Raw genomic sequence first — 113748 nt, forward strand, 5'->3', positions numbered from 1 at the left:
GCTGATGAACATACTTGTCTACCACATTATCGCCAATACCTAGAACTTTCATGGTTTTATCCTCCCGATTAGTAGGCTACTTTCCCCATATATCGGCGGGTTTCTAGCGGATGATTTCTCACCTCGGCAAGAGCCTCGCGATAGACACAAATAATACTGTAGAATAATACCGGATTAAAGAATTCCACAACTTCATCAGCAATTGTACCAATTCCCAGCTCTTTAGCATCAATCACTTCGACTTTCTCTGCATACTGATTCAGGAAAGTCCGTGCCCGTTCATCCAGCTCACGGGTGCGCCCTTCATTAATCATTAGGATGAATGGGGTTTCTTTATCCGTCACTTCAAAAGGACCATGGAAGAATTCACCGGAGTGAATTGCCGCAGCATGCAGCCATTGCATTTCCATCAAAGAACAGATTGCAAATCCATAAGCATGTCCGTACGAAGCTCCACTCGTCAAGATATAATAAAGCTCCTCATTACGGTATTTGTCGGCAAACACTCGGGCACGTGGAGCGACCTGCTTTTTACCCTGGTTAATAATGCCGTCGATGGCTTCCAATCCTTTTTGAAAAGCTTCAATATGCGCATACCCTTCAGCCACATCTAACAATTGAGTAGCGAGATCCAGAATGATAGCCATCGGGTTATTTTTGACATTGCTGTCATCTCCCCATGCATACAAGAAAGAATAATCAGAGTAATTCAGCAGCGCAGCTTCCTTGTTATGGGTTAGGCCAATGGTGTGCGCTCCATGCTCTTTGGCTACTTGCGCCGCAGCTACCGATTCCGGTGTATTTCCGCCATGGGAACAAACGATTACTACCGATTGTGTACCCAGACGTTTAGGCAATGCATGAACAAACTCATTCGCCGTATAGAGCCCCGCTACCAGTTTCTTCGCTTCACTATCCAGAAAATATTTCGCGGGATACATATCAACCAGTGAACCCCCACAAGCTACAAAATATACCTCTGAAATCTCCTCTGCCACTTTTTCACGGATACTTTGAACAACCTGATTTGTAGTCATTTGATTCTCTCCTTTGATATAACGTTATATAACGTATTGTTTACGAGATAAATATAACCGCTTTCAAAAATGCTGTCAACTATTAATTTATTCAGGTATATTTGAGAAATCGAAGAAACCAGAAGACAAGGATAAGCCATAAGCTAAATGCCGGAGGGTAAATATTTGTAGGGTTAGAGATCACCAAACCCAATAGATAAGAAGGATTGAGAAGCTGAGTTAGAAGACAAGGAGAAAAACCGCAATAGAGAATCCATGCAATCGCTATGTGCCTAACAGATGCACGTGCACAGTTCGTAGTGTACTCACTGCAGACGGAGGGAAAAACGAAGAAGTTACAATTGCGTTTGATAGTCTCGTTCATATCAGCGATTGGAGCAACGGTCCGTTAGCGGAGCGTCTGTCAAATCAACAACTTCAACCTACTATGAAACAAAGGGTGTCCCAGCCACCATATGCATGGCTTTTGGGACACCCACTTTCACTTATTACTACTTATGATTGTTATTCTTTTGAGGATGGTGGTGTTGGCACTGATGTATATTCATTTACTTCAAAAGTAATGATTTTATCGTAAATAATATAGTCTTTACGACTTTTAAAAGGACCTTTGTTATTGGACTGTTTGTCGATTGCAAAGGTTACAGGACCCACGCCTGTACCACGATTCTCATACCATTCCACGAAAGCATTAACTACTGCGATGGACACATCATATTCTTTCTGCTCTCCGGTGTTAAGCATGATGAACAGGAGAGCTCTGTCACCATTGTCTTCACCCACATCACCCACGGTAGGCTTAGCGGAAGCTTCATTTGAATTGGCACTCTCCGTTTGTCCGTACAAAGCAGTCACTACATAATAATAGGTTGTTTCGTTCACTACATTGGTATCCAAATAGGTTAGTGTGGTTGAAGGAACAGTAACTAATTTCAAAGAATACGGCCCTCCTGCTGCTGTTCCACGTTTCACAATGTATCCAGTAGCACCATTTACAGCTTCCCACTTTAACGTTACCTGTTTGTTTCCACCTACCGCAGTGAGATTCGTCGGTACTTTCATTTCAAAATTAGGTGTAGCAGAAACCTCATTGGAGAGGCCGCTTTCGCCTGTACCTATTTTCCCTATAACAGTATAATAGTAGGTTTCACCATTTATAACATTACTATCCAAGTAGGTGTAAGTAGTGCCTGTAACGGTTTGGATATCAATGTAAGGACCACCCGCTGTGTCACTTCGTTTTACAATGTAACCTGTAGCATTAGCCACGGCAGCATCCCAATTCAAAGTAACTTTAGCATTCCCAGCAGTCGCAGTAAGATGCGGAATTGGGCTTGCCTCTCCGAAAACGTTGAATTCACGTACATACAAGTTGGCAGTAGTCGTTGATTTGATTACAACGGTATACACACCTGTTAAACGACTCGGAAGTGTTTCAATTACATCATTCGCAGCAGGAGTGTATTCACCGATTTTGATATTATTTTTGTCGTAGAATTGTATTAGTGATTTATAACTACTCGACGCGTTATTTACAATAACCGCTTCAATATCCTGTGGTGCAGAGAACGTATACCAAGCAATGTTGGTACCCATATTTTTTAATGTAGCTGCATTGTTATCTGTTAATTCTCGCACTGTATTAGCTGTCGTGCCTACCGATACGCCTACATTGATTGGCAATCGATCTAATAATCCTCCGGTATATTTCGTTGCATTGGGTTGCGCACTCATCACATTTGAATTTCCGCTTTCACCTGCTTCATTGTTACTAGTGACGACATAGTAATATGTTGTTCCATTTGTAACCGTGGAATCGCTGTAGCTTGTTCCCTTTACATCGGTAGCGATTGTAGCGAATGGTCCAGTAGCTGACGTAGACCGTTTGACGTTATACCATTTTGCTCCAGTAGAAGTCCAAACAATTTCAGTTAATTTATCCCATCCTGCAGAAAAACTAATTGTCGGTGCATAAGGTGCAGCCGTTGGATTTGAGAATAGGTTGAATTCACGTAGATATAAGTTGGACGTTGATTTAAGCACAACCGCATATACACCTGTTACAGGACTCGAGAGTGTTTCTACTCCATCATTCGTAACAGGAGTGTACTCACCGATTTTAGTATTATTGTTATCGTAGAATTCTATATTTGAACTGTAGCTGCTCGACGCGTTATTTATAATAACTGCTTCAATATCTTGTGGTGTAGAGAACGTATACCAAGCAATGTTTGTACCCATGTTTTTAACTGTAGAGGCATTGTTATCTGTTAATTCTCGCACCGTATAAGCTGTCGTGCCTACCGATGCGCCTACATTGATTGGCAATCGATCTAATAATCCTCCGGTATATTTCGTTGCATTGGGTTGTACGGCAGCCGATACAGTGGAGTTAACACTTTCACCTGCTTCATTACTAGAGGCGACGACATAATAATATGTTGTACCATTTGCAACTGTAGTATCGCTGTAGCTTGTTCCCTTTACATCGGTAGCAATAGTAGCGAATGGTCCAGTAGCTGATGTAGAGCGTTTGACGTTGTACGCTTTCGCTCCGGTCGAAGTCCAATTAATTTCAGTTACTTTGTCCCATCCTGCAGAAAAATTAATTGTCGGGACATTAGGTACAGCTGTTGGAGTTGTGTATACGTTGAATTCACGTACATATAAGTTGGTAGTAGACGTTGATTTAAGCACAACCGTATACACACCTGTTATGGGATTCGAAAGTGTTTCTACTCCATCATTCGTAACAGGAATGTACTCACCGATTTTAGTATTATTGTTATCGTAGAATTCTATCTTTGAACTATAGCTGCTCGACACGTTATTTATAATAACTGCTTCAATATCTTGTGGTGCAGAGAAAGTATACCAAGCAATACTTGTACCCATGTTTTTAACTGTAGCGGCATTGTTATCTGTTAATTCTGAGACAGTATAGGAAGCACTACCTACACTGACTCCCACATTCATAGGAAGACCATCCAATACTCCCCCTTTGTATGCAGTTACCGCTGCCGAAGCTGATAGCGGTGGAATCAATTGAAACAGCATTGCAAAGACTACAAATAAATAACTAATTTTTTTCAAGCTTGTTTCCCCCTGTATAGTTAAATTTTGGTTATTGCGATCAACTTATATTATAATACTGCAAGGTAGAATAATTGTGAATACTTACACAAACAGTTTATCCCTTCCAAGGAATACTTTGTGAACGTTTATATCCAGTTAGATCCATTAAAGGGAATACATGATTTTATAATTACCAAAGACTATGGGACCAACATCAATGTGCATTACTTACAAGTAGATAATTGAACCAAAATCATGTTCCATATATGATAGCTTTATCATTTTTTTCAAGAGAGGCTTCAGTTTTGTGACAATATAAATCAATGAACAGATAAGAGCATTGGAGGTGGTGTTGACCGGACTTAGGGGCGAGAAGCTCGGGGTCGCCTCCAGAGAGGAGGCGCTGGCAATGGCCCGTTCACAAGGAGCATATTTGGTGTGCACCTCGCCGATGAGTAGCCTGCCGCCGTGCAGCCTGATGGCGAAAGGCAAGGAAAAGCGGTGGCATTCAAGGTGGATACCGGACGAATGTCCAGGTGAAACAGTAAAGAGAAGGTCAAGGAACTGCGCTTCACCGCGCATATCGAAGAACATAATGATGACACGAAGCTTTGCCAGGCAGACAAACATCTCCGCTCTGGCAAGCCGGTACAGTTGGTCGTTAGAGCATCGGGCGCAAAGGAAGCCACTGCCTCGAAGGCAGTACTGGAGCGTCTAGTGGCCGATGCGATGTACCTTAATTGAAAGAAAATGTGCGCAAAGAACAGTTAACTAAACCCCAAACTTATGATTTTCATCCCTAACCGCGAAATATGTTGGGTTTGTCTACTTATTTGAACCCTCAAATTTCGGAGCGTCACTGCCGGTTTCACTAATATCAACACTGGTGCGGATGTGGGTTGTGCAAATAACTTACCGCAAGGTGGAAAACTATATCTCACTAAACTGAATTCAAACACTGCATATGGGGCTCCGGCTAGCACGTACAGCACAACAGGATATGCACAAATGAGCATAGTTGACGGCTAAACTCATCATCTGATTCTGTAGAGTCGGGGAGATGTTTGAAGCGTAGATTGATATGTATGGGTAATCAAGGATTGTTTGTTCATTGAGGTTATTCGCTTTCTTCTAATTGATAGACTGCCTAATGCTTCTTCCATTATTGCTATTGCTGCCTTTTTAACTTTTGTTAAACGTATAGCCATTGACAAAACCTCCTTCTACTTCATCTGATTTAGTCAGATATAGCAAAGGAGGTTTATATTCTTCTACGCAAATTCTGTATTTCTAAGGTTTTCACTGTGATGCCAAGGACGGGGGTATGCACCGCATATTTCGAGCCATTGTTTCAAACATCAGCGACCATCGTCTGGTTTCTTCCCCTGCTCTTGGCCAAGTATAACGCCTGATCCGCCTTCTCCAGCAGCCCCTCCCGCTCCAATGTATGAAAAGGATAATGGGCGATTCCTAGAGAGATTGTAACCTGTGTCTCGATTGGCCCCCTGCTTTGTTCCATTGCCCGCCGGACTCTTTCAGCTATGATGAAAGCTTCCTCAGGTCTTGTGTGGGCTAGCAAGATGATGAACTCTTCACCGCCGTAGCGGTAGCAAACATCGTCTGGACGAACCGAGGTAACTATAACTTTGGCTACATGTTTCAGCACTTCGTCGCCGATGAGATGACCGTAAGTGTCGTTCACGAGTTTGAATTTGTCTACATCCAATACAATGAGCGAAAACGGTTGTCCTGAGTCCATCCACTGACTCATCGTATACTCTAACGATCTCCGGTTCATTAAACCGGTCAGAGCATCCGTCGTAGCCTCTTGGGTCAGTTGATCCGTCTGCTTCTGAATATCCGTCACGGCAAGCAACACAGCCTTGGTCAGCAGATCTGCCTCTCGGCTCCATTGCGGCTTCGCTTCTGGCAATTCAATCTTCTCCTTGCCCATCCTGCTCACCAGATTTGCCAGGTACACAAAAGGCCGGGCCAGCTTGCGTGCTACGAGAATGACGCCCATCAGGAGGATAATGAACGGAAACAACGAATACCAGAGAATGGTCCGAAGGTGCCCCATCAGTTGATGATGGATGACACTAATCGGCGAAACGACCACAATTCCCCATCCGTTGGCTGGAACGCTGGAGTATCCGGCAAGCATTTCAACGTCACGGGTGTTACGCACTTGCTGTTCCCCACTCTCCCCATTCATGAGTTTCTGCACAACCTTGTTATTGCTGACATCCTTCCCAATGAGCTGCTTATCCGGGTGGTACAACAGATGCCCGCTTGAATCCACAATATAATAATAGGAGCCAGAATCGTCCACGTTATTGTCGCCAAAAATCATAGACAAAATATTGTTCTCCTGCAGATAAAATGTGCCGCTCAAAATACCGCGATATGTACCATTCTTGCTAAAAATCGGCTGACTCATAAAAACGATTAGTCTCTTTGTGGTTTGGGTCATGTAGGGGGAGGATATGTAAGGTTTTTTTAACGCCAGAGCTTCTAAACCGACCTTAGAAGTAATATGGTTTCCTACTGACCCCAAACTAGTCGGTACTACATTGCGGATCAGCCCGTCGGCATCGAGCACGGCGATAGAATTGAAGTAATTGCTACTATTGCGCATCAGTTCCAAATTATCATCCACTTGCTTCGGCGTTGAGGTTTCGTCATCGGAGAGTGTGTCAGCACTGTATTCCAAACTGCTGCGCATGGACTGAAATAAGGAATCCATTGTTTTGGTCATTCGGTCAGCGTTGTAGTAATTCAGATGGAGTGTAGTCTCCATCAATGATTGTTTTTTAGACTCGTAAGAGCCAATCAGAAGGATGCTTGAGGTTAGTAGAACCACCAGCGTAACCAAGCCCGTAAGCAGCGATGTAAGACTGAGCTTTTTACTTTGACGCGGGTCGGCTCTTCTCAGTGTAAGCAAACTTTAACCCTCCTTGGTTCTTGAAAACTAGATTAATTAATAATACAACAAATTAAGATGTTATTCGACAGTAATCAAAAGGCTCGGATCTCTCATACCACTCTGCTTACCGTTTGATATACGGCGGTTCATGAAATCTTACATATTAAAAAACTCCTCTCCAGAACTTGTGATTAGACAAGCACTGAAAAGGAGTGAACCTTAGCTTTTGATGGAAGCTTTACTCAAGAAAAACAAAAAAACCTTGATTTCTCAAGGTTTTCACTATGATGCCGAGGACGGGGGTCGAACCCGTACGGTACTCACGTACCGCAGGATTTTAAGTCTTGAAGTAGTCCTTTTAGTGCCTTTTCTACGCTACGAGAAGATCGCGCATAAAGCCTTTAGCCATGCGGGTTGAAGGCACTTTTTTATGTTCCGTACACTTTATGTTCGAGGATTGGGATATGTAGCCATGTTAGCAAAAGTGTTAGCAAATAATTGAGCAGGAGCTATATGTTTCCACTCTTTTTTATGTCCTCGTTTGAATCACATCAAATAGAGCCCCTGAATCTTCAAATCGGTATTTTGAGCTTGTTCTATGTATCGAATCATCGACTGTAAAGCCAGTCTGGACAAGGGATTCTGGTAGACCAATAAACTTGGCGACCTCGCATGTGCTCATGCCACCTTTGTACCTGTGAATGATGGCTTCTTCAAGCAACATTTTCTATGCGGGAACGGCTATTCTGGAATGACTCCAGCATAATCTACTAATCCAATAAGATTAGCTTTTTTTCTCTATTAATTTACTTAATCTTTCCAATGCGTGGTCTTTTTCTGATGGACTAGGTGATTTACTTTCAGATTCACTAATTGTTGTATCTTCTTCTGAAAAGCTATTATTGATTCCAGTTAAAACATAGTCTAGAAGTTCAGTCTTTTCTCGTTCTTTTTTAGCTATATTCATTCGTCTAAGTGAATTAATTATAAATAATACAGACTCAATAAGTATTACAACTAAAATTATGATAACAATTGACTTTTTAGTTGTATTTTTATTCTCGTTATATGGAATTTTATTACTCGAAATGTCATCGGAATAAGAGGCATAGAAATTTTTATAATCTTCATGAAACCATATTATTAATTCTATAGAAGCATTTTGAGATAACCTATCCATATTAACAATTACTGTTGAGTTAGCGCTAATGCTGCTGTCTTTAATTGATTCAGTACTCTCAATTTTATAATCGAATATTGAACCATCTAAATCTAACTGGATTCTTAAATTTTTTGAAGAAATTCCTTTATTTTTAATTTTTATGACTCTTAATGAATCAGCAGATGTCCTATTATTGTTCTTGATAGCATTATCATTCATTATTCCGAGTAGCTCGTCAGGTAAAAATTGGTTGGTCTTACTAGTTTCAATTATTAACGTAGAGTTATTATTAAATCTATCGTATATATTATTACCAAATAATAATACTAATAAAGATATGAAGGAACTAATAATAGCAACTATCACAGAAAGTTTACTTTTATCTTTCAAAGATACCTCCTCCTTGTATGCCAGAAATCTCAAAAACCACATGCTCCTTGGGAATATAGCTATTATAACGGCTGAAACTGATATATTGGAGCGCACCATCATTCACAACTTCAGTAATTTTTTCAGTAACTCCTGAAGAAGAATCAGCATCATTTACAGAAAGTAAATCATCTGTTACTAGTATTCCCGCACCATTATTATATTTTAAATCTTTCAAATCCCTACAAAAGGTTAACCTTAAAACGAAAAGGATGATATTCTTGTACCCATATGAAAAGGAATTAAAATTCCTTTGCTTCATGACATCTTTAAAATCATAGAGATTCTCATTCCGCTTGGTTAAATGATTCATTGTATGGTAAAAAAAAGCATCAATAATTGATAATTGTTCATTGATGAACTCTTCGCTAAATTCCTTTTCTTGTATTAAAATAGTACGTGCTCTCTCCATTAAATTATTATTTTCAATTATTTTTTCTTTAATTTTTTTATATTCAAAACTTATTATGTCGTTCAACTTGTTTATTGTATTATCTTCGATGATTTTTGCTATGGAATTCTCTACGCCGTTTTTGTATTTCTCAACCAATTTTAATCCATGGTTATCAAATGCTACTTCATTTTCTATTGTTTTGATATCCTTTTCTATTGATTCTAGGTATTCTGAATTATAGCCAACAATCTTATGGTATGTGTCCTGCTTCTCTCTGCTATTCCCTTTAATATCCAGTTCAGCATAAAAAGAATGTCCCAATATATCAAGCGTAGCAAGTTCATTAAATGGTGAAACAAATTTTATATTCATTAATTCAGTATATATTTGATTTAGCTCAATTGAGTTTGCTCGGGCTTGCCTATGTATATCCCCTTCAAAAAAAATCATATTAGAAGGTAATTTTCTCGAAATACGCACACTCTTATCTTTAAACTTGCATTCCAAATAAGGGGAATCGAGTGACAAGTAATTTATTAATCTCGTAAAGTTACCTTTCAGACCTAATAAATATTGAATCAAGTTAAACAAAGTTGTTTTACCTGAACCATTTAATCCGATAATATAGTTTTGTCCCTCGTTAAAATTTATTGTAAGTTGCGGGTTAATATAAAGTCTTTTAATAATAATTTTACTCAAAATAACACCCCATTTTTTTCTGTAGTTGTACCTTTTAACGTAGTTTCTTGATTTTAACAATCAAGTTTTAGAAGCTCAATGCGATCATTCATAATTATTTCTAACGCTCCAATCATGCAAGCTTTACATAGTTGCATTATTGAAATTACATATAACGGTGTTTCAAGTACAGAATTCAACCTACCAATGGTTTTATAGCCAATCCTCAAGAATTAACGCTTCATTTTCAACTCTCCATCTTTCACATGGATGTCTTATTCTGTGCCGCTCCAAGTAAATTTTAATTCCTACGTTCGATTATCCCTGTGCTCTTGAACTAGTTAAAAATGTGACAAAAAAGCTAGTTTTATTGTTTACCTATAATGGGCTTTATTCTATACCGTAGTTCTTTCTCAATAAAATAAACAAGATGGTATAAATAATCTTCATCAAATTTTTCCAATTCAACATAAGAAACTCTAAAATCAACATCCTTGAAAGTACTGTTCAAGTCATTTAACCGCATACTGTAGAGTTGATCGGAAGTTGTCCTATAATCTGCATAAATATGCTCAATAATTCTATACCTTATCCCTTTATTCGAGGAAAAACTATCGTTTCGTGCTTTTCCGATATATAGAGGAATCCACCCATCTAAAAAAAGGTTTTTTCCGCCTTTACGCGCCACAAAATGTTTCATGAACCTTTTCACCGAAAGCCGGGGTGTATTACCGCTTCTATTTTCAAACCAAATCTCCTGGATGTAAAAGAAAAACTTTTCTCTACGTTCAATTAAGTTATAGTACTGCTCTCCTTGTTCTATCAACCATTTAGCATAAAGATTATTAAATTTTGCCTCAAAATAATAAATACCTGTGCAATCATTGAAATTCAATATATTTTCGATACTTTGAAGAGAATCTGCTAGTGTAAACTCATATTTTTTTGCTATTGCATCTAGATGCTCTAAAGCTATCATCGAAGTAGTGTCTTTCAAATGCCAAAGCCCTTCCTGTATAATTTTAAGGGTTTCATCTAATGATTTATCCTGGAACATTTCTCCCTCTCCAATAAACTTTATGATTAATTTTTATATGCTTAAAGGATTTAAATCTGATTTTGAAACAGTGTAGATTTTACTTCTAAAATCATCCCAGCATAGATCTAAAAAGGACGATATTTTCGTATAGCTTTGTGAAATGATATCAGCTTCATCACAATAAATTCTACTACGCAAAGCTCCTCCGTGATGAGCGTTATGTATATCTTTTGGAAGTTTCTTCAACTCTGTATAAAGCTCCCGATAATAAGCGGATTTATAAAAGTTAACTCTACTGATTGCATCATTTAATTTCTTCATTAAACCATCTAAATTATCGTCCACTTTTGGTGAGGTTGGAGCATAAACAAGAATATCCTTGAGCTCATCTTCAATCCAAACTCTTACTGATTCGACAAACCTTTTTGCTAATTGCTCATCTTTCTTATCTTCGTTCCATGATTTCAAATCTATATCAACTTCTGCTTTCCAACCCTTGATATCAATAACATCTCTTACAATGCTCAAAGACTTAATACGCTGAATTTGAGGATTTACTCCATATTGCTTCATGTGTCTTGGCCAATCTGGGTCATGAGAGGTTATAATAAATTGATTTTTTCTTTGGGTATCAAATACTCGTCTAGCAAACCTAGTCCTATGCCCTTCATCAAGTGAAGTTAATGGATCATCTAATAAAGTAAAGTTTAACCAAGTCCTTTGTGTGCTTTCACTTCTTATTTCTGACATAGCAAATATATATGCCCATAATAGTGCTCTTATACGAGAAGCATTAATTAATGGTGCAGCCTCTACTAGTATCCCTCTGTGCTCTACTAAAAATTTCATATCAATTTGACGACCTGATCTTACAGGTTCGATTATTTTTAAAGGGAATTCATCGGTCCCGTACAACTCTCCATAGATTATTTGTATTCGAGAAATAACCTTGTCCAAATCGTCAGCTAACAAATTATCAGCCAATTCTTTCTGTGACTCTAATTCTATTAGCGCTTGCTTAATTCGTTCTATAATTTGATGCTCATTAAATAGTTTTCCCTTAAGTATAAGATTATTTTTATACTCCTCCATCTCCAGACAAGCATCTTGTAGGGGTTTAATAGATAAAACAATATCTTTGCAAACCGTGAGAATATGAATCAATGAATCGGAATGAGGAGTATTACCATATCCCAAGGTATTATCAATGTCTATTTTAAACGAATCGAAGTTAGTGTTAATCCAATTTAGTACAGTGATTTTATCAAGATATTCATTAGCTAGGACTGTATAATCATCTAATATACAGTGAATATCATTTATTCCCAACTTATTAATGGTTCTTTCTATATCTTCATCCAAATATTCTTTAAAATTCACTGAGCTGACTAACGCATTGATTTTAGGATCTAGATTTGCTTTAAGTTCATCCAATCCATTGTTTAAAAAACGATATATGAATGCATTAACATCTTTTGAGAAATTTTGTACAAAATCGGACGTATTCACCACATTTAATGAGTGTGGTACTTTACTTTTTAAACGATTACAACAACGCTTGATAATTTCAACTATATTAAGGCTAGCCTCGTCTTCCAAATTTTTCAATGCAATTAGTTCTGCTTTTACAGAATTATTATCTTCTAAAATACTTTCGCAAAGTGGACAGTTTGATATATCAGAATCAATAGGAATCAGTTTAACAGCTTGCAACATTAACTCTAACTTTTTTATTTCTTGCTTTTTTTCGTACCAAATGAGAGCTAGCAATAATTGCTCGGTTGTTTCAGTAATTACTGTACTGAATTCAATAATTTCAGATGCATTATAACTCTGTATTGATTTTGAGAAATCCTTTATTATACTCCATTCTGTAACAGAGCTTTGAGTGATTGCTTCATGGGCAGCAATGATTTTTGTTAGTAGCCTTTGAGTAAATGCATCATTTACATTAAAGTCTTCAATCTCCTCAAGCTTTAATACTTCCTTAAGCTTAATCAGCCTTTCATTAGCCTGTTTGGTTAACCATTCTTGTTTCTTATGAATTCTATCCTTTAATTCTCCCGTAGTACCTATTGAAGCGTATTCATCTTTAATATCATTGGGAATTCTGGATGATATTTTTTCACCTAGAACTCGATTTATTCGATCAATTCGGTCTATTTCTAGTGATTTTTGGGTGATATACCTTGTACAAGCTTTCTGCATTTCTTTTGCGTAGATGCCAATGTAATTCATTGAATCTAGCCCACTTACATTTAAAAAAATTTGTGCAAGATCGGAATCAGCCGTAAATTGAATATGATTTACTTTTGCTGGCATTATAAGGGACAAATCAATTGATAAATCGTCCAAAATCGGCATGTTAGACAATTTTGATTTCTTAGCTCCTGTTAAATCTCTCCTAATTATTACTGCGTCTCCTCCCGAACTTGGAATCAGTTCAACTTCAACCCAGCAATTATAACTCTGCATATTCTTGACTGCGTGTTCAACAGATGGTAATGCGCATTCAGAGGGCCACACTCTTCCTATGGTATTGACTTCTAAGTTATTCTCTTTTTTTTCATACAAAGATATTACTGGAGCTATGCTCGGTTCTGTCCGATCCCATAATAATTTACCAGTAAATAGCCAGACGATGGCATTCATGATTGATGACTTACCTGTACCATTGCTTCCAGAAATCAGTTGAGTTCTACCATCAAAATTATATTCAAACACCGGGCCATTAAATATTTGAAGACCTCTAAAGTTGGAAGCTCTTAATTTCCCCAGCTTATAGGAACATACTTCATCAAGTTGCACATCGTCTGAAGCCTCTGAGATAACGACTTCTGTTAGCGCCTGATTAAATACTCTTATTAAGGTTGCAAGTTTATCTTGACCAAACGGAGCAATGAACTCACGTTCAGAAAAATCCCTCAAACATTTTAAGACTACTATCCCATCTTTAGAATATGGGCCTATTTTCTTATCTCTTAGGTTAATTTCCTTACCTCTTAGTAATTCATCTAAAACATTTTTAACTCGAGGAGATTCCAACATACTTCCACCACCATTCTAAAGATAAATATCACAAGTGATCAAAGTACTAGATTCGACACCTTCCGGCAATTACCTTTTTTAATTGATAATTTACACTATTGGTTTAAATCAGTTTATTAGTAAACTGAGTTGTTTTATTTCTATATTATATCCCCGATACCTATGCATGATAGATAGTCTCGCGAGAGGCTAAACTAATGCAAGAGCCAGAAATCCAATAGTTTCCGGCTCTTTGCTTTATTCCAAATATTACTAGGAGGCGTTATTTTGAATCACCACTACAATGAAGAACTAAAGAAACTGATTTCTGAATCCTTAAGAGAACGACCTGACAGCTATCCTATACAGCAACTCTTTGAAGAATTTCCCACATCGACACAATTAATGGATGTATCAGAACAACAATTAGTAAAAATAAAAGGTATTGGTATAGGAAAAGCTCGTCAACTCACCTCAATGTTAAAACTTGCTAAACTACTCACAATTCCAGCATCTCAAGAGCAAGTCAAAATACGTAGTCCTAAAGATGCTTTTGAACTACTTGAACCTGATTTCAGATATTCTACGAAAGAACACTTCATCTGCCTTTTCCTCAACACCAAGAACCGCCTCATATTCAAAGAAATCATCTCCATTGGCTCTTTAAACGCTGCTATCGTCCATCCAAGGGAAGTATTCCATGCAGCAATCAGACGCTGTAGTGCCTCGCTCATTTGCGCTCACAACCACCCGAGCGGTGACCCAGAGCCATCGATTGAGGACGTGAATTTAACAAAACGACTCATAGCTGCTGGTGAAATCATAGGAATAGAAGTCCTTGATCATGTCATTATTGGAGGTAATCGCTTCTACAGTTTAAAGGAGCACGGCTTGATATAAGCCTACTTTCACCTGGTTAATGTATGTTCCTCTTACTAAAAACCTCTCAATAAATGCCTCTGGCATCTGAATTGCCACAGCCTGTATCAATTCGTGGTTATAACCACTTAAATCCTCATTATATCCTGTTGAGCATCCTTCCAAAAAATTCTATTGTTTTGTTAGGGGTGAGGGGAATTGAACAACATTGAATTTATCGGAGAAAGCATCCGAATTCTGCGAACGGGTAAGGGGCTGAGCCAGGAACAGCTGGCACTGAATGCAGGAGTAAACACCTCCTACATCGGCCAGATTGAACGTGGAGAAAAGAATCCAACGATAAAAACTTTGGAGAAAATAGCGGTAGCTCTCAAAGTAAGCTTACTTGATTTACTTTTATACTCAAATCCGAAGAAAGGAGTAAGTAACCAATCCATACAAATTCTTACCCCCGCTAGAATCAAGCAATGCCTGCTGGAAGTTCTACTTGAGCACACAGATTTGGTGACAATGAACGTTCTGAAGTCATATCGAAACTTCGAAGAATGATTTCAAGCGCATCCAGCAGCTACATAGCTTATCAAATCTCACATACTCCAGAACAAAGGATGATAAATGAATGCGAAAATGGGTCGTTGCAATAACCACCGCTTCTATAATTATGGCTTATGGAAACGCTGCTTCAGCAGAATCAGTCATAACTCCCAAGAAGGTTATCTTAAAAGTCAATAACACCGGAATGTTTGTAGATGAAGCCACCACCTCTACACTTCTTGATCCACAATTGTACGCAACCCCTGAAATCAGAAATAACCGAGTTATGATTCCTATCGCTAGTGTTATTCAAGAATTTGGAGGATCGTCAAGCTGGTCGGCTAAAGAGAAAAAAGTCTCGCTGACATTAGGTAACAACAATGTCGCTCTTTACTTAAATAATACCAAAGCCTATGTGAACGGAGTTTTGAAGACGTTGGATTCAGCTCCTATTACTTCTAGTGAGGGACGCACATTGGTTCCATTGAAATTTGTAAGTGATAATCTCGGAATTACACTTATATGGGATAGCAAAAACCAAGTCATTGCGTTATATCGTGGCGCATTTGACGCTTATCCAAATGACTATAGCAACTACTTTGCTCCTTTGTCTGATTCCAATAGTAATAGTAAGCCTAGCACTACTCCTAACAGTAATAAGCCAATTGATCAACATGGAATTCAGATTAACGTAGGGGATCGAGTATCAAATGGTTTCTTCTACGGAGAGGTTCAGAAAGTGGATGGAGGAAGAATTCTTGTTTATTGGGATAGCAAGAACGATCTTTACATTAGCGATGCAGACACAGATTATTGGGCAATGCTTTCTGGAGTCAGATATCTGTCAAGCAGTTGGGTAAATGCCAGTACATTGACCGTGGAATCTTAAGTTTTTAGAACCGAAATTTAATAAGAAGTTTAGAAAAGAGGAGCGACTATTCGCTTCTCTTTTCTTGCTTGAAGGGAGGTGAGAATCATGGATAAAATAATTGAAACTGCCGGAAAGACAGCGCTGACCGCAGCGGGCGCACTAATCGGAGGAGGAGCAGGAGCAGCACTTGGCACTGCAATATTCCCCGGTGCTGGAACAGCCGTTGGTTATTTATTTGGTGTTGGATACGGAACACTCAGCGGTCTTAAAGCTTGGAAACATTAATCAAAATAAATTATTGGAGGAATAAAACGATGAGTGATTTTTGGGAACGTGTAGTAGAGTCTGCTGTAGATGCAGTAAGCCAAACAATTGAGAATAAATTTGATGTGGTGGAAACCACTAAGGATTTGTACGATAAATATAAAGAAGAATAGAAAATAGGGAAGGCTCCTTAAGAGTCTTCCCTTTACTTCAATTTTGATTGGTAATGCCAAAAAGACAAGGTAGATAATCTATTTTTAAATATATTGGAATTGTAACAGGGTTGATCCCAATTTCATGAAGCTTTTTGATATGGTTATCAAATCTTTTCTTGTTATCTACAGTTTCCCTTGCTTTCCATATCCCCCTCTTATCATTTACAATTTTTAAAGTATTCAATAGATCATACTTGGTATCATTTTTCAATCTTGAATCCATGATAAGTTCTTTTGCTTTCGAAAATGTATAGTAATCACCATATCCAATAGTCTTTTTAAAGTAAGTATCCAGCACTTCAGCAGATATATCTTCACGTAAAAATTGTGAATATCCTTGCTTATTAAGGTTTTTACTTCTGATAATGCGGTAGATCTTATTATAACCGCATTGAATTTCAAATCTAATTGTAGTCATTGCTCTTTCATCGTAAGGTAGCTCATTCTCCTGCATCTGGATCCCCTTATTATAGCAATTAACAGTTAACTCCACGGACGAAGCTTTGCCTTTCAAATGTCGTTTTTTAAAAATATAAAAACTATCCTTAGGCGGTTCGTAACGCTTGCTAATACTATTGTATATCGTGTAGAGTTGGAACCCATCTGGAATATTGGCTCGTTTGATAAGTTTCATATATAAGTCCACGTGCTCAGTGCTTATATTTATTGCAAAATCTACTCTTTTGAAACTGTAGACATCTAACAGATCAAATCTGAATATCAACCCTTTATTACGTTTCTTGCTCTGAAATTTCTTTCTAATCTCTTTAAAAGCTTTTTTAAACGAAGCTTTAATTTGATTCAAATGCACTTCATCAGCTAATTGAAAATAGTCATCTTCATCTAATAACCGCATAGGGTTCATAATGATCTCAATTGCACTGTAAGTAATTTCACCTACAATCTTAGAGCGTTTAAGAATTATTTTTATTCCTTGATTTTGAAGAAGGTGAAAATGGTGATAGTCCTTCGGTTTTTCAAAATACCTGCACTTATTCGTTTTAGATAGTTCACGTAATACTTCATACATTGCCGAAAAATAGTGAAAGTCAAATTTATAGAACATATGAACTGTATGGTGCATAACAAAACCCTCCCATATATGTTGGTTAAAACTTTGTTATGCGCACTTTTATTTTTTACTTAAACACTGAAATAGTAGAATTTCCTAAATGTAAGGATAAGTAATAGTATTCGTAAAAGAAAAGATAATATATACGTATATGCTATGAGCTATTTAGCAAGCTCTCCTTTAGTCGGTACGTACCACCAGATACATCATTTCTACCATGAACGCATTACCTTCAATGCCCATTGAAGCCTATGCGAAGGTTACCAAATTGCACGAGGAGTATCATTATCTATGCCAGTAATGTTAATAGGAAAATAAAAGGATACTGTGCAGTTAATCCACAGTATCCTTCATTTTAATTTCATGATCCTCTTCCTTAATCATCGAATCCAATAAAATCCATTTTTATATGATCCATTTTCTTTTCGTCATCTTCATAATATTCGTACGGCTCATTCTCATATTCATCAATTGTCATTAGCTTATTTTGCTTTGCTTGTTCCCTTAGTTGCAATATCAATTCGGAAATGCTCGGAATTTTCCGAGCATCAAACGTTATGGCTCTACAGGCGGAAGTCTCCCCCCAGGTTTTAATTGGTGTAGTAATGCCGCTTGACGTTTTAATTATCAAGTTTGCTTCATCTAATAGCTTACCTAACTTTTTCACCCCTATTAAATCTTCGTTGCGTTGTCGGGATTCTTTATATAGAATTTCGTATGAACTTTCCCATATAAGCTTTAATTCTTCAGTGTCAGGATAGTAAACTCCTAATGTACCATTTGACGGATTGAACCGCCCGTTTGAGTAAATAAGATCATCAGGTAATGCTACGTTGATTCTTCCACCCTTGATGGCTTCTGTTAGCAGATTTAAAAAGAACTCTACTTGAGGTTGAATGATAGGCTTTGATTGATCATCTAGTATTGACATAAATAATTGCATCGCATTTTCGCATATTGCTTGAGATTCCAGCGGCGTTAAAAACTCTTTTTCCACTGCGTACATGATATAAAAATTAAAAGCATTGAATAGGTGACTGATACTATCAATTATCCTAGAATGTAATTTTGATTCAAATTTCATTCTTAATTTATGAAAATCACTCCTGTAGTGGTCAATCATTTGTGAGTTTAATTTGTTCGATAACCAATCCACATAAAAGACAATACTTGTCGGTAATGGATTTATTTCTTCATATTTTTGGAATTTATTTATCTTCATCAAATCAAATCCAGGCTCATCACGATTAAAAATATTATCCATTTGAATTCTGATTGTACGAGCGATTGTTGAACTGTTCTTCTCATTATTGTTGAGGAAGCGTTCTCCAGTAAATAAAGCCATTCCAGTTGGCAAGGCATCATCGACTGAAGACAGCTGTCTATCTCCTAACCATCGAATTATATTCTCGACTTTTTCGTCTGTACGATATTCATTCTCTGTGGTTTTTGAAGTCCCATAATCATCAACAACAATTACACTGTCCTTATGCTTAGTGTACGCCGACTTTAAATCCTTCTTATACGAGTCAACACGAACTATGTTTTCAATATCGTACATTCTTGTAAACAGACTTGACAACCTTGTCTTACCTAAACCTGATTTGCCATAAATCCACATGGCAAAATTGGGTGACAAGTCTTTGGTTTCTACAAGAGGAGTAACAATGAGTGAAAGAAGTACGTAACTCAGTAGAGCATACGTCACTTTATGATCACAGATATTAAGCATTTCAATTGTTTCCTTGAACGCTTGTTCCTCGCTTAAAGAGTTGCTCTTCAAGAATTCAAATTCAGTAAATGTGGTTCTATAGGTTTGTCTCGATTTACCGATCTTCCCTCCAGAATGTAAGAAAAACCAACCTTGTTCATCTTTGTGCCAACCAATTAAATCTAGCTCATTTATTGTTGGAATCTCCTTATCTATGTGATTCAAAAATTGCAAAATCCACAGATAAGATTTTGGAGTTATAGAGTCTAGTACAGCAAATTGATTCCAACGCCTAATCCAATTCACATTATGCAGTTCTTTCTTAAGAATAGTGATAGGCTCCAAAAGAACTGTTGCCCCTTCTCTTAAAGCATAAAATTTGTAACGCATATCTTTGATGTTCCCTTGTTTATCCAACACATTAACTTTCTCCACTGGAATCAAAATAAAGTGGAAGGTTGATGTCTTTTGACCCTTTATGTGTACATTGAAATCCCCATTCTCATCAACATAAAAATGATCACTAGCGTAACTATCATTGAAAAAAGCTAAAAGAGACTCACGTGTATCAATACCGCGTTTATTCATATATTCCTCCATAAAATATGAAAATATGAAACCAGGTTAGAATTGTATCACGTTTTCATATTTTTTCCTGTATTACTTTTTATTTTACACTTAACAGATAATTAATTCTATACAACTACTGGATCACAGGCAGGGGCAATTATGCTCCTGTCTTTTTCATATCCAAAAAAATCATTGGGGGTCGAAGCACATGAAAGGCAGCTTACAAAAACGCAATAAATACTGGTATATCATTGTCGAAACAAAGGACGAGTCGGGGAATCGGAAGCAGAAATGGATAAATACCAAATGCGAGAAGAAATCAGATGCGGAAAAAATTCTGCGAGAAACACTTACGAAGATGGACAACAACAGTTTCGTTCAGCCACAGCGAAAACTCAAATTCACTGACTTTATGCTGGATTGGCTTAACAACGTTATTAAAAGTGAGGTTGAGGGAACTACTTGGGAAGGTTATGAGATGATTGTAACAAAGCATATCATCCCCTACTTCAAGAGTAGGAATGATATACTGCTACAAGAATTACAGCCTATGCATCTGCAAAAATATTACGAGACAAAGCATCAAGACGATCCAACAACAGGCGTAAAAGGCTTATCCGCTCAAACTCTACGAAGACACCATGCCAATATCAGGAGTGCATTGAAATTCGGATTGCGAATGAACTTGATTCCATTTAATCCTGCTGATCGAATCGTACTTCCAAAGCAGGAGAAGTTCTATGCCAACTATTACACTGTCGAACAGCTCGAAAAGCTATTTGAGGTATGTTTGGGTACACTGATCGAATCGGCAGTATATCTCGCGGCTCATTATGGACTTCGGCGTTCTGAAGTGCTTGGATTAAAGTGGGATTGTATCAATTTCAAAGAAAAGACAATCTCAATTAGAGAGGTTCGAGTGAAGTACGGCAAAGAGGTCGTCGTAAAGAAACCTAAAAGTGAAAGTAGCCAGCGCATTCTGCCTTTGATGGATGATATCGCAGATTACTTATTACATTTAAAGACACAGCAGAAGAAAAACAAGCTGCTGTATGGGAAAGAATACGTCGATTGCGGTCTTGTGTGCTGCTTGCCTGATGGCAATCCCATAAAGACAGAATACTTGAATCATAAATTCAAGGACATTCTCGCAAAGAACGAATTGCCGCATATCCGGTTTCATGATCTCAGACACTCGACAGCCAGTTACTTGATTAAAAATGGTGTGAGTCTGAAGGAAATTCAGGTATGGCTGGGACATTCAACCATCAGCATTACAGCTAATACCTATACGCACATCGACATGGAGACGAAAAAGGATACCGCACAAAAGATCAACGATATATTTTCTAAGAAATCAAAGGGGGCCGCTCAATGAAGCATACCGCTTGGGGAGCATTAGATGATGCAGCCATCCAATCTGAGCTGCTGGGCATTGCCATACTCCACGTAAAGCTTGCATTGGAGCATAGCAGCAAGAATACTTTACCTTGTCGTAAAGAAGTCATTAGAGCAGAAATCCTGCGACTAAGAATGGAGCGTGACAGAATTCTCGAACGCTAAGCATGAGCTAGAACTTTACGTCGTGAAGTCGATTCAAGCATCATTCCAAGCGCATAGGAAACCTCGAATCCACACGAAAAAGAGGCACCGTTAGCAAAATGTTAGCAAACCATCTTAAAAACAAACAAGGGTTCCAGCTCTAATGAGCTGAAACCCTTGTTCTTCTAGTGCCGAGGACGGGGGTCGAACCCGTACGGTACTCACGTACCGCAGGATTTTAAGTCCTGTGCGTCTGCCTGTTCCGCCACCCCGGCATATTATGTGTTGAAGCTTCATACGTTGTTCACATATAACGCGACAAGAAATATAATATCATGAATATCGATAACGCGCAATCCTTTTTCGAAAAAAAATTATTCACAATAAAAATAACCCGTTCAGCCAGAACCGATACGGGTTATTATAAACGCGGATTATCTACGCTCGTCACTTCTGCTTCTCATTCCGGCAAGACCCAAAAGTCCAAGCAGACCGAGCCAGCCCCAGTTAGATCCTTTGTTAGTTGCAGCATTCGTTGTTGTACTAGTTGCACGGTATTTGCCGGTCTGTGTGGTGTTGGTTGCCGGGTTGACAGTGCTGTTGGTTCTGTAGTTGTTCCGGGTGTCATTATAGTTATTGGTGTTGTAGTTGTTAGGTCTGTAATTATCGTCGATGCGGATCTTATCTTTCATAATGCTCTCATGCTGATTCATTGTTCCCGTGGTGCCGTTCATTAAATTGCCTTCCGTATTCATCATCCGAGTGTGTTCCGCAGTCCCATCCATCCCGGTATTCGCGGCGGGGATACCGCCCAATGCTGCCGATCCCACCGCATTTGATGCATAGCTAGCTCCCATTAGACTCATTGATAATACAGTACCGCATGCAAGGCTTGTTATCAGCTTGTTCACAGTGTTATGCCTCCCTTTAAGGTTAGTTATCACTGATAATTTCCCCTTGGACGGCACTGTCTATGCATGGTGGTTTTACTCTTTTACTACATTAACTGTCTTAGTCACAGCATCATAAGTAACCTTTGCTCCAAGCGCCTCAGCCAGCGCACGTATGGGCACATAGGTTATTCCTGTATCAAGAACCCCATCAGTAAGCTTGCGGCCGTTTAGGTTAATGGTCACTGTAACGTCTTTGTTCACCTGATCATCCCCTCCGGTAATCTTTTTTAAAGCCTCTTTGGCTTGGTCCGTCGTTGGACGTTTACCTGCCCGAAGTTGATCTATAGTTAAACCGAAAGTCATTTGCAGATGTGAATAATCTTTAAAAGAGGTCCAGTCCCCGCCCCATTCTAAACCAAGCCGCTTAGCCTCCTGTACAACCTCTTGCCAATCTGCTGTCTTATCCTTATCACCATCACGATTGATATCCCAAGAAAGGCTAGTGCCATTCGGCAGCAAAAGCGCAAAATCAAACGCAAGACCATAATTATGATAGCTGGTACCGCCTTTAGCGTTGGTAACTATCGGTCCTGGTTTGCTTCTACCCTGCGCATACAAAGCATTTTGCTCAGCAATGGTCCGTAGACCCTGAGTAATAACGATAGGGACTCCTCTCGCATGGCTTTGCTGAATCAAAACATTCGCACCTGCCGCCAAGACAGGATGAAGCCCGACCAGACGCGCCGCGGATTTTTCCCTCAATTGCTCCAAAGTCAGCATAGAATCACCCCTTTGGTATATTCAATGATGCCGCTGCCCTATTTGCCTGTACCCCTGTCCCCTTTAGGATGATTTCCACAAAAAAGGACAAAATATTTAACGAAAGGTGGGAGACATATGGATATTCATAGCGATAGCTATAAAGTTGCAGCCCTTAGTGAACAGGAAGAAGCACTGGAAATTATTCGGAATGCTGAAGCTTCCATTGCACATCTGACTGGTAATCCTACCGTTACCTTAATCGCTTATGAAAAAAGCGAAGGCAACGGTTCTCAGCATTAAACGATGTAGACCTCGACAATATCATCCACATCGATCCACTTCCATTCCTCCGCCCACTGCAGCTTAAACTCACGCGAGTGGGTGTGAATGGAAGTCACAAAACCACTTAACATCGTATTTTCAAAAGGGTCAAAAAGAATAACTGTCACTCGTACATGACTCCGCAACGACAAAGCCAGTGTACATTCAATCTCCTCCAGCTTCTGCTCATCCAGAATAGGCTTGATGCGGCGCAGCGTTTCCCGTTCATCTCTTATAATTCGTATCTTATGCTCCGGCAGCATCATGCGGCTGCTTTCCCACAGCCCGTTTTTCTCCAGCTTTTTGCCCATGGTAACCCCTCCTTAATTATATATCTATTCCTCTAAACACGAACGTATGTTTGTATTATATCCGCATCTTCGCATATTAATCAATAATCAGGAAAAAGATACCTTTTTCGGAAGCTCTATTTTATCTAGAAGATGTATAATAATGTATATCTATTCAAGCTAAAATTCGCAGCAAAAAGACGCTGACAGATAAACTGCGCAGCGCCTGATTTGATTTATTCTTGAACAACGTCCCCAGACTCTGAGGTAGCCTGACCTTCGGAGTCTATAAGTCCTGTTGCTTCTCTTGCCTCGTTAAGCTTTGAAATACCGAATAACATCGCTACATCAGCGTTCTGATTCAATTCATTAAATTGCTCAGCCGTAACGTTTGCGGAATCAGCACCTTGAGAGGCCTCTTCTTTTAAAGAATAAGCACTTTCAAAGGCAACTTTAGACTCTTCGAGCAACTTACGAATGTCTTCAGGCAAGCTGGAGGAAATTTTTACTTTCTCGGCTTGATTCGATAAATCAGTTGCGGTACTCTGGAATTGCTTAATTTTCTTCTCCAACTGCTTGTCCGTGAGTTCTCCTGCTGAATAACCCGCAATGGCTTCGTTGAACTCCGCTAAAGAAGTTTTTCCTGACTCTTCAAGTTTAGACATTTCATTGTAGAAGTTTTGCACGGTCCCCTGCACTTCTTCCTCCGTGGCAGGTGCCGATGAAGTTGAATTATTGCTGCAGGCGCTAAGGATGACAGTCATCATCAGCATTCCTATTAGTAAAGCTTTTTTCATTATTTATCCCTCCACTTAACAGGATAATGTCGGTTTGTGTAAAGCGCAAATGAAATATATGTAAAATGACTGTTATGTTATAATTATTTTAATTGTGATCAGGAAAGGAGAGTATTTATGCCTTATTGCACCACCTGTGGAGCGGAATACAAGCAGGGCGCTAAATTTTGTGGAGAATGTGGAACCAGCCTTGACGGTACCGCTCCAGTAACCGCTCATCGACCCGCAGTAGATAATAATCATGTCATCCAAGAAGTCGTGCTCTGGAAAGGCAAACCTGCCGGCATCTCGGATCGACTCAAAGGAATCGTAGGACTTAACACAACTTCATATACCATTACAAGTCAGCGTATTATGGTAAAGACCGGACTTATCGGTAAAAATGTTGAAGAAATCGAATTGCTGCGCGTACGCGATTTATCCGTAAAACAGTCTATCATGGACCGGATGCTTGGCATTGGGTCATTAACTGTATTTTCTGATGATGCCTCAGCGCCTCAGCTTCTTTTTCGAAAAATCCATGATGCCCAAACCGTCAAAGATGTTCTGCGCAAAGCCGTTCGTGACGAGAAGATCGCCAACAACATTAGCTACCGCGAGCAAATTTAAGACGTTCATACGTAAAAAGGCCCCGGAAAACCGGGGCTTTTTGCTTGCGCTTGCACACTTGAAGTACTCTTTTTTAAGGAAGATAAAATGCCCCCGCTGGGATAACCCCCTTGATCTGGCTCGGACTCTCCCACTGCAAAACAACCCGGGCGTCGCCCGCATTCTCATAATACTCCACCTTTATTTCATACGGCTTACCTGCAATCAGGTTTATGCTGCCTTTTCGTTCCTGGCCGCTCTGATTCACCCAACTATCAATGACTAGCCCGCCATCAATCCATACCCGTATCCCATCATCAGAGTAGGAATAAATGGTATACACCTCGCTAAAAGCAGCCGTCAGCTTCCCACTCCACCGCACAGAGAATGCATCTACACGAATGGCAGGATCAGGCGAACCTTGTCTCCATGAAAAGTTAATATTGGCATCCGTTCGCAACAGTGCAGGCGTGCCGCTAAGCGTCATGTTATTGTAATATTGGCCACAGAGTCCACTCTCCAGCACACTATCCCCAATAGCAGCGAAAGCGGCGGCCTCAGCAGCATACTCCTCTCGTGTGAATACCATTTTGTCGTTCATAAAAGCTTTTATCACAGCGTCGGTATTCTTCTCATAGAGGAGTTTCCCCCAGGTCAGCTGATAAGACCATTTGGGCTGTGTTTTGGACAACAGTTCAGCAGACGGAAGCTCTCCATTCTCACCAATCGCAATCAGCTTGCCACGACCCAGATCCCATAAATTATCATAATGACTAATCTTGAAATCCGCGTCATAAATGTCGAGCGCCAGCACATCTACCTTATCACTGCCCGGATAGTATTCTGCCGGCTCATCACACCACTGATTTTTTGCGTTTGGACTCCAAACCCACAATAAATTATGCAGCTTATGATAATTGGTAAAACGATCGAACATAAGGCTCCACAATGCAGCGTAATTGCTCTTTTGCCCCCACCAAAACCATCCACCATTCATTTCATGATACGGCCGCCAAAGTACAGGAACCCCTGCGTCATTAAGCTTTTTCAGCGACAAGGCTATCTTATCCAGATCAGCTAACAGAGCATTATACTGGGTGGTACCTGGGGTTATATATTTATCAAAATCAGCATTGCTTAGGCTCGTATTTACATTCCCCCAAGTTGACGCTGTCCCCGGTAATGCAGCGTGATAACACATCGTTACGATCCCGCCGGCCCTAGACCAGCGTATCGCACTGCTGACGACCCAATTCCGTTGATTGTCAATTAGAGCCTGTGACTGATTATTGATTGCGCCCAGCTCGTAGCCATGCAGCGCAGCATATTGCCCGCTGGTATTTTTAAGCTTCTCCATGAGCTCGTCTGCACTTTCCAAATAATCATGTTGGCCGCTTATCACACCCTTTCCCTGCAAGTAATAGAGGGTATTCAGCAATAGCTGAGCCGAGGACGACAGCCCCGAATCCGCCGGAGCCATTTGTAATCTGCGAAAAGCCATCTGCCACTGCACATCGCCCACGAACCTTGATGCTGAATCAACCATCTGACGAATAATCCGCTGCTCCATCTATTCTCACCATCCTTTTAAATCTTTTTAAGTTATAGTATGGGGACAATAATGACATGAACTCAGCGAATGGACATGAAGTTGTAAAATAAGTTGGGACGATATAAGGAACTGCTGAATAAATTCACGGCTCAACAAAAAAAGGAGCTCCGCGGCTCCTCATTACTTTTTTTCTTATCTCGTGTACCTTAAAGGCAATAGTTCAGTGATTTCATATTTAGCTAATCGGTCATCCTCCGATACAATTATCTTGCAGTCTATTCCATAATCCGCAATTAACTCTCGGCACATGCCGCAGGGAGAGACTACTTTAATCTCTTTTTCCTCGCTGTCTGGGTCAGAATGCCTTACCGCAACAATCGTATCAAATTCCTTATAACCTTCGGATATCGCTTTGCCAATCACCATCGCCTCTGCACAGACTGTAATCCTCCCCATGCTGGCTTCCACATGTACCGCTGTAAAAATCTCTCCTGTTTTAGTACGAAGCGCTGCACCCACATGGTGCCGTCCCCATTCATAACGCCTGGTAATTATATCTTCGGCAGCCGCAATAAGCGTCTGATCCTCAATGGTAATTATGTACTCCATATCCAGTTCCGTCCTCCTTTATTTTACCTAATTATATTAAATCGCACTGAATTATGATATAAGATATACTATTTTAAGTGCCAAAAAAGGAGGAGCAGAATTGAAAGTAAAAAAATGGATCTCCAGTCTCATCATTGTTGCATTACTTGCTTTGGCTAGTTACTGGTTTGAACAAAACGGAGAGCCTACAGACCCCTCGTCTCCATCCGATTCGAGTGTTGTTCAGCTAACCTTCCCATCAGACCGCTATCCTGAGACCGCCAAGCATATTCAGGATGCCATTGCGAAAGGTGAATCCGCCACATGTACGATTAACCGAGAGCAGGCTGAAGAGAACCGTAAAGAGTCCTTAAAAGGGATTCCCACTAAAAAGGGGTATGACCGGGATGAATGGCCAATGGCTATGTGTAAGGAAGGCGGCGTTGGTGCCGACATTGAATACATAACGCCAAGCGATAACCGCGGGGCAGGAAGCTGGGTTGGCAATCAGCTGGAGGATTATGCAGACGGAACCCGGGTAGAATTTATGTTTAAATAACGGTCTGTCTGACCAGCCCCAGGCAATAGAATAGCCCCACCTGGCATTCGCCAGATGGGGCTACACTGCACATCAGCTAACTTAGAATAAGCAAGCTTTAGTGATGATAACCAGCAAGATGAAAAGTACCAGAATTGCTCCTGTTGAAGTCCAAGGACTACACACCGGACCTACTGATGCTGGACTTACTACCGGACCTACGTTACAACCACAACCATGTTCCATTCCCATTTTCAATTCCTCCTAATGATTAATGACTACAGCACAAGATATGTAAAAAGGAGATAAGCCGTTTGGGCGAATTGGCAAACAAATGCCAATCACCTAATGAATTGAAGGTGGACAGTCGATAAACAGGATATACACAAAGGAGGTGCAATATGGATATAGCTGCATTATCAATGGCAATGAGCCAAGCATCCTTAGCTCAAAATGTAGGGATACAGGTCATGAATATTGCCAAGAATCAGGCTGAAACCCAGAGCCAAACCATGGTGGAAATGCTGGGCAAAAGCGTTGCTCCTAATTTAGGAAAAACACTTGATATTAGTGTGTAATTGCTTTATGCTAAGGATACATGAGAACGAATGTTCTTGTGTATCCTTAGCATTTTTTTACTCTACATAGCCCTTCGGGCTTTTCTTTTGCGCATTTATGCGAACATACGATCCCATTAGTGATTTATTAGTGATTTTAAACGAGGTGAATAAGTTGGAGAACATGAAATCATATTATCAAATGACTGTGCTTGAGAAATGGACGGAGGATTTATACAAGCGATTAAATCTTCATCAGCCCTCACAAATTTCAATATCGTATATTGCAGAGCGGCTTAATATCTGGGTTCATTATTTGGATGTGAGAAGCAAGAGCATTGAAGCGTCTGCAGGGATGTACAGCCTGTTTATCGACAACCGCCTTCCAGCCAATCTTCAACGGCTAGAGTTTCTTCATGAACTGTGTCACCTCCTTCGCCATGGCAGTGATAATCAGACCTTGATGCCAGAGCATTTCACGCGGGCACAGGAGGATGAATCCGAGCGTTTTATCTTGTATGCGGCGATGCCTTACTCCATGATCTCCCGCATGACATTGCCTGAGCAACGGGAGGATGCCATCTCCTATCTCGCAGCAGAATTTCAAGTTCCTGCCGAGCTAGCCTTACAGCGGATTGATCAGATCCAAAGACGTGTGTTCCAAGGGCAATTATTGGCCGTGATGGGAAGAAACGAAGAACGACTGACACATATTCGCAACGGATCACGGAGATAATAAGCTTAGTTGCAATAGTGCTCTGCATATTCATTTATGGTGGAATTTCTCGTGAGGGGGAACGACATGGAAGCCATTAAAGTAATTGAATTATTACTGACTCATCCGGATTATAATGTAGATGCAGTACACCCCGAAATCCCGGATTTCGTGGGCATTGAGACGATTGAGGTGGATCACGAAACGGGGACCTTCTCCATTTTATTGCAAGAACCCAAAGAGGACTAAAAGAGAATCATTATTCTTCATAAGTTAAAAGGCAGCAAATATAGTATGTCCCGGCAATTCTTCGTTCGCTTATGCCTGGATTACTATTGTTATTTGCTGCCTTTTTGTATAATCTGTTATGCAAATACAAACTGTATCACCAATAAGAACTAGAATAATGAATATACCGACAAAACCCCATATTAAAAACCATAAGATTTCCACCCCGGCAGCCTTGGACTTACCTGGTCCTCCAGCATCTTAATTTGCTGCTCCAGCTCCAGTATTTTCTCTTCCTCCTGCGTCATATATCTATGAATGACATACCAGTCTCAGTATATTATCTTATACTATATACAAATTATTTATATGGAGGGAATTAATGAAGAAAAAAACAAAACTAATCTTCATCGTTCTAATCCTTTTAATCTATGGAATAACATCCTTAGCCCTCCACTCCTTCCAAAATCATATGAACAGAGAAGTCATTCATTATCTAGTAGAGACGAGAAATTATAAGAAAGAAGATTTTGATAAAGTATACACCCAGATTGCCAAAGCTCCCCTCGTAAGTACCACGGTGATTTTTGCAGACGAACCCTACGCAAGATACTTTTATCGAAAAGAAAATGGAAGGATCTTTCAATACAGCAGGGCTCCTGTTAAAGGTAATGATCCTAGCTATACATATAAACATATCGAGGAGAATCTCCCGTGAAGGAGTTGCCCTATAAAAAAGACGCGTTTGTCCAGCAGTCAGCACTTTGCTGCTTGGGCAAACGCGTTTTTTTGATCTTCCCTGCTCTAAATAGGTAAACATCGTTTGCGTAGACAGGTGATGGTAGAGGGTCCAGAACATGTGCCGATGCACTTGACTAAAGAGAGTATGGATAAGCAACTTGAAACTTGTAACGAAGCCCCTTTTTATACATTAGGTCCACTGACTACAGATAACATTGGCGTGGTTCTTAGCAGCTATCGGACACAGTTGATCTTATGCGCGGTATAACACTCCATTTCAAAGTGTAGCGGACCCCATAGCCTTTATTGGCATGAAAAACACCATATAAGACCTCCTTTTTAAGGAATAGCGTCACTGAAGTCCGCGAACCTGCTCAAAAGCCTATAAATATGCAAATAACGACTTTTGAGTCCGTAAGCCTCTGGAGATAATTTATGAATAGGCATTCTTTACGCTCAAACATAAGGAATTTTCTCAGGAACAAAATGTGACCTAATGCCGTCCTAAATGGTGTTATAGGTAAAGGGGGGCACAGTATCATGCAGCGATCCATGACCCGGCCGGGAAATCATGTGATGAAGAGTTACGAAATCTACGCAGATATGCTGTTCCGGATCGCTTTGGTCCATCTAGGCAGCCGGCAAGATGCCGAAGAAGCCACTCAGGATACCTTCATCAAGCTAATAGAAAAAGCGCCGGAGTTCAAAGATGCCGAACATCAGAAGGCATGGCTGATCCGGGTAATCACCAACCATTGTAAAACACTACTGGGCAGAGGCTGGCGCAAGCGCGAGGTTAAGCTGGAGAGCGCTGAGCCAATTGCGGCAGACAGCCCCGAGGATTGGGCTCTGCTGCAGTTAGTTATGGCGATGCCCATGAAGTATAAAACCGTAATCCATCTTTATTATTACGAGGACTATCCCATCCAGGAGATCAGCAAGATTCTGCAGATTAGTCAGTCTGCCGTGAAGATGAGACTTCAGCGGGGACGGCAACTGTTAAAACTGGAGCTGGAAGGAGCGGAACCACAGTGAAGGAAGATCAGTTTCGAACAACATATAAGAAAGCGGTGGATTCGATGAAACCAGGTGAAGAGATGAAAAAAGAATTGTTCAATAAAATAGAGCAGCGGCAGGAGCGGAAGCGTCCGCGCAAAACCGTTTATATCGCGGCAAGTGTCGTGCTCGCCGCAGGAATCGGTCTGGCTGGGCCTAGTATATGGCAGCAGTTGAACAGTCAGAGCTCCCCAGGGCAGGTTGCCCAGGTAACTCCGGGAGCAAGCAATGCTGGCAATTCAGGCACAGCTACATCCGGCAGCATTGTCATTCCCAAGCTGAAACTGCCAGATAAGGAGTCTGGCGTGAAGGCAGATATGATCGCCTTGGTCGTGTATAAAAATAATATTTATACACAGTCAGCGACTCGCATTGACGCTGCCGATGCTGCTGCTCTGCGCGGTGATAAGTTGGGACGCACTACAGGCGGCATCAACGAATGGAGCGGTAACGACGAATATATTGAGTTAGCCTCGAACATCGGCGAAACGGATCTCTATTCCGTGAAGGGCTATGACTCCAGCTTTCTGATTATGTCCTATTCGGTAATCAACGGCGAGGTATTCGCCGAACTGTATGAGCACACCAACGGCATCACCATAAACAGCGGCGCCGACCTGTTCGGCAAGCTGAATCTTGAAGGCCGAGTTACTTCTGCACAATGGGAAAGCTTCAACAGTTGGAACAACGGCCTCCAGCAGCAGGCGCCACTCGCCAATGGCGAGGCGCTTGATAGCTTCCTGACAGCCCTCCAAGCGGCTAAACCACTGGCAGCAGAGCCGCTGATCGAGCAAGGCATCTACGACAGCGAAGACCGTAAGATCATCTATTTACAGCTGGAAGACAACGCCCGAGTAGAGCTGACGCTGTTCGGTCAAGGACTTGTACGCTACGGTCAAGCACCGGTATTCTTCGAGGTCGAATCCGGGGCATTCCAGCAGCTGTGGAACAGCATGAAACTTTAGGAATGCTGGTGGAAACCCAGGGATAGCGGTTGGGACTGCGATCGGGACTGTAATCAGAACTGCGATCGGGACTGTAATCAGAACTGCGATCGGGACTGCGATCGGGACTGCGATCGGGACTGCGATCGGAACTGCGATCGGGACTCGATCGGGACTGCAATCAGGACTGCGATCGGGACTCGATCGGGACTGCGATCGGGACTGTGATCGAGACTGCGGTTGGACTGCGATCGGGACTGCAATCGGAAGAAATTAGGGACAACGTTTCGGTCACCCTGCTCTCCATTGGACAATTTAGCTGGCTGTTAACAAAAACGGCGCTGCTTCAAAACCATTTCATGGTTTGGAGCAGTGCCGTTTTGTGCTTTACTGAATGGTTTATGAACTCGCATACTAGATATGCTGGTTGTAGAGGTGAGACTACTGATTGTTCCTTTAAAAGCTGCTTCTCATTATAATTTCTGCAACTAAATCTGTGAGGAGCACGGCACTAACGAGCTAACGAATAAACGAACTAACCTCCTCCACCTCGAGCTATCGGACCCAGATGTCGCTATTTGCTGATTTTCAGCCTTAAGAGCATGGTTTCGGACTCCATGGACGCTAATGCCTAGAAAGAGGCTCACATGCGGTACTTTTTATGCCAATAGCGACTATGGAGTCCGTTAGAATTGCAAATGTGGAAAAAAACCGCTTTAAGGGTCAGCTGTGTCTGACAGGAGAAGCATCGTTCACGTAATTGTTATGGAATCAAATTTCAAAGGAACACAGGGTCTCTCTCGATACTTCCGATTGCTGCAAAAAAGGAACGCCCACCATGGACGCTCCTTGAATTTCTTATTAGTCTACTACACTCTAGCTAGTTACGCATTTACACTTTCTGTTTTACGATCCTGTCTTGCGTGTAATGTTTTCATCGCAAATCTTGCGATCGGCTGCGCAACCAACAGTTCAATCCAAAATGCTATTCCAAAGTTTCTCGGCCAGATGTGAAGGAAGTTTTTAAGTGGATCCAGGCTTATTTGTTTCGTCCCAACCCATGTGCCGATAATTGATAGTAAAATAGATAACACTGTGACATTCAATAAAGTATTCAACAGAATCCTTGCATTAAATCCATCGGTTTGTCCCATGAATTTCGGCATCACTTTTCCAACAATCGGTCCTGCAACTAATCTTACGGATAAAACTACGATCATCCACATAAATGGAATAACCTTTAGTGTATCTATATACACTTCCTTACTGAAGCCGCGTTCCAACCCCACAATAATAGGGGCAATAGTGTTAACTGAAATGATTGAAATAATGAGTAAAAATAGTATACCTTCTTTTCCGTTTCTGGGCAGTCTTGTGTCTCCATGCATGTTTGTCATCTCCGTGAATATATTTCAGATGGCAGACGTATCATGAGACATATATTTTTGGCCCAATAAAAAAGACCAATATCTCTACACACTGATTTAATAATTATAACATTTATTTAAAATAAATGTCAGACCTTCTATTTAAAATTCTTAAAATTCTCCTGCTGATAGCGAATAGTTACCTGCATGCGCCTTACAAGATCAGCAGTGGCAGAGAAGTCGTAAAAATCGTCAATTGTTGTTCAACTTATAATCAAGTTACTTCAGATCATGCTGAAATTTTATTTGTATTTCCCCACCTAATTAGACCTCTCAGTATTCATTTCCGCGATTTTTCTGATTCCCTTGTCCAAACACAATGAATCTCAATTCATATATATATAGCAAACTAATAAAGAGGTGAAGCTCATGGCAACAACAACAGGCATCATTACGAACACAGGGACTACCCCAGCATCCAACGTGCTCATTAATATCGATAATGACAACCTTAGTTTTTCATCTAACGTAGTCTATCACGTTTACGTATGGAATACCTTGGTTAGTAAAGGTTTAGTCTACTCCAACTCATTAAATGTTAATGCTAACACCAGCCAGTTTCTCGGTTTTAATATCGCAGGCAATTCAGCTTATGAAGTCCAATTTCTCGTAACTGGAAACGCACCGGCAGACACGATTATCACGGTGTTCGGAACGGATTCGTCAGGAAACGTCATTCCCCATCAAAGAGTGCTGCAATCCGAACTTACTTTCATAGCTCAGCTGAACCCATAAGTACCGAAAACTCTCTGACGAAAGGAGCTTAGCATGGCTAATATTCAAATTTCGCCGAGCGCAAGCGTTCAGTTTGAGCCCACCATCGCGGTAAATTGGCTTAATCCTTCAGTTATGGTTGCCGTAGCTGTAGATCTTCGATTAGGCCCTCCTAATATAGGTTTATACAAATCTATTGACGCAGGTGCCACTTGGACAACAACGTTATTGCCGTTACCGACAGGATTTGCAGGCATCGAAGCACCACATATTGATTATATTTTCCCGACCACTTTCGTAGTATTAGCCCACGCCTTCGATTCAGACGGTCTCAGCGGGTCGATCGTTTCCTATACATCTGCCGACAATGCCTCTTCATTCGGACCTCCAGTCATCGTGAATCAAGGGTTTGGGCAGTTTGTAAATGATGATCAGGTGGTCGTTGTCACCGACAAAGCTGGATCAAGTCCCTTTTTTGGAAATGTATATACTGGTTATACGCATGATTACAACACACAATTCATACCGGGAAATACGATATTCTTCAATCGTTCCCTAGATAACGGTAGTACCTATTCCAGTCCCTCCCTGCTGTCTTCGGTCGAAGAATTCGAAGAATTCCCCGGTATAGCAATTACATTAAATGGGATTGTTATCGTGGGATGGATCAATCAGCCTCCCGGTAATACTGATCTTAAAATTCGCACATCCTCAGACGGTGGGGTCATTTTTACTCCTGAAACCATGGTCGCCAGCGTTGTAGTCCCACCAGATCCATTGCCGGGATATACATTTAGATGTCTGACATACCCTTCCCTCGCAGCAGATATTTCTAATGCACCGACGACGCGAGGTAATGTCTATGCTGTATGGCAAGATTTTCGAGAAGGTTATTCCGATATTTTTCTTGCCACTTCCACCAATTTTGGTGTGGATTGGGGGGCACCAATATCCATTACAGGTAGTCCGGTGGGCTCCCAAAACTTTTTCCCAGCCATCACCGTATCCCCTGCGGATGGTGCAATATTCGTTACCTATTACACTAATCGAGTCAACCCCCTCAACCTTGATGTTTATCTAGCAACATCTAGAGATGGCGGTATGACGTATACAAACACCCGGATAACAACAACTTCCTTTGACGTCACCGGCATCCCCCTAATTGGGGACTACATCGGTAATGCCATCGTCCCCCAGACAGGCCGTCTAGTGAGCGTATGGACAGACACGCGGACCGGTACTGAGAACATCTGGTTTGGGGATAATCAATAAGCTATTAATCAACTTCTGATGATTAATTAAAAGGCTGTTAAGTTAGTATATCCATCTTCAATAAAGGATGCCGAGCGAACATGCGGCATCCTTTATTGCTTCTTATCAAAATTCAGCATTAACCTGTTCAAAGAAATCATCAATTTCAGCGTATTGGACATGCTATTAATTCAATCAAAATCTACGGCGTATGGTGCTTGCTACTTAATAGTCTATATGTCTTGACTGTCCCCCTTTCCTCTACAAGAGTGCAGTTCCACAGAATACATACTTTTTACCGTTTTCCAGATGATCTATGATAAAACCAGAGGATCTATCAACGCCGTGACCAAAATGTGATCATTTTCTATTTTGTCGCTTTTCCAACTCATCCACTTCTACTTACAAGGGAACCTACAGACAGCAAAAAACCCTTACAAAGTAAGGGTTTTTGATAAGTGGGCCCTGAGGGACTCGAACCCCCGACCAATCGGTTATGAGCCGACCGCTCTAACCAACTGAGCTTGGGGAAAGGTTAAAATAAGCTTAACTGTGTTTCTTTTTCTTCTATTATAGGGGTTTTTCTATTCATGAATTTAACTCTATATCAGATACTTCGTTTACAAATTCGTTAGCAAGTTTTCGTAATGTTCTCTAGAAAAAATTACCTATAACTGATAGAATACTCCCAGAATCATACATTAGGGGTTTATTTTTTTATGAAAAGAATTATTGTACCAATCTTCATGTCACTTGTTTTATTGTTGATGCCTGTACTTGCTGAGGCGCATCCAGGACGCACAGATGCAAATGGCGGTCATTATTGCCGCACCAATTGTGCAAAGTGGGGACTGAAAGACGGAGAATACCATTACCACAATGGTGGTAGTTCAAATTCAAAACCTGCTGCCACTGCGAAACCAGCTGTTAAGCCTACTGCGAAACCAACAGCAAAGCCTACTTCTACGCCAGCTCCAGCTTTGCTTTTACCAAAGAAACAAAACGTCGGCACTCTTCAGGTCTACTTTTTCGATGTTGGCCAAGGGGACTCTACCTTAATCCGAACTCCTAATAATCAATATGTCCTCATTGACGGAGGTAATAACGATCAGGGTAAGAATGTAGTAAAATACCTGAACGCCCTTGGTGTAAAGACACTTGATGCCCTGGTTGCTACTCATCCTGACGCAGATCACATTGGTGGATTAGATGATGTTCTCAAAGCGCTGGATGTTAAATCTGTCTACGCTCCAAAGGTATCACATACCACTGAGACATACAAAGATTTTTTGACCGCTGTAAAGAATGAGGGACGTACCATCAAAGCAGTGACTAAAGGCGTTACCATTCCTTTAACTGGTGTTGAGGCTAAGTTCCTGGCTCCTATTAAAACGTATGGGGATAATATTAACGACTGGAGTGCTGTCTTAAAGGTCACTTATAAGAACAAGTCCTTCCTCTTTACCGGCGATGCTGAAAAGGCTTCTGAGAACGATATGTTAGACGATGGCATGAATTTAAAAGCTGATGTATTAAAAGTCGGCCATCACGGCTCCAGTAGTTCAACCAGCAAAGCATTCATCGACTCCGTTAACCCACAGTACGCAGTAATAAGCGTCGGTAAAAATAATTACGGGCATCCAGATTCCGGGATTCTTACAAGGTTAAAAAATGCGAATACTTCAGTGTTACGAACTGACCAAAAAGGTACAATTACTGCAATAAGTGATGGCAATAAAATCACTTTTACATCGACTAAGGGGGCTAAGTAAATGCATAAAGGAATCATTGACCGCTTTGAAGGTGAGTATGCCGTTGTAGAATTTGAAGGGCAAACTGAGGATATCTTAAAATCAATTTTACCTAAAGAGGCAAAGTCTGGAGATACCCTTATTTTTAAAGATAATGAAATTCTGATCGATAAGAATGACTCGAAAAAGAGAAAAGAAGACATTCAGCAGCTAATGGACGATTTGTTCGAAGATTAAAAATGAACCCCGGTGAATATCCGGGGTTTTATTATGTACTAACTCTTATCCATCCTCTTTCCAAATTCAAATCCGAGAATATCCTTGATCATTAATGCTACCAATGTACATTTAAGAGAAGCGGTAGTATCATAGATCGGCATATATCTTGAATACTTTTAATTTAGTATCCAAACAATCGCATTTCCATAATATGAAGCTTATCAAGCTGTCAGCTCATCAAATACTTTAATCAAAATAAATCTTGTAATTCTTTCAATCAATATCAAAAGTGAATATAACTTAATTTCAATCGATATATCTTCTCCACGGTGCAAGTAATTTGATCGTAGATTATAAATTCTGTTCAATAATTCTTCTATTTCCTCTTTACTAATAGCACTTCTATCTATTCCTCGATCTTCCCAAATTTCATAAAAGTTCTCATTCAAAAATTGAAGCACAAAATCTACAAATTTCATCTTTACCTTATATCTCTCTAAAACAAATCCCTTCAAAAAATCACGATTTTCAGATTGACCAACATCCGTTTCGATAATATTTATAATTTTGGTAAAGAAATAATCATCTGAATCTAGATTTCGAGATGTTATATTACTTTTTTTAGAATACTTATGTGTTAAAGTTTCTATGGATGTAACAAACAACATAAAACTTAGTGTTTCATTTATATTATACTGCTCTAATGCATTGTAGTATAGATTTAGTGATTTCAAAAAATCCTTGTTCTTATTTGTACCCTTCTTCAATAAAACCCCAAGCCTTTTCAAGCTGTCTTCACTGTTAGAAAGCTCACCAGATTGACTAAAATCCAACCTATCCAACATATTACAAACTGGATGTCTAGCATTTTTCAGTGGGATAAAATAATTAATATTTGGTAGACTGAAATGATCATTTATTCTCGTAACACCATGATCAAAGAAAATTTTCCCATAATGCAAAGACAAAAAGTTTCTAAATACTTTCAGAGCTCGTACTCCATCCATGTCTGCAATCTCAAGTGGAGTTTTATGATACGGGCCAAGAGATTTATTATCCACCCCTAAAGGATTAATGCTATCGACTTCAACAGTAAGACTTAAAACAAACATACTTCTAAAAACACTTGTATATTGAAATTCTTCATATCTAGGCATATGATTTGGGGGAGAAATTGGTCTCAATGCGAAACTTTCCGATTCAAGTCTGCCATTTATCATAAAAGGTGTGGAAAGCAGCATCTCATTATATGTCTTCAAGGATTCGTCTCCTTTGTGTCAAAATAATTCAATCACTCAATGTTAGCATAATATGGATTCGATATGCTTCATGATCAGTAAAAATTAAATCAGTCCCCTCTTCTATACGGTCTATATCTTGGATCGTAATCTTAAGAGGATCAATCACTGTATTCTTTGAATACACTTCTGCCTTTTTGGCAGAAAAATATAGACTACAACTGCTGAAATGATAATTATCAATATCATGAGGACGACGGTTTTAACAATGTATCCCCCCCTAGAATATAAAAAAGAGACTTGGCGGTTACTGATCCGCGAGGTCTCTTCTTGATACTTCCGGATTACACTGCCGATGCTTCCAAACTGTGTATTCTAAATATAATCCATTTCCCACAACATGTATGTAACGATAAAGGAAAATTTTTCTGATCGCAAAAATACCCAGCTGATATTGGCAAGGTACAATACTTCATATTATCTTTTTACATAGCCCATAAAAACAGGTCATAACCAGTTTGAAATATGATCTATTTTTTCTACTCGTGGAGTAGAAACAGGTACAAACTGATGAAAATAGATTATGTAATTTCCCCGAGATTTTATCAGGTGATTTTCTTTTGTTATAGTTTGTATAATCGTATTTCTTATATATAAATGAACCCACCCCGTCAATCTCAGAATCTCAAGCTTCCGCTGTGCCAATCATGAATATTCTGATAAAGTTCCCGTTTGAATTTAATAGTCATAATCTCCCATTTCTGCTAAGCTAACTTCATCTATTTATAGAAAAGGGGTTCCTTGATGCTCAGATCAAAAAAGTTTCTGATTTCTCTTAGTATTATCGCTTTAATAGAAATTCTTATTTTTACGGGCATATCTTTTCGGGATGCTATAGCTATTAACTTTTTCTTGATATCCTTTGTTGCAATACCGATTTGGATTATAGGTCTGATTAAGCCTTCACTAATTATTCGCTGGGGAGATCCAACTAAAAAGACACGCAAAGCGGTTACCACATATTCATTAATCACTATTGCGATATCTCTTATATTGTTTGTAGTAACTATTCCTAAAGTTACAACTGTCGAGCAAGGAAACTCCGTAGCAAAAGAAAAAATTGTGGAAAATGTTAACAAGACTGAAAGTACTGAAAAAGTGTCAACGTCGGTTGATACAAAGCAAAATATCGAACCAGCAAGTTTAATGTCATCTGCGGAAACAATTGAAGTTCAGGTAATCTCCGTCACTGATGGGGATACCTTTACGGTCAAATTACAAGACGGCACATCTGAGAAAGTGCGGCTCATACTTATTGATACACCGGAGACTAAACATCCTTCTAAGCCGGTTCAACCTTTTGGCCTTGAAGCGAGTGCTTATACAGCAGAAATCCTTACAGGAAAAACTGTAAAACTCGAATATGACGTATCTGAGCGGGATAAATATGGACGCATTTTAGCATATGCATACGTTGGTGATAAGATGGTAAATGAAATGTTGCTTGAAAAGGGGCTTGCGAGGGTTGCTGTTTATCAGCCTGATGTCAAATATGTTGATCAATTTAGGGAGATCCAAAAGAAAGCACAGTCGGCTAAGTTAGGGATTTGGAGCATAGAAGATTACGCAACTGATAAAGGGTATGATGATACTGTAGTTGCGAAAGTAAGTACTCAACCAACTGCTACTGTCAAACCCTCACCAAAACCAGTGGCTACTTTGAAACCTGTTGAAACGAAAAAACCTGCAGCACAAACAAAGAAGCCAACTGCTGCTCCTACTAAAAAGCCAACAGCAACACCCCAACCAGTCCAAGATGTTTATTACAAAAACTGTTCCGCCGTTAGGGCAGCCGGCGCAGATCCAATCTATGCAGGTGACCCTGGCTACTCAAGAAAGCTCGATCGAGACGGAGACGGTATAGGTTGTGAATAAAATTAAACCCCAGGAAGTGCTCCTGTGGTTTAGCTATGTCATTACAATTATGTATACCTTCCTAGTAATCTGTCCAGTAATCTATATGGCCACCGTCAATGCCCCATGAAACATATGCTGGTCGATCCTCTTTTCGCTCCCATCCCTCAACGACAACTGCACTCTCAGGTGGTTTCCCAAATTCCCACAGAATGTAGTTGTCCTCTGCCAATTCCTGCAGCCCGGCTAGAATCTTTTCTGGTGTCCGTCCGCTCTTTGTCTCCAGTACCTCTATCGTAGGCATGTATCCATGATGCACCGAGCAATGCCGCATAATCATCAACAGCTTGCGGGCCGTATCGCTAAGCATAGCGTCTCTCCTGTATGGGTTGCCATGACAGGATACTGGATTCTAAGAATACACGGGGCGAGTTGGTGGTCAGGCATGTAGCCCGGATACGACCGTCACGAATACCATAGACCTCGATCTTGCGTTGCGTAATCTTTTCCGCTTTGTCCTGATATATAATTTCAACTGTTTGGCCAACACTCATTTTCATGTGATCGCCTCCAAAAAATAAGAACACTTGTTTGTATTATAACCGCATTAGGAAATTTTAAGCAATGAAAAAAAGAGACAGTGATTCCCATGATCCAAGACTTACCTGCCCTCCTACGTCATTCTAAAAATTATAATTATGGAGTGGTGAAACTATGTTTATATCCCCAATACTGTTGCAAACGGCTCCCAGGCCATTTCTCACAGCGATTGTATATTTGCACTAAAGACCGTTAGGAGATTCCTTATAATTGGTATTTATCATTAAATAATGTAATATAAAGATATGTTTGTAAATATAAACTATCTTTTAAAATTGGAAGGAGAGTTGAATTTTGAGAATTAAATTACTTTCATTTTTATTAATTTTATCAGTGCTTCTTTTAGGATGTCAGGAGAATAAAACTGTAACAAATAATAGCGAACTATATGACCTACCTACAATCCCTTTAGAAATTGCTATCGTAGGAAAGAATCCGTTTCAACAAGTTGAGAATATTAACTACAAACCAATAGAATTAACGGATCTCTTAGAGGAAAAAAACAAGACCTATGATGCTCTTATTGTAACGAGGGAATATTTTAATCAAGCTGCAACCAAAGCATACCAAGATTACTTTAGTCGTATTGAATACCCTGTTTTCTTCATTGGAACAGAGGATATACTCCCCGGAGTTTTTAGAGACTCAAGATTAACATTAAATGATGTCGAATTTGGCAAATCAGGACAGTATGTTTCTGGGTTTGTTCGTACTAATGATAGATATCAAGTTTGGGGGTTGGATCTTCCTGAAAACCCTACTGAGAAAGACAAAAAACTAAATATAATTCTAAGAATATCCAAGATAGTCCAAATTTTCAATAATGGTGGTTATAGATGATTATAATTCAATAGTTTACAAGATATACCACATTATGATATATTGTGTAAGAAATTAATAGAAAAGGAGACATTATTATGAAAAAAGTTTTATCAGCATTTGCCTTATCCTTAACTCTATGTGCATCACTTATTTTGCCAGCTTCTCATTCTTACGCAGCAAGCACTGAAGGCGATTCAAGTTCACAGCAACTCCAAGAAATTAATTCTGATTTGCTTCAAGGAAAAATTGATTTGAACAATTTGGAAAGTTTGGGGGATCGAGTGACTGTAGAAGAAATGAGTTATGAAGAAGCTATTGCTGAAATTGCAGAAAATAGTGGTAGAACAGTAGAAGAAGTACGAACTACACACCCCGATAAAACATCAAATTCATCTACAAATTCTAAAAATTCAACTTTGGCTGCTGCAAGTACAGGAGTATCAAAATTTTCAGTTGTTTTAGATGTAAATCCGTATTACAATCCAACTCTAATGGTTTATGCAATTACGTACCATTCTGGATCTTTTTATCAATTTAATGAAATGTTCGATGTTCAAATGAATGCAAAAAACACACTTTCCGGTCTTACATTACCTTATTCTAAAGTATACGGAGGTAATCTTACTGCAAAAATAGTAAATCCAACACAAATCTATTGGATTGTGAATGGTCAGTTCTGCAACAATGGAGAAACTTCTACCTCCGGAGGTGTTCAAGCTGGCAACCAGGCGGTATCTGTCACTGTATCATTTACTTACACTTCATCTCATTACGCATACTACAATAATGAAGGGGCTATATTTGCTCCCTAATAAAAATACAGTCACTGGAAACTCGACAGACATTATAACGTTACTACATAGAATTTAGTTTCTGGATGAAATCACTTTTTCGAGTTTAGCCAGCGGTCATTTGTCCGCTGGCTCTTCTATTCTTGCCAAGTTTTTTCGAGTCAGATAGAAAAACTCCGTGGATTCTCCGACCTCCATTGTTGATCGTCTAGTCTATGATAACTTTACTTCTTTGTACACCCTCAACTTTTGTTAGATAACTAGATAATGCGTGCCTCTGGGCAAGCTAAACAAAAAAAAACACCAGCTTAGGCCAGTGGATATATAATCTTAAGATGTTTAAAAAGTTACTTTGTAATGTTAACCTTCTTTCTTACTGCGTCATATACAACTGTAGCCCCTAGAGCCTCTGCTACAGCTCGTGCAGGAGTATAGGTAGTGCCGTTATCAAGTACGCCGTCAGCCACCTTCTTGCCATTTACGAATACAGCCACTTTATTTTCTCTATTCACTTGATTCCCTTCTTCCTTCTTCTTCAGTCCCAAATACTTTGCAATCCCGATCACATGGCCATCAATGATTGCTTGGATAACCACATCTTTTTTGAGTTTGGCAGCGTCAGTTGCCACGTCCAAAAACAAATTTTCTGTGAGTACTGCTGGCATTTTACTCTCCCGTACCATGTGCAGGTTATCCGCCTTTTGTCCTCGGTCAATCACGCCAACAGCGACCTTATTGAGCGTGTCCATAATCGCTGAGTGCAGGACGTTTTGCAGTGCTGCCGATGTGGCTGAGGCTTTTATATATCTAAATGTCTCAAATCCACCAGAGCCACCCCCAGCGTTACCATGGATTGAAACCAGGATATCAGCGCCTGCTTTGTTGGCTAGATTTGTGCGCTCTTTTAATTCCAGAAACACATCAGTGCTACGGGATAGTAACACCTGAACTCCATCATAATTTGTCTCGAGTCGCTTTTTAATCTCCAAAGCCACTGACAGTACGATGTCTTTCTCTTTTAAACCATTTGCAACTGCTCCTGGATCCTTACCACCATGTCCTGCGTCGATCCATACCTTCTTCATTGTTCATTCCCCTCCTTCGCTTTAGCCGTTTGTTTAACCAGTTGATTACCGTACACAGCAACTGCACTACATAAAATCGCCTGTAGAACACTGTCTACGTTTAATCCAGTAGTCAGTACAACCAGGATAATTGCAGCTAAAGTAACTGCGTAAATGATTGTCCAATCGGGTATCTTTGGGGTTTGTTTAAGGATATAGCCAATCACCCAGCACACAGCGACAACCATCAGCAATTCTGGCTTAATAAAATTCGCAACTGCATTCCATTCCATATAAATTCATCCTCTCTATTCTTCGATTTTGTCCAAGCGTTTATGGGCTTGCTTGGTAGATTCTTCAACTCGTGTTACTCGCTCTGTTAATGCATCAAATCGTCTTATCTGGTCTTTTAACTCAAATCGAACATCATCAACACCATGTTTGATGTACTCAACGTCTGTACGCAATGCCGCACCACTACCAGCCTCTTGTGCCACATCCTTTTTAAATGCAGACGTTCTGGTAACCCACCCTAATACAACGCCGCTTACTGCTGCGACTAATGCTGTAATCGTTGTAATCTCCACTACCTTCCCCCCTTAATATAAATAGCCCCCGGGGATCCGAGGGCAAAATAAAAACGCCTATATGGCGTAGTTTCAAGACAAACAAAGCATTATAGATTGGAATATTTTATCGAAAAGTTACGTTCCATAGCTTATCAAGTAGCAGTTTTGTGAGAACCCCGCTGGATTCGTTAAGGTAAAGGAGGGCTTCCCATCCAATAGAGTTATATTACTAACCTCTAACGGGTTTGACTGTCCCTTTACCGTCATGTACTTATAGGATTCCCCAGGTCTTTTGTAAATCACAGAATGTGGTATTTGCGCAACGAAATATGAGTCTATAATCATCATTTCAATGGTATTAAAAGGAGCCGATTCCTTTACAGAAATTGAACTTTGCGCTGGGACGTTTAAATATGTGGAACGCACAACTTTTGCACTAGCAGCAGCCATAGTGCCTTGTATCCCAAACATGATCATGTCTTTAGGGATATTCTCTGGCTGTAGGTTAGGTTCTTCCACTGTGTACTTGGTGGTTTCGTCGTGGTAACCGTTGTAAACACCGTCAGCCTGTGAGAAAGCCACGCGACCAAATGAGGCATCGTATAACGTGACAGGCACATAAAAATCTGTTTGCTTCTTCATGGTTCCAGTTCCGTTCATAACCGTTCCCGCGCTGTATTTAACGCCTTCAAGCACTTGGGATGCTTTCGCATCCCCTGGCAATACTAGTTTAGTCATTCCATCTACTCCCTTCTTATTGCGGCTGTTACATATGCCGGGTTTGTTGTATTGTTGTGAGTCACTAAAAGCGACACTGTTTCATTCGCCTTTACTCTAATGAACGCCGGAACAAACACGTAGCCGTCGTATGGTGCTGGTGTCGCTGACACGGGCAAGAATTCATAAGCTGTCAGTCCAAGTCTAGGATCAACATACTGAACGTATATCGAGATTTTAGTATCGTATAACAGGGAAAGATAAACCAAAACAGTAATGGTCTCGTCTGCCGTAGGTGTATACGCCAGCACCGGAACCCCGCTTGTTGAATTAGCTACCGGCAGGTCTTCTACTTTCGCCGCCGTACTGGTTATACCCGGGATTTCCCCTTTGCTATTGCGGACAACTACTGTATTTGGTGTTGGAGCCTGAGAAGGAGACCACCCGGACAGTGTATCGGCGTTACCCCACTTTATCGGTACAATGACAGCGTTCGTTATACCTGTTTCGCTTGTGATATTTGTAATCGTCCAGTTACCCGCAGAGGCCAAGGCGCTGGCTCCATTGTGAGACGCTAACACCTCTGTTACCTCTATGTGCGGGTACTGAGATACGTTAGTAGTCGTTCCTAATAAGATACAGCACTTAGTACCATCGTAAGCAAGACGCACAGACGTAAACGGTAAACTCCCCGCCGCAGAATCTGCCAGAGCTGAGGTCATCATCCACCCGCCAGTGAAGTTATACCCGCCAATGATAAGTTCCCACGCCCCGCGATTAGATGCGTACTCATACCCCGTTATTTTTATGGTCATCATAGTGGCGTTCCAACCAACCGGAAGGGTTATCTTAATCGCACCTGTGTTATTAATATTGCCCTTGTAAGAAGCTACGTTGCTGAGTTTTACCGATTCAGAACTATAAGTTCTTGATACAGGGCCAGTGAAGTTACCCCCAGCACTGCTGATACTAGATACCCAAGCCGTCCAAATAGCGCTTGTCCCCGATCTTCCTCGCGTGTAGATTGCGCCCGATATGACATCAATAACCTCTTGTTTGATATAAAAAGTCCCGTTGTGATCCACTCTCGAAACTTGGAGAAGACCGTAATTCACTAGCGGGGAGTTCACATAGGTTATTGGCGGCTCTTGGAACATGGCGTAAAGACCACTAGTTACTATGTTGTTGAAATTAGTCGCGTTGGCGATCAACCCTCTATCCCTAATAAATGGGCTGTCGTTGTTACCCGTCCACCACGGAACCCAGGTACTCCATGCAGCCGCAGCGTCTTTAAATCTCACATAAGAACCACCGCTAGATTGCAATAGTAGCTGCCAAGTCCATGTATTCGCGTTATTATGCGTTTCTGCGCCGCTGATAAAAACCAACACTTGCCCCCACATACTTGCGGCTGGCTTGTTAAGTGTAACAGGACTAATAGGATATACTCCCGCCGTTAGTGCAAGGTCTAAATCCACAGTAGGGATAGTGTTAGCTCCACCCAAAGAGTTATACACATTGTTACGTGGTACTCTAATAGACGCATCCAGTCCCGCATATCCACTAGCTACATTCTTTCTTCCACTGTGCTCTATCTCCATCCAATCCGACCATTGAGGAGAACCTGGCGAATAGTAATTGCGTGTGTAAATTCTAAATGACGCAGAATTATACGAGATGATGGACTGGTTAACTCCTGCATGTGTGTTATTTCTAAGGTAAAAAGATTGTCCCGCAATAGCTGTAGGCATATTCAAGATAGTTGCCGCAGTCGCGTTACTAGGGCAGAAGTAGTCTCCCTCATTTCTAAACGCGTTTAAGTCTGTGTTAGCAGGTATGATTTGCGATGTTCTAGCAATGCTAGCAGGAATGTGGGCATCAAGTAATTTAGTATTTGCATCAAGTCCCGCATACCCGTTAGCTGTGTTCTTTTTATCCGTTGTCTCTGATAACTTCCAAGCTGACCAGACCGCGACACTACTTCTTGCCCGAATATAGGTGTTTCCATTGGTAACATCTATAACTTCTTGCTTAACATACGTAGTACTTTTGTCAGAGACGTACACAAACAGAAGCCCATAGGTTACAGCTGGAGCGTTAGTAATTCCCGTAGGCATATAAATTGACCATATACCGTTAGTTAGTAAGGTGTTAAAGTCTGTGTTATTAGTAATACGTGCTCTGGGCATAAATACAGGGGAGTCATTATACCCTGTCCACAGAGGTACCCACTCTTGCCACTCTTTTTCATTTATTTTTCTTCGAACGTATATCGGACCTATCGTACTAAAGAACATTTGCCATATCCAGTTAGCTACGTTGTCGTGAGTGTCACCAGAGCTTACATGAACTATAACTTGTCCATAGTTAGCTTCTGGGGCGCCTGTAGCCGTATTAGTAACTGAGTACGTACCAGCAGTGTATAAGGTGTTGAGGTTGGTCGCACCTCCAGCTCCACCTAATGAACTGTATGTGTTAACACGTGGAACCTTAGAGGTAGCGTCCATCGCAGCTACACCACTAGCAGCACCCTTTTCTGTCTTGGGAATAGATGCATTCTTTGCGTTACTCTCTGCTGCGTTCCAGGCAGTACGCTCTGTGGCTGTAATGTGCCTTGTAGTGTCGTCAACGTGTGTCTTAGTTGCGGCTAGTGTTATGTCAGGTGTGTCAAATGGATTAGCTTTGCCTGTTATGGATTTAAGATACTTGGTAAGCCAGGAAAACCACTGAGTGATAGTGCCCGTCAAGCTATAGGGAGTAGTAATCGAAGGATCAGCTGTACGGTTACCTATCGTAGCATCTGTAGCCGATCCTGCCCCCCCAGCCCCAGGAGTAAGCCCCGCCAACTTCGCCTTCTCAGAAGATGAATAATCCTCTGTTGAAAGTTGTTTTCCCGCGACCTTATCCACTTTGCCTGAGAGTTGATTGGTGACCGTGGCTGCAAAGTTCGGATCATTATTCAGTGCGTCCCCAATTTCTTTAAGTGTATCGAGAGCGTCCGGTGCAGCACCGACCACAGCTTGAATACGCTGGTCAGTCTCTGTTTTGCTGTAAGTGGATGATTTATCTGCCTTTGCAAGTAGCGCGGTATCTGCATAGGTTTTGGCAGCTGATAGAGCAGCATCAGCTTTAGTCTGAGCACCTGCAAGTGTCTCCTTGGCTTTCCATTCCGCTCTTTCAGCAGCCGTTATGTGCTTAACTGTATCTTTTTTATGTGTATCAATATCCGCAGCGTTTTGATCTGTCAGTTCATGGACGATCTCAATACCATCTTCTATGTGATTCAAACGCTGAGATGTAAGACGTGTACCTTCTTGGACCAGTTCATACAAAGGCCTCCCGGTTTGTGGGTCAGTCTTTTGCTTTCCCGAGGAATCCTTTATCGGCTTGGTCAAGTCGGGAATCTCGTCCTTCCACTGCTGCTTGTTATACGCCACCAGCACTCGCCTCCAATCTCAAAACAAATTCAAAGGCAATCAAAAACCCCTTATCGTTTTTAGTTACGAGAAGGGGTTGATCTGCCAGTATATTACCTTCAGCATCCAGCAAGGCTGCGCCTAAAAGTTGTTTGCCGATAGCTTGAGTCTCCGTTAGATAAATGTACTTTCGAACAGACATACCAGATACAATTGTGTTGTAAATAGGATACGTCGTCTGAACCCCTCCTATATTCACCCGCGCGCTGACGATGTGACCATTCAAATTCGAAATCAACTTCTCAAGAAGCAACTGCTTAATAACGTCTGCCATTACTCCCCTCCTCCAAACGGAACTTCAAACCCGCAAATCGGGAAGTCCACTCCATGCGAGTAGCCAGTACCTTTTATATTAATGACTTGCGTCGGAACTGCTGAACTAAATACTGCTCGACGAATATGAACCGGACGCACGTATTCAAAATCAGCCTGCAGACCTGCCATGTTAAACGGTTGAACTAAGGAAAATTCAAAATGGATCTCTTTTGCTAAAAAATCCTCTGAAACACTTATCAACATACCATGCTGATTCCCTAGTTCTCGAAGCAGAGGAAGCTTAAAAGGACGATCGCCCCAGCGCTTCCGGCGTATCGCCTCCCTACGTTCATCGTCGCTTCCCTCTTGAGTCTTCCGGAAGTACATCCATTCCCAGATCCACAACGCCCAGGTCGATCTTCGCAGAATAAACTGATTGCTCAGATCGTCTATAGTTTGCAAACGATCGTCCATTTCCTTCTCAAAAACTGAAAAATGACGATCTGCCATATCAATCTCATACCAATAAGGTGGCAGCATTTCGCGGTATCTAAGCGGAATCATAGCAGGATCACTTCCACTCTCAAAACAGACGACAAGGGGAGAACAATATCCTCCTCATCCCCATTGAGGGTCAAACTCTCGTAATCATCCACGCCAGGCAATAGTAGTAAGGCAGCCACGTAATTGTATATTAGTTTGGATCGTCCGCTTGCGTAATCCAATACACGCTGCTGAATGGTCGCTGCCAGGACAGTAAGATCTGTACCGCTAGACGTTAGCAAACGTGTCTCTAAAAGCACATTAAAGACCGGAGCCGGATGTACCAATAAGTCATGCCCAGCGATCCGTCGCTCCTCCCACATCCATACTTTGACCGTCTCAGCAAATTCCTCAGTAATTGGCTGTCCGTCCAGGTTGGTCAAGTAAAGATCGATGGAGTTATCATGCCGTTCCTTTTCACGAGCTATCGCTCCACCAACACCGGCCATCTCTGTAGCCCAGGTTTCATAATCTTTGCGACGTCCGCTCCCGATTTCGGTAGCAGCACGCCCCAACATCCGTAGGCGAAATGTATCGTCACTCTCCCCATCCTTGCGGATAAGACCTGCAGCCCATCCGTGACCATCAAGATACTCGGAATCTGCCCAAATCGGAAACCCTTGAACGAATCCATAAGTCCATAGCATTTGCTGCTCCGCAAGCTCTAACGCAAGTGGATACCAAAGATCATAAAAGTATTCTCCTTCTCCTGTTGGCGGCGGTGGTAGCCCTCGTTCAAGCGCCAAGGCTATGGCACGGTTAACCCAACGTTGATAGATTTCCTCCGGCTCTTCTTCTAGGATAGGCATGTAGGGGAGTGACGGTAAATCACTCAGTTTAATGGTCATACACTAATCGCCTCCTCCAGTTCCACTTGACCCGCTAAGCCAGTTATCAATATTCTAAGATGCATCTCCTGTCCTTCTCGAATCATCGATCGCACCTCAGCACGCACAATCTCGGTATGAGCAGTCAAAGCTTCCTCCATATCTCGTTTGATCTCTACATCCTCCCAAGTAGACCACTCCGATCTCTCCACGCCAACCTCCTCGCCGTATAACACATACCTGAAACGCTCAGTATTCAGAATCTTGAGTGCTGTCTGAACTAGATATTCTTCATAAGTGCTGGTCTTCTTCGGGTAACCATCTTCAGTAAGAACGGCGCGCCGATTACGGTAATCGATTAAGTACGTCCATTTCGTAGCCGATACAACAGATTCAGTAAGTTCGACTTCTCCAATGTCCGATATATCTAACTCAGGAAAGAAACTATCCGCCACTACTGCCCACATCCTTCCCGAGCACATAATACCGCTGGCCTGTCATCCGAGAAACAATAAGCTGATCTCCAACCTTCAGAGGGCTGGGGATCGTTAGGACACCGGTTAACTTTGAAACCTCAAGTTGCTCAACCTCAAAGACTGCATCGATACGGCGTTCCTGCAGATATTCTGCAAAGACCAGTTTATCTGCAAGATAAGGTTCCGGGTCACCTTCTACCTGAATTTTCGGATTACCTGGCCAGCTCAATAATGTCGCTCGTTCGGTATCTCGAGAGTCAATATGACCTTTCGTCTTTTCCTTCAACAAATTCAATGCGTCATTTAGCAACGTTATTCCCTCCTTTCCAGTTCAAGCTTCACAGTGTATAACCCATTCTTAAAACTGCTTTCTGCAGACTCTACAATCCACTTGGAGGTATGGTCCGTTTTGATCAACACCATCCATCCAGCCCGAAGCCCTGTCAGCGTATGGTCTTCATGCTTGACAGTAATTTTCTTAATCTGCTTCGCCTGCGACAAAGCCTTCAGGCGCTGCGTAGCAATCGTAGCTGGGTCCTCATCTTCTTCCACTTCAATGATCTCTTCCATCCTGCCCATGGCTTGAACTGCACCTGCTGCTGTTTTGGTGACTGAGGAAGCCAGCTTATCGTCCTTATACTTCTGTGCGGTAACAACTGTGTAAGTCTCCTCAATGCTATAACCAGCGGTGCTGGCTTCCATCTGCTCCGGAATGAAGACTGGAACAAGGGTGTTCGTTCCCTCCCTAACTACCTGCAGGTAGAAACTAGTTTCCGTTCGGACTACATCTACATGATAGCGGTAGCCGCTACGCTCATATGCCTTTTGCAACACATCCAAGATAACTTCTGAATGGAACATCGTGCCATAGCGTTCATCCAGGTTGAACCCTAACGAAGGACATCGAAAATCAATTCCGGTAGTCTTGATATAACGCTGCAGCTCTGCACCGGCTTCACCCTTCAAGTATGGGCGTGTGCCTTTGTTCTTCGCTAAATACCAACTCATCTCCCGCGCTTCAACCTCCCATTCATCCGTGAACTCATTTTGTTCATACTTGATGATGGGACCATGGAAGAACTGATTCTTGTGATGAAGCACACCCACACCTTTTAATCGTTGTGAAAAGCACATCAGCATACCGGCTACCTTCAGATCAGCAGCGTTGCGGAGTCGAACAGTTGAGCTGCGTGCGATTTCATCTCGTGCTGAAGACCAGGACAATTCAACTGCCGCATCCGTCAACAGCTGCCGATTGCTCTCCTTTCCGTAAAGGATCGCAAAGTTATCCATCTCAACCCCGCCTTTTATTTAACGCTAGAGTTCTTATCCAAAATCCGTTCTTTTTGAGCCAGATAATCAAAGTTGCCTTTAGCGTTAGCAGTGGATTTCTTCTCTTCATTTTTCTTCTTTTTTTCCTCTGCTTTCTTCGATTTCTCATTTTTCTTCGTCTTATTCTTCTTGTCCGTTTTCCCCGTTGTATTAGGTCGACTTTTGGATGACTTGGTTATGATTACACCCGGTTTCAAAAGCTGCTTTGTGTTGGAATACGAAACAATTTTAACTGGGTTGAACTCTACAAAATTAAATGTGATATGCAGATTCGCCTGACCATCTTTATACGTGGCCTCGAAACTTTCAAACCACATGGTTTGCGAAAAGAGCGATTCAAAGTTGATCACAACCGGCTTGAGCTTCCATTCCTCCATTAGCTTCCATGCCTGTTCTGGAGACTGGTAAGCCACCGTCTCTTTTCCAGTTTCCCAAAGTTCTTCCCAGACTCGCGGGAAGATCACAGAAAAAGAGACCCGCTTCAGCTTCGAAGTGAGTCTCTTACTTGTCTTCTCTTCACCTGTAATTACGACAAAAGAATCTATCTCATTGCTGCTGGTGATCTGTATCTCTGCCGGTGTAATTGGAAAGGTGAAGCGATTCTTATCACGTATCATGGTCAGCATGATTATCCCCCACTTTCCAGAGCATTGTACAACTCTTCGCCGAAAACCTTGCGGAACAACGCTCGTCCCTGCGGGCTGGTCAGCATCTTAGCGAATTCAGCAAAGTTGGTAATTCCCTTGGCCAGTTCACCAAAATCGATGTTGATGTTCTCAATTACGATATCGCGGATCGCTGCAGGTGCCTGCGCTAATGTCTTCGCTACCGGGATACTGGAAGATCTCATACCTACCGTACCACCATCTGCATGGGGACGAACACCAAGCAAGCTGCCGGCTTGTTCCCATAATGCTCTGCCACGCTGGCTCCGCTGCCTGGATAATGGGATGATCATCTCTGGACCAGCTTCGCCGACCAGTCCCATATGTGGAGCACTGATAAGTCCACCCTCAGCGTACTTCTTCTTGCGCTTTTTTCGACGGCCAAAGAATCCAGAAATGCCATCATACATTTTCGTGGCCAACTTCTCACCGCCGATTGTTCCTAACAGCCCCCCGATTGCACCGCCAACGGCTGTTCCTACACCAGGCATGAGGAAGGTACCAAGTATTGCACCCGTTGCAGCACCACCTAAGATCCCGCCTCCAATTCCACCAGCTACTTTAGCAGTCTGTCGCCCGCGCTTTCCTTTGCCAGCAAAGAGGATATCCCAACCATCCATGGCGTAGCCGACAGGTCGAACCACTTTGCCAAGTAGTTTCGTACTTCTGGCAAAGGTTTTCATCTTGGCAGCCTGCCTACGCAATTGATGACCCGTCGAGCGTATTTTATAAGCATCAGTGAGGCTGCTCGCTTTACTCATCGCCTTGGTGTAGCGCTTCAGACCTTGCCTTTTCACCATTTCAAGTGAGCCATGGATCCCTTCGGCATAGCCGGCTCCGTAACCTATCCTGTCGTTGTTATCATCAATGTAGGTCTTCGCCTTATAAGCTTGAGTCCGCAAAGGCTGTGCTCCAACAATGCCTCCATTTGCATACGCACGGACACCCAGCATCGCACCAGCTCGTTCCCACAATTTCACCCCGCGTTGCCGGCGCCCTGCTGAGAGAGGAATAATAGCTTCCGGTCCCGCCTCACCGACTAACCCGATATGAGGTCGAGTAATAATATCGCCGTTTGCATATGCGGCACCACCACTGGATTTCATAAGACTTGGTGTACCAAATGATTTCGTAGACCCTGCTCCAGTCAGGGTATTCAGAATACCCATAGCACCGATTGCTGTCGACTTAAGTTCTGGGAATTTACTCTGCATCCCCTTGGAAATCCTCGTAATAATGGTACTACCCCAGCTTTCACTCTGACTCGTAACCGTTTGTATCGATAGCAGCTGCTGCTTCGTCTCATCCGTCGCCGTCTTTACTGCAGTCCCGATTCCGAGCATACTCGCTCCCGCTGCACCAGCACCCTGAACGATTCCAGCATTGCTGATTTTCGTGGTTACACCTAACTGCTGAGTCTGTCCAGCTGTTTTCTGTGCAGCTGCTCCAACAGCCTGCACGTTTTGCTGAGCATTGCCCGATTCTGTGCTTTTCCACGCGCCAACAAATGTATTTTTAATCTTATCAACCGTTTCCTTAACACCGCTCTCGTTAACAGCACTGGTCAATGCGGTTTTTAATCCATCCTTGGCCACATTGGCCCGGAAAACGTTGAAGGTCTCCTGTAATTGTTTTTCTCGTTCCGGTGTCAAGTTACCAAAGGTGATCTTTGCTTCAGGTGGGGGTTTAACCTCTGGCTTTTTCTCTTCTTTTTTGCCGAAGCCAAGCCAACCACCTATTGAAGCTGCCGCATCCTTAATACCACCAGCAGCCGAAACCACTCCATCAACAACGGATTTTGTAACCCCGCTCGAATCGGCTAGGGAACCTAGTTTATCACCAACCCATCCGCCTGCTGCTGCTCCTACTGCAGTGCCTATGGGTCCAGCTAATGAACCAACAACACCCCCAAGGATTCCCCCTGCTGTACCTCCGACCAATGATCCGCCTGTAGATGATACTCCGGCTTTAAACCCATCGTCTCTTGATGCTTGATACAGGTCATAGCCTGTCATGCCAATACCCGCCACAGTACCTGCAATTCCTAATGCTTTTACAGCTTTGGTCCCACCTTTAGCGAATCCCTTTAACAACCCTCGTCTCGCAGGTATATCCGAGACATCCGAGATGATATCCGGAACAGCAGACGTCCCCCGAAGCCGAGCGGTATTACGATAGGTAACTCGTCCTCTTCTTCCAGCAACGTCTGGAATTGCATCGATATCAGGAATATTAGTAGTTCGCGTACCCCGGCGCGCTCTGATTGAGCCTGTACCTCCACTGCCACCAGTTATTGTTCGGGTGTTAGAACTTGAGCGACCAGTACGCCCACGGCGGGTTGACCTACCTCCTGAGCGACTACCTTGCCCACCAATTGATCCACCTAAACCGCCAGATTCATTAAGGTAGACCACACTGGCATTTACAGTCATAGAGGAAATCGATTTCAGACCACCGCCAAGACCACCATTTGATCCAGCAGTGGTGCCACGTCGGAGCGTAAATTTACGGCGGGTAGGGGTGCCTACTTCATCGATTGGAGTTGTTGTTTGTCCTCTTCTCTGACCAATCCAATCTGTTGCTGTTTTGACACTCGTATAGCCTTTTTGGAGTAGTCTTCCTCCCTTCACTGCTACTAACCCTCCAGCAACAACTCCTAAAGCCCCATTTATCGAATTGAAATGATCACTATATAAGCTGGTAAGTTTGCTGACAAAGCCAACAACTTTAGTTCCTAGTTCTTGTATTTCGTCTTTATTTTCTGTGATAAGAGTATTGAATTCTTTAAGTGCTGGAAGAACTGCTGTTGATAGATTTGCTCCCAGCTCCTGCATTTGCTGATCGATCTCCGCCCGTGTCTGAATAATATCCTGCATTGGATTGGCATCTTGCTGAGCCTTGACCATTCTCTCTGTTGTCCCTGCAATACCTGAGGGTGCAGGTTGAAAAGGTACTTGGAATGTCTTGAGCACAGCACTTCCGTTGTCTTCTGCTGTAGCTGATCCAAGAGATACCAGAGAAGCTTTCAGCTCACTCTGTGATTGACTGGCTAAATCAGCAACTAGGGCCATGAGCGCACCCTTTGCACGTTGTTCTTCACCGGAGTTAATGTCTCCAGTAAATGAGACAGCTTGTTTTGCTGCTTCGGCTTTTCCAGCTCCGCGTAGAGTAAAATACTTCTCCATATCGCCAGCATCTAAAGCTTTAACCCCAAAAGTTTCCTTTATAAAGTCAGCAGGCTTATCAAAATTGAAGGAGCCTTCCTTCACGCTTTGGGTCAAGAAATTAGCCATTTGGCCTGAGTTTGCGCCAGTATTTTTAAAATACCCGCTGTACTCCCAAAAGGTGTCGAAGAGATCCTGCTGGCGATCGCCTACCTCCTTATAGGCGTACATCATGCTGTCCGCAACTGAAGTATAGGTCTCTCGGAAAGTATCTGCTGATTGCGATAAGGCACGGTTAATTTCCTCCGAGCCAGCATCTGGTCGGATATATTTCATCTTCGATGAAGCTCCCAAAAAGTCGCTAGTTTGTGATTTATCCCGGACTAATGCGGCAATATCAGCTAATTGTCTGGCCCCCTCCGTCTGAGAAGGGATAATACCCTGAGCATTTAGATCTTTCACAGTCTGAAGACCTTGATCACGTGCAGTTGCAGGTAGTAAGGCTGCGCTGCGAGAAGCTTCGGAATAGTAGTCCATGACATTCCCGAATAATGCATCCTTGATTCCACCACCTAGCACTAGAGCTCCTGCAGTTGCCGCAATCGTTGTAATTTTGGAAGATATTCCATCAAGGACTGGGCTCAATTCATCTTGAGCACGTATATGCAAACGAGAATCACTCATTCCACGGATTTCGGCGTCGGCGCGAGATGCTGAGCGACGCAATTCATCGGCTCCTGATTGAGCCCGGCGAAAGATATCATCAACGTTAGCGCGTCCCAGCCGACGCACTTCATCTGATGCGTTGCCGACCCGGCTTCCTAAATCATCTGCTGCGCTCCTGGATCGTCGAAGATCAGATACAAGGTGTTTCCCCATCTGTCCAGATGCTCGACGAAAATCTAGTAAATCATTAGTCGCCCCAAGAATGGCCTTCCGCATATTCTGGACAGCACCGGAAATAAGATCACGTGCTTCGAACGGGACCGTCACTTTTGTTGTCGCTGCTATGGTTGTTCACCTCCATCCTGCCTATTTCTTGTTAGCCAGGCGTTTGGTTTCTTCTTCGGCCACCATACTGGCCGCAAGACAGAAAAAATACTGCCGCTGTTCATCCACCTCATAAGGTAGGATTTCAGTCGGCAGCCGCTTCTGGTTAATCCAAAAGGATGCTACCCAGCTTGCTTCTCCGTCTTGCTTGATGAGTTTTTTGCTTCTTTCATAAGTTCATCCTTTGTTTCTTGGAAATTACGCACGGCTTTGCTAAGCTCCGAATAATCAGCAGGATTGTCTAGGATACGCGGTGGCAGCTCATACTTACTGATGCAGTTGAAAGCCAGCAGCAAATCTTTGTTGTTCCAATCGAAATCATGCTCAGTTGCTTTAACGATCATGACATCAATCTCGTTATAGGATTCTTTCGGATCTCCGTTGTCTTCATAGGCCAGTTCATAGGCTCGGCGTACCTCAATAGTAGTCAGGCGACGTACAGACCAATTTTCTCCGTCTGCTGGCACAGTAATAGTATCGTCGTTACGACCTGCTTTGCCTTTGGATAGGTATTTTTCTAATTTATTATCCATTAATTTTCCTCCTAAAAAAATTAATACCCGCTCTTTATTAGCGGGTAGGTTATATAAATTTAAATTTCAATGTTTACTTCTGCAAAAACCTTGTCAATTGATCTATAGAAAATGGTTCAATATTTAATCCGGAAAACAAATTCTCCTCCGTTTTCACAAATCCAGCTTCACCAAATAACTTAGGATCTGGGTTTGGAGATTTTGGGATAACATCACAAACAAAAGCAAATAGTTGAATTCCCGTTGATTTAATTCCAGTATTAGTTTCTTCGTAATCTAAAGATGAAGAACTACTCGTATGAGAATAGTTTCCTCTTATACTAAAAGGACCGAAACCAACAGACCCTTTTCCTTTAATTACATCTAGTGCTTTTTTAGTTAGTTCATCCTCTTTGTTAAATGTAACTTCGATGTCCTTAGCAAAAATAATTGAATTGGGGACAATTGGCATGAATACTTCTTCATTAGGAGGTATGCTCCCCGTAGATATTGGAGTAGTAATTTCATCAACCCACTTCCAGCCTCGGCTTTTATAAATATAAGAGCTATACCAAGGTCTAATTATTGGGACTTGCAGAAAGGATGCCTTAATTGAAAAACCTTGTGAGTGTATTTCGCATTGTTCTCTTTGCATATCTCTACTGTAACTCGCTCCTGCAGACCAACTAAACCCAAAAGTGCTAAAACCTCCACCACCTCCATAGCTGGTTGAAGATTGACTATTGTACTCATGTCTTTCTGATTCTTCAAATGAAAATTCAACCCATCGATCACTATATTCACTGCTAAGGATTTTAGGGGGATATATATAGGTGTGATAAAAATCAAGACCCATTCCTGGAGTTTTTTCAAAAGACTCCTGGAACCTACTCTTAAGATTATCATATATCACATTCGGTCCCCTCTCGGTTAGCATACCGATAGTAGCAATTGCTTCTTCATATTTATTTTTTAATCCTTCTGAAACCCATTGCTTAAAAGCAAAATTTTTGTTCAAGATAAGCCGTTCACCCTGAACTTCCCATATTTGAATTGATGCGGGATCTTTTTTTCTTAAAGCGTTAAGTCTTACCATAGTAAATTCTTCTTTAGCCTTTAAATATAAATTTTGATATTTAAGATATTTCTTTGTGTTAGTACTCGTAATGATTTTCTCACATTTCTCAAGAAGCTTTTTTTCATCTGTTGTCAATTGACTACTTGCTAGCTTAATATTAGTGATTGATTTTTGATAAATATCCCATACTTTGATATCTGTAGATTGCCAGAATCCAACAGATTCAGGTATGCTATTTACCATCTGTGAAAAGAGTGCATGTCTATCCTTCGCTTCTAAATCTCCAACGTCACTATAAATGTTAAAATCGACATCTTTCTCGCCAATACCCATTCCCGGGTTAATGAAGCTAATATATGGACTTTGAGAGCTCATCGTCGGATTGTCATCATCTCTGAATGTAAAATATTGATATATTTTTTCTAATAAAGCATCCATAATATCTACATCAGTTAAGGCCAAACGTTCTAAAGAAACACTCATTTTTTATCTCTCCTTAATTTGAATTTACTTATTTTGATAAATATCATTTGTTAAGTTAATTCAATTAATTCAAGTAGTAACATTTTTATTTTAAATTCCTTTCTGTTTTGTGAACATTTAAGCCATATAATCCGGAAACTGTTCAATAAAATCAAAATCATTCGCGGTACCAGACAGTGTGATATCAATGCCATTGTTGTCATCAATCTTGGCAACCAGCAGATCCATTTCATCATGAATATGCACACCGCTGATCATCACCCGTTCGACATTACCTGTCTGCATGTCCTCAAGAGAGCCGGTAATCCGGTCTAGAAACATCGTCTTACCCGCCTTAAAATCAGCTAGGAGCCTGTAACGAAGAGAGGACTCCAGTTTTGACATAACCAACTTTACGGTGATCTCATACCCGACGATCTGTTTCGTCTTAGACATCTTCCGCGCACGGATAATATCCAGTGTCTCCGGCTTCAGAATAACCTCTACTTCTTTAATGGTCTGAATAGAGTCGCCATTGTCATCCTGTACGGATAAATTACGGCCAATAAGTTCGCGTTCCATCGATTACGCCACCTCCCAATCAATATTAAAGATCTCAATCGCGTCCAGCGGTTTTGCAGACAGGGAGAAGTAAGCATAATCCATATCACTTTTCTTCGTTGGATGTTCGGTAAATGTAAACTCTGAGTCAATCGCCTTCTGTCCAGCACGAGTCTTCAGATAACTAACGACTGCTGCGATAAACATCCCCCGACCATCCTTGTCATTGTCCAGCTTAGCCTTGTTTGCTTTGCCAGCAGCGTAGATGTCATTTAAAATTTGGTCTATCGTCATGGAAACTCGAATCTTACCGAAGTCCTCCCGTTCCCCTGCCCCAAGCGTGGTCAATGTGTTCACTGCCGACTCAATAATATAGTCGTAGCCGTCGCGGGTAGCCATCAGTGTGCCTTCGGCCAACCCCTTCAAAACTTCGCTATGACTCCAGTCCACTAGAGCTTCAGTCATTGGTACCTTAACACCCGTAAATGATTTATTCGCCGGTGTTCCAGCGGCAAGTCCAGCCACCCATGCTGCCCAGTGAAGAGAACCATAGGTCTTACCATTGGTGTGTTCACCAGCCAAAGAGCAGTTGATGATAAACCGGGCATTGGCCGCGCGACTGCGCGTATTATGAACTTCAATGTCATCATCAGATCCCGGTGCTCCTGCAATGACCAACTGCGCTAACTTGCGAGCCTTGCTACGCCGATCTAGCAGCCATTGCTTAGCAGCAGCTTGTACCGCTGCTTCCGAGGAAGGTAGATAAACAACATCAAACACTAGACCATCAATGCGATTAAAGATGCCGCTCCAATTGGCTGCCGTGATCGCTGCAGTACCAGTAACTCCGCCAGCCAACTTGGTATAAGCAACATCAGCCAGTGCCGTTGCACCAGTATCCTTGAAGCGCACCATGTTGGACTTCTTCAGCGTTTCCACAGCTTCGGCTTTATCAGACACCAGAAAAGTCTCTGTATCATAGATCTCTTTCGTGTCCCGAATAACGATTTCTTTCTTCGCAGCATCTACCAGGCTTGCCCGAATTAAGTACTCAAAATCATTTCCGCGAGAACCTGGATAACGTGCCTCCATTGTGTAGCTACCGGCCACTGCAACCGAAGCAGCTACCTCATTCCCATTCGTAACCCTATACCCCACTACCGTTGCACCATTCTCTGCAGCCAGTTCCAACTCATCTACAAGTAAACCAGATTCCTTAAAGCGCTCGGACTGATCCGCCATATCCACTGCTTTATTTGGCAATCCCCACTCCGCTTGATACGGTATCAAAACGCGGCCAGATACCGATAGGACACGAGACTTCGCAACCGCCTGCAACTCCACATACGCGCCTGGTCTATTCCGTTGTATCGACATTCACTGTTTCCTCCTTTTTTGTCAGTCCAAAATAGGCCTGCACTTTTTGAATAACTTCCTGCTGAGACAGCAGAGTATCTTCTTCACAATCAAAAAGAGCGCCTGCAATTTCAAAGCGTTCCCGCTTCAAAACCACTGCGCTCTCAATCCATTCCTGCTTACTCCGCTTGTTCAGAGCATCTGAAACAATATTATTAGGCTGGCGAATCTGTTTTTTTAAGTTCATTCTTAAAGTTCTCCTCTCTTTTTCTGACCAAAAGAAAAACCGCCTCTCCCATGGCGGCTAATTCGAAATATGACACTGTTATTAGTTAGAACTTTTCAATTCCCAAGTTATGTTCATATACCAACTTGAGTATAAATTCTCCCCAAGTATACTCCTTCCTTTCTTTCCAATCACAAATAAATCCATCTATTTCAAAAGAACCTTCAAAATTCTCACATAAATCTACTTGGGTAGCAAAACTATCACCATAAAAGCTTATAATACTCCTTAACGATTTTCCGTCTTGAATAATATAAAATTTATGAGAAAGGTCAGGAATAGGAAATGGTAATATAAATTCTTTGCCTATAAGCACCGCAAATTTGTTTTCACCACCATTAACTATCCAGTCCCTTAATGGATCAAAACAACTATTTAATACAAAATCTTGTCCCTTTGAAAAAGCAAGATAATTAAAAATTATCTTTGCACAGACTCTAAAATAAGTATCATCAAACTTGAGTGTTTGCATTACACTCGTTAGGCTTTTACTATATTCAGGTATTTTGTTACTTAAGGGTTTTTGCAGTAATAGTGCTTCAACACAACTATTTAGCTTATTCTCAAATTCTTTATTGCTTAATGCTACGTACCATTTGCCATCTTGATAACCGAGAATAAACTCATTTTCAGAAATCCTTTCGTCTTCGTGTAATATATATTTTCCATTAAACCCCTCTAAACTCTTCATAAAATCAACAAGCAATTTACTGCCATCTCCAAGAGAACTGTCAGCTTTGAAAGTACATGTTCCTAATTTGTTAATTTTTATTTGAGAAATATTAAATGGTTGTCCCAAGCTAATATAGCCTAAACTAATAGAGTTAGGATCATCGACTCTAGCCATTAAACTCACATTGGATTTCGTTGCATTTTTAGGGTTTAAATTCCCTCTTTTACCGGGTCCATGAAATTGACGAGAAATTGCAATTAAAGAATTCCTCATAAATGTAAGTTCCATCGATGAAAAATAGTTATTACAGTCGTGACTTACATAGTTTAAAGGAAGTTTTTGAATACCACCAATTGCTGCAGGGAAAATATGTTCTTCGGATAAAAAAGAAACATCTGGCTCAGTTCGCTTCAAATAAATACAGAATTTCACATTATCACCCCGAAATACTGATAATTATTTACTATAATATATTTTTCATCTTATCACCTTACTCCTTCAATGAACAATTTTAGTTAAGTCGTAAAATGCTATACTACTTTTTTAAAATACTGCATGTTAGTTTAACAACAAAATCAAACATCAATTCGACTAGGTTCAATAAAAAAGTCGTTGATCTTCTGAATCTGCCGCCCGTCATCTTTGATCATAAGTTTCGGAACATGCAGCAGGTACGAATACCGAAACGTAACTTCCATCCGATCATTCTGCGACCGCATGCGTGGAGCCTCAATCACCATCATGATTCCAAAACGCTGCGAAGTCACACAAAACCGAAGCTGGCGAAGGTAAAGGAAGAAAGGAGATAAGTCCAAGAGAATCGGTTCCCCGGCCTCCTCTTCCCCGCTACGATAGATGTCATAATGAAAGACTAGGCCCACATCCTCAATGATGCGGTCTGCCCGCGGCGTGTGTGCTTTATCGGATACCAGATCCGTCTCAATGAACACGCTCGGACGATCAAACTGCCCTGCTAGCCAAAGGGAACGATCTCGAAGAATCGGCAACTCCGGAAATACCCGCTGTACGAGTTCTGCCCAGGCTTTTAATCCTACATCCATCATGACAGCATCCTCCCCAGCTCCTTCTCCAGACGTTTCATTATTAATGCATTCATGCCGCCTTCCAGCTGTTGAACAGCAATATCAAAGTAATGCCTGCCGATGAAAGAACGGGGCTTGGCCATAAATCCGCCCTTCGCCCTGGGATCGTAGACAAATGTTCCATTCGTTGCCCAATAGCCTGGGACAAAGTGAGCCTTGTGGATGGTGTAACCATCATTAAGATGGCGTGCATAAGGAAGATTAGAACCGACTTCGATAGTAATAGAATTGCGGTCAACATCCCATTCCCAAATGTTATTGTCCTCTCCACGAGTAAAGGAGTTCCACATCAATCCAGTGTCAATCAGATCCTGTTTATCAATCTCATCGATGACCAGGTTCAAAAGTGTTTCGCCCACAGCCTCAGCAATGTTCTTAAGGATCTGACTAACCCCTTCGTCGCTCAGCTTCTTGAATTTCTTCGCTAGGCCGTCAAAGTCATGCATGTTCACTGCCCTTCACCTCGCAAGTCACCAATAACTCACGCCAGTAATGGCGTGGGTTAGAGTCAATCACCAGATACCTGCGTCCGATCAGCAATACTTCGTCACTGATTCGAACGTCCGCTGTCTTCGGAACCCCGATTGTTTTTTTGACAATGTATATGACCGGGGTGGAATCTGCCTTGGCATCAGTCTGCGTCTTAACAACGAAACACTTCAAATCAAAAACCTTTCCAGACTTCCGATCGCTAAACAGGTTGTCCGCATCCTGCTGGCGGCCGACCCGGTACACCGCCAGCGGGGTATTCATACGGTGATTCATAGTAAATAGGCCGTAATGTTTCCATCATCCGGCCCGGACTGCTGCTTTTTGACCCACAGGAAGAGAATAGAATCCACATCGGCATTCCCTGTAGTCTTCCCTTCTACTGCCTGCCGGGTATATGTCCAGGCACCGTCACTTTCCGCTGAATAGCCGCGGGCGACTGAAGCTAGGTATTCCTCGCTGTCCTGCAGTGCCAGTGACTCCGCAAGCTTCACCCAGGCCAACATGAGCTGCTTGTCTGCTATTACTGGGAATGAAATAGGCAAATACAGCTCAATACGAGTCTGCGCATCATCAATGTACTGATCAAGTTGCTTGTCAGTCGCTTCCTTCACGGCGCTGACACGGCTACGTTCCTTAAGGAGTGTCGCTGTCAGCATCAGGCACACCGCCGCCTTCCAGCGCCTTCAGGGCAGCGATCAGCTCCGGCTTCTTCAGGTCGGCAAAACCATCAATTCCAGCCTTCTTCGCCTTGTCCTTCAGTTGGGGAACTGTCAGATCTTCCAGCGGAATGACCTTCTCCGCATTCACTTCAAAATCAGGATGCTCATGCAGTTTTTCCAGCACAACTGAATCTTCCACCAGTACCGGCTTAGCCGGCTCAAAACGAATACTATACAGCCGAAGCGAGGCGTTCTTGCCTCTGTAGGTCACGTATGGCATTAGAATTCCACCCCTTCCACGTAGGCCAGAGCTTGTGGCTCTTCAAAAATAGAATCATAGTCAGAATGAATTGCGTAAAAGCGCTTATCAGTCCAGATTGCCTCCTTGCCCTCAGTCGTCTTACGAATTTGCATGTCATAAGTATGGACCATCGCAAAGTTCGGCTGATATGTGAAGAGAATCGCTCCTTCTGGCATACTCCAGACCTCTTCAACATCATAAGCGTTGACTTTCTTCGTGCCCCCCAAGATCTGCAATTGAATAGATGCGCTGGTGTCCTTCTCAGCCAGCATTTGTAGTCGCTCACTGAAGGTATTTGGATGCATGAAGTATTTAAATACCCCACCAGCACGATAACGGGTTGGTATCGCACGCTCAACCTCAAACAAAATTCCTGTTTTCTCTTTAGCCGAAAGTGTCTTCCAATCTAAATAATGACCGGTGGTACGCGCCTTCTTCAACCAACCATCATTTATGCTCAGAAACTCATAATCCGGATCAGTGTTCAGAGTTGCCGTATCGCCATTAAAGGCAATGTCTTGCATATTCTCCCCGTAGTTGTTGGCCATGTTCCGCATGATAATTTCTTCAGCGTTTTGACCACGAACCCGTTGCGTCTGACGGATAAACTCTTCAGTGATATCAAAAGGAAGAACCACAGGTTCTACCGAATACGGAATTTGTGGAAAGGTCAGCCCTGGTGTATTAGTCGCCATGATGTTCTCTTTTTTACCGCGCATGTTCCGGCCACGCACACCAATTTTATCGATAGTTCCTTTGGAGCTCTTCCGATTCTCATGACGGATACCTTTTAGGAAGCCATTAGCTTCGTACGCCATATCCGTGAAGGCTTCGACTTCCTCATAATTCAGAGCGTTTTGATCCATCGATGTGATGATGGTTGATTTCTGGATGCTGGTTCGAGCAATATTTCCGTTTGTTCTCATGATTTGCATTCCTCCTTCAATTTACAGAAAGCGTCCGAAACTTACGGCGCCGCCTGACTTTTGGATTTCTTCTTCTTCACTTTGCGCGGAAGCACCACGGCTGTTCTTTACCAGTTGCACATCTGCTGCCAGTGTCTGCATCTGCTGACTCAGCGGCGCCAGGGCCTTGGCAATGGCATCAGTAATTACAGTTTCTTCTGCGGTAGCAGCTGGAGCAGCATCACCTGCAGGCTTTTCACCTTCGAAACCTTCCTCTTTCTTCAGCTCCGCAATCTCTGCCGTCAGGCCTTCTACCTGCTTAGCAATTGGAGCCAGTGCGGCTGTTACAGCTTTTGCGATATCTGTAGCCTTCAAATCAACATCCTCCTCGGACTCCTCTTCTACGGGAGTCGTTATATTTTTAAGTTCGGTCAATGCGGCGATCGCATCGTCCACGTGTTTCAAGTTGCCTGCGGAAATCTTTTTGCCGGCCTTGGCAATCTGATCAGGAGGTGTGCCAATGGCTTTCACGATGTCCTCCTTGGTCAACACGTCCTCAGCAATGTCCACAAAATCCTGCAGCGCCTCCCGAATGGTCTCCGCATCGGTTTCCATCCCGCTGTTATAACTGTCCCAATTAAAAAGAACCGAGTTGAGGGCATCCTGCGCCGCCCAAAATTCTCGGTTCTTCCGGTTCTTATGGTATTTGTCAGCAACAGCACCTTTTTCAATCAAGCCCAGCGCTTTAGCGATTCTACTCAAGAGTCCTTTGGATACCTCCTCTTCCTCTTCGATCTCTTCCCGCTTGCCAACGCCCCACATTGAAAATCCAGTTATCTCGCCTTTCTTGATTGCCTCCCAAGTATCATTTTCAGTCACTTTCACAGCTGCCACCCAGGAGCCCTTCACGATCTGCTGCTCCCCGAGTGTCATGTCGCAAGGAGAGATGTAAGACTCAATTACAAATCCCTTGTCAGCTTCGAGATCGTGCTGCTTATCGATGTTATAGGTGTGCTGCTTCTCCATGAAGAGATGAGCTGCCTTCTCGATCTCGACTTCATCCATTTGATCGTCATGTGCGTCTGCCACATCTGGCTGATATACCACACCTTTGACAATCCGCTTATCATCATCAATCTTAGCGATTTGAACCTGTTTCTGGATGGCATTCTTCCCGGCATCCTTGATGATTGCAAACGGCACTCCGTTAGCTCCCTTGTCTACTAGAGAGATATGAGTGATTTTAGCATCTTTCAGTTTATAGCTCATATTCAGTTCTCACCCCCTTTCAATAAAAAAAGCTATATTAGATAACTCCTTGCAGATTCTGAATTGTAATGGAGTCAAAATTCGTGAAATAAATTATAGACTTATCTAATAATAGAAACGGCGGCAATCATGGACAAAAATGCCCTAGACTACCGCCAGTTAACTTGTTAGTTCAATAAAGGAATCCAGATCTGTATCTGAGACTGTACAGTATTTTACACAATCTTTGCTACAATCTTCCCAGTGACTTTTCCTTCTTTTAATTTCACTAAATATTCTGGTATGTCTTCCATTGAGATTACTGTTATTGCTGGAGGCAAAATATTTTTGTCTGCTAGTAGTTTCGCAAATTCATTACCGATAACAGCCAAGTTAGATTGAGCAGAATAATCTCCTTCAGTGTGAGCCGCTCCAAGAGCAATCTCATGTAGAGACATACCTTTATCATAGAATCGAAATCGATCAAAGTTAGGGAACCCTGCTGTTACTGCTAGTTCACCACCAAAAGCAAGGATATCTAGATCTTCAGTAGCCCTGTTTGAATTAATTGTACTTAATATATAATCGGCACCTTTATTGTTTGTTAATTCTAAAACAACTTGATTTACATCTTCTTTAATATAATCAATAGCTTTATCTGCACCGAGAGTTTTTACATATTCCAAGTCTCTACCAAGACAAGTCGTATATACTGTAAGCCCGCATTGTTTTGCTAACTGAATCGCGTATCCTCCTACTCCACCGGCACCTCCATGAATCAAAATTGTCTTTCCTCTTTGAGGCCTAAATTTCTGCACTATAGTTTGGTAAGCTGTAAAACCTGCCCCGGGAACTGATGCAGCAATTTCAAAGCTGATAGAATCAGGCAATTTACTTGCAGTGTGAGCTGTTGTGACAGCGTATTCTGCAAAACCACCATCTAGATTCGTTATACTTCGAAGATAGTATACACGATCACCAACTTTAAAATCTGTCACTTCGCTACCTACTGCGTCTACAATACCAGCAACGTCTAATCCGAGAACCCGTTTTTTTTCACTTGTGGGTTGTTCTGCATAAGATGCAACTTGGTAATCCGAAGGATTTAGGCCTGCTGTGATAACTTTTACTCGAATTTCATTTCCCTTAGGTACAGGTATTTCTCGATTGTGAACAACTGTAAGACTTTCTATTTTCCCTGGTTCCTCTAGAACTAATGCTTTCATAATCTACCCCCTATTTATCAAGCGCTGTTGATATTAACTTCGTTTGAAATACAAATGTATTTGCGTTACAATCGTAACATCGAATTATTTGAGTAGTCAATTAAATCAGATACGGACTGAACAACAAAGGAGTTATTGTAATGTCAGATAATATAAGCGAATTACAGCGTCTAGAGGTTCTACGTCTTTCCAATATTGAGTCTAATCGGATCACTCGAAACTGCATTGAGACAGCTTTAATATTATTAATGAAAGATAAGTGTTTTAAGGATATTTCCATTACTGAAATCGTAAAGCGCGCTGGTGTATCGCGGACAGCTTACTATCGTAACTATAATTCCAAAGAGGATATACTTAGAAGCTTAATGGAAGATATTATGGATAAGGTTATGGACTCAATGGAGTTGCAATTCCCTATTAAAAACACATTTAAATATTGGAATTCGCTATTTCAAACTTTAGAAAAACATTATGAAAGCATAAGTATTCTCATACGAGCCAACTTTGATGATTTGATATTAAAAGAAATAAATTCAAAAGCAAGAGAATCTCTCACAAACAACGCCGTAGAAACATACAAATCCTATTTTTGGATAGGTGCAATTTATAATGTTGCGTTAGCTTGGGTACAGGATGGCATGAAACAGACAGTAGAAGAAATGGCGACCATTTGTCTGAACATTGTAGACAGACTCAATAAGGAGACCTGTAGAACTAACATTTGATATAACTTACAAATGTTTAAATTAACCTGACCGTAAATTCATTTATTCCTCATTCAAAATAATCTCCTCCTCTTTTTTGTAATCATATTAACTAAAAGAAGAAGATTAGTTGGGAAATTTTCTTTTTTCATTCCATTACAGATTGCATCGTACATCGGCAGCGGATAATCTCCTCGGCACGTCCAGATGGATCTCCGGGGAACATCAGCTTGCTTTTACCGACATCAAAAGGCTTATCTAACGGTTGCACCTGGCCGTTAGCTTTACGATGTGTCTTACGGGTCCTATCGCCCTTGGATGACCTCCACTTCTTACCAGTGACCACCTCAGATTGCTTCCAACCCTCCATCTTACCGCCGTTAGCCGCTGCCGTGCTCATAGTGCGAGAAACGGTAATGGCCCGCTCCATGTTGAATGGACCAGCATCACCTTTGGCGGCCGCAGCACTGATCTCACGTACCAGCAGCGCCCGCTCGGAAGGGGTCTTTCCCTCCTTAATAGCTTTCTGAAAAGCCCTGGTCATGATATCCTTGCTGGTCCCATTCATATCCGGTACAAGCTTCTTGAGGTTCTTCGCAAATCGGGATGCCGCCTTGTTTTTTATGGACCAGGTCTTGTTAGTGTTCAGCACCGTCAGCTCCGATTCTCCAGCCAAGTGATACAGCGGCGTGAAGGAATCATATACCGCCTGTTCAAACTGGACAGTAAACAAATCGCTGGACTGCACGGACTGTATAGCTTTTCCCAGCTCCCCGATATCAATCAGCAACTCCTCGCTGAGGTCCAGAATCGCGTCATGCAATGCCTTCCCTTGTAGCTCAAGGATTTCAACTATTCGGTTTTCTCCCTGCTTGTACAACTCTTCCAGCACTGTCCGCTCCGCATGGGGCAGCTCCAAACTATCCAAAAACTCAGCATCATCCGCTTTAGCGATGAGCTCCCAGCAGTCCTTACACATGGCCGACTACCTCATCATGACTCTGACGCAGCAGGCGCTTGGCAATTGTGGATACCTGCTCCTGTAGATCGTTCACATCGGAGTCAGGTTCTGGCACAGTTAATGCAGGCTGACTATTAATCAGTTGAGCAATCGGTGTATTCAAATATTCATCTGTGTATTTTGACTCATCGACCGTGGTATCAAGCACCTCTTCAGCGATCGGGATTAAATCCCGGACCAGCATAATACCTTTATCTGCGATAAAGTCCAGCAACGCCTTACGGTCTTCGGGGTCAATGATGCGTGGCCCACGCAGGGTCGCCCGCACGCGGAAGATGCCCATGGCCGGGAATAAGCGTTTATTAAAGATCTCATCCATGATCCACTTGCGGTATGGTTCAAAGACCTGCTCCTCTGCAAACCGCAGTGCGGCCTGCGCCGTAGCACGGTTGTAATCAGAACTCTGGCCTACCAAGATCGGCGGCAACCGGAACGCGGAGAGGATATCAGCTTTCTTGTCCTTCCCGTATTCCAGGAACAAGGCATCTTGCTGGAGCAAATCATTTAGCTTGTCCAGCTTAATAGCCACTTTTTCAACCTTTTCATCCAACGGTCCGCCAGTCTCCTCCCCGATTGCTTCCAAGTAGAGTATGCCGCCCTGGGATTGCGAACCCTTTACATTTCGCAACAATTCCATCGATTGCTTAGTCAGCCGACCATTAGTCACCGTCAGCAGCATGGAAAGCATTCGTCCATTAGAGAAATATGAAACGTTGAGTTCCTCTGCTTCACGACTACCAACCACTCCAGGTGCATTCCCAAACCAGCGCGGCTCACCATAAGGACCATCATTACCAAGTTTTAAGGGAATGATTTGATTGCCTTGACCCTCGGTTCCAAATGGACGGAACCACACCACGGACTGCCCTCTCTTCATGGCATACTTCCGGGCATAGATATCTTGGGAGAATTCCTCTACCTTCTTCGATGACCGGATCAGCCGCTTACGCTTGATCGTCACCTTATCCGTCTCCCGGGTACAACGAACGAATTTCGGATTGATTCGGTAGAGTGTCGGAAACTCACTACCGGCAGGCCAGGCGACCTCCACATTTGCATTCCCGCTGCTCTCGATGTCCTCAATCAAGGAGCCGATAATCTCATCCGGTGTATCCTCCAGGTTACAGGTCTCCAAGAACTTATCAGCCTTGTTCCACTCCTCCTGCGCGGTCTGATCACTCTCACCAGGAAGGTACTCCAAAGTAATACCATATCCAGCAATGTTTCGCTTGTATGCCTCGATGCACTGCGGAATGATGTTGCTGTTTTTCACCAGTAGTTTGCAGGAAGCAGGATCATTGCCTGGTGGAAACGGAAGCAACCCATGCTGATCGTATAGGTTTTCAAAGCTATCCGGTAGCTGAGCGCTCGATGGAATATGCCTTTCCTCTGCTTTTGATATTTGGAACCACTGTGCCTCGCCACTCATGCCTTACACCCACCCCACATCATGATCAGATCGCTCCTCTCTCTCTTTTTTACGCTGCTTCACACGCTGCAACAGATAATCCGTATGGATACCGTATCGGCGTGCATCACAGGTATGGTCGTTTTGCTTAATGGGCTTGTCCTCGCCGCGCTCGGCGGCTTTTTCATCCCATACGTAAGACACCAACTCCTGAAGCGAATTGGTGTTATCGGCACAGATATAAAGTTCATTATTCTGAAATCGGTTAGACACCGTCTGAATTCCATCCAGTACGGTATTCACCGCAGCTCGGATATTGTTGATCCCCCGCTTCTTCAGTTCAATAATAAAAGCCTTTGCTGACGGGTCGATGAAGATCGAATATTCATCTCCGTCAATAAAGGCTTCCAGGTCATCAGCATATTCGCCATTCGTTTTCTCTCCCTTATGGCGGATATTGTGATAATACTCATCCAGCTCATAATAGACGTTCCCGCGGACTCCATACTTTAGAAATGCCGTCGGGTTATTAGCCCCGTAGTCAATACAAATGAACTTGCGATCAAACTTGGCTGGGAACCAGTTCCGCGATTTTTTGTGAATCGCATCATTGAACTTGGAAAAGATAACGCCTTCGGCCATGACCCAAAGCCCTAAGATGTACCGCTGATAGAAGATCCCGCTGTACATGCGCCGGTACCGCTCACGCACCCGTTCAGAAAGAGAGAGATTATCCTCCATTGTGAAGTGTAGGTGCAGCGCGTGCTTCTTCTGCAGTTGATCCAGCCATTCCTTTTTGAACCAATGATAAGGTCCTGCAGGGTTACAGTTGAACCAGAGCTTGGCACCATCTACGGAACAACGAGCAGTCGCTTGGTCAACGAAAGACTTCGGCATGAGCGCCACTTCATCGAAGAACATCCCGGCCAGCGTGATCCCGGCAATTAAATCCTGTGAGCTTTCATCTCGTCCACCAAATAAAAAGAACCGATTGCTTATTAAGCCCCGGGTCACAGTCAAAACATTTTCAGATCGATTATCATGAACATGATATCCGCGGCTGGCCAGCATGCGTTTCAGCGGCCCGACCACATTACGTCGTAGCGCACCAATGGTCTTCCCTGACATGCCGAACTGTTCTCCTCGGAAGGTGTCCATTGCCCAGGCTATATAGGAGAATGACATGCAGACCGTCTTGCCGGCCCGGACGGAACCATCACAGATGATTGCATCTTTATCGTGGTGCGGGCTCTCTGGCATCCACCAAGTAAGAACTTTAAGCTGCTTGTTGGAGAATGGAGCCCATTTGAATGCCGGCGGCTTGAGTTTAAGCTTCGCCATCGTTCCACACCTCCGCCGCCCTACCCTTCAGCGCATCCATAAAGCCGTCGTCTTCAAAATCATCTTTGCCACCACCACGAAGCATATGCAACTCATACTCCATGGTCTCGATACGAATACGCTTTTCATCGTCAGTTAATCGATTTTTCAGCTCAATGGCCCTAATCTTCTTATCTTGGATGCGAGTCAGAGCTTCTTCCAACTTCACGATATCATCCAGCTTTCGAAAGCCTTTCTCTTCGATCTTCGATTCTATCATTTCATTGCGGCTATGTGGAATCTTCTTCGTGATGCCGGTCTTCTCATCGTGAATCTCAGAGACTTCTTTGATGGCCTTCATCTCGTACCACACGTTGCGCTCTGTTTCCGATAACCCCTCCATCAGGGATTTGATCCGGTGCATCATGCGGCGCTCACGGATCGTTAGAAGATAAAGGGATTCATTCGCCTGGATGATCGGGTCAGTGTCCACCTGATCGATGAGCTGCTGCTCGGTTTCGGTTAACGCATCCAACCAAATGGTTTCATGCTCGCCTGTGGTGACTGCCTTCTTGTTGCCAGGCGGCCCACCGGCACCACCGCTGTTTCCCTTGGCATTCTGATTGCCTGGGGGAGCTCCGCCGCGATTAGCAACTGCGTTTCTGTTCCCTTTGGGAGCGCCGCGAAGTGGAGCGCTCCCTTTGGATTCGGGTGAAACGCTCCCTTTCAGCTCTTCTTCCCAACCGTCCATCGTCTTCCACTTTCGGACTTTGCTGTCTGGAATAGAAAGAGCAGCGGCGATGTCCTTTAGCTTCATCTTTCCGCTGCCCTCTAGCCACATCTGCATTGCCCTGTCCCGCTCGGGACTTCGCTCTCTGGCCATGCTACATTTCACCACCTCCCCAACAAAAAAAGGATGAACAAATTTCGGTTCATCCAAATATAAAATAGATAGTTTAGAAGAGAATATTCACTTTAAATACTCAGCGTATGCTTCAGCATGCTTCTCATCCCATAAATCACGCTCTTTAATTAGCAATGTTAGAAGGTCATTTAACAAGTTTAATTGCCTTGCACTGATGGAGAACCTCCTTGTAATTCTTAACATACCTATCAAAAGAACACCTATATAAATAATTAATAAAGGCAAAGTAAAATAAGGATCACCTTTAACAGCAGTTTCTTTCATAAGATTGGTGATAATTGTGAATACTGCTATGGTTATTGTCATTGTACTTGTAAGTAACGCAACTTGTTTATTATCCTCTACTAGTGAACTAAGCTCGATCTGAATTAATTTCAAGTCCGATGTACTTTTTAAAAACAACTTATTTTTCCCTTCTTTTAATTTCACAACAGCAGTCTTTATATCGGTGGCCTTATCTAACTGCAATTGTTTAACGATATCAGTGTATTTGGTAAAAGCATATCTCTTGCGAAACATTATTATCATTCCTCCCTCATTAAACACCTCTCTTTAAATATCGTAATTTCCCAATATATTCTAAAGACTATAACTCGTCCTTCTGCAGCTCAATATCTATTTCAATCAGCTTCTTCAGATCGTCCACCGTCTTAATTTCAATCTGGCCGTCCTGGAAGTCCTTGACCCACTTGGCTATGCCGGCCTTAACAATTTTTCGGTACTGCGCCTTGCTTTCCAGGATACCAGCCATAACTTCAAGTTCGTGCTGCAATAAAATTTCATCTTGTGTTCCCATTTACGTACCCCTCGACTTTCCGTTATGATGGAATGCGAGACAGCGGATGTCCGAAAATGCCACGCGTGGCGCGCCGTTGTCTCAGCCGGGGGATACCCTGGGTGATTGGGAGGACGTTAGTGCGTCCTCCTTTTAATTTGTCTTAAACCACTGTAAGTGAAGTTGTTCAGCGATCCTCTTCATCATCAATGGTGGGACGCTCATACCGCATACATATTGCACATTAGCATCCATAAAATCATAGTCTGCTGGAAAAGTCTGCATACGAATAGCATCCATATCGCTGATGTGTCGCGGCTTATCCGTCCGGAGAAACACAGATGAACTGGCTAGAGTGTTCGCTACCTTCTGATCTTTAAGCAGGATCGTGTTGAAGTTGCTCATTTTCCCTTCTTCTCGTTCAGTCACATCGCCCATATTCAAATCTGGTGGACGTCGTTTGTGCCAGCGGGTATATGTCTTGCTGTCTGGATTTATCAGAGATCCATCTCCACTACGAATATCTCCATATAGTATAGGCGGCTCGTTGAAATTCAATTGGAGCAATGGAAATTCTTGATCCTCCCGAGAAGCGATAAAGAAAAGGCGTTCCCGTTTTTGAGGAACGCCCATAGTAGCAGAATTTAAAAGAAAGAGTTGTGGTCTATATCCAAGCTCTCGAAAGCGAGACAAGACCAGGCTAACGAACCCACGAGCCTTACCAACCATCATTCCCCGAACGTTCTCGGCGACAATTACTCGAGGTAGAAGTTTCTCTGCAACGTCCAAAAAATCGAAGAAAAGATCATCCAGTCGCTGCACTGCCTGTCCCTCGCGGAATGCATGCTCCCCACCCCACTTGTCCTCTCGATCTCCTGACATGGAAAATACGCTACAAGGCGGCGAACCATCCAAGATATCTAGGTCAAACAACTCAGGTGGAAGCTCTGAATTAGATACCGCCTTGAATTCCTGAATAGGCATGAGAAAGGGATACTTCGGCTTATGATTCTGCCGATAGATCCGCATCATCTGTGGGTCAATTTCTACATTACCCAGCACCGTGTATCCTGCCATCTTATATCCCATCGTGGAGCCGCCACCACAGGAGAAGCAAGAAAATACCGTTCTCCCATTCTTCGGGACGTTGGAAAGATCTGATAGCCGCCAATCCCATGTTGGACGACTCATGATATATCCTCTTTATCAAAGACGAATCCGCAACGAGGACATTTGCAGTCAAAGTGTGACTCATCGAATTCACTCACATCTAATTCACGGTTCTGAAAGTCTCCAAGTTGATCGGCAGCCGGTTCAGTGAAATCAGCAATTAACCTCTCGGCTTCTCCTGCATCAAAACCGGACAGCGCCAGATCGGCCCCACCCTCTTGCAGCTCACCTAGTAATTGCGCCAGCGCCTCGTCATCCCAGCGACCAGACACTTTATTCAGTGCCAGATTCAGCAGTCGCTCCCGCTCTGGGTCCAGATTGACCACCGATACGGCCAGCTCTGTGAGACCCTGTTCGCTGACCAGTATCTTATACCGCTGATGACCGCCGACCATGTTTCCGGTCTGTTCATTCCACACAATCGGGTCAATGTAGCCGAATTCATCCAGGCTGCGGCGAAGCTTCTCATACTCCGGATCGCCTGGCTGAAGCTCGACTCTCGGATTATAGGCAGCTGGATTGAGCTGCTCGATCGGTATGATTCTGATGTCCATATGAAAACTCCTCTCCAAAAGAAAAAGCGCCTAATACGGCGCATTCCTTTATAACTTATTATAAAATTCGTTTATAATTTCATAACACTTCTTCGATTTCTCATTAATATTTTCAATGTCTCTTACAGAAGTAGGTGTTAACCATTTAGATGTATCTTCGCGATTTAACCAACATTCATGCAAATAGTTGTTATAAACGTCTGTTATTTTTTCAATGATTCTTTCTTCATTAACTCCAATTGAGTTCTCAATCCCATCACGACCTATGTTATTGAAGTCTCGTGGAGTACTATGGACAATAATATTTATTTCACCAATATTACTGAAATTCTTTTCTAGCGCACTCATTATTCTTTCGATTCTTATTTTCACCTTTTCTATGTAAAACTTAGCCATTGTCTCCTTCAAAGTTTTTTGCTCCTTGCGAACTTCCAATGTAAACCAAACTCCAGCTACACCTGCAATACCAGAAAGAATTGAACCAATTGCTGATAGTGCCTCTCCAAGTGCCAATATTAAACCTCCTATTTCCTCGCCTTATCTTCCAGTATCAGACAATATATGACCATGGTCAAGAAGAAAAGTGAAGAAAAACTGCCCTAGCTTTAAGTTGAGTTGGTTTTAAATCTTTGAGAAGGCCGGAACTCAGCGAGAGACAAAGAGAAGTAGCTTGTCCTGCTCTTTTCCACACGTCACCACACAAATGCACGTTCCTACTTTCAGAGCCTGAGAACGGCTCATAGAAGGCTATTTATCGCCCTTTTCAAAAGATGTTGTCATACTTCAATCTGTACTCTGCAAAAGTTTAGCCACGCCAGCTAACGAGGTCATTATAAGTATAATCCCCGAAATATAAATAGGAGCTTGGTAAGCAAGAGTTTCTATTTCTAAGATGTTGAAATATCCGATTAAATTTATATACAACAAGGCTGTTAAAAGGAGATATGAAGGAAATTTAATTGAGATCCAAACAGTTCTTTCTCCGTTTAGATACGGAGCATTTCTTTGTTTCTTCCAGTAAAATTCATACAAGAACAACGCAATAATAAACGCAACAGTAAACATTACAACGAGTGCACCAAACAAAATTTGAATTAATGGTAGAACAGACTTCCATTTCTCATAGTTTAATTTTTTTGAGAAATAGGATACAGTTTCTAAAAAATCGATAAACAAAGTCGGCATGAATTCTCTAACAAAGACAAGCAATAGTAAAACAAACGTGGAAAAGATCAATAATTTTAGCAGAGTCAAATTTTTAAATTCTCTTAAATTCCCAATCAAGTCAAACATTTTATCCCTCCTGGCATCATTTTTCGACATTCAGGTAGATTTTTCCTTCTGACATTTCACTCTGGCACAATACTGTGCGATTTCTTCCCAGCGCCCCCATATGCAGCCCTTACACTTAGTCGGCTGCCGGGGCGGATCTTTTAACCGCCGCTGCTGTTGCTTCTTCTTCTTCAAATTAATTCCCCCAATAAAAAAAGCCGCCCATTAATGAGCGACTTCAGCTTTGATATGTACGCTTTTCAGCGATAAAATTACGCTTTGAGCAAAATTCACACTTTTTATAAGAACGGCGTCCGCTCCGCATCCGCAGCAAATGAGCTGCACTCTTTGCTTAAAATCTTTACGAGCTTAGTTACTGAGGAGGACAAGACCATTTTACAGAGCCATTGAAGTGAGAGTCAAAACCACCGACGGTGAATATAAGGCTTGAGCACATCTGTTCACATATCATGCTTTTTATTGCTCACTATTTCGCTTAAGCGCTCGTCTTAGCATTATTGGCTTTTTTAGCAGCTGTCATCTTCTCCTTCATTTGGAGCAACATTTCGATAAGTTCTTCACGGCTGATAAGACGTACATGATTTGACTTTGCTAACTTGTAAGCCTGCTCAGTGTAATCTCTGTTCGTTACAACCCAAGCAGCTGAAGCGCCGTAATGTGAAACTGCCCCACGAACCTCTTGCACTGCCTTCAGTCCAACATTCTTGCTGTACCGCTTAGCCTGGACAACAATTCTCTTACCGTCTTTTGATAGGACCAGATCAGCCCCGTAATCGCCTGCTGCTTGTGTAACTTCAGCTTTGTACCCCTGAGATCGGAATAAGTGACCCAGATATTGTTCAAACTGAACACCATCCATTTTATCGATCTCAACAATTCCTGACCTCTTCAATCTTTCTTCATGCTTCATTTTCCGCGAAATCAGTGCTGCAATAACTACTGCAATGACTAGGATACATACAATAATTGAGATCTGCATTGATTTGGTCAAAGTATATGTTCCGGCAAGTGATCCGAATAACGAAAGTACCAATACCCCGTTTATAAATTCCTCTTCCTGCTTCACCTTACTTTTTCTCCTTGCCATTTGAAACCCCTCCGCAAAATGATCGTATAGGTCTGTATTCGCCATAAAGGAAATAATTTCCTCTTATTGATGTCGAATTTTAGACTCATGAAAGGAACATGCATCATGAAAAATAAAAAATTGAATATGAAGGGTTAATGATATGGAATCAAAAATATTAAATAAAGCTTTAAGTCTCATTACCTGGTTAGTTTATGCAACACTATTTGTATTTGTATTACTATTCATTTTCCAAGGTACTGATAATGCCAGTGAAATAAGCTCTATTTTTGAGAAGGTAGCAACAATAAATTTCACTGTTGCTATTGGCTATGTAGCCCTAATAGCATCCATTGCTGCGATAGCATCACATAATAACTCGCAAGATACTAAAAATAAGAGAGGAATATACACATTTATACAGCTTGATGTACTTTACATCTTGTTAAACATGATGTTACTTGTTATGTCTTTTCTTCTAACTCCTGATAGCCCTGCTTTTTTTGCTCGTTTGTTAATCGCCCTAATGATAGCAATACTTATAGTTATTTCACATCTACTAGTAAGACAGGCCGTCAAATTAATTTTTTAAACAAAAAATCCGGTGTGAGTAATACTTATCACACCGGATTGAATACTATACAAGAACTTTAAAAATAAAGAAGTGATTTAGAAAAATACTCATTGTTACCGCGTCACTATCGCCTGATTTCAACAGTACAAATATATCATGATTAAAGCCTAATGAACGGTCATTGTGCGGTCAGATATCGGTCAAAAAGCGGTCAAAACAAAGTCAACTCATCTAAAGTCTCGCTCTTTTGGGAAAGTGGCCGATATTCATCATCAACATATAAAAAAGATTGGGGTGCAGTAAAGGGAAAGTCAAAACTTTTTGGATCAATTGGTACTATATATTTTTTGACTTCACCAATTTTAATTGCAAAAGCCTCGTTCCGATGATCAAAATACTCCCTAAAGAAACTATGTGTAATACCAGAATAATTATTGGTGAGATTCCAAATACTATCCGGATCATCATGGAGGATACTATCAATACTGAACTCCCCGACAATCTTCCCTTCTGGTCTTGTTGCATAGATAATTACCTTATTGACTTTTTGTTTGAATATTGACTTTCTATATTCATACTTTTTTTCATTACTGAATATTTTTTCAACAAACTCTGGTTTAATCGATAATAAAACGTTCATTGGCACCACCAAATTCAAGTATTTTTTCAAACCATTCATTTCTAACATTAAAGAAACCCCAATAGCCTCCATCTACACCTAAATCAATCAAATTTCCCCTCGTCAATCTTTTCGTCAATGCAAGATTATAAGTCATTCTAATTACATATTTTTTTTTAGAATACTCTCTGATTAACTCTTCATCAGAATATACACTGTAAAGCTTACAGTAAGACAGATAATCTTCTATACTCGTGAAACTATTAATATTTCTTACTTCTTCAACAACGCAAATAGAAGTTGCAACTGATCTAAAACGCGCTGGACCTTTCTTATCTGAAGTTCGATAAATAACTATTATATCACCTTGACTAACGTTAACAACTGCGGGGATTCCCGATAGATATACTTTATGTATACTATTGGTATAAGAAACATCTTCAATTACGTCAAAACTCTCCGTATTTAGGATAGAATCAGGAAATAATCTGGTGTGATATTTTGGATAGATACCCAGCAAGAACTTTCTTCGATTTTTATTTATCCGAGGATAATCCAATAATGTATCACCAGTAACTTCATTGAAAATCTTCCTAAAAACCCTCTCTTCACTGTTGATTTTATTCCCATGGAGATAGAATCCATACTTTTCAAAATGTTTTATCAAACCTCTATGTTTATCAAAAATTGTAACATACAATTCGTTACAATCGTACTTCATTGCATAATCAAGTGCTTTTTTAATAAAACGCTCACCCATTCTTGTCCCATGAGCATCAATTTTCATAGTACCAATCTTTAATCTTTTATCCTTCGCCAGATTTGGTTGAACATCATTTACTTCTTCGTCCTCTATCTTTAAGTACATAAAGGCTACAATTGTATTATCGTCATTCTCAAAAACAAAGGCATTTTCCTCATGCTTTCGATGAAACCAGTCCTCAAAGCCAGGGTAATCTGATTTTAGGGTATCAAAAAAAACATCATCTAGATTAATATCTTTGAATTTTTTCACTTTAATAAGATCATACTCTCTGTCACGACTCATACTTTCCCATCCTTTTTTTGTGGAATAAATTACAAGTTATTTTACAATGGATTAAAAATGTTTCTTGTAAAATGACTCAGATTTGTTAAGTCACCATTCGTAACGTCGAATAATAGGATGGGGACATCTAATAATTCAGAGATTTCCTTAGCATACTCTAATTCTGAATCTTGAAATCTTTCAAGAAAGTCAGTCTCATATATAATAGAGTCTCTTGCATCTAATCTTTTTTTGATACTGACAATTGAATCAAACAAGACGACTATTGCCCTCGGAGACATAGCGAGAAAAGTCGTCTTTGGAACTTTTTCAACTTCTCTATTTATGTTCAGCAAGCAAAAGTGGCCATCTAGTAGAAATGATTCAGTGTCATTGGTATTTAGTTCTATTGAATGTATAAGTTGATCCTGGTTAGTATCTATTGAATCGATATATTTATTTGTGGAGAACTCTTTTTCTTTTAACATTGATATTAACTTGCTAGCAGAGTAGCTCCTGATACCCAACTGAGAAGAAATTTTCTCAGTCAAATAGCTCTTCCCAACTCCGTGAATACCCCCTATAAATACAATATTCTTCACGATTCCCTTCCTTTCTCAAGATCAAGAATTGGTTTATAGGAATATTTTACTATTGGGATTTATATTCCACAAGAACAAAAAAACACCAGTTTTTAATCTGGTGTTTTTTTATAAATAAGTACTTCAATCCCCAATGCACACGCCAACATGTATATAGCCCTCGACTTGACCCTGCGGTATTTTCTCTCGCTCATTCCCAGTTCTCCACACAAGATAGAATCATACTCATCTTCATGCTCCAAGTAACGCAGCTGTATGATTTCTCGCTCAGCCTTTTTGAGCCTTCCCATTGCCAGTTCAAGCAGCTTCGATTGCCGTTCTAGCTCACTTTCCCTATCTGTATTCCATATTGCTATATTCTCCGTCGTCCGGCTAATCGCATTGGTAGATCCATGATATCGCGGCTCCGGGCTAGCCGTAAGTGCTGCCTGACGTCGCACGAAGCCGATCTGCCGATACACACGAACTGTCTCCAAATATTCTTCGACCCGACGGCGGGTTTCCTTTTCGTCGATCGGGAGGATGTCAAAAGCCAGTTGGATTGCTAATTTGTCGCTTTTCCCCAAGATAATCCCCTCACTCGTGGTATAATTCGAATGAAGGTATTAGATTGAACCCCCGCCCCGACCAAGGACATGGGGGTCTTTGTATGTCTCAGTATTTTTCAAGTTGCTTAAGCTTCTTCCGCAACTCCACATTCTCCAGCAGCAACCTCCAATTCTGCTCCCTTAAGTCTTTCTGTGACTGTAGCGAATCGCTAGTTTTCTGCCCAACCACTCGTAACGTCCGGACTTCATAGTCCGTCTTCTCCAGGTAACCTTTGTCCACTAACTGCTTAACCAGTGAATGCGCTGTGGAACGAGACTTCAGCTTCAGGAGATCCGAAACCTCGGTAACCGATGGAGCATAGCCTTTTTGATTGATGAAACCTTTTATAAGCTCCAATGTTTCTGCCTGGCGATTCGTTAATGGTCTACTTGTCATAGCTGCCTCTTTCCTTATAATTGCATTTGATGCATTTAAAGATATACTGTGATAGGACTTCTTCAGACCAATGCACTGCCGGTTGACCACACGCGCACCAAAACCGGGTTAAATCGTCACTCAGTTGCACATATTCACCCACGCATTACATTAACACCACTTTGCCGTGTCCTTGGCTTGGTATGCTCATATCCTCTCACCCCTTAATAGATAGATTGTTATTGTGGTGTTTCTTCGTACTGTGCAACAATAACTATGACTCTTGGTGAAAAAGCTTCATTAAGTTGGCGAGCAGGATTACGTAGTACAAGAAGCGAATAGAATTAGTAATAAAATGGATCTAGGAGAATTTTAATGACGCAATTTTATCTTATTCGCCATGGTGAACCTCAATGGGATATAAATGAACATTACAAATTAAAGGGACATGGTCGGGACATGGTTCCTCTTACGAATAAAGGAGTTAACCAAGTAAATTTGACAGCAAAGGATGAACGTTTAAAAGAAGCTGAAGTTCTTGTTTCTTCTCCTTACCCAAGAGCACTTCAAACAGCCGCTATTTTATCAAAGGAACTCAGTTTAGAAATAAGGATTGAATTCGATTTAAGAGAATGGCAACCCGACTTAACATTTGAATATGCTTCATTGGAGAGGCTTAAAGAACTGGGAGACGATTATGATGCTAATCATGGAATCTATCCTCCTGGTGTAACCAAACTTTGGGAGTCTAAAGAACTACTGAAAAATCGCATGGAGAAAGTAATTGACAAATATCTCGAATTTCAAAAGGTGATAATTACTGGGCATGGCATGGCTTTTCGTACTTTGGTAGGAGAGGTAGGCGAAATTCCGCATGCTTCAATTATCGAGTATTATAAAAAGTCACGTCACTTTTCGCCAACGGGAATCATTAGTTCAATAAACCAGCAGTAGTCTTGGACTTTGTTCAAGACATCTGTTGGTTTTTATATTGGTCTCCTCAAAATGATCTCTTATGGAATTTATTAGTGAGCAGTTTGCGTCGACGGCGTAGCAACTCAGCTTCGGCCTCCTGCCAGTGAACCGGATGCGTACCGCTATCTCAGAGAACCCTCTATAGTTTCTTCAAAGTCGTACCGCACCAGTTTGGGGCTGTTTCCTAATCCCAGAGAAGGAGCTTCTTAACTCGAACTTTCAATCCTTCCATGGAGCAACCTGGGGTGTTAACGATGTAATAGTCATTGCCATTGTGCTCCACATGGGAGTACACCCAGCGACTCTCTCCTGTGGAATCTTCGAACAAGTATTCAATAGAAGCACCGGACGTATAATAAGCATGCTTTCCGGTTGTGTACCTACCATCTTTCCCTTTGTGAAGTATACCTTCTTCAATCACAGGTGCCGTCACTTGGCGTATATAACGCCTAACTTCGTCCAATTTACTGCTAATCTGATAAAACATCCCCCGAAGATACATCTCTTGAGGATCTCCCTCGTTGTAAACCCCCTCATTTTCAGCTTCATTGATCATATTTGTAACCCACTTAATCCGAGGTTCAAGCTTCTCTAGCTCCACCTGTATTAGGTTTTTCATTTCTTCACTCCCCCTTCCTTAATCTTTTTAACTCTGTCGAATACTGGTTAAAGGCTTCTTTATCTCGCTCATCCAGCGCTTGGTCGATCAGTGTCCGAAGCTCTGCAATGCGATGTTTCCGCACTGCCGTTTCCCACACAACTTCGATATATTTATCAATTGCGAGTGCATAAACCGCAAAGATCAAAGCGACACCTCCCTAGGTAAGAGAAAAGCAGCTTAAGCTGCTCCTCCGCCACCCTTCATTTTCTTTGCTGCCAGTTTGCGATATGCGGTCCATCTGGTTGATAGTTGCCCACTAGTCATGCCATTTTCATTAGCGATCTCGCGCCATGTCTTATCTTCATTGATACGTTTCTCCAGAAGAACAGGGAACGGGATTGGCTGTCCTTCATATTCGACTTCAGGAAAGATTGGGCGTTCAGCAAGGATGAAAGCGTCCAGTTCTTCCTTACTAGTCTCATCTGTAGCAGCTCCACCAAGATCAGAGCTTTCACCTTTCAAGACCTGTTCTCCTGATTCATCAGGATCACCCTCGTTAGCTTGGCCATCAGTTCCAGCTTCATCATTCAACCAATCTGGTTCAAGGTCAGCACCTTCGGCCTGCAGATCAGAACCGTCTTCATGCTGGCCAGCATCTGTTTGCATACCAACAGTATCTTCGCCTACTTCCGACTCAATAATCTCAATATCATCAGTCTTCTGTTCACCTTCCATCCCCCCCTCTTGCTGTTCAAAAAGGTTAGCCTGATCTGGATCATCTTCACCAAGCTTCTCTGTGCTCATCGCGATACCGGAAGCATCAGTTATGACACGACGGCCAGTGACTTCCCGGTATATATCTCCGTCCTCTTCATCGAAATCAAAAGCAGCCTGCGGATCTCCCATGAAAACATTGATCTTTTCCCCTTGATTGCTGCTGAGAAACAGGAAGTTCTCCTGCATGACTCTCAGCGGAAGTAGCAGTTTAATTTCAACCTCTGTGTCGCCAACCTTGATCCCCTTTGCTACCGTTGCACTAAATTTTGCATAATCCTTTATCATATCGATCTTCCCCTCAAGTTTTTATTAGAGTTGCTTGATCTTCACTTCTATACGCGGTCTAGAGCTGTACCGCTTACGAACAAAAGCGTCCACTACCTGGCTATCATCCTTCCAGATGACCCCCTTTAAGGCATCCTTAACACCCTTTAAGTAGTTGTCTGCATCCGGCTTAGTCACTGGGAGAATATCACCACGCTCTGCGGCCGCGGTCTTTTTCTTGCTAAAGCTCTTCGGAGTCGAGCGATAAGCGGTCACTGCGACCCCGAGGGCGCCCTCCAGCAGTGCTGCCGGCGCATACTCACTGGCAGCCAATCGGACGTAATCCTTATAATCTCTTGATTTGGCGGGATCATAAGCTCTTGGAAATCCACCGGCAGTGCTAAATTTAGGCCGGCCCTGGGCGACCGGTTCTCCGTAAACCGTAAACTGAATCATTACGTTTTCCTCCTTGATGCTTAGCCGGCATCATCGATGTATCAAGCACATACACCATGCCTGCCATTGCTCCAGTCTCATCCACAACCATGAAGTAATTTTGCTGCTGGAAGAACGGATCAATCGGCTTACGCTTCTTTACAACCATTAAGATCGACTCCCCTCATTCGTATACCGATTGCTAACTCAAACTCAGCAATACCCTCGTCCACTTCCGCTGGCTCCATGTCCGAAAACTCAGCTAGTAGATCCGTACGTCCCTTGGCAACTCCGGTATCTAGGTAATGACGGCGCATCTGGTTATACACGTGCCAGTAATTCCTCCCACCCATCGTTAGGCCCCCTTACTGATCGTCTTCGGCTTGCCAGATTTACGATGAACCAACACAAGCTGTGTTGGTGTCTCCCTTTCCACCAACCAGTTTTCCAGCACCAAGCCCTTAGCTGCTGCAATCATGATCTTCTGTTTCTTCGTTGGCCGCTTCCCCTGCTTCATAACTGTTGCCTCCTTATGCAATTTGCTGTGTCTCTTTCTTGAAATTGAGTTTTACCATTCCTGTTGGACCGTTCCGCTGCTTGGCCAAATTAACCTCCATGATTCCCGGATCAGGTGTATCTTGGTTGTAGTACTCATCCCGATACAACATGATAATGTCATCAGCCACCGCGCTTATCGCTGCACTTCCAGACAAGTCTGAGATGAACGGCCTCTTGTTCTGCCGTGTATCCACTTCTTGTTTCACTTGGGATAATCCAACCATCACACAGTCACAATCCTTTGCTGCCTTACGAAGCTTCTGACAGACCCGGTGAAGACCAGATCCACTGTTGTCATTTGCCGCAGCTTCCTCAAGAACTTCCTGCAGGTAATCCACGATTACTAAATCCAGACCTTCCTGTCTCTTTAACCGACGCATCTCCGAACAGATATAATCTGCTGTCACGCCACGGCTATCATCGATGTGAATCCGTCGCACCAAATCCATGTGTCGAGAAATCATTTCCAAGTGACCAGAGGTCAAATTACCTGAACGAATCGCTTGCATTGATATTCCTGACAAATTCGATAGAGCTCGGTTGTACTTCTGTCCTTTGGACATTTCGAGTGAAAAGCTCGCCACCTTAAACCCTCGTTTGGTCACTCTGAGCTCGATTTCATTAGCGAATGCCGATTTACCGATACTCGTCCTGGCCCCTACTACGATCAAATTTGTACGCTGGAAGCCAAGAGTCAGCCGATCGATAGCATCCCAACCTGTCATTATGCCAAGAGCACGACCTGGATCTTGAGTTTTAAGAACCAATTCCTCGTACCAATCGATGATGTCATCCATCCTTGTATCCTGCTGAAGCGCCTTTGGTCGTATATCCAACGAACGCTGTTCAAACTCATCAAGAATGCTCTCGAAGCTACCGGCGGAAAAATCGGAGAATTTGTCTTTATACTCTTCAACCAGTGCCATTGCTTTTCTGCGTGCATCCGCTTCGATTAGTTCACGAACATTGTTCTCAATCCGTCCAGCAGTTACCGCCGAATGGGTTAATTTTGTCAGATAGTCAAATCCGCCTACTCTTTCGAGGTGCTTCCCGAACACTGTTGCGAAAGTGGTAAAGGACAATTCCTTCCCCTGTCGGTGAAGCTCTTGAATCATCTTGATCAAATTACGATGCCAAGGCTGAGTGAATACAGAGGGTTGGATGGACATTGCAACTTCGGGAACAAGGGACGGATCAAGGAAGAAAGAACCTAAGATTTCAATTTCAAGCAGTTCCGTATTGAGCAAGTCGTTGTTCATCTGCCTTTCGTATCCGGTCCATGATCGGATCATTTTCAGGAATGGTTGTAATTGCAGGCGAATCACGTCCCCCACTAATCACAGCCTCAGGTCCTCCACGTTTTCGATAGCCCTTTAAAATTCCCCCGACATAAGCAAGGGTCAAAACCTTATGCCTGCTAGCCTCCCTCATTGCCTTCAACATCCACTCTCCGCCATAGTCATCGAAGAGTGCTCCAAATTCTTCAGTTTCAAAAGGAGTAACCTTACCGTCTTCTGTGAAGTTTTTTTCATAGGCTTGGTACAGGTATCCGAAGGAATAATTAGGGCTGTTGTTGATGGTTTTTGGCTCTGTATCTATTTCAGATAAAATACTCTTATTACTACTGCTTCTTTTAATAATTGCTTTAATACTTTCTTTAGAGACGCTGAAAGCCTTGATATGACTGGGATAGTGGCGCCTCACGGTTCCCGAATTGGGAACCGGAAAGTTCCCTTTTTGGGAACCGCGCAGTTCCCTTTTTAGGAACTTGGTTCCCGAATGTGTAACTGAGTTCCCTTTTTGGGAACCCATTTTCGGTTCCTTATTTGGGAACTGAGTTCCCTTTTTAGGAACCATTTTTGTGAGATTTGGTGAATGATTTTCGATATTTAAGTTGATTAATTCTTTCATTTTTTTGAGATCAAAACTCTCTATAGGATCAACACTCCACTGGTCATAGTGCTTGTTAATTTGGAAAATATTCAAACTTTGCTCCCATAGAATCACCTTTTTTTCACACAAAGCTATGAGTTCAGCTCGAATATGATTTTTACGAATACCACATAATTCAAAATGCTTCAGCTGCGGTATAATCGCCGATGGCTTCCCGCACCCCCAGCTCAACGTTAAAATGAAATCAATAATGTCGCGCTGTCGCTGAGTGAACTTCCGCCGGATCAGCTCTCTATGAATTTCGTGGTTGATTCGTATATGGGCATCCGTGGGTTGGGGGTTCACGTTGGAATCCACCGGCACCGCCTCCTTATTTAATGGCCGGGTCTATCATCCTGGAGATAAACAATCGGATATTTCACCCGCTTCACCGTCCAGCCTGGATAAGCTCGAGCGAAGTATTCTCGAGTTTCCCGTTTAAACTCCTCCTGATCTACCTTCATTAGCTTCCAGATCCTCTCCCCCATCATGCTCTGCATCATAGGTTTATCGTTGATCATCGATCTGCCACCCTAACAAGAGCTCCGGTAGTCTCCTGAATCTCTCGTTTGAAGCGTTCGGCGTCACTATTACCATCAGATAGATGCAGTAACCAAATCTCCTCAACATTACGGGTATCATTGGCTTTCAAGAATTCTTTCACATTCTCCAATCCGAAGTGAGAACGAAGCAGCCGTTTCTTTTGAGCAGGATGCAAGTGACCCGCAGCCACCCGCTTGTTAACGATATCTAAGGAATAATTGCACTCCACCATGATGTGAGTAAGGTCTTTGAAGCGATGTCGGCAATAGTAGGTATCAGTCAGGAAAACTAGTTTATCTCCCTCTGGATTGGCTAGCAGGAAACCTAACGGCTCCTCCACATCATGCTGAATATCAAACGGTAGAATTGTCCAAGTACCGATTGTGAACTGCTCTAACGCCTTTATGACCTTCAGACGATGTCCTGATAACCCTCTAGCAGTTGCCGTACCTGCGCTGGTGTAAATGTTTATACCTGCTCGCATGATGTCAGGAGCAGCCTTGCTATGGTCCAGATGCTCGTGTGTAATGAGGCAACCGGCAATGTCTGACATTCTAAAATTAAGCGCCCGCTGTATCGACTTATAAGGAAAACCGGCTTCCAGCAGAAGTACGGTATGCCCGTCATATATGCGATAGGCATTACCGGCGCTGCTAGAGCCGAAACATTGGATATCAATCATCAGAACTGCATCTCTTGTTCAAGAGGAGGGACATCATCAGCAAAATTGTTAAGATCATTACCAGCTTGAGCCTTATTTCCTGTCGGTTGTCTTTTGGTCTCAGTAGTTTTTGACTTCTCTGCTGTTGGAGCTTCAGTAGCCTTTTTATCAGCTGCTGCTCCAGGTGTGATATCAATAATCTTTCCGTTCGCATGTTCTGCAATCTCTGCTTTGACTTCTTCAGGTGTCACATCGACACGGTCGTCATACTCGTTTTCTGTCGACCGATTAATAGCATCGACCAGCAAGTCGCTGTCGTCACTGGTGTTGATATAAGCCTTGGCCGCACGGTTTATAACAGTCCGTTTTGCCATTTCTTGCGGGAATTTTTTATGGACAGATTGACTTGTTTTGCTCTGACTCCACGATGCATCAACTTCCTTTTTTGTCATGATGGTAAGGATTTCTTCATCATCAACCGACTTCACGACGGCATACACACCTAGAATTTCATTGTCTCTATTTTCAAAATTGGTTTCGTGCTTGACCAATTTTTCACGTCCGCCATTCACTGCATATTCAAAAACATCGCCCTTATAAATCACGTTTGCCCAAATATCTTTGACGTTGGACAAACGTTTCAGCACAGCTTGTGTCCCAAAGTAGGAACGGTTAAGCTGAAGCTTGCTGCCATACACAATGAAATAGCACTGTGTTTTGGCCGGGCTTAGACCTTGCACAACCATATCCAGCAGTGCATTTGCGACAGATTCCCGCGAGCATACCTCCAACGCAGGCTTACCATTCTTATCCTGTACCTCCTGGAGCTTGAAGAAGGCGCTTTTTAGCGCATTGCTCGCATTGTAATTTGGAGGCAAGATTAACCCATCATCCTGCAAACGTGTAAGGCTCCGATTAACATCATCGGTGATGTCCTTTTGAATAATTGCCACTTGATTACCTGCACTCATTCCTCTTCCTCCTCCTTAGCAAAATGACCATTGAAATACTGACTATTTTTCCTGATGTGATGATCGACTCCCAATTGAGATCCGGTAATGATCATCTCGATGCTATCCTCGTAATATGGCTTAATAGTTTGACCAGCGAATAATCCATTCGAAGGATCAGAAGCAGTAACTTTATAAGTGGTGCTCATTAGATCGCCTCCTGTATGGCTGCCGTCTCAATGCGCAGCTTCTTATCTGCTTCACTAACGACTAATCGGATTACCTGAGCATCAGTTCCGATCAGCTGCGTCACTGCTTCGGCATTATCTACGAAGATTGGAGCAGAGAATCCGTAATGCTCACCTAGCGTATTGATGATGTCCAAACCGACATTGATACGAGCCGCATTGTTGAGTCCACCATCATAAGGGACTCCCTTATAAAGCGTGTCGCAGACTTCCTTGATCCCGCCGTTGATTTGATCCTCAAAGAGTCGAAACCGTGCGAGCTTGAATTTGCTGTTGATCTTGGCATCCAGCATGCTGACCTTCGTCTTAGTGAATTCCTCGCAGAGGAACAGTTCATGCTGCAAGCGTTCGTACTCTGCTGCAAGTTCCCGCTCCTGTTTCTCTAGCTCCGTCACACGCAGCTGCGCTCGGCGTACACCATCGAATTTAGCGAGATCGCGTTCCATTTCTTCTATCTCAGCACGTTGCCGGCGAATCTCGGAACGGGCAGTTGCAGCAGCATCTTCACCTGAAGTTCTCAATACTTCAATCTGTTGTTTAACTTGAGTAGCTTCGGCAAGCTTACTCGCATATTCCGGATCAGAGGTAGGATCTTTAACACCTGCTCGAAGAACAGTTAGCTGATCATCAGCAGATGCGACCTCAGCCTGCAGGGTTTTCAAGGTACTGGTCAAACCTTCGATTTCTTCACGTAGCCGAATAATTTCCTGCTCGAATTTCTGAGCTTCAGCCACCGCTGCTTTTCCGGAATTATTGATACGCTCCTTACGCTCCGCTAGTCGACGATTAAATTCAGCATCTGCTTTGTCGTGAGCTACCTTAATTTGATCTTCTGGAAGTGACTGACCACAGGCTGGGCAATTGGCATCATAATCTTCAGGATGTTCGAAGGTAAGACTCTTCAGCTCAGCAAATTCTGTTCTCAAGCGATCTGCTTCTTGCCGACGATCAGTAACTAAGCGCTCATTCTGCTTGATACGTTGCTCCTTGTCCTCTACTGTACGGCGGTACTTATCCAACTCGTTATGCATCCGGTTCACTTCATCACGTTTGAGAGCCAACTTATCCAACAAATTGGATTGCATACGACTCTTGATATCGATCAGCTCGCCTTCAATTTCACGAAGCCGCTTTTCCTTAACTGCCACTTCCCCGCCAGAAAGGAAGCGGGACAATTCTGCCTCGCTGGATTCAACCCGGCGGCGAAGCATTGCGATATCTTCCTTTTGGAGCTCTTCATCCAGCTCCACAACATCCGGCATTTGACGCTGCACTTCACTGATCCGCACTGGCAGCTCCTTGATCTCCTTATTAATCACAGTGCATCGAGAAAAGATAACCTTTTTATGTGACTCAAGGTCACGATCTCCCAGGATACCTGGTAATGAAGCAAGTTCCTTGTTACCGTGAATGACCTCGGCGTCCGTAAGATCACCGCATACCTCCAGTAATGTCTTTCGGCGCTCTTCTTTCTTTAGCTGTTCATTGAAGTAAGAAGGTGAAGTCAATAGTTTGAATAAATCCTCTTTGATAATGGAATCGACTTCGGCGGTGTACTCTCCCTTTTTCACAGGAACACCATCAAGGAAGTAGTTCGTTTCATGCCCTTCGAAGGCGTCCGTCGCGGAACCGCGCTTCTTAGTCCACTTCTCGGAGAAGACACGGCGGAAAGTACGGCGGCGTCCATCGATCAGGAAAACTCCCTCGACCTCGTGTTCCAACTTGTGCTGAAGAACCTTCCCCTCTCCATCCAAACCCTTAATCTCGAAGTCAGCCTTGTTCTGGCTGTCCTTACCGAACAAGAGCCAGACAAAGCCGTCGAACATAGTGGTCTTCCCAGTAGCATTGTCACCATAGACATCAGCGTCCCCGCCATTAGCGGCGAGGACAAGTTCTTTAATACCTTTGAAATTACGGAGCGTCAAGCGCTCCAAAACGATACGTTTCAAGCGATTCCCTCCTCGATTGCTGCATTACATTCAGCATGTAAGATCATTTGTTGATCAGGTGTTTCTGAGTAACGAATACTTTTCAGATAAGTCCGAATGGCATATTCGACTTCAGCTAATTGATCCGGATCAGCGTGCAGCTGAAAGGTTCCAGATTGCTGCCGAATTGAAAGAACCGAAGGCGTATAGTGTGTTGGAGGCTGAATTTCAACCTCAATACGCTGACCACTAATGTCAGCAGAAAAGGCAGTTAACATTACTTTCACTCCCTCTTGTGTAGTGCGCCCCCACCTGCTAAGATGGAGGCAAGTGAATAATTAAGTTTTCAATGAACAGTGATAGCCCATGCCAGTGGGCTATTTTTCGTTGTCGTGTTCAGCAATTTGCTTGTAATCCACAATTACAGGAGCGTTCTCGACACTGGCTATCATGTGGCCATCTTCGTCCAGAACGACATACTCAGAATGAATATGGTCCTCATACTCAGAACCAACCTGCTTAATTTCAATTACTTCATGGCTATCAATCTCGGTTCCAACTTCAAATACTCGTGTTGGATTACTAACCACTGTTAACTTTTGAATGACTTGCATAAGCTGCCTCCTTCCATATGTATTGATGCGTCAGCCGCATCTCCAAACGCCAACCCGGAGGAAAGGTTATTTCTAAGGGTCGACGCTTGGAGACAGGGGCCGAAGCCCTTGCTTTTCTTACTTAATTCCTGCCGCAACAGCCATTTGCTGAATAATTGCGCGGCTGTACAGTTTCCCTTCGAACGGAACCAAATCTTCCTGGCTACCAGTGATCGCACAGCCCGGCGCATACTTGCGGAAGATGATCTTGTCGTCGTCAACAAAGATCTCTACAGGGTCTTTGATTTCCAGATTCATCGTTCTACGCAGTTCAATCGGGATAACAATCCGTCCAAGCTCGTCAATTTTGCGTACAATTCCAGTAGATTTCATATTATTTAGCCTCCATAGGATTTATTTTTTGGTAGTGTTCTTTAAAAGTGTTCTGAATCTCAGAAGGTAGATTTTCGGTGACTTCCTTCCAAGAATCAAAAGCGGCCTGAGCGATGTCTCGCTTCCGCTCCAGTTCTAGCACCTCAAACCGGATGGATGCTGGGGAGTAAAGCGATTCTCGAAACCGTCTCTCTGCAACGAGTCTTTCATCCCCCACTTGTTTAAAGCGTTCAGCCAGAGCTTGACCGAAGCTTCTTATCTGCTGTTCTGTCACACAGCCCCCTCCTTGCGCTTTTGACGCTTCGAGGTTAAAATGGACACCAAGAGATTCTCTAACCGAGATTTCAAACCAAGTGACTGCCCTGCCAGGCGGTCATTTTTTATTTCTACTTCTGCAACGCGTATCATATTGTTCAAATAGCTCTCCGCATCCTCAATCCTTCCAGGTAGCATCACACTCGGGTTCTTACGGATCATCTGCAAGTTATGTGTTGCATGTTGACCCGCTTCTCTTGCCTCAGCAACCAATTGTTCTCTTTCCAAAGCGCTCCCTCATTTCAAATATTTTTTTGCTTTCAGCTCAGCTCGATGCTCTTTCCAAGTTCCCAACCAACTAAAGGAATACTCTTTACATATCACTGCAACCAGATGAGTCAGGGCCGTGATAGCTTCCACCGATTCCATAAGCAGTTGCTTTATTTGATGCCGCTCTGCATCCGTTATTTGTTCATTTGTTTTACTGATTGGAGCTTGCCCAGAGGCTTCAAGCACTTCTTGCATTTCTTCGATCGTTTTGAATAAAACGCTTGCTCTATGTAGGTCTACGTTGTCTAACCATGGGGCAAACGCCCCACCAGTTACATCTGCAGCAGCTGCTAGTGAGAGTTGCCCATCATCGTAATGTTCAATTACTGCTCTCATGACCGGTTTGGATGCTTTTCGAGTTCCCCTTGCAATTTTCCCTATTAAGGAAGCATCAGCATGAACGATAAGCCCTGCTTTTTCTCTGGTATCACCTGAGACCTTTAATGCTTGCTCTAATGCTGGTCCGAATTGTCCGATTGCCAACTTTTGATCCTCTCCTTTGTCCGTTTTATGGGATGCTATCGGACAGAGGCCTGATGTATGATGTTGTTAAGCAATTCCCCTTGCCGAATCCCCCACCCGCCGTAGCCGGTACAGCTTGGCGGGTTTCCTCATTCATAACGCTCTGTTTTTAACCAGTGGTACAGATCCGATTTAAGAACAGTTACTGCCTCGCCCTTCTTCCTATTCCGATTCAAATGTGGAAAGGTAGGATGATTGGTAAGCTCTTGAACTTTTGGAGCGCTCATTCTCAGTAACTTCATAATATGAGCTGGTCGGAGCACTTCTGGATATTCTCCATTCAACCGTAGTTCCGCAAGCTGCATTTCCAATTTTTCATTCTGCTCGGCAAGATCAGCCGCCAGGCGGAGGGCTTCCGCGAAGGTCGCTGGTGTTTTTACAGCCTTAGCCATGACGGTACCTCCTTACTTAACTTTGATTAACACATAACGAGAATAGCCTTGGCCATGCTCCCGGTAATCGAGAAGCCAACCTTCATTGATCAGCCGGTTAACTTCCTCAGACTTTCTTGTTTCCTTCACTTCACGAATATCTTGAATTTCCAATCAGATCACCTCCTTCTTTTGATCCGAAATTACCAAATCGGCAATTTCATCCTCAAAAAAAAGCTCATCTATTTCAACCCCTAAAATCTTAGCTACTTTTGCAAGTGTTTCTGCTGGAAACTTCCCACGACCAATCTCCAAGTAATAATAACCATTTGCACTTTCATAACCTAATCGGATAGCCATTTCTTCTAAAGAAAATCCTTTACTTTTCCGCAAATTTTTTATCTTTTTCAAATCAACTCTTCTCATTCCACCACCTCCAAGTTACCGATTCGGTAATTTATGTTTTGATTATAAATTACCAAAAAGGTAATGTCAATAATATTATTACCAATATGGCAATTTTATTTATTTACCAATATGGTAATGCTATTATTGTATTAAAGTTGAATCTATTTTTTAGGAAGGAGTTTCTATGCAAACCCTTGGCGGAAGAATTAAGAACCTTAGAGAAAAAAAGAACATCAAGCAAAAAGACTTGGCACAGCTTAGCGGACTCACAATCGTTCAGTTATCACGATATGAAACTGATGATAGAAAGCCAGATCCGGAAGCATTAAAAAATATTGCCGATGCTCTTGATACATCTGTAGATTATCTTCTTGGAAGAACTAACGATCCGTCACCTGTTCGCAAAGAAACTAACATGTCTTTTTATGGTGGTCCGGATAAATATACTCCAGACGAAATAGAAGAAATGGAAGCAGCTCTCTTACGTTATAGAGAGATGAAGAAACGCGCAGCTGAACAATCCAATCAAAAATTATAAGCAAATCCTCCAACCGATGGGGAGTATTCCAGGTGATCATGTGCAAAATGAAGTTAGACGAGGAGTTAATCAAGAAAAGCAAAGCGAAGAAGGTGCAAACTGGTTTTTTGCAGAAATATTCATTATTTCAGTGGTTTCTGGCTTTTACTTCTCTTCATGGTGGGTTTTTGGTGGAATATTAATAGGCTCAATCCTACTTGCCGTTAATAAAAAAACTAGACTTGCTTTATTGATATTATTAACTTTTGGCTGTGGCACTGTAGGTTGGATCATAGGGTCGTGGTTTGATAGTTCGGGTGCTTCTATCGTTCTTGCAATTTTTAGCCTATTGATATCTGGAGGCTATCACATCTGGGCCAATCGTTGGATGGAGGATAATTAATCATCTAGTTCAAATTAAACAAAGCCAGCAATGGCTTTTCTTTTCACAACAAAATAGAACATATGTACGTAAATCGGGGGCCATTATATGAATTATTCCAACTATTTCAAAACTCCTCTGGAACAATGGATTGAAGAACAATACAGATCAAACGGTGTTTTTACCCCTAATGATCTAGATATAGACAAGATCGCACTAAGCTTCGGGGTAGATATTGTTTATTATGACAAAAGAACATTTAGTGAAAATGAAGAAAGAGTCATTTTTTTAGACAACCGCAATGATCGTACAGAACAGCGTAAGGTTTTTTTTCATGAGCTTTGTCATGTAATTCGTCACTCAGGTGATCAACGCTGGATGCCAGATTTGTTTCGTGAAGCTCAAGAGATTGATGCTGACCGTTTTGCGTTATACGCCACGATCCCATTCTTTATGCTTGAGCAGATAACACTTCCCTTTCACAGGAGTGAAGCCATTAGCTTACTCGCTTTAGAATTCCATGCCTATCCAGAATTAGTTGAGTTGCGTCTCAAACAAGTGGAAGATCGAATAAACCATTCGGAGTTCATGTCAACCTTTACATACACCAACCAGATTACGTCTAGTCTTGAAACCACAATCCACGAATCCCCTGTTTCAGGCCTCGACTACCTTCAGGAGCCCCGTATTCATTCATTGTATGGTCTAGAAGACTTCTCTCGCCCACAAGCCTTAGTCATTGAGCAGCGTCAGGGTTTCAATTGGAACAAGCCACTGGACCTTAATGTCGAGCGAAACTATAAACTACATAGTTCGTCATTCCACCGTTCTCGACATGATGCTACCGTTCTGCCTGGAGACCTCTCCCTGCTTCCGAATCGTAAAGGGTATGTGACCATCAACTTATCTCGAGTGGCCTGGCGTCATGGCCAGGGCGTAACACGGTTGATTCTCCCTATGGATGCAATTGATGACGCTATAAATTTCTAGTTACGAAGGGATTGATGATTATGAAAGGCCATGTATACCTGAGGGGTAGAACATACACCTATGTCTTCGATTTGCCAGCAGATCCGTTGACAGGTGAAAGGAGCCAAAAATCAAAAGGTGGATTTAAAACCGAAAAAGAAGCATGGAGTGCATGCAGAAAAGCAATGACTGATGCTGAAAAAGGATTGGATCTAAAACAGTCTAAGATTACATTAGCAGAGTATTTGGTGGAATATTTGGAGACACATGCTAAACCCAACTTCAAACCAACCTCATATGACACAGAGAAAACCATAATTGAAGCCCGCATTATACCGGCACTAGGCAAAGTAAAGCTTCAGGCTCTCACCCCACGAACGATTAAGAGCTTCTATGCAGACCTTCGGAAGAAGTATTCGAAGGACTATGTAAAGAATATCCATGGTGTGCTGAAACGCGCTCTCAGACTTGCATACTCTGAATCTGGCCTATTGGCAGAAGATATAATGAGTAAAGTATCTATGCGGAGTAAGATAAACGCGAACGAGCAAAAGGAGATGCAGTTCTGGACCATAGAGGAATTCACCCAGTTCCTTAATTCATCCAAGTATCATGTTCATTATATTGTGTTTTCATTGGCAATTTATACTGGAATGAGACGCGGTGAAATCCTTGGACTTCGCTGGGGTGATATCGACTTTGAAAAGAAAGAACTCAAGGTGATCCAGACGGCCAACTGGACACGTGATGGTTTAGTCATTCAACGTCCCAAGACGAATGATTCCATACGACGGGTAAAACTTTTTCAGAATATTATTGATGACCTTAAGGAACGCTACAAGCAAATCGAGGCTTATAAAAAAGAATATGGAGACTCATATGAGGATAATGACTTAGTATGTTGCTACCCTGGCGGAGGTTATATAAAGCCAAAAAGAATTACTGAAGGTATGGACGTACTTGTACGTAAAGCAGGTGTCAAAAAAATTAGGTTCCACGACCAGCGACATACACATGCATCATTCTTATTGGCGATCGGAATAAATCCAAAGGTAGCTGCTGAACGACTGGGTATGACTCCAGCGATGTTCAACGAACGATACTCACACCTACTCCCAATCATGCAGGAAGAGGCCGTTGACAAAATTGAAGCAGAACTGAATAAATACGCTGAAAAACAGCTCGAAACTGCTGAAAAATAATTCCCGTTAGCAAATCCGTTAGCAAGCTCAAAATCCTGGTCTTTATCCATTCTATTTTCTTAATATTACAAAGCCTATAGACAGCAAAAAACCCTTACAAAGTAAGGGTTTTTGATAAGTGGGCCCTGAGGGACTCGAACCCCCGACCAATCGGTTATGAGCCGACCGCTCTAACCAACTGAGCTAAGGGCCCGGATCTAAAAATATCCGAATGTACAATTGCTGTTGTAATAAAATTGGTTGCGGGGGCAGGATTTGAACCTGCGACCTTCGGGTTATGAGCCCGACGAGCTACCGGGCTGCTCCACCCCGCGTCAGAAATAATATTCAAACAGCGACAATAAATAATATACAGTACAAAATGGGTCTACGTCAAGGATGAATTTGTAAAAGTTCTCAAGGCAAAAATCTAACCCCATATCTTCCTTTGCGGGATCGATAAATCTCCACAAAACTTGGGTCATGATAGCCATAAATCCAGCCATCTTGCTCCAGTCTTTTTGCCAAACAGCCTGCTTGAAATCTCGTTCTGAACAGTTTCGCGAAGTATATCCAATTCATGATGCCCTCTTCTCCTTTTCGCAAATTAATCTTACGCTGCTCTGAACTTATCATGCCCAAGTTCCACAAAATAAGCCACCGGAAATCCGGTGGCTGCTACATATTCCAAAACTCAATCCCCTATGGAGTCAAAATAATATGTGGGATCTTTTTCGAGCGTACCCAGCATCGTATTCCCTTGCTTCTCCCAAGCTTTAAGTGCACTCTCGACCGTTCTCTTGCCCTGATAAACTTCTGTGAACAGTTGGCGCCCAACATCATTAACACGGCTAATTCCAGGCTTCTGTGTTTGTAGGGCGTTCATCAAAGGATCATTGGCTGGTAATGGTTTGAGCGTATAGAAGGACTCCAGATTTACTGAAGGTACTTTCGTGGTAATGTAATCCTTACGGGAAGTTAGTTCCCCGCGGGTATGGGCTTTAATTTTGGCTACTTCATTACTGTTGACGAACTTGATTAAATCCCACGCATCTTCCTTATTAGCAGCCATAGTGTTGATAGCCATCATATTACCTACCCAAGTACCTACAGCCACTCCTGGTTTCTCCTTAAAAGTAGGTACGGTAACGAAACCCCAATCGACAGGATTATAATTTTTGATCTTTGCTGCATTGCGGCTCACACCTGCAAGCTCATTAAGATAATCGTATTCTCCAATTACCATTGCAGCTTTTCCGGTAAGGAAGAGATCCCCTTGGACAGGACTATAGGTACTCCGTTCTGTTTCTATAAAATCCATACCGTTTAACCCAGGTGTAATTTGCTTTTTCACCAATTGGCTGTAGGTCGTCCAAGCTTGACTCCACTGTGTTTGGTTTACCTCCATCTTATGTCCCTTGTTGTCATACATAGCAAGCTCCAGCGGTGAGACATAGGTCTGCATATCCCAGAAAGGATCGCTCATATAACGGTTCATCGAAAAGCCATATATACGCTTATCTTTATTTGTCGATTTCTTGGTCACCTTTTCGGCCAGCGCGAACACTTCATCCCAAGTCATTCCATCTGTCGGATAACCTACACCAGCAGCATCAAAAATACCTTTGTTAAAATATAACGCACTCGACATAAAAGTCGGCGCTAACGCGTAAAGACTTCCTCCACCCAGCTCACGAACTCCACTTAGCATCGTAGGCGCCATATTGCTTAAATCATATTGATCTCGTGCGATAAGCGGCTCCAGCGGTTGCACCAGATTATGTTCCACCAAACTCTTTACCAATGTACTATCACCGACGATTACATCAACTGGCTCTGCACCGCCCATAATTGCTCGGATATTCTCCAGATTATCTGGGTTAACCTCTGGATAGGTGCTGTCAAAACGAAGCTCATTCATATTGATGGCTGGAATAATCTCAAGTTTGATTTCAGGATGCTGCAATTCATACATATCTGTAAACTGCTGACGAAAAGAAGAATCGTCCTCTCCAGACCAGAGGCTGCCAATACGTAACACGCGCTGTTCTGTAGATGGCTTAGAAGCCTCCGCCCAGGCTGTGTGCCTGCTTTCAGAAATTAAAGGTAATAGGAGTGCTGCACATATTCCAAAGCTTAACCAGCGCCGCCATAGCCTTCTATTATTATTTATATGATTCATTCTTGAACCCTCCCATAAAATACTTAATCCATCCACCTTATGAATAATTACCCATAATTCTAGTAACAGTATATAGCTTTATTCAGGAGGGGAAGTTACAGGCTGTTTAAAGTTATGCTACGATTTCTTCATATTATTTCTATAAAAAACGTTCCGGGAGTTTCCTGAGGATACTAAAATGCCTTTCTGCGGCAGGATAATTGCACTTTGTGCAACTATTACAGCTGAGTGTGTTGTGCTTCTCCTTTTAATTGCACTATGTGCAGTTAAAAAACGTTATTAGGTGCTTTCGGCGGATCTCTGGTGGATGTAATTGCACAAAGTGCAACTATATCGCCAGATCCTCTAAGGAAGATTAGTTTAAGTGCACAAACTGCAACTATTCGGCGTTTGAGACGACAGCGCGATGGAATCACCGGGTGTCAGAGCGTTCAGAGCGTAGAGCGATAACACCTAGCAGCAGAGTTTCAGAGTGTAGAGCTACAGCGCATAGCAGCAGAGTTTCAGAGTGTAGAGCTACAGCGCATAGCAGCAGAGTTTCAGAACGTTCAGAGCGTAGAGCGATAGTGCATAGCAGCAGAGTATCAGAGCGTTCAGAGCGTAAAGCGATAGCGCATAGCAGCAGAGTGTCAGAACGCAATATACCAGAGCGACAGAGCACAGGTCAGCCAAGTGTCAGAACGTGAATATAAATGTAAATGTAAATGTAAATGTAGATGTGAAATGTGAATACAAACACCAAAACCCTACTCTACTCTACTCTCCACTCCACTCTACTTTTCCTTTTACCAATACAGCATTCGTCTTCCCTACTAACTAACCTACTAACTAACCTGCACCTTTCCTGTGACCGGCACAAATCGCCCCTTCTACGCAGGATAATTGCACTTTGTGCAACTATTAAAGCGGAGTGTGTTGTGCTTCTCCTTTTAATTGCACTATGTGCAGTTAAAAAACGTAATTAGGTGCTTTCGGCGGATTTCTGGCGGATGTAATTGCACAAAGTGCAACTATATCGACAGATCCTCTAAGGAAGATTAGTTTAAGTGCACAAACTGCAACTATTCGGCGTTTGAGACGACATTGCGATGGCATCCCCGGGTGTCAGAGCGTTCAGAGCAAGAGCGACAGCACATAGCAGCATAGCAGCAGAGTATCAGAGCGTTCAGAGCGTAGAGCGATAGCGCATAGCAGTAGAGTTTCAGAATCCCGAATGCCAGAGTCTACACCTGCCGCGGCTGGATCATTGCATCTTTCTGCAATAAATAACAACGTACTTCATGCACCTATACAGCAGAGTGTGCTTTAAGCTTTCCTTTTTATTACACTCAGTGTAGTTAAAAAGAAAAACCTCCCACCAAAATGTGAGAGGCCCGTCCAAACTATAATCAGATATTTAGTTTAAACGCCAAATGCGGAAGGATCTTTTCTCCAAGATTTCAGCAGTTCCACATCTGTAGCTGCGATCTTGCCTTGTGTAAGAGCCACATCAATCAATGTGCTGTAGTTGGATAAGCTTTGTAATGGCATTTCAGCTGCGGCAAAAGCATCCACCGCACGGTCCAGCTCGTAGCTGAAGATTGCCAATACAGCCAACGCTTCTGCGCCTGCTTCTTGCACAGCTTGAGCTGCTTTGATGGAGCTTCCGCCAGTGGAGATCAGGTCTTCGATAACGACTACCTTTTGCCCCGGCTTAATCAGTCCTTCGATCTGGTTCTGCTTGCCGTGACCTTTAGCTTTATCGCGGATATAAGCCATTGGCAGATTAAGTTTATCAGCTACCCAAGCTGCGTGAGGAATGCCTGCGGTTGCTGTACCTGCGATCACCTCTGCGTCTGGATACTGGCTTTTAATAAGCTCAGCGAAGGCATCAGCAATATAGTTACGTACCTCTGGGTAAGCCATAGTCAGACGGTTATCGCAATAGATCGGGGATTTAATACCAGAGGTCCAGGTAAAAGGCTCCTGCGGACGCAGTGCCACTGCTCCTATCGTAAGCAGATAACTTGCTACTTGTTCACTTCTATTTAATGTACTCATGCTAGGGTCATCTCCTCAATAATATTTAGTGCTGCTTGACGTGGATCAGCCGCAGTTGTAACAGGACGGCCCACCACCAGAAAGTGGCTGCCTTGCTGAATGGCTTTGCCCGGCGTCATCACCCGGGACTGGTCACCTAGGGATGCACCTGCTGGCCGGATACCAGGTGTAACTGTACAAAATGCGGGCCCACAAGCCTCTGCGATCGCTGAAGACTCTTGCGGTGAAGCCACTACCCCATCCAGACCTGCAGCGGCTGCCAGCTTAGCGTATCTGACCACAGTATCTTCTACTTCTCCTGCGATTCCAATTTCGTTATTCATCACTTCTTGGCTCGTGCTGGTCAGCTGTGTAACTGCGATAATCAAAGGCATTTTAAGCGCAGCATTCGCATTAACTACTGAAGCAGCGCCTTCCCGGGCTGCAGCCATCATCGCTGAGCCTCCTGCGGCATGTACGTTAAACATATCCACACCGAGGTTCGTAAGGCTTTCTGCCCCGCCTTTTACCGTGTTAGGAATATCATGCATTTTGACATCTGCAAATACAGAATACCCCCGAGATTTCAGTTCATTAATGAATTCCGGTCCCGCTGCATAAAAAAGCTGCATTCCCACTTTCATATAACAAGGAATCCCTTCCAGCTTGTCAATCAAGGTTCTTGCCCCTGCAACATCAGGGTAATCCAAGGCGATCATCAAGCGATTCGCCATTTCATTCCACTTCGCATCTCCCTGTCCCATAACCGTTCTCCCATCCTGTGCAGACTTAAATCCACACTCTTCATTTATTAGCCCCTAGGCATAGCGGAACGGTCTGCGTAAACGCAAACCGCCCTATACATCTTTATGAGATTAGTTTAATTGTCCGACAAAAGCAGGCATGGACTGTGACGAGAAGTTGATCGTCTGCAGCATTCTGAGCAGTGCCGTTACTGTATCAAGTGATGTCATACATACGACGCCATTCTCAACCGCTTCACGACGGATACGGAATCCATCACGCTCTGGTGTTTTCCCTTTAGTCAGTGTATTAAAGACGAAGTTGGCTTGCCCACCACGAATCAAGTCGAGAATGTTCGGCGCACCTTCATCCAGCTTGTTTACGTTCATTACGTTGAGACCTGCTTCTTCAAGCGCTTGAGCGGTGCCTCCGGTAGCAATGATCTTGTAACCCAGCGAGTGGAAGCCTTTCATAAGCTCTACAGCTTCTGCTTTATCTTTATCTGCCACTGTAACGATGATAGCGCCGGTTGCTGGAATTTTCATTCCTGCTCCGATTAGACCTTTATACAAAGCTTTTGCATACAATTTATCGCGGCCCATAACTTCACCCGTCGATTTCATTTCAGGTCCGAGCGTTGGTTCTACTCTACGCAGCTTGGCAAAAGAGAACACCGGCACTTTAACCGATACATAATCACTTTCCGGCCATAGACCTTCTGTATAACCGTCATCTTTCAGCTTGCCGCCGAGAATGATTTTGGTTGCCAGATGCGCCATTGGAATTCCAGTTACTTTACTCAAGAATGGAACCGTACGCGATGAACGTGGATTTACTTCAATTACGTACACTTCATTCTGATAGATAACGAACTGGATGTTGACCAGACCAATCGTTTTCAATTCCTTAGCAATCTTGATTGTGATCTCAGCAATTTTTGCTTTCAGACCTTCATCCAGATATTGCGGAGGATATACAGCGATGGAGTCACCGGAGTGAACGCCTGCACGCTCAACATGCTCCATGATCCCTGGAATAACTACCGTCTCACCGTCACAAATTGCGTCTACCTCAACCTCTTTACCTAACATGTAACGGTCAATCAATACCGGATGCTCCGGATTTACCTTAACCGCTTCTACCATGTAGCTAAGCAATTCCGCATCATTATATACAATTTCCATTGCGCGTCCACCAAGTACATAGGAAGGACGTACCAGCACCGGATATCCAAGCGATTGTGCAGTTTCTACTGCTTGATCTACGTTGATAACCGTCTTCCCTTTTGGTTGGGCAATATCCAGACGAGCCAACAAAGCTTCGAATTTCTTCCGGTCTTCAGCTTCGTCAATACTGTCTAGGCTAGTTCCGAGAATCTTAACGCCAGCCGCACTTAGTGGTGCAGCAAGGTTAATGGCTGTTTGGCCTCCGAACTGTACGATAACCCCAATCGGATTCTCTTGCGCAATTACGTTCATTACATCTTCAAAGAATAACGGTTCGAAATACAACCGGTCCGAAGTATTAAAATCCGTAGATACAGTCTCAGGGTTATTATTGATAATAACTGCTTCATAACCTGCCTTCTGAATCGCCCACACTGCATGCACAGTGGAGTAATCGAACTCAATCCCTTGGCCGATCCGGATTGGACCCGATCCAAGCACGATAACCTTTTGTTTATCGGAATGAATGACCTCATTTTCAGTCTCATAAGTAGAGTAGTAGTAAGGTGTAGAAGCTTCGAACTCAGCTGCACAGGTATCTACCATTTTGAATACAGGCGTTAATCCTCGCTCTAAACGAAGCGCGCGTACATCAGCTTCTTTGGTGTATTTACCGTTCGCTTGTCCTTCTGCACGTATCTCAGCAATCGCACGGTCTGTAAAACCTCTGCGTTTAGCTTGATACAAGGTTTCTTCTGATAAGCTTTCATCCCCACGGATGACCTCTTCAAAGTTGATCAGTCCCTCGATTTTGGACAGGAACCACCAGTCTACGTTAGTAATGTCTTGAATCTCTTGCAAGCCAAATCCGCGGCGGAAAGCTTCAGCGATCAAGAACAACCGCTCATCATCAGGTTTTGCCAGACGTTCACGCAGGACGCTTTCTTCCAGATCCTCAGCGCCCGGCAGACGGAAACGGTGTACACCGATTTCCAGGGAACGAATTGCTTTATGAATGGACTCTTCAAAGGTACGACCGATGGCCATAACTTCTCCAGTTGCTTTCATTTGTGTGCCCAGCTTACGGTTCGCATGAATGAACTTGTCGAACGGCCAGCGTGGGATTTTGCTTACGATATAGTCAAGTGTAGGCTCGAAGCAAGCATAGGTCTGTCCAGTAACTGGATTGACGATTTCATCGAGTGTGTAACCAAGTGCGATTTTGGCAGCCATTTTGGCAATCGGATAACCAGTTGCTTTCGAAGCCAAAGCCGAAGAGCGGCTGACACGTGGATTTACTTCGATTACATAATATTGATAGCTTTGCGGATCCAGTGCGAACTGCACGTTGCAGCCACCCTCGATATTCAGCGCACGAATGATTTTGAGTGAAGCGCTGCGCAGCATTTGATATTCACGGTCGGATAAAGTTTGGCTAGGTGCCACAACGATACTGTCACCCGTATGCACACCTACCGGGTCAAAGTTCTCCATGTTGCAGACAACGATACAGTTGTCATTCGCATCACGCATAACCTCGTATTCAACTTCCTTCATGCCGGCAATACTTTTCTCCACCAAACATTGTCCAATTGGACTATAACGAATACCTGCTTTGACAGTCTCAAGCAGCTCTTCTTCGTTGTCGCAGATCCCGCCGCCGGTGCCGCCAAGCGTATAGGCTGGGCGTACAATCAGCGGGAAACCAATTTCCTCAGCGAATTTCATCGCTTCATCTACTGTGGTAATAATAGTGCTCTCTGGTACAGGCTGTTCCAATTCGCGCATCAAATCGCGGAACAAATCGCGATCCTCTGCTTTTTCAATGGATTCAAGCTGGGTACCTAGAAGCTTAACATTCTCTTGTTCTAGTACTCCTGCACGAGCCAATTCTACAGCCATATTAAGACCTGTCTGTCCTCCCAAAGTTGGCAACAAGCCATCCGGGCGCTCCTGGCGGATGATGCCAGTTACGAATTCAAGGGTAATCGGTTCGATATAAACTTTATCAGCCATATTGGTGTCAGTCATGATAGTCGCTGGGTTACTGTTGATCAGTACAACTTCCACGCCTTCTTCTTTCAGGGCCTGACAGGCCTGAGTTCCGGCGTAGTCAAATTCTGCGGCTTGCCCGATAACAATCGGTCCAGAACCAATTACTAATATTTTTTTAAGCTTTTCATTCTTAGGCATGTTATAGAGCTCCTTTCACGGCTTCAAGCTGTTTTACTGTAGGTTTTGGCGCCGTGATTCTGGCGTTTGCCGCAAGCTGCGCCTGGCGCGAGCTTACAGGTGTGTTAGCTTTATGATCAGCGATCATCTGTAAGAAACGATCGAATAAATAGCTGCTGTCATGAGGTCCCGGTGCTGCTTCTGGATGGTACTGTACTGAAAATGCAGGGTAACGGGTATGTTTAAGTCCTTCAACGGTCTTATCATTATTATTAATGTGAGTAACTTCTAGATCCGTGCTCTTCACAGAATCTTCATTCACTGTGTAGCCATGGTTCTGAGAAGTAATGAAGCAACGTCCGCTCTCCAATTCTTTAACCGGATGGTTACCGCCACGGTGCCCGAATTTCAGCTTCTCTGTATCCGCGCCACAAGCCAGTGCAAACAGCTGGTGACCTAAGCAGATGCCGAAGATTGGGTATTCACCAAGCAATTCCGAGATCGTCTTCACTGCGTGTGGGACGTCTTTCGGGTCCCCAGGGCCGTTGGACAGCTGGATACCATCTGGATTGAGGCGACGAATCTCATCAGCGGTTACGTCATGAGGTACAACTACAACGTCACAACCGCGATTGTTCAACTCGCGCAAGATACCAGCCTTCGCACCGTAATCTACAAGCACGATGCGTTCTTTAGTTCCTGGGCTATTGTACATGCTTGGAGTAGATGTGCGAGCTACCTGATTGCGCAATTCTTCAATTGAGGTGTCGCCCATCATTTCCATCAATTCCTCTACACGTTTGTTAGAGGTAGTCAGGATCGCCTTCATTGTTCCGTAGTGGCGAATAATCCGCGTCAACATCCGGGTATCAATCTCGCTGATTCCAGGAATATCATATTCTTTCAGCAGGTCGTCCACACTGTATTCTGCGCGCCAGTTACTTGGAACTTCTTCATGACGACGCACTACAAAACCGTGTACGAAAGGTCGAACAGATTCGAAATCATCCCGCGTAATCCCGTAGTTCCCGATCAATGGGTACGTCATGGTAACGATTTGTCCGCAATATGAAGGGTCAGACAGCACCTCTTGATATCCTGTAATTCCTGTGTTAAAAACAACCTCGCCTGTCTTTTCACCTTCAGCGCCAAATGCGGTACCTGTAAATAAAGTTCCGTCTTGAAGCAGCAATCTCGCCTGCATTCCCTTCCACTCCTTCATGTTCTGTAGTCTGATACGTATGCCTTGCATGCCTTCCGGAGTGTACGCGCTCAAATTGCTGATCTGTAAAGATCAGCAATTTCGCCTCACCAGTCCGCTAGTTTTTCTCAGTCCATACGGCTTTGCCGTCCACCCAAGTTTTTACTGGCCAACCCTTAAGCTTCCAGCCGCCAAAAGGAGTGTTACGTCCTTTGCTTGCGAAGGAACTTGGGTCTACTTCTTTTTCCTGCTCCAGATCGATCAGTGTCAAATCTGCAGGAGCTCCGATCTCCATAACCCCGGTGTTCAATCTGAATACCCGTGCAGGATCGGCAGTCATTCTTTGTACTAGTAAGGATAAATCCCATTTTCCTGTTTCTACAAATGATGTGTATAAGAGTGGGAAAGCTGTCTCGAATCCAACGATACCAAAAGGTGCCAGCTGCATTCCTTTCGCCTTCTCTTCTTCACTATGTGGCGCATGATCTGTAACAATCATATCTAGTGTGCCATCAAGCAACCCTTCGATACACGCTTCAACATCGCGGCGGGAGCGCAGCGGCGGGTTCATTTTCCAATTGGCATCCAGGCCTGGAATATCGTCTTCAGCAAGAAGCAAGTGATGCGGACATACCTCAGCAGTTACTTTAATGCCGATCTCTTTTGCTTGGCGAATCAGCCGCACCGACTGTTCAGTACTGACATGGCATACATGGTAATGAACGCCTGTCGCTTCTGCCAGCAAAATATCGCGTCCAACATGGATCGCTTCTGACTCATTCGGAATTCCTTTGAGGCCATGCTTCTTAGCGAACTCACCTTCAGCTACACAGCAGCCTTCAACCAGTGAATTATCTTCGCAGTGGGCAATGACTGGCATATCGAGCGATGCTGCGATGTTCATTGCATCTTTCATCATTTGAGCACTTTGTACGCCCACACCGTCGTCTGTATAACCAATAGCTCCAGCTTCTTTGAGCGCTGCAAAATCCGTCAACTCACGTCCGAGCTCATTTTTCGTAATGGCTGCATAAGGAAGCACTTTAACTAGTCCTGCTTCACGCGCCTTGTCTTTCACAAATTGCACGATCTCCGGGCTATCTGTCACCGGACGAGTATTTGGCATACATGCAATGGTTGTAAATCCGCCTTTAGCAGCTGAGCGACTTCCGGTTTCCACTGTTTCCTTGTGTTCAAATCCCGGTTCACGCAAGTGCACATGCATATCAATGAGTCCCGGAATGAGCAGCTTACCTTCAGCATCAATGATCTCCGTGGCTTCTCCGATAGCTTCATTTCCGTCGATTATAGCCGAGATCACACCCTCCTGAAGTTCGATGTGTTTGCGCTCAAGCAAGCCTTCCTTATTCAATACGCTGGCGTTTCTAATAATCACTGTCATGATTCTACCTTTACCCTCAGATCACAGCTGCGGGCCCTCTCGTTATTATATAATAAAAATTCATATTTGTGTATATTTATTAGTCTCTATACGTTAGCATTCTGTAAGCTTATAGTAAAGCTCTTTCGAGAACCGCCATCCGGACCGGTACGCCATTAGACATTTGCGGGAAAATCCGCGATTGACTGCACTCAACTACTGCATCATCAATCTCTAGATTCCGGTTAACCGGAGCTGGATGCATAATGATTGTGTCTTTGGCCAGCTTAGCTGCCCGCTCTTCTGTTAGACCATAGTGGCTACGGTAATCTTCAGCAGACAGCTTAATGCCGGAAGTATGGCGCTCAAGCTGTACTCGAAGCATCATTACTACATCCGCTTTAAGAGCTTCTTCCATAGTTACGTAAGGCGCATACTCCATAAGCTCAGGAGCCTTCATATTATCCGGTGCGCAGAACTGCACCTTGGCTCCCATTTTCGTAAGCCCCCAGAGATTAGAGCGCGCTACGCGGCTATGCATAATGTCCCCAATGATGGAGACTGTCAGGCCCTTTAGTTCCCCAAAGGTTTTGGTCATGGTGTATAAATCAAGCAGCGCCTGCGTAGGATGTTCATTGTTGCCGTCGCCCGCATTGATAAGCGGTATGGACACCTTCTCAGCTAACTGCTGCAGCACACCTGCAGGCTTCAAACGCACAACTCCGGCATCGATCCCCATCGATTCCAGTGTGCGCACTGTATCGTAGATCGACTCCCCTTTTTCTACACTAGAAGCTGCAGCCGTAAAATTAAGTACTTGCGCACCTAGTCGTTTCTCTGCCATCTCGAAAGAGAAGCGTGTGCGTGTGCTGTTCTCAAAAAACATGTTAGAAATAAAATGGGAGTTCAAGATGGGCGTTAGCTTTTCACTTTGATTGTCCCAAAATGCTGTTCTGTCAAGCAGTTGGATAATTTCCGACCGGTCAAGCTCTTTGATTCCCAGCAGACTACGTTCCTTTACCTTGGTAAGTGTCATGATGTTATCGTTCCTCCCGGTTTGAAATAATGTAGACCTCATCTTTGCCGTCGTATTCCTTCAGCGCCACTTCAATCTGCTCGTGCTTTGAGGTAGGTACATTCTTACCGATGTAGTCCGGCCGGATCGGCAGCTCGCGGTGTCCGCGGTCAGCCAGTACTGCCAGTTGAATCATTCGTGGGCGTCCGCAATCCATCAAAGCGTCCATCGCCGCGCGGATGGTGCGTCCGGTGTAAAGTACATCATCGAACAAAATGACTTTCTGATCATGAATGCCAGCACTTCCTGAAGTAATAACGACGTTGCTCTTCACTACTGCTTCACTGCCTTCCACTTCACGGTCATCCCGGTAATGTGTGATATCCAGCTCACCGTATGGAATCTCGACGCCTTCAATCTCCTTGATGCGCTCAGCGATACGTTGTGCCAGATACACACCTCGTGTCCGAATGCCGACCAGCAGACAATTCTCGATACCTTTGTTCTTCTCCAAAATCTCATGAGCAATACGCGATAAGGCCCGGCGGATCGCCGTTTCATCCATAATGACATTTTTCTCAGTAACCATAATCTTGTCACCCTCCAGCTTGTTCGCCTATTCAAGTTCCCGGAAATCAAAAAACTCCTTGCCTATAACAGGCAAGGAGTGAAATCCGCAGATGAGGAAGATGACGGCCGCGCGCATAAAAAGACAGTTCCGTATTTACACACGGATACCTTTCTAAGAGTCGCGAACCTCGATTCACGTTACCTTGCCAGCCTCACAGGACTGAATTAAAGGCGCTATTCATTTAACAAGAATTATGACAGAACAACCCCCTCATGTCAACTTTCTCTGCCTAAACTTTTGCACTTCTCTTCCTTACTTCTATTAACAACAAGGGGGAGGCGGTACTCAGTATATCTGCATAAAAAACGAGGCTGGTCCCAAGTTGCCGTTTCATGGCTTTTTGGACAGCCTCGTTTATGTTCTTAACACTACTTAATGTCCAAATGATTCAAAAGGCGCACCTAGTAATGCTGAAAATGATGCAATCGGTGAGGTACTTATATAGTAATTAAGGAATTTCTCCCTGAAATTCAGTGATTTCTGTTCATCGGACTTGTTATTAGGGAGTTTTTCCCTGATTTCGTACATTTAGAGCGAATATCGGCTAATTTCAGGGAGTTTTTCCCTAATTAGTTTAAAATCCACTCTTTACTTCGCACAAACACAGAACGCATATCGCTCACCACACAAGCCCGCCACACAAGTTCACTGCACAAATTCCACCGTCACAGCTACCACAAATCATCTACTGCAAGCTGTACGAAAATCAAACATAGCAGTAATACACAACACGTGGCATATAGTCATAGGGCACAGTAACATCTACAACATTTCCTATTCCATAAAAAAGAAGCTGCCCCCAAGTAGAATTCACTACTTTTGGGACAGCCTCATTAATTCAATAACAATGCTTAAAACTCAAATTCCACATCACTAAGACGTCTTTGAATTTCAGAGATGACACGTCTCTCTTCCTCTTCACCTTTAGCAATAAAGGTAACGGAGAAACGAACAAACGGACCTGCATCGTCCCAAGGCACAGTGGAGATCAGCTTCTCACGAATGAGGAATTGGGAGAAATCTTCACCGGATTCAAAGCGACGGCCGTCTTTGATTCCCTTAGGTGCAGCGACATACAGGAAGAAGGAGCCTTTTGGCTTCTCAGCTTTAAAGCCGAGGCTGTTCAGTGCATCAACCAGCAGGTTGTGACGACGGGAGTATTTATCCGCAATCGCTTCAGTAATCTCCGGATGAGCAAGACCATAAGCCGCTGCTTTTTGAATCGCGATAAATTGGCCGGAATCGTTGTTATCCTTCACATCGCTGAAGGCTTTAACCACTAGCGGATTACCAGCCACAAAACCAATTCTCCAACCCGTCATATTGTAAGACTTAGAAAGAGAATGCAGTTCTACACCCACATCCTTTGCACCTGGAACGGAGAGGAAGCTAAGTGGCTTCAAACCGTCATAGGTCAAGGCAGCATATGGTGCGTCATGGATAACCACTACATCGTATTTTTTCGCCCATGCAACGACCTCAGCAAAAAACTCAGGAGTGGCACTAGCGCCCGTTGGATTGTTTGGATAGTTTAGATAAAGAAGCTTAGCTTTACGAGCAATGTCTTCCGGAATTTCATTCAGATCTGGAAGGAATTTGTTCTCCTTCTTCAGCTCCACTGTAAATACTTGTCCACCCAAATATTTAGTATGTGTACCCAAGACTGGATAACCCGGCACGGTCATAATCGTGATATCACCTGGATTGATGAAACAAGATGGCAACATAGCCAGCGCAGGCTTCGATCCGATGGAGTGAACTACCTCCGTGTCTGGATCAATTCCTTCCACCCGGAAAACTTCCCGCAAATATTCAGCAGCAGCAGTCTTGAATTCGGCAATTCCATTGTCCGCATATCCGCGGTTTTCTTCCTTCGCTGCTTCTTCAGCAAGCTTAGCTACGATACCCGCATCAGCCATCTCATCCGGCTCGCCTACGCCCATATCAATTAGTTCAATGTTAGGAAAATCCTGTTTTGCGGATGCTTTAGCACGTTTGATTTTCTCGAATTTATAAATCGAAGTGTCTTTGCCATAATTGGCACCGCCGATGCGGTCTGCAAAATTAGTCTGAATGAAGCTATCTTGGTATTGTTCAATACTCATACTGTCATCTCATCTCCTGAATATCTATTCTACTTTTAAAAGAAACGGCTTCGCCGTCCCTTGGATGGCGTATGTTTCCGGATATCCGTTTCATTATAAAAATAAGGATAAAGAATAAGGCATTACCCTTTCTTTATCCTTATGTTTTTAAATATGCCGTAAAGTAGTGTTCAATACCATAGACTAATTATCACTTCATTTGTACTTATCTGCTGCGTAGTGTGAACAGCACTTCTTCCATATCCTCTGGAATAGGTCTGCTGAATTCTTTATATTCACCTGTGGTAGGATGAACAAATCCAAGCACCGCCGCATGCAACGCTTGTCCATTCATCGTAGTGCCCTTGCTGCGTCCATATATCGGATCACCTACAAGTGGATGGCCAATGAACTTCATATGTACCCTGATTTGATGCGTGCGGCCAGTCTCCAGCTGCAGCTCCAGCAGTGTACAATCTCCGAAACGTTCCATTACTGTAAAATGGGTTACGGATTTCTTGCTGTTCTTTTCGGTTACTGTGTATAGCTTGCGATCATGTGGATCTCTGCCAATCGGTGCGTCAACAGTGCCCTTATCATGCGACAAGTTGCCGTGTACGACTGCAATATATCGGCGCGTAACACTATGCTCTTTAAGCTGTGCGGCAAGCGAGGCATGACTGGCATCATTCTTAGCCACCATGATAAGACCAGAGGTATCCTTATCGATCCGATGGACAATACCTGGACGAATCTCACCGTTAATGCCGGACAGATCCTTACAGTGATACATCAGCGCATTTACTAAGGTGCCTGACGGATGTCCCGCAGCTGGGTGCACAACCATGCCCCGGGGTTTATTAATCACAATGACATCGCTGTCTTCATATACAACTTCAAGAGGAATGTTCTCCGCGATCAAATCCGTTACTTCTGCTTCAGGGACAACAACGCTAACCACGTCGCCTTCCGATAACTTATAGTTGGCTTTCACTGGCTTGCCATTAACCGTAACGTTACCGCCGCTGATCCACAGCTGCACCTGAGAACGGGAAATTTCTTCTTCCCATGATTCCGTAATATATTTATCGATTCGCTCCCGCGCGTTCTCTGCCGAAACGGTCCATTCCGTGACGTCCCTCTCTTCTTCGCTCGTAGATGCCGCTTGGTGATTGACGTCTTTATTCAAATCATTCATTCCCTTCTCTTACTTCCTTTGCTTCTTTTACTTCTTTTATTTCCGTAATTTCTTCGCCATTCTTAAGGTCACGAAAAGAATCCAAAAGAATCAATCCAACCCCAATGACAATACAAGAATCCGCCACGTTAAAAATCGGGAAGCTATAGCTCCCAAAATTGAACAGAAGGAAATCAACAACCTCACCATTGATTATTCGGTCCAGGAAGTTACCGATAGCTCCACCCAGTACAAGCCCTAGGGCAACAGATAACAGCTTCCGCGAGTGTCTAGTCTTGTTCAAATACCAAACGATACCACTAACCACTACAACCGTAACTAGAAAGAAGAACCATTGCTGACCTTCGAGAATCCCAAAAGCAGCCCCGCGATTGCGATGAGAGGTAATCAGGAAAAAATCTCCGATAACAGAAATCTGT

At 42.8% G+C, this 113748-nt stretch carries 130 protein-coding genes, 4 tRNA genes and 1 pseudogene (2 of these 135 running past the window's edge); 32 read left to right on the forward strand and 103 right to left on the reverse strand.

Translation table 11 applies throughout. From position 1 onward, the window contains the following. The 3 genes from MHH50_RS22780 to MHH50_RS22790 all read right to left on the reverse strand — a co-directional run. Nucleotides 1-52: the 5' portion of a fructoselysine 6-kinase gene (locus tag MHH50_RS22780; RefSeq protein ID WP_076276782.1), read on the reverse strand. The gene continues 761 nt to the left of window position 1, outside the view; the window shows 52 of its 813 coding nt (coding positions 1-52); the start codon lies at nt 50-52; the stop codon falls past the left edge of the window. 16 nt (nt 53-68) lie between these two features. Then, nucleotides 69-1037: an SIS domain-containing protein gene (locus tag MHH50_RS22785; RefSeq protein ID WP_340033439.1), complete on the reverse strand. Its 969-nt coding sequence runs from the start codon at nt 1035-1037 to the stop codon at nt 69-71. Between the two features lie 504 nt (nt 1038-1541). Next, entirely contained in the window at nt 1542-4130 is a 2589-nt protein-coding gene (locus MHH50_RS22790) for a fibronectin type III domain-containing protein (protein WP_340033440.1), read from the reverse strand. A 331-nt stretch (nt 4131-4461) separates the two neighbouring features. On the opposite strand from MHH50_RS22790, the gene MHH50_RS22795 reads away from it, so the two are divergent. Continuing rightward, a complete protein-coding gene (locus tag MHH50_RS22795) occupies nt 4462-4830 on the forward strand; it encodes a hypothetical protein (RefSeq protein WP_340034633.1) in 369 nt (122 codons plus the stop codon). A 633-nt stretch (nt 4831-5463) separates the two neighbouring features. On the opposite strand, the gene MHH50_RS22800 is transcribed toward MHH50_RS22795, so the two are convergent. The 5 genes from MHH50_RS22800 to MHH50_RS22820 form a co-directional block, all read right to left on the reverse strand. Then, complete coding sequence (locus MHH50_RS22800) at nt 5464-7056, reverse strand: sensor domain-containing diguanylate cyclase (protein WP_340033441.1); 1593 nt, start codon at nt 7054-7056, stop codon at nt 5464-5466. A 766-nt stretch (nt 7057-7822) separates the two neighbouring features. Next, complete coding sequence (locus MHH50_RS22805) at nt 7823-8590, reverse strand: hypothetical protein (protein ID WP_340033442.1); 768 nt, start codon at nt 8588-8590, stop codon at nt 7823-7825. After that, nucleotides 8580-9722, reverse strand: a complete 1143-nt coding sequence (locus tag MHH50_RS22810) for a hypothetical protein (protein WP_340033443.1) — start codon at nt 9720-9722, stop codon at nt 8580-8582. The genes MHH50_RS22805 and MHH50_RS22810 overlap by 11 nt, the downstream gene beginning before the upstream one ends. A 346-nt stretch (nt 9723-10068) precedes the next feature. Further along, nucleotides 10069-10758 carry a hypothetical protein gene (locus MHH50_RS22815; RefSeq protein WP_340033444.1) on the reverse strand — a complete coding sequence of 230 codons (690 nt, stop codon included), beginning with the start codon at nt 10756-10758 and terminating at the stop codon, nt 10069-10071. 33 nt (nt 10759-10791) lie between these two features. Next, nucleotides 10792-13788, reverse strand: a complete 2997-nt coding sequence (locus MHH50_RS22820) for an ATP-binding protein (protein WP_340033445.1) — start codon at nt 13786-13788, stop codon at nt 10792-10794. 267 nt (nt 13789-14055) lie between these two features. On the opposite strand from MHH50_RS22820, the gene radC reads away from it, so the two are divergent. The 5 genes from radC to MHH50_RS22845 all read left to right on the forward strand — a co-directional run bounded on the left by radC (nt 14056) and on the right by MHH50_RS22845 (nt 16488). Further along, complete coding sequence (gene radC, locus MHH50_RS22825) at nt 14056-14667, forward strand: DNA repair protein RadC (protein WP_340033446.1); 612 nt, start codon at nt 14056-14058, stop codon at nt 14665-14667. A gap of 177 nt (nt 14668-14844) precedes the next feature. Next, nucleotides 14845-15195, forward strand: coding sequence for a helix-turn-helix transcriptional regulator (locus tag MHH50_RS22830; RefSeq protein WP_340033447.1), 351 nt, complete (start codon nt 14845-14847; stop codon nt 15193-15195). Between the two features lie 70 nt (nt 15196-15265). Then, the gene (locus tag MHH50_RS22835; protein ID WP_340033448.1) at nt 15266-16069 is read left to right on the forward strand and encodes a stalk domain-containing protein; all 804 of its coding nucleotides are present in this window, start codon (nt 15266-15268) and stop codon (nt 16067-16069) included. A gap of 87 nt (nt 16070-16156) precedes the next feature. Then, nucleotides 16157-16336, forward strand: a complete 180-nt coding sequence (locus MHH50_RS22840) for a hypothetical protein (RefSeq protein WP_340033449.1) — start codon at nt 16157-16159, stop codon at nt 16334-16336. Between the two features lie 29 nt (nt 16337-16365). Next, complete coding sequence (locus tag MHH50_RS22845; RefSeq protein WP_340033450.1) at nt 16366-16488, forward strand: hypothetical protein; 123 nt, start codon at nt 16366-16368, stop codon at nt 16486-16488. A gap of 37 nt (nt 16489-16525) precedes the next feature. Here the strand turns inward: MHH50_RS22845 and MHH50_RS22850 are convergent, their stop codons facing one another. Continuing rightward, the gene (locus tag MHH50_RS22850) at nt 16526-17614 is read right to left on the reverse strand and encodes a hypothetical protein (RefSeq protein ID WP_340033451.1); all 1089 of its coding nucleotides are present in this window, start codon (nt 17612-17614) and stop codon (nt 16526-16528) included. A gap of 364 nt (nt 17615-17978) precedes the next feature. Beyond that, nucleotides 17979-19901, reverse strand: a complete 1923-nt coding sequence (locus tag MHH50_RS22855; RefSeq protein ID WP_340033452.1) for a hypothetical protein — start codon at nt 19899-19901, stop codon at nt 17979-17981. Nucleotides 19902-20091: 190 nt separating this feature from the next. Here MHH50_RS22855 and MHH50_RS22860 point away from each other — a divergent pair, with 190 nt between their 5' ends. Together MHH50_RS22860 and MHH50_RS22865 are read left to right on the forward strand one after the other, a co-directional pair. Then, nucleotides 20092-21261 carry a site-specific integrase gene (locus MHH50_RS22860; RefSeq protein ID WP_340033453.1) on the forward strand — a complete coding sequence of 390 codons (1170 nt, stop codon included), beginning with the start codon at nt 20092-20094 and terminating at the stop codon, nt 21259-21261. Continuing rightward, nucleotides 21258-21446, forward strand: coding sequence for a hypothetical protein (locus tag MHH50_RS22865; protein ID WP_340033454.1), 189 nt, complete (start codon nt 21258-21260; stop codon nt 21444-21446). Before MHH50_RS22860 ends, MHH50_RS22865 begins: the two co-directional genes overlap by 4 nt. A 168-nt stretch (nt 21447-21614) precedes the next feature. On the opposite strand, the gene MHH50_RS22870 is transcribed toward MHH50_RS22865, so the two are convergent. The 3 genes from MHH50_RS22870 to MHH50_RS22880 form a co-directional block, all read right to left on the reverse strand. Continuing rightward, nucleotides 21615-21700 (reverse strand) — tRNA-Leu (locus MHH50_RS22870). A 159-nt stretch (nt 21701-21859) separates the two neighbouring features. After that, complete coding sequence (locus MHH50_RS22875; RefSeq protein WP_052097266.1) at nt 21860-22336, reverse strand: WGxxGxxG-CTERM domain-containing protein; 477 nt, start codon at nt 22334-22336, stop codon at nt 21860-21862. A gap of 75 nt (nt 22337-22411) precedes the next feature. Further along, nucleotides 22412-23098, reverse strand: a complete 687-nt coding sequence (locus tag MHH50_RS22880) for a M15 family metallopeptidase (protein ID WP_036683338.1) — start codon at nt 23096-23098, stop codon at nt 22412-22414. 117 nt (nt 23099-23215) lie between these two features. Here MHH50_RS22880 and MHH50_RS22885 point away from each other — a divergent pair, with 117 nt between their 5' ends. Then, a complete protein-coding gene (locus tag MHH50_RS22885) occupies nt 23216-23380 on the forward strand; it encodes a hypothetical protein (protein WP_169744799.1) in 165 nt (54 codons plus the stop codon). Here the strand turns inward: MHH50_RS22885 and MHH50_RS22890 are convergent. Together MHH50_RS22890 and MHH50_RS22895 are read right to left on the reverse strand one after the other, a co-directional pair. Continuing rightward, the gene (locus tag MHH50_RS22890) at nt 23377-23712 is read right to left on the reverse strand and encodes a YolD-like family protein (RefSeq protein ID WP_076185234.1); all 336 of its coding nucleotides are present in this window, start codon (nt 23710-23712) and stop codon (nt 23377-23379) included. The genes MHH50_RS22885 and MHH50_RS22890 overlap by 4 nt on opposite strands. Before the next feature lie 215 nt (nt 23713-23927). Beyond that, nucleotides 23928-24488 carry a hypothetical protein gene (locus MHH50_RS22895; protein WP_312149161.1) on the reverse strand — a complete coding sequence of 187 codons (561 nt, stop codon included), beginning with the start codon at nt 24486-24488 and terminating at the stop codon, nt 23928-23930. Nucleotides 24489-24605: 117 nt separating this feature from the next. Between MHH50_RS22895 and MHH50_RS22900 the strand changes: the two genes are divergently transcribed. Continuing rightward, the gene (locus MHH50_RS22900; RefSeq protein ID WP_076279278.1) at nt 24606-25097 is read left to right on the forward strand and encodes a PH domain-containing protein; all 492 of its coding nucleotides are present in this window, start codon (nt 24606-24608) and stop codon (nt 25095-25097) included. Nucleotides 25098-25170: 73 nt separating this feature from the next. Here MHH50_RS22900 and MHH50_RS22905 read toward each other — a convergent pair whose 3' ends face one another. Together MHH50_RS22905 and MHH50_RS22910 are read right to left on the reverse strand one after the other, a co-directional pair. After that, the gene (locus MHH50_RS22905) at nt 25171-26646 is read right to left on the reverse strand and encodes a glycosyl hydrolase (protein WP_076308210.1); all 1476 of its coding nucleotides are present in this window, start codon (nt 26644-26646) and stop codon (nt 25171-25173) included. 174 nt (nt 26647-26820) lie between these two features. Beyond that, nucleotides 26821-27237 (reverse strand): cytidine deaminase, encoded by a 417-nt coding sequence (locus MHH50_RS22910; protein WP_076103796.1) that lies wholly within the window; start codon nt 27235-27237, stop codon nt 26821-26823. 100 nt (nt 27238-27337) lie between these two features. Between MHH50_RS22910 and MHH50_RS22915 the strand changes: the two genes are divergently transcribed. After that, entirely contained in the window at nt 27338-27775 is a 438-nt protein-coding gene (locus tag MHH50_RS22915; RefSeq protein ID WP_076128851.1) for a NucA/NucB deoxyribonuclease domain-containing protein, read from the forward strand. Between the two features lie 81 nt (nt 27776-27856). Here MHH50_RS22915 and MHH50_RS22920 read toward each other — a convergent pair whose 3' ends face one another. Further along, nucleotides 27857-28006, reverse strand: a complete 150-nt coding sequence (locus MHH50_RS22920; protein WP_155288175.1) for a hypothetical protein — start codon at nt 28004-28006, stop codon at nt 27857-27859. 149 nt (nt 28007-28155) lie between these two features. Between MHH50_RS22920 and MHH50_RS22925 the strand changes: the two genes are divergently transcribed. The 7 genes and pseudogenes from MHH50_RS22925 (at nt 28156) to MHH50_RS22955 (ending at nt 32016) form a co-directional block, all read left to right on the forward strand. Further along, a complete protein-coding gene (locus tag MHH50_RS22925) occupies nt 28156-28332 on the forward strand; it encodes a YjfB family protein (protein ID WP_076098563.1) in 177 nt (58 codons plus the stop codon). Nucleotides 28333-28495: 163 nt separating this feature from the next. Further along, entirely contained in the window at nt 28496-29047 is a 552-nt protein-coding gene (locus tag MHH50_RS22930; RefSeq protein ID WP_036683410.1) for an ImmA/IrrE family metallo-endopeptidase, read from the forward strand. Nucleotides 29048-29113: 66 nt separating this feature from the next. Then, a complete protein-coding gene (locus MHH50_RS22935; protein WP_155288176.1) occupies nt 29114-29275 on the forward strand; it encodes a hypothetical protein in 162 nt (53 codons plus the stop codon). Between the two features lie 361 nt (nt 29276-29636). Beyond that, nucleotides 29637-29972, forward strand: a complete 336-nt coding sequence (locus tag MHH50_RS22940; RefSeq protein WP_076279280.1) for a DUF3139 domain-containing protein — start codon at nt 29637-29639, stop codon at nt 29970-29972. Between the two features lie 96 nt (nt 29973-30068). Continuing rightward, nucleotides 30069-30206, forward strand: a pseudogene (locus MHH50_RS22945) (phosphomethylpyrimidine synthase ThiC); the annotation flags it as partial. A gap of 329 nt (nt 30207-30535) precedes the next feature. Continuing rightward, a complete protein-coding gene (locus MHH50_RS22950; protein ID WP_076220021.1) occupies nt 30536-31030 on the forward strand; it encodes a sigma-70 family RNA polymerase sigma factor in 495 nt (164 codons plus the stop codon). Further along, entirely contained in the window at nt 31027-32016 is a 990-nt protein-coding gene (locus MHH50_RS22955; RefSeq protein WP_340033455.1) for a hypothetical protein, read from the forward strand. Before MHH50_RS22950 ends, MHH50_RS22955 begins: the two co-directional genes overlap by 4 nt. An 863-nt stretch (nt 32017-32879) precedes the next feature. Here MHH50_RS22955 and MHH50_RS22960 read toward each other — a convergent pair. Then, nucleotides 32880-33383: a hypothetical protein gene (locus tag MHH50_RS22960; RefSeq protein WP_076128844.1), complete on the reverse strand. Its 504-nt coding sequence runs from the start codon at nt 33381-33383 to the stop codon at nt 32880-32882. 408 nt (nt 33384-33791) lie between these two features. Here MHH50_RS22960 and MHH50_RS22965 point away from each other — a divergent pair, with 408 nt between their 5' ends. After that, on the forward strand, nt 33792-34157 hold the full coding sequence (locus MHH50_RS22965; protein WP_076128842.1) for a hypothetical protein: 366 nt from the start codon (nt 33792-33794) through the stop codon (nt 34155-34157). Between the two features lie 114 nt (nt 34158-34271). After that, on the forward strand, nt 34272-35408 hold the full coding sequence (locus MHH50_RS22970) for a sialidase family protein (RefSeq protein ID WP_254847654.1): 1137 nt from the start codon (nt 34272-34274) through the stop codon (nt 35406-35408). A 438-nt stretch (nt 35409-35846) separates the two neighbouring features. On the opposite strand, the gene MHH50_RS22975 is transcribed toward MHH50_RS22970, so the two are convergent. Then, nucleotides 35847-35912: transfer RNA gene (locus tag MHH50_RS22975), tRNA-Met, on the reverse strand. Between the two features lie 194 nt (nt 35913-36106). Between MHH50_RS22975 and MHH50_RS22980 the strand changes: the two genes are divergently transcribed. Together MHH50_RS22980 and MHH50_RS22985 are read left to right on the forward strand one after the other, a co-directional pair. Continuing rightward, the gene (locus tag MHH50_RS22980) at nt 36107-37159 is read left to right on the forward strand and encodes an MBL fold metallo-hydrolase (RefSeq protein ID WP_340033456.1); all 1053 of its coding nucleotides are present in this window, start codon (nt 36107-36109) and stop codon (nt 37157-37159) included. Further along, on the forward strand, nt 37160-37375 hold the full coding sequence (locus MHH50_RS22985; RefSeq protein WP_076220886.1) for a DUF3006 domain-containing protein: 216 nt from the start codon (nt 37160-37162) through the stop codon (nt 37373-37375). Between the two features lie 203 nt (nt 37376-37578). Here MHH50_RS22985 and MHH50_RS22990 read toward each other — a convergent pair whose 3' ends face one another. Continuing rightward, nucleotides 37579-38616 (reverse strand): hypothetical protein, encoded by a 1038-nt coding sequence (locus MHH50_RS22990; protein WP_340033457.1) that lies wholly within the window; start codon nt 38614-38616, stop codon nt 37579-37581. A gap of 783 nt (nt 38617-39399) precedes the next feature. Here MHH50_RS22990 and MHH50_RS22995 point away from each other — a divergent pair. Further along, nucleotides 39400-40530, forward strand: coding sequence for a thermonuclease family protein (locus MHH50_RS22995; protein ID WP_076219548.1), 1131 nt, complete (start codon nt 39400-39402; stop codon nt 40528-40530). A 61-nt stretch (nt 40531-40591) separates the two neighbouring features. On the opposite strand, the gene MHH50_RS23000 is transcribed toward MHH50_RS22995, so the two are convergent. Next, nucleotides 40592-40879 (reverse strand): hypothetical protein, encoded by a 288-nt coding sequence (locus MHH50_RS23000; RefSeq protein WP_076219549.1) that lies wholly within the window; start codon nt 40877-40879, stop codon nt 40592-40594. A gap of 524 nt (nt 40880-41403) precedes the next feature. Here MHH50_RS23000 and MHH50_RS23005 point away from each other — a divergent pair. Both MHH50_RS23005 and MHH50_RS23010 read left to right on the forward strand, forming a co-directional pair. After that, complete coding sequence (locus tag MHH50_RS23005) at nt 41404-41949, forward strand: hypothetical protein (RefSeq protein WP_076219551.1); 546 nt, start codon at nt 41404-41406, stop codon at nt 41947-41949. Between the two features lie 77 nt (nt 41950-42026). Further along, entirely contained in the window at nt 42027-42743 is a 717-nt protein-coding gene (locus MHH50_RS23010) for a hypothetical protein (RefSeq protein WP_076219552.1), read from the forward strand. Between the two features lie 326 nt (nt 42744-43069). On the opposite strand, the gene MHH50_RS23015 is transcribed toward MHH50_RS23010, so the two are convergent. From MHH50_RS23015 to MHH50_RS23145, 27 genes are all read right to left on the reverse strand, one after another. Continuing rightward, nucleotides 43070-43807 carry an N-acetylmuramoyl-L-alanine amidase gene (locus tag MHH50_RS23015; protein ID WP_076219553.1) on the reverse strand — a complete coding sequence of 246 codons (738 nt, stop codon included), beginning with the start codon at nt 43805-43807 and terminating at the stop codon, nt 43070-43072. Further along, complete coding sequence (locus MHH50_RS23020) at nt 43804-44079, reverse strand: phage holin family protein (RefSeq protein WP_076219554.1); 276 nt, start codon at nt 44077-44079, stop codon at nt 43804-43806. The genes MHH50_RS23015 and MHH50_RS23020 overlap by 4 nt, the downstream gene beginning before the upstream one ends. A 15-nt stretch (nt 44080-44094) precedes the next feature. Next, complete coding sequence (locus MHH50_RS23025) at nt 44095-44373, reverse strand: hypothetical protein (RefSeq protein ID WP_076219555.1); 279 nt, start codon at nt 44371-44373, stop codon at nt 44095-44097. A gap of 117 nt (nt 44374-44490) precedes the next feature. Further along, nucleotides 44491-45093, reverse strand: coding sequence for a hypothetical protein (locus tag MHH50_RS23030; RefSeq protein WP_076219556.1), 603 nt, complete (start codon nt 45091-45093; stop codon nt 44491-44493). A gap of 5 nt (nt 45094-45098) precedes the next feature. Continuing rightward, nucleotides 45099-48509 (reverse strand): pyocin knob domain-containing protein, encoded by a 3411-nt coding sequence (locus tag MHH50_RS23035; protein ID WP_179087529.1) that lies wholly within the window; start codon nt 48507-48509, stop codon nt 45099-45101. Next, nucleotides 48499-48822, reverse strand: coding sequence for a hypothetical protein (locus tag MHH50_RS23040; RefSeq protein ID WP_076219557.1), 324 nt, complete (start codon nt 48820-48822; stop codon nt 48499-48501). The genes MHH50_RS23035 and MHH50_RS23040 overlap by 11 nt, the downstream gene beginning before the upstream one ends. Further along, complete coding sequence (locus MHH50_RS23045) at nt 48822-49367, reverse strand: DUF2313 domain-containing protein (RefSeq protein WP_076219558.1); 546 nt, start codon at nt 49365-49367, stop codon at nt 48822-48824. The genes MHH50_RS23040 and MHH50_RS23045 overlap by 1 nt, the downstream gene beginning before the upstream one ends. Next, entirely contained in the window at nt 49364-50194 is an 831-nt protein-coding gene (locus tag MHH50_RS23050) for a baseplate J/gp47 family protein (RefSeq protein WP_076219559.1), read from the reverse strand. Before MHH50_RS23050 ends, MHH50_RS23045 begins: the two co-directional genes overlap by 4 nt. After that, nucleotides 50191-50628, reverse strand: coding sequence for a DUF2634 domain-containing protein (locus tag MHH50_RS23055; RefSeq protein WP_256715244.1), 438 nt, complete (start codon nt 50626-50628; stop codon nt 50191-50193). The genes MHH50_RS23050 and MHH50_RS23055 overlap by 4 nt, the downstream gene beginning before the upstream one ends. After that, on the reverse strand, nt 50618-50959 hold the full coding sequence (locus MHH50_RS23060; protein WP_076138588.1) for a hypothetical protein: 342 nt from the start codon (nt 50957-50959) through the stop codon (nt 50618-50620). The genes MHH50_RS23055 and MHH50_RS23060 overlap by 11 nt, the downstream gene beginning before the upstream one ends. Before the next feature lie 2 nt (nt 50960-50961). Further along, on the reverse strand, nt 50962-51942 hold the full coding sequence (locus tag MHH50_RS23065) for a hypothetical protein (protein WP_076219560.1): 981 nt from the start codon (nt 51940-51942) through the stop codon (nt 50962-50964). 14 nt (nt 51943-51956) lie between these two features. Then, entirely contained in the window at nt 51957-52607 is a 651-nt protein-coding gene (locus tag MHH50_RS23070; protein ID WP_076219561.1) for a hypothetical protein, read from the reverse strand. Between the two features lie 2 nt (nt 52608-52609). Next, the gene (locus MHH50_RS23075; RefSeq protein WP_340033458.1) at nt 52610-56803 is read right to left on the reverse strand and encodes a hypothetical protein; all 4194 of its coding nucleotides are present in this window, start codon (nt 56801-56803) and stop codon (nt 52610-52612) included. A 179-nt stretch (nt 56804-56982) separates the two neighbouring features. Beyond that, a complete protein-coding gene (locus MHH50_RS23080; RefSeq protein ID WP_340033459.1) occupies nt 56983-57393 on the reverse strand; it encodes a hypothetical protein in 411 nt (136 codons plus the stop codon). 73 nt (nt 57394-57466) lie between these two features. After that, complete coding sequence (locus tag MHH50_RS23085) at nt 57467-58933, reverse strand: hypothetical protein (protein WP_340033460.1); 1467 nt, start codon at nt 58931-58933, stop codon at nt 57467-57469. A gap of 117 nt (nt 58934-59050) precedes the next feature. Next, the gene (locus MHH50_RS23090) at nt 59051-59494 is read right to left on the reverse strand and encodes a phage tail tube protein (protein ID WP_060622117.1); all 444 of its coding nucleotides are present in this window, start codon (nt 59492-59494) and stop codon (nt 59051-59053) included. A 3-nt stretch (nt 59495-59497) separates the two neighbouring features. Next, entirely contained in the window at nt 59498-60850 is a 1353-nt protein-coding gene (locus MHH50_RS23095) for a phage tail sheath subtilisin-like domain-containing protein (protein WP_340033461.1), read from the reverse strand. Further along, nucleotides 60831-61076, reverse strand: a complete 246-nt coding sequence (locus MHH50_RS23100; protein ID WP_340033462.1) for a hypothetical protein — start codon at nt 61074-61076, stop codon at nt 60831-60833. The genes MHH50_RS23095 and MHH50_RS23100 overlap by 20 nt, the downstream gene beginning before the upstream one ends. Nucleotides 61077-61161: 85 nt before the next feature. Next, nucleotides 61162-62202 carry a hypothetical protein gene (locus tag MHH50_RS23105; protein ID WP_340033463.1) on the reverse strand — a complete coding sequence of 347 codons (1041 nt, stop codon included), beginning with the start codon at nt 62200-62202 and terminating at the stop codon, nt 61162-61164. A 161-nt stretch (nt 62203-62363) separates the two neighbouring features. Beyond that, nucleotides 62364-62852, reverse strand: coding sequence for a hypothetical protein (locus MHH50_RS23110; protein WP_340033464.1), 489 nt, complete (start codon nt 62850-62852; stop codon nt 62364-62366). Then, nucleotides 62849-63337, reverse strand: a complete 489-nt coding sequence (locus MHH50_RS23115) for an HK97 gp10 family phage protein (protein ID WP_340034634.1) — start codon at nt 63335-63337, stop codon at nt 62849-62851. Before MHH50_RS23115 ends, MHH50_RS23110 begins: the two co-directional genes overlap by 4 nt. After that, on the reverse strand, nt 63330-63656 hold the full coding sequence (locus tag MHH50_RS23120) for a hypothetical protein (protein WP_340033465.1): 327 nt from the start codon (nt 63654-63656) through the stop codon (nt 63330-63332). Before MHH50_RS23120 ends, MHH50_RS23115 begins: the two co-directional genes overlap by 8 nt. After that, nucleotides 63653-64039: a hypothetical protein gene (locus tag MHH50_RS23125; protein WP_340033466.1), complete on the reverse strand. Its 387-nt coding sequence runs from the start codon at nt 64037-64039 to the stop codon at nt 63653-63655. Before MHH50_RS23125 ends, MHH50_RS23120 begins: the two co-directional genes overlap by 4 nt. After that, the gene (locus MHH50_RS23130; RefSeq protein WP_340033467.1) at nt 64017-64322 is read right to left on the reverse strand and encodes a Rho termination factor N-terminal domain-containing protein; all 306 of its coding nucleotides are present in this window, start codon (nt 64320-64322) and stop codon (nt 64017-64019) included. The genes MHH50_RS23125 and MHH50_RS23130 overlap by 23 nt, the downstream gene beginning before the upstream one ends. Then, nucleotides 64322-65269, reverse strand: a complete 948-nt coding sequence (locus MHH50_RS23135; RefSeq protein WP_340033468.1) for a phage major capsid protein — start codon at nt 65267-65269, stop codon at nt 64322-64324. Before MHH50_RS23135 ends, MHH50_RS23130 begins: the two co-directional genes overlap by 1 nt. A 21-nt stretch (nt 65270-65290) precedes the next feature. After that, nucleotides 65291-66517, reverse strand: coding sequence for an XkdF-like putative serine protease domain-containing protein (locus MHH50_RS23140; protein WP_340033469.1), 1227 nt, complete (start codon nt 66515-66517; stop codon nt 65291-65293). Between the two features lie 215 nt (nt 66518-66732). Beyond that, a complete protein-coding gene (locus tag MHH50_RS23145; protein ID WP_340033470.1) occupies nt 66733-67722 on the reverse strand; it encodes a zinc-binding dehydrogenase in 990 nt (329 codons plus the stop codon). 140 nt (nt 67723-67862) lie between these two features. On the opposite strand from MHH50_RS23145, the gene MHH50_RS23150 reads away from it, so the two are divergent. Then, nucleotides 67863-68447, forward strand: coding sequence for a TetR/AcrR family transcriptional regulator (locus MHH50_RS23150; RefSeq protein ID WP_340033471.1), 585 nt, complete (start codon nt 67863-67865; stop codon nt 68445-68447). A gap of 127 nt (nt 68448-68574) precedes the next feature. Here MHH50_RS23150 and MHH50_RS23155 read toward each other — a convergent pair whose 3' ends face one another. From MHH50_RS23155 to MHH50_RS23210, 12 genes are all read right to left on the reverse strand, one after another. Beyond that, nucleotides 68575-69405 carry a phage minor head protein gene (locus MHH50_RS23155; protein WP_340033472.1) on the reverse strand — a complete coding sequence of 277 codons (831 nt, stop codon included), beginning with the start codon at nt 69403-69405 and terminating at the stop codon, nt 68575-68577. Next, nucleotides 69398-70876 carry a phage portal protein gene (locus MHH50_RS23160; RefSeq protein ID WP_340033473.1) on the reverse strand — a complete coding sequence of 493 codons (1479 nt, stop codon included), beginning with the start codon at nt 70874-70876 and terminating at the stop codon, nt 69398-69400. Before MHH50_RS23160 ends, MHH50_RS23155 begins: the two co-directional genes overlap by 8 nt. A 3-nt stretch (nt 70877-70879) precedes the next feature. Further along, complete coding sequence (locus MHH50_RS23165) at nt 70880-72196, reverse strand: PBSX family phage terminase large subunit (protein WP_340033474.1); 1317 nt, start codon at nt 72194-72196, stop codon at nt 70880-70882. Continuing rightward, nucleotides 72183-73115, reverse strand: coding sequence for a phage terminase small subunit (gene terS / locus MHH50_RS23170; protein ID WP_340033475.1), 933 nt, complete (start codon nt 73113-73115; stop codon nt 72183-72185). Before terS ends, MHH50_RS23165 begins: the two co-directional genes overlap by 14 nt. A gap of 30 nt (nt 73116-73145) precedes the next feature. After that, nucleotides 73146-73619 carry a hypothetical protein gene (locus tag MHH50_RS23175; protein ID WP_340033476.1) on the reverse strand — a complete coding sequence of 158 codons (474 nt, stop codon included), beginning with the start codon at nt 73617-73619 and terminating at the stop codon, nt 73146-73148. A 67-nt stretch (nt 73620-73686) separates the two neighbouring features. After that, nucleotides 73687-73896: a hypothetical protein gene (locus tag MHH50_RS23180; protein ID WP_340033477.1), complete on the reverse strand. Its 210-nt coding sequence runs from the start codon at nt 73894-73896 to the stop codon at nt 73687-73689. Nucleotides 73897-74028: 132 nt separating this feature from the next. Next, the gene (locus MHH50_RS23185) at nt 74029-75066 is read right to left on the reverse strand and encodes a DNA cytosine methyltransferase (RefSeq protein WP_340033478.1); all 1038 of its coding nucleotides are present in this window, start codon (nt 75064-75066) and stop codon (nt 74029-74031) included. Next, on the reverse strand, nt 75063-75599 hold the full coding sequence (locus MHH50_RS23190; protein ID WP_340033479.1) for a ParB N-terminal domain-containing protein: 537 nt from the start codon (nt 75597-75599) through the stop codon (nt 75063-75065). Before MHH50_RS23190 ends, MHH50_RS23185 begins: the two co-directional genes overlap by 4 nt. 48 nt (nt 75600-75647) lie before the next feature. Next, the gene (locus MHH50_RS23195) at nt 75648-76112 is read right to left on the reverse strand and encodes a hypothetical protein (protein WP_340033480.1); all 465 of its coding nucleotides are present in this window, start codon (nt 76110-76112) and stop codon (nt 75648-75650) included. Nucleotides 76113-76382: 270 nt separating this feature from the next. Continuing rightward, entirely contained in the window at nt 76383-76892 is a 510-nt protein-coding gene (locus tag MHH50_RS23200) for a hypothetical protein (RefSeq protein ID WP_340033481.1), read from the reverse strand. 30 nt (nt 76893-76922) lie between these two features. Continuing rightward, nucleotides 76923-77066 carry a hypothetical protein gene (locus tag MHH50_RS23205; RefSeq protein WP_340033482.1) on the reverse strand — a complete coding sequence of 48 codons (144 nt, stop codon included), beginning with the start codon at nt 77064-77066 and terminating at the stop codon, nt 76923-76925. A 301-nt stretch (nt 77067-77367) separates the two neighbouring features. Beyond that, complete coding sequence (locus tag MHH50_RS23210; protein ID WP_340033483.1) at nt 77368-77979, reverse strand: restriction endonuclease; 612 nt, start codon at nt 77977-77979, stop codon at nt 77368-77370. A 142-nt stretch (nt 77980-78121) separates the two neighbouring features. Between MHH50_RS23210 and MHH50_RS23215 the strand changes: the two genes are divergently transcribed. Next, a complete protein-coding gene (locus MHH50_RS23215) occupies nt 78122-78550 on the forward strand; it encodes a hypothetical protein (RefSeq protein ID WP_340033484.1) in 429 nt (142 codons plus the stop codon). A gap of 193 nt (nt 78551-78743) precedes the next feature. Here MHH50_RS23215 and MHH50_RS23220 read toward each other — a convergent pair whose 3' ends face one another. From MHH50_RS23220 to MHH50_RS23240, 5 genes are all read right to left on the reverse strand, one after another. Beyond that, entirely contained in the window at nt 78744-79211 is a 468-nt protein-coding gene (locus tag MHH50_RS23220; RefSeq protein WP_340033485.1) for a hypothetical protein, read from the reverse strand. Next, nucleotides 79150-80199 (reverse strand): GNAT family N-acetyltransferase, encoded by a 1050-nt coding sequence (locus tag MHH50_RS23225; protein WP_340033486.1) that lies wholly within the window; start codon nt 80197-80199, stop codon nt 79150-79152. The genes MHH50_RS23220 and MHH50_RS23225 overlap by 62 nt, the downstream gene beginning before the upstream one ends. A 41-nt stretch (nt 80200-80240) precedes the next feature. After that, a complete protein-coding gene (locus MHH50_RS23230) occupies nt 80241-80780 on the reverse strand; it encodes an ATP-binding protein (protein WP_340033487.1) in 540 nt (179 codons plus the stop codon). Nucleotides 80781-80872: 92 nt separating this feature from the next. Next, on the reverse strand, nt 80873-81346 hold the full coding sequence (locus MHH50_RS23235; protein ID WP_340033488.1) for an ArpU family phage packaging/lysis transcriptional regulator: 474 nt from the start codon (nt 81344-81346) through the stop codon (nt 80873-80875). Between the two features lie 88 nt (nt 81347-81434). Continuing rightward, nucleotides 81435-81764, reverse strand: a complete 330-nt coding sequence (locus MHH50_RS23240) for a helix-turn-helix domain-containing protein (RefSeq protein ID WP_340033489.1) — start codon at nt 81762-81764, stop codon at nt 81435-81437. Nucleotides 81765-82118: 354 nt separating this feature from the next. On the opposite strand from MHH50_RS23240, the gene MHH50_RS23245 reads away from it, so the two are divergent. Continuing rightward, nucleotides 82119-82697: a histidine phosphatase family protein gene (locus tag MHH50_RS23245; protein WP_340033490.1), complete on the forward strand. Its 579-nt coding sequence runs from the start codon at nt 82119-82121 to the stop codon at nt 82695-82697. 205 nt (nt 82698-82902) lie between these two features. Here the strand turns inward: MHH50_RS23245 and MHH50_RS23250 are convergent, their stop codons facing one another. From MHH50_RS23250 to MHH50_RS23360, 23 genes are all read right to left on the reverse strand, one after another. After that, on the reverse strand, nt 82903-83337 hold the full coding sequence (locus tag MHH50_RS23250; RefSeq protein WP_340033491.1) for a DUF5348 domain-containing protein: 435 nt from the start codon (nt 83335-83337) through the stop codon (nt 82903-82905). 4 nt (nt 83338-83341) lie between these two features. Then, complete coding sequence (locus tag MHH50_RS23255; RefSeq protein ID WP_340033492.1) at nt 83342-83524, reverse strand: IDEAL domain-containing protein; 183 nt, start codon at nt 83522-83524, stop codon at nt 83342-83344. A 32-nt stretch (nt 83525-83556) separates the two neighbouring features. Beyond that, nucleotides 83557-84381 carry a hypothetical protein gene (locus MHH50_RS23260; RefSeq protein WP_340033493.1) on the reverse strand — a complete coding sequence of 275 codons (825 nt, stop codon included), beginning with the start codon at nt 84379-84381 and terminating at the stop codon, nt 83557-83559. A gap of 24 nt (nt 84382-84405) precedes the next feature. After that, complete coding sequence (locus tag MHH50_RS23265) at nt 84406-84816, reverse strand: RusA family crossover junction endodeoxyribonuclease (protein ID WP_340033494.1); 411 nt, start codon at nt 84814-84816, stop codon at nt 84406-84408. Further along, nucleotides 84767-84964 carry a hypothetical protein gene (locus MHH50_RS23270; protein ID WP_340033495.1) on the reverse strand — a complete coding sequence of 66 codons (198 nt, stop codon included), beginning with the start codon at nt 84962-84964 and terminating at the stop codon, nt 84767-84769. The genes MHH50_RS23265 and MHH50_RS23270 overlap by 50 nt, the downstream gene beginning before the upstream one ends. Beyond that, nucleotides 84945-85148, reverse strand: a complete 204-nt coding sequence (locus MHH50_RS23275; RefSeq protein WP_340033496.1) for a hypothetical protein — start codon at nt 85146-85148, stop codon at nt 84945-84947. The genes MHH50_RS23270 and MHH50_RS23275 overlap by 20 nt, the downstream gene beginning before the upstream one ends. A gap of 2 nt (nt 85149-85150) precedes the next feature. Then, complete coding sequence (locus MHH50_RS23280; RefSeq protein ID WP_340033497.1) at nt 85151-85312, reverse strand: hypothetical protein; 162 nt, start codon at nt 85310-85312, stop codon at nt 85151-85153. 13 nt (nt 85313-85325) lie between these two features. Continuing rightward, nucleotides 85326-86645 carry a DnaB-like helicase C-terminal domain-containing protein gene (locus tag MHH50_RS23285; RefSeq protein ID WP_340033498.1) on the reverse strand — a complete coding sequence of 440 codons (1320 nt, stop codon included), beginning with the start codon at nt 86643-86645 and terminating at the stop codon, nt 85326-85328. Beyond that, nucleotides 86578-87603, reverse strand: coding sequence for a replication protein (locus MHH50_RS23290; protein WP_340033499.1), 1026 nt, complete (start codon nt 87601-87603; stop codon nt 86578-86580). The genes MHH50_RS23285 and MHH50_RS23290 overlap by 68 nt, the downstream gene beginning before the upstream one ends. A gap of 17 nt (nt 87604-87620) precedes the next feature. Next, on the reverse strand, nt 87621-87806 hold the full coding sequence (locus MHH50_RS23295) for a hypothetical protein (protein ID WP_340033500.1): 186 nt from the start codon (nt 87804-87806) through the stop codon (nt 87621-87623). After that, a complete protein-coding gene (locus tag MHH50_RS23300) occupies nt 87803-88510 on the reverse strand; it encodes an MBL fold metallo-hydrolase (RefSeq protein WP_340033501.1) in 708 nt (235 codons plus the stop codon). The genes MHH50_RS23295 and MHH50_RS23300 overlap by 4 nt, the downstream gene beginning before the upstream one ends. Next, complete coding sequence (locus tag MHH50_RS23305) at nt 88510-89460, reverse strand: RecT family recombinase (protein WP_340033502.1); 951 nt, start codon at nt 89458-89460, stop codon at nt 88510-88512. Before MHH50_RS23305 ends, MHH50_RS23300 begins: the two co-directional genes overlap by 1 nt. Then, the gene (locus MHH50_RS23310) at nt 89457-89648 is read right to left on the reverse strand and encodes a hypothetical protein (protein WP_340033504.1); all 192 of its coding nucleotides are present in this window, start codon (nt 89646-89648) and stop codon (nt 89457-89459) included. The genes MHH50_RS23305 and MHH50_RS23310 overlap by 4 nt, the downstream gene beginning before the upstream one ends. Further along, complete coding sequence (locus MHH50_RS23315) at nt 89648-91636, reverse strand: hypothetical protein (RefSeq protein ID WP_340033506.1); 1989 nt, start codon at nt 91634-91636, stop codon at nt 89648-89650. Before MHH50_RS23315 ends, MHH50_RS23310 begins: the two co-directional genes overlap by 1 nt. After that, the gene (locus MHH50_RS23320; RefSeq protein ID WP_076302483.1) at nt 91633-91893 is read right to left on the reverse strand and encodes a hypothetical protein; all 261 of its coding nucleotides are present in this window, start codon (nt 91891-91893) and stop codon (nt 91633-91635) included. Before MHH50_RS23320 ends, MHH50_RS23315 begins: the two co-directional genes overlap by 4 nt. A gap of 99 nt (nt 91894-91992) precedes the next feature. Then, nucleotides 91993-92229 (reverse strand): hypothetical protein, encoded by a 237-nt coding sequence (locus tag MHH50_RS23325; RefSeq protein WP_076302482.1) that lies wholly within the window; start codon nt 92227-92229, stop codon nt 91993-91995. A gap of 117 nt (nt 92230-92346) precedes the next feature. Beyond that, nucleotides 92347-92601: an AbrB/MazE/SpoVT family DNA-binding domain-containing protein gene (locus MHH50_RS23330; protein ID WP_076302481.1), complete on the reverse strand. Its 255-nt coding sequence runs from the start codon at nt 92599-92601 to the stop codon at nt 92347-92349. A 1-nt stretch (nt 92602) separates the two neighbouring features. Then, the gene (locus MHH50_RS23335; RefSeq protein WP_076302480.1) at nt 92603-92875 is read right to left on the reverse strand and encodes a hypothetical protein; all 273 of its coding nucleotides are present in this window, start codon (nt 92873-92875) and stop codon (nt 92603-92605) included. Further along, nucleotides 92872-93144: a hypothetical protein gene (locus MHH50_RS23340; protein ID WP_076220922.1), complete on the reverse strand. Its 273-nt coding sequence runs from the start codon at nt 93142-93144 to the stop codon at nt 92872-92874. The genes MHH50_RS23335 and MHH50_RS23340 overlap by 4 nt, the downstream gene beginning before the upstream one ends. 9 nt (nt 93145-93153) lie before the next feature. Continuing rightward, nucleotides 93154-93669, reverse strand: a complete 516-nt coding sequence (locus MHH50_RS23345) for an XRE family transcriptional regulator (protein WP_340033507.1) — start codon at nt 93667-93669, stop codon at nt 93154-93156. A 128-nt stretch (nt 93670-93797) separates the two neighbouring features. Then, entirely contained in the window at nt 93798-94100 is a 303-nt protein-coding gene (locus MHH50_RS23350) for a hypothetical protein (RefSeq protein ID WP_076220921.1), read from the reverse strand. Nucleotides 94101-94112: 12 nt separating this feature from the next. Then, complete coding sequence (locus MHH50_RS23355; RefSeq protein ID WP_156417429.1) at nt 94113-94253, reverse strand: hypothetical protein; 141 nt, start codon at nt 94251-94253, stop codon at nt 94113-94115. Then, on the reverse strand, nt 94254-94505 hold the full coding sequence (locus MHH50_RS23360; RefSeq protein WP_340033508.1) for a helix-turn-helix transcriptional regulator: 252 nt from the start codon (nt 94503-94505) through the stop codon (nt 94254-94256). 166 nt (nt 94506-94671) lie between these two features. Between MHH50_RS23360 and MHH50_RS23365 the strand changes: the two genes are divergently transcribed. The 4 genes from MHH50_RS23365 (at nt 94672) to MHH50_RS23380 (ending at nt 97557) form a co-directional block, all read left to right on the forward strand. Then, complete coding sequence (locus MHH50_RS23365; protein ID WP_094878893.1) at nt 94672-95025, forward strand: helix-turn-helix domain-containing protein; 354 nt, start codon at nt 94672-94674, stop codon at nt 95023-95025. Between the two features lie 16 nt (nt 95026-95041). Further along, on the forward strand, nt 95042-95407 hold the full coding sequence (locus MHH50_RS23370) for a hypothetical protein (protein WP_340033509.1): 366 nt from the start codon (nt 95042-95044) through the stop codon (nt 95405-95407). An 87-nt stretch (nt 95408-95494) separates the two neighbouring features. Next, nucleotides 95495-96376, forward strand: a complete 882-nt coding sequence (locus MHH50_RS23375; protein ID WP_340033510.1) for an ImmA/IrrE family metallo-endopeptidase — start codon at nt 95495-95497, stop codon at nt 96374-96376. A 20-nt stretch (nt 96377-96396) separates the two neighbouring features. After that, complete coding sequence (locus MHH50_RS23380) at nt 96397-97557, forward strand: site-specific integrase (RefSeq protein ID WP_340033511.1); 1161 nt, start codon at nt 96397-96399, stop codon at nt 97555-97557. A 119-nt stretch (nt 97558-97676) separates the two neighbouring features. On the opposite strand, the gene MHH50_RS23385 is transcribed toward MHH50_RS23380, so the two are convergent. The 14 genes from MHH50_RS23385 to lspA form a co-directional block, all read right to left on the reverse strand. Next, a tRNA-Ile gene (locus tag MHH50_RS23385) sits at nt 97677-97750 on the reverse strand. 44 nt (nt 97751-97794) lie between these two features. Further along, nucleotides 97795-97871 (reverse strand) — tRNA-Met (locus MHH50_RS23390). An 82-nt stretch (nt 97872-97953) separates the two neighbouring features. Beyond that, the gene (locus MHH50_RS23395) at nt 97954-98118 is read right to left on the reverse strand and encodes a hypothetical protein (RefSeq protein ID WP_167347621.1); all 165 of its coding nucleotides are present in this window, start codon (nt 98116-98118) and stop codon (nt 97954-97956) included. A 112-nt stretch (nt 98119-98230) separates the two neighbouring features. Further along, nucleotides 98231-99718, reverse strand: coding sequence for an extracellular solute-binding protein (locus MHH50_RS23400; protein WP_340033512.1), 1488 nt, complete (start codon nt 99716-99718; stop codon nt 98231-98233). 1401 nt (nt 99719-101119) lie between these two features. Then, nucleotides 101120-101758, reverse strand: a complete 639-nt coding sequence (gene pyrE, locus MHH50_RS23405; protein ID WP_076128834.1) for an orotate phosphoribosyltransferase — start codon at nt 101756-101758, stop codon at nt 101120-101122. Further along, complete coding sequence (gene pyrF, locus MHH50_RS23410; protein ID WP_076185241.1) at nt 101755-102501, reverse strand: orotidine-5'-phosphate decarboxylase; 747 nt, start codon at nt 102499-102501, stop codon at nt 101755-101757. The genes pyrE and pyrF overlap by 4 nt, the downstream gene beginning before the upstream one ends. A gap of 111 nt (nt 102502-102612) precedes the next feature. Beyond that, a complete protein-coding gene (gene carB, locus MHH50_RS23415; RefSeq protein ID WP_076185242.1) occupies nt 102613-105840 on the reverse strand; it encodes a carbamoyl-phosphate synthase large subunit in 3228 nt (1075 codons plus the stop codon). Nucleotide 105841: 1 nt separating this feature from the next. Further along, entirely contained in the window at nt 105842-107023 is a 1182-nt protein-coding gene (carA, locus tag MHH50_RS23420) for a glutamine-hydrolyzing carbamoyl-phosphate synthase small subunit (protein WP_051491286.1), read from the reverse strand. A 115-nt stretch (nt 107024-107138) separates the two neighbouring features. Beyond that, nucleotides 107139-108422: a dihydroorotase gene (locus MHH50_RS23425; RefSeq protein WP_076276759.1), complete on the reverse strand. Its 1284-nt coding sequence runs from the start codon at nt 108420-108422 to the stop codon at nt 107139-107141. Between the two features lie 109 nt (nt 108423-108531). Beyond that, on the reverse strand, nt 108532-109437 hold the full coding sequence (locus MHH50_RS23430; RefSeq protein WP_036683376.1) for an aspartate carbamoyltransferase catalytic subunit: 906 nt from the start codon (nt 109435-109437) through the stop codon (nt 108532-108534). Nucleotides 109438-109441: 4 nt separating this feature from the next. Next, entirely contained in the window at nt 109442-110005 is a 564-nt protein-coding gene (pyrR, locus tag MHH50_RS23435) for a bifunctional pyr operon transcriptional regulator/uracil phosphoribosyltransferase PyrR (RefSeq protein WP_036683379.1), read from the reverse strand. An 893-nt stretch (nt 110006-110898) separates the two neighbouring features. Continuing rightward, a complete protein-coding gene (locus MHH50_RS23440; protein ID WP_076098555.1) occupies nt 110899-112152 on the reverse strand; it encodes an LL-diaminopimelate aminotransferase in 1254 nt (417 codons plus the stop codon). Nucleotides 112153-112357: 205 nt separating this feature from the next. Next, nucleotides 112358-113329 carry an RluA family pseudouridine synthase gene (locus MHH50_RS23445; RefSeq protein ID WP_076192046.1) on the reverse strand — a complete coding sequence of 324 codons (972 nt, stop codon included), beginning with the start codon at nt 113327-113329 and terminating at the stop codon, nt 112358-112360. Then, nucleotides 113322-113748 carry the 3' portion of a signal peptidase II gene (gene lspA / locus MHH50_RS23450; protein ID WP_036683603.1) on the reverse strand. The gene runs 86 nt beyond the window's last position, so 427 of the gene's 513 nt are visible here — the last part of the coding sequence; its start codon lies off the right edge, out of view; it ends in the stop codon at nt 113322-113324. Before lspA ends, MHH50_RS23445 begins: the two co-directional genes overlap by 8 nt.

Source organism: Paenibacillus sp. FSL H3-0302, from assembly GCF_037982245.1.
In the GTDB taxonomy this organism is placed as follows: domain Bacteria; phylum Bacillota; class Bacilli; order Paenibacillales; family Paenibacillaceae; genus Paenibacillus_AQ; species Paenibacillus_AQ odorifer.

What these genes read in the sequence shown, in the direction of transcription:
- MHH50_RS22785 (WP_340033439.1), bottom strand. Translation starts at nt 1,037, where the DNA reads ATGACTACAAATCAGGTTGTTCAAAGTATCCGTGAAAAAGTGGCAGAG.
- MHH50_RS22815 (WP_340033444.1), bottom strand. Translation starts at nt 10,758, where the DNA reads ATGTTCCAGGATAAATCATTAGATGAAACCCTTAAAATTATACAGGAA.
- MHH50_RS22820 (WP_340033445.1), bottom strand. Translation starts at nt 13,788, where the DNA reads ATGTTGGAATCTCCTCGAGTTAAAAATGTTTTAGATGAATTACTAAGA.
- MHH50_RS22835 (WP_340033448.1), top strand. Translation starts at nt 15,266, where the DNA reads ATGCGAAAATGGGTCGTTGCAATAACCACCGCTTCTATAATTATGGCT.
- MHH50_RS22840 (WP_340033449.1), top strand. Translation starts at nt 16,157, where the DNA reads ATGGATAAAATAATTGAAACTGCCGGAAAGACAGCGCTGACCGCAGCG.
- MHH50_RS22845 (WP_340033450.1), top strand. Translation starts at nt 16,366, where the DNA reads ATGAGTGATTTTTGGGAACGTGTAGTAGAGTCTGCTGTAGATGCAGTA.
- MHH50_RS22850 (WP_340033451.1), bottom strand. Translation starts at nt 17,614, where the DNA reads ATGCACCATACAGTTCATATGTTCTATAAATTTGACTTTCACTATTTT.
- MHH50_RS22855 (WP_340033452.1), bottom strand. Translation starts at nt 19,901, where the DNA reads ATGAATAAACGCGGTATTGATACACGTGAGTCTCTTTTAGCTTTTTTC.
- MHH50_RS22860 (WP_340033453.1), top strand. Translation starts at nt 20,092, where the DNA reads ATGAAAGGCAGCTTACAAAAACGCAATAAATACTGGTATATCATTGTC.
- MHH50_RS22865 (WP_340033454.1), top strand. Translation starts at nt 21,258, where the DNA reads ATGAAGCATACCGCTTGGGGAGCATTAGATGATGCAGCCATCCAATCT.
- MHH50_RS22880 (WP_036683338.1), bottom strand. Translation starts at nt 23,098, where the DNA reads ATGCTGACTTTGGAGCAATTGAGGGAAAAATCCGCGGCGCGTCTGGTC.
- MHH50_RS22885 (WP_169744799.1), top strand. Translation starts at nt 23,216, where the DNA reads ATGGATATTCATAGCGATAGCTATAAAGTTGCAGCCCTTAGTGAACAG.
- MHH50_RS22890 (WP_076185234.1), bottom strand. Translation starts at nt 23,712, where the DNA reads ATGGGCAAAAAGCTGGAGAAAAACGGGCTGTGGGAAAGCAGCCGCATG.
- MHH50_RS22895 (WP_312149161.1), bottom strand. Translation starts at nt 24,488, where the DNA reads ATGAAAAAAGCTTTACTAATAGGAATGCTGATGATGACTGTCATCCTT.
- MHH50_RS22900 (WP_076279278.1), top strand. Translation starts at nt 24,606, where the DNA reads ATGCCTTATTGCACCACCTGTGGAGCGGAATACAAGCAGGGCGCTAAA.
- MHH50_RS22905 (WP_076308210.1), bottom strand. Translation starts at nt 26,646, where the DNA reads ATGGAGCAGCGGATTATTCGTCAGATGGTTGATTCAGCATCAAGGTTC.
- MHH50_RS22910 (WP_076103796.1), bottom strand. Translation starts at nt 27,237, where the DNA reads ATGGAGTACATAATTACCATTGAGGATCAGACGCTTATTGCGGCTGCC.
- MHH50_RS22920 (WP_155288175.1), bottom strand. Translation starts at nt 28,006, where the DNA reads ATGGGAATGGAACATGGTTGTGGTTGTAACGTAGGTCCGGTAGTAAGT.
- MHH50_RS22925 (WP_076098563.1), top strand. Translation starts at nt 28,156, where the DNA reads ATGGATATAGCTGCATTATCAATGGCAATGAGCCAAGCATCCTTAGCT.
- MHH50_RS22930 (WP_036683410.1), top strand. Translation starts at nt 28,496, where the DNA reads ATGAAATCATATTATCAAATGACTGTGCTTGAGAAATGGACGGAGGAT.
- MHH50_RS22935 (WP_155288176.1), top strand. Translation starts at nt 29,114, where the DNA reads ATGGAAGCCATTAAAGTAATTGAATTATTACTGACTCATCCGGATTAT.
- MHH50_RS22940 (WP_076279280.1), top strand. Translation starts at nt 29,637, where the DNA reads ATGAAGAAAAAAACAAAACTAATCTTCATCGTTCTAATCCTTTTAATC.
- MHH50_RS22950 (WP_076220021.1), top strand. Translation starts at nt 30,536, where the DNA reads ATGCAGCGATCCATGACCCGGCCGGGAAATCATGTGATGAAGAGTTAC.
- MHH50_RS22960 (WP_076128844.1), bottom strand. Translation starts at nt 33,383, where the DNA reads ATGCATGGAGACACAAGACTGCCCAGAAACGGAAAAGAAGGTATACTA.
- MHH50_RS22965 (WP_076128842.1), top strand. Translation starts at nt 33,792, where the DNA reads ATGGCAACAACAACAGGCATCATTACGAACACAGGGACTACCCCAGCA.
- MHH50_RS22970 (WP_254847654.1), top strand. Translation starts at nt 34,272, where the DNA reads ATGGTTGCCGTAGCTGTAGATCTTCGATTAGGCCCTCCTAATATAGGT.
- MHH50_RS22980 (WP_340033456.1), top strand. Translation starts at nt 36,107, where the DNA reads ATGAAAAGAATTATTGTACCAATCTTCATGTCACTTGTTTTATTGTTG.
- MHH50_RS22985 (WP_076220886.1), top strand. Translation starts at nt 37,160, where the DNA reads ATGCATAAAGGAATCATTGACCGCTTTGAAGGTGAGTATGCCGTTGTA.
- MHH50_RS22995 (WP_076219548.1), top strand. Translation starts at nt 39,400, where the DNA reads ATGCTCAGATCAAAAAAGTTTCTGATTTCTCTTAGTATTATCGCTTTA.
- MHH50_RS23000 (WP_076219549.1), bottom strand. Translation starts at nt 40,879, where the DNA reads ATGCTTAGCGATACGGCCCGCAAGCTGTTGATGATTATGCGGCATTGC.
- MHH50_RS23010 (WP_076219552.1), top strand. Translation starts at nt 42,027, where the DNA reads ATGAAAAAAGTTTTATCAGCATTTGCCTTATCCTTAACTCTATGTGCA.
- MHH50_RS23015 (WP_076219553.1), bottom strand. Translation starts at nt 43,807, where the DNA reads ATGAAGAAGGTATGGATCGACGCAGGACATGGTGGTAAGGATCCAGGA.
- MHH50_RS23020 (WP_076219554.1), bottom strand. Translation starts at nt 44,079, where the DNA reads ATGGAATGGAATGCAGTTGCGAATTTTATTAAGCCAGAATTGCTGATG.
- MHH50_RS23030 (WP_076219556.1), bottom strand. Translation starts at nt 45,093, where the DNA reads ATGACTAAACTAGTATTGCCAGGGGATGCGAAAGCATCCCAAGTGCTT.
- MHH50_RS23040 (WP_076219557.1), bottom strand. Translation starts at nt 48,822, where the DNA reads ATGGCAGACGTTATTAAGCAGTTGCTTCTTGAGAAGTTGATTTCGAAT.
- MHH50_RS23045 (WP_076219558.1), bottom strand. Translation starts at nt 49,367, where the DNA reads ATGATTCCGCTTAGATACCGCGAAATGCTGCCACCTTATTGGTATGAG.
- MHH50_RS23050 (WP_076219559.1), bottom strand. Translation starts at nt 50,194, where the DNA reads ATGACCATTAAACTGAGTGATTTACCGTCACTCCCCTACATGCCTATC.
- MHH50_RS23065 (WP_076219560.1), bottom strand. Translation starts at nt 51,942, where the DNA reads ATGGATAACTTTGCGATCCTTTACGGAAAGGAGAGCAATCGGCAGCTG.
- MHH50_RS23070 (WP_076219561.1), bottom strand. Translation starts at nt 52,607, where the DNA reads ATGCTGACCATGATACGTGATAAGAATCGCTTCACCTTTCCAATTACA.
- MHH50_RS23080 (WP_340033459.1), bottom strand. Translation starts at nt 57,393, where the DNA reads ATGGATAATAAATTAGAAAAATACCTATCCAAAGGCAAAGCAGGTCGT.
- MHH50_RS23085 (WP_340033460.1), bottom strand. Translation starts at nt 58,933, where the DNA reads ATGAGTGTTTCTTTAGAACGTTTGGCCTTAACTGATGTAGATATTATG.
- MHH50_RS23090 (WP_060622117.1), bottom strand. Translation starts at nt 59,494, where the DNA reads ATGGAACGCGAACTTATTGGCCGTAATTTATCCGTACAGGATGACAAT.
- MHH50_RS23095 (WP_340033461.1), bottom strand. Translation starts at nt 60,850, where the DNA reads ATGTCGATACAACGGAATAGACCAGGCGCGTATGTGGAGTTGCAGGCG.
- MHH50_RS23100 (WP_340033462.1), bottom strand. Translation starts at nt 61,076, where the DNA reads ATGAACTTAAAAAAACAGATTCGCCAGCCTAATAATATTGTTTCAGAT.
- MHH50_RS23110 (WP_340033464.1), bottom strand. Translation starts at nt 62,852, where the DNA reads ATGATGGATGTAGGATTAAAAGCCTGGGCAGAACTCGTACAGCGGGTA.
- MHH50_RS23115 (WP_340034634.1), bottom strand. Translation starts at nt 63,337, where the DNA reads ATGCATGACTTTGACGGCCTAGCGAAGAAATTCAAGAAGCTGAGCGAC.
- MHH50_RS23120 (WP_340033465.1), bottom strand. Translation starts at nt 63,656, where the DNA reads ATGAATCACCGTATGAATACCCCGCTGGCGGTGTACCGGGTCGGCCGC.
- MHH50_RS23125 (WP_340033466.1), bottom strand. Translation starts at nt 64,039, where the DNA reads ATGCTGACAGCGACACTCCTTAAGGAACGTAGCCGTGTCAGCGCCGTG.
- MHH50_RS23130 (WP_340033467.1), bottom strand. Translation starts at nt 64,322, where the DNA reads ATGCCATACGTGACCTACAGAGGCAAGAACGCCTCGCTTCGGCTGTAT.
- MHH50_RS23135 (WP_340033468.1), bottom strand. Translation starts at nt 65,269, where the DNA reads ATGAGAACAAACGGAAATATTGCTCGAACCAGCATCCAGAAATCAACC.
- MHH50_RS23140 (WP_340033469.1), bottom strand. Translation starts at nt 66,517, where the DNA reads ATGAGCTATAAACTGAAAGATGCTAAAATCACTCATATCTCTCTAGTA.
- MHH50_RS23145 (WP_340033470.1), bottom strand. Translation starts at nt 67,722, where the DNA reads ATGAAAGCATTAGTTCTAGAGGAACCAGGGAAAATAGAAAGTCTTACA.
- MHH50_RS23150 (WP_340033471.1), top strand. Translation starts at nt 67,863, where the DNA reads ATGTCAGATAATATAAGCGAATTACAGCGTCTAGAGGTTCTACGTCTT.
- MHH50_RS23155 (WP_340033472.1), bottom strand. Translation starts at nt 69,405, where the DNA reads ATGTGTAAGGACTGCTGGGAGCTCATCGCTAAAGCGGATGATGCTGAG.
- MHH50_RS23160 (WP_340033473.1), bottom strand. Translation starts at nt 70,876, where the DNA reads ATGAGTGGCGAGGCACAGTGGTTCCAAATATCAAAAGCAGAGGAAAGG.
- MHH50_RS23165 (WP_340033474.1), bottom strand. Translation starts at nt 72,196, where the DNA reads ATGGCGAAGCTTAAACTCAAGCCGCCGGCATTCAAATGGGCTCCATTC.
- MHH50_RS23175 (WP_340033476.1), bottom strand. Translation starts at nt 73,619, where the DNA reads ATGTTTCGCAAGAGATATGCTTTTACCAAATACACTGATATCGTTAAA.
- MHH50_RS23180 (WP_340033477.1), bottom strand. Translation starts at nt 73,896, where the DNA reads ATGGGAACACAAGATGAAATTTTATTGCAGCACGAACTTGAAGTTATG.
- MHH50_RS23185 (WP_340033478.1), bottom strand. Translation starts at nt 75,066, where the DNA reads ATGAGTCGTCCAACATGGGATTGGCGGCTATCAGATCTTTCCAACGTC.
- MHH50_RS23190 (WP_340033479.1), bottom strand. Translation starts at nt 75,599, where the DNA reads ATGGACATCAGAATCATACCGATCGAGCAGCTCAATCCAGCTGCCTAT.
- MHH50_RS23200 (WP_340033481.1), bottom strand. Translation starts at nt 76,892, where the DNA reads ATGTTTGACTTGATTGGGAATTTAAGAGAATTTAAAAATTTGACTCTG.
- MHH50_RS23210 (WP_340033483.1), bottom strand. Translation starts at nt 77,979, where the DNA reads ATGGCAAGGAGAAAAAGTAAGGTGAAGCAGGAAGAGGAATTTATAAAC.
- MHH50_RS23215 (WP_340033484.1), top strand. Translation starts at nt 78,122, where the DNA reads ATGGAATCAAAAATATTAAATAAAGCTTTAAGTCTCATTACCTGGTTA.
- MHH50_RS23220 (WP_340033485.1), bottom strand. Translation starts at nt 79,211, where the DNA reads ATGAATGGTTTGAAAAAATACTTGAATTTGGTGGTGCCAATGAACGTT.
- MHH50_RS23225 (WP_340033486.1), bottom strand. Translation starts at nt 80,199, where the DNA reads ATGAGTCGTGACAGAGAGTATGATCTTATTAAAGTGAAAAAATTCAAA.
- MHH50_RS23240 (WP_340033489.1), bottom strand. Translation starts at nt 81,764, where the DNA reads ATGACAAGTAGACCATTAACGAATCGCCAGGCAGAAACATTGGAGCTT.
- MHH50_RS23245 (WP_340033490.1), top strand. Translation starts at nt 82,119, where the DNA reads ATGACGCAATTTTATCTTATTCGCCATGGTGAACCTCAATGGGATATA.
- MHH50_RS23250 (WP_340033491.1), bottom strand. Translation starts at nt 83,337, where the DNA reads ATGAAAAACCTAATACAGGTGGAGCTAGAGAAGCTTGAACCTCGGATT.
- MHH50_RS23260 (WP_340033493.1), bottom strand. Translation starts at nt 84,381, where the DNA reads ATGATAAAGGATTATGCAAAATTTAGTGCAACGGTAGCAAAGGGGATC.
- MHH50_RS23265 (WP_340033494.1), bottom strand. Translation starts at nt 84,816, where the DNA reads ATGATTCAGTTTACGGTTTACGGAGAACCGGTCGCCCAGGGCCGGCCT.
- MHH50_RS23270 (WP_340033495.1), bottom strand. Translation starts at nt 84,964, where the DNA reads ATGGTTGTAAAGAAGCGTAAGCCGATTGATCCGTTCTTCCAGCAGCAA.
- MHH50_RS23275 (WP_340033496.1), bottom strand. Translation starts at nt 85,148, where the DNA reads ATGGGTGGGAGGAATTACTGGCACGTGTATAACCAGATGCGCCGTCAT.
- MHH50_RS23280 (WP_340033497.1), bottom strand. Translation starts at nt 85,312, where the DNA reads ATGAAGCAGGGGAAGCGGCCAACGAAGAAACAGAAGATCATGATTGCA.
- MHH50_RS23285 (WP_340033498.1), bottom strand. Translation starts at nt 86,645, where the DNA reads ATGATCCGATCATGGACCGGATACGAAAGGCAGATGAACAACGACTTG.
- MHH50_RS23295 (WP_340033500.1), bottom strand. Translation starts at nt 87,806, where the DNA reads ATGATCAACGATAAACCTATGATGCAGAGCATGATGGGGGAGAGGATC.
- MHH50_RS23300 (WP_340033501.1), bottom strand. Translation starts at nt 88,510, where the DNA reads ATGATTGATATCCAATGTTTCGGCTCTAGCAGCGCCGGTAATGCCTAT.
- MHH50_RS23305 (WP_340033502.1), bottom strand. Translation starts at nt 89,460, where the DNA reads ATGAGTGCAGGTAATCAAGTGGCAATTATTCAAAAGGACATCACCGAT.
- MHH50_RS23310 (WP_340033504.1), bottom strand. Translation starts at nt 89,648, where the DNA reads ATGAGCACCACTTATAAAGTTACTGCTTCTGATCCTTCGAATGGATTA.
- MHH50_RS23320 (WP_076302483.1), bottom strand. Translation starts at nt 91,893, where the DNA reads ATGTTAACTGCCTTTTCTGCTGACATTAGTGGTCAGCGTATTGAGGTT.
- MHH50_RS23325 (WP_076302482.1), bottom strand. Translation starts at nt 92,229, where the DNA reads ATGCAAGTCATTCAAAAGTTAACAGTGGTTAGTAATCCAACACGAGTA.
- MHH50_RS23330 (WP_076302481.1), bottom strand. Translation starts at nt 92,601, where the DNA reads ATGAAATCTACTGGAATTGTACGCAAAATTGACGAGCTTGGACGGATT.
- MHH50_RS23350 (WP_076220921.1), bottom strand. Translation starts at nt 94,100, where the DNA reads ATGGCTAAGGCTGTAAAAACACCAGCGACCTTCGCGGAAGCCCTCCGC.
- MHH50_RS23360 (WP_340033508.1), bottom strand. Translation starts at nt 94,505, where the DNA reads ATGAGAAGAGTTGATTTGAAAAAGATAAAAAATTTGCGGAAAAGTAAA.
- MHH50_RS23365 (WP_094878893.1), top strand. Translation starts at nt 94,672, where the DNA reads ATGCAAACCCTTGGCGGAAGAATTAAGAACCTTAGAGAAAAAAAGAAC.
- MHH50_RS23370 (WP_340033509.1), top strand. Translation starts at nt 95,042, where the DNA reads ATGGGGAGTATTCCAGGTGATCATGTGCAAAATGAAGTTAGACGAGGA.
- MHH50_RS23375 (WP_340033510.1), top strand. Translation starts at nt 95,495, where the DNA reads ATGAATTATTCCAACTATTTCAAAACTCCTCTGGAACAATGGATTGAA.
- MHH50_RS23380 (WP_340033511.1), top strand. Translation starts at nt 96,397, where the DNA reads ATGAAAGGCCATGTATACCTGAGGGGTAGAACATACACCTATGTCTTC.
- MHH50_RS23395 (WP_167347621.1), bottom strand. Translation starts at nt 98,118, where the DNA reads ATGAATTGGATATACTTCGCGAAACTGTTCAGAACGAGATTTCAAGCA.
- MHH50_RS23400 (WP_340033512.1), bottom strand. Translation starts at nt 99,718, where the DNA reads ATGAATCATATAAATAATAATAGAAGGCTATGGCGGCGCTGGTTAAGC.
- pyrE (WP_076128834.1), bottom strand. Translation starts at nt 101,758, where the DNA reads ATGAGTACATTAAATAGAAGTGAACAAGTAGCAAGTTATCTGCTTACG.
- pyrF (WP_076185241.1), bottom strand. Translation starts at nt 102,501, where the DNA reads ATGGGACAGGGAGATGCGAAGTGGAATGAAATGGCGAATCGCTTGATG.
- carB (WP_076185242.1), bottom strand. Translation starts at nt 105,840, where the DNA reads ATGCCTAAGAATGAAAAGCTTAAAAAAATATTAGTAATTGGTTCTGGA.
- carA (WP_051491286.1), bottom strand. Translation starts at nt 107,023, where the DNA reads ATGCAGGCGAGATTGCTGCTTCAAGACGGAACTTTATTTACAGGTACC.
- MHH50_RS23425 (WP_076276759.1), bottom strand. Translation starts at nt 108,422, where the DNA reads ATGACAGTGATTATTAGAAACGCCAGCGTATTGAATAAGGAAGGCTTG.
- MHH50_RS23430 (WP_036683376.1), bottom strand. Translation starts at nt 109,437, where the DNA reads ATGACACTTACCAAGGTAAAGGAACGTAGTCTGCTGGGAATCAAAGAG.
- pyrR (WP_036683379.1), bottom strand. Translation starts at nt 110,005, where the DNA reads ATGGTTACTGAGAAAAATGTCATTATGGATGAAACGGCGATCCGCCGG.
- MHH50_RS23440 (WP_076098555.1), bottom strand. Translation starts at nt 112,152, where the DNA reads ATGAGTATTGAACAATACCAAGATAGCTTCATTCAGACTAATTTTGCA.
- MHH50_RS23445 (WP_076192046.1), bottom strand. Translation starts at nt 113,329, where the DNA reads ATGAATGATTTGAATAAAGACGTCAATCACCAAGCGGCATCTACGAGC.